The sequence below is a fragment of the Noviherbaspirillum pedocola genome, from assembly GCF_016632335.1.
Classification (GTDB): domain Bacteria; phylum Pseudomonadota; class Gammaproteobacteria; order Burkholderiales; family Burkholderiaceae_D; genus Noviherbaspirillum_A; species Noviherbaspirillum_A pedocola.
The window spans coordinates 1-115,343 of the sequence record NZ_JAEPBG010000014.1 but is presented as its reverse complement, the minus strand read 5'-3'; the positions used below and the strand labels follow the sequence as shown (position 1 = coordinate 115,343).

Annotated in this window: 92 protein-coding genes, 2 tRNA genes and 2 pseudogenes; 57 read left to right on the top strand and 39 right to left on the bottom strand. The window is 62.7% G+C overall.

What is annotated here, in order from left to right; all coding sequences use genetic code 11:
* Positions 1–489: 489 nt before the first annotated feature.
* Positions 490–1,947 (bottom strand): replication initiation protein, encoded by a 1,458-nt coding sequence (locus JJB74_RS24425; protein WP_200596350.1) that lies wholly within the window; start codon positions 1,945–1,947, stop codon positions 490–492.
* Between the two features lie 1,467 nt (positions 1,948–3,414).
* On the opposite strand from JJB74_RS24425, the gene JJB74_RS24420 reads away from it, so the two are divergent.
* The 3 genes from JJB74_RS24420 to JJB74_RS24410 all read left to right on the top strand — a co-directional run bounded on the left by JJB74_RS24420 (position 3,415) and on the right by JJB74_RS24410 (position 8,661).
* A complete protein-coding gene (locus JJB74_RS24420; RefSeq protein ID WP_200596348.1) occupies positions 3,415–5,514 on the top strand; it encodes a putative bifunctional diguanylate cyclase/phosphodiesterase in 2,100 nt (699 codons plus the stop codon).
* Between the two features lie 30 nt (positions 5,515–5,544).
* The gene (locus JJB74_RS24415; RefSeq protein WP_200596347.1) at positions 5,545–7,452 is read left to right on the top strand and encodes a bifunctional diguanylate cyclase/phosphodiesterase; all 1,908 of its coding nucleotides are present in this window, start codon (positions 5,545–5,547) and stop codon (positions 7,450–7,452) included.
* A 408-nt stretch (positions 7,453–7,860) separates the two neighbouring features.
* Positions 7,861–8,661 (top strand): HD-GYP domain-containing protein, encoded by an 801-nt coding sequence (locus tag JJB74_RS24410; RefSeq protein WP_200596345.1) that lies wholly within the window; start codon positions 7,861–7,863, stop codon positions 8,659–8,661.
* A 125-nt stretch (positions 8,662–8,786) separates the two neighbouring features.
* Here the strand turns inward: JJB74_RS24410 and JJB74_RS24405 are convergent, their stop codons facing one another.
* The gene (locus JJB74_RS24405) at positions 8,787–8,993 is read right to left on the bottom strand and encodes a heavy-metal-associated domain-containing protein (RefSeq protein ID WP_200596344.1); all 207 of its coding nucleotides are present in this window, start codon (positions 8,991–8,993) and stop codon (positions 8,787–8,789) included.
* A gap of 269 nt (positions 8,994–9,262) precedes the next feature.
* Here JJB74_RS24405 and JJB74_RS24400 point away from each other — a divergent pair, with 269 nt between their 5' ends.
* Positions 9,263–11,035, top strand: coding sequence for an OPT family oligopeptide transporter (locus tag JJB74_RS24400; protein ID WP_200596342.1), 1,773 nt, complete (start codon positions 9,263–9,265; stop codon positions 11,033–11,035).
* 46 nt (positions 11,036–11,081) lie between these two features.
* On the opposite strand, the gene JJB74_RS24395 is transcribed toward JJB74_RS24400, so the two are convergent.
* Positions 11,082–13,694, bottom strand: a complete 2,613-nt coding sequence (locus tag JJB74_RS24395) for a leucine-rich repeat domain-containing protein (RefSeq protein WP_200596340.1) — start codon at positions 13,692–13,694, stop codon at positions 11,082–11,084.
* 84 nt (positions 13,695–13,778) lie between these two features.
* Complete coding sequence (locus JJB74_RS24390) at positions 13,779–14,984, bottom strand: MFS transporter (RefSeq protein WP_200596338.1); 1,206 nt, start codon at positions 14,982–14,984, stop codon at positions 13,779–13,781.
* A 237-nt stretch (positions 14,985–15,221) separates the two neighbouring features.
* Between JJB74_RS24390 and JJB74_RS24385 the strand changes: the two genes are divergently transcribed.
* The 13 genes from JJB74_RS24385 (at position 15,222) to denD (ending at position 28,388) form a co-directional block, all read left to right on the top strand.
* On the top strand, positions 15,222–16,118 hold the full coding sequence (locus tag JJB74_RS24385) for an STAS domain-containing protein (protein ID WP_200596336.1): 897 nt from the start codon (positions 15,222–15,224) through the stop codon (positions 16,116–16,118).
* Between the two features lie 11 nt (positions 16,119–16,129).
* On the top strand, positions 16,130–16,483 hold the full coding sequence (locus tag JJB74_RS24380; protein WP_200596334.1) for an STAS domain-containing protein: 354 nt from the start codon (positions 16,130–16,132) through the stop codon (positions 16,481–16,483).
* 95 nt (positions 16,484–16,578) lie between these two features.
* Entirely contained in the window at positions 16,579–16,980 is a 402-nt protein-coding gene (locus tag JJB74_RS24375) for an anti-sigma regulatory factor (RefSeq protein ID WP_234484812.1), read from the top strand.
* Positions 16,965–18,008, top strand: a complete 1,044-nt coding sequence (locus tag JJB74_RS24370) for an ATP-binding SpoIIE family protein phosphatase (RefSeq protein ID WP_200596333.1) — start codon at positions 16,965–16,967, stop codon at positions 18,006–18,008. The genes JJB74_RS24375 and JJB74_RS24370 overlap by 16 nt, the downstream gene beginning before the upstream one ends.
* A gap of 6 nt (positions 18,009–18,014) precedes the next feature.
* Complete coding sequence (locus JJB74_RS24365) at positions 18,015–19,793, top strand: ATP-binding protein (RefSeq protein ID WP_200596331.1); 1,779 nt, start codon at positions 18,015–18,017, stop codon at positions 19,791–19,793.
* Positions 19,794–19,851: 58 nt separating this feature from the next.
* Positions 19,852–21,378, top strand: coding sequence for a response regulator (locus JJB74_RS24360; protein ID WP_200596329.1), 1,527 nt, complete (start codon positions 19,852–19,854; stop codon positions 21,376–21,378).
* Positions 21,379–21,529: 151 nt separating this feature from the next.
* Positions 21,530–21,850 carry a hypothetical protein gene (locus tag JJB74_RS24355; protein ID WP_200596327.1) on the top strand — a complete coding sequence of 107 codons (321 nt, stop codon included), beginning with the start codon at positions 21,530–21,532 and terminating at the stop codon, positions 21,848–21,850.
* Positions 21,851–22,168: 318 nt separating this feature from the next.
* A complete protein-coding gene (locus JJB74_RS24350) occupies positions 22,169–23,332 on the top strand; it encodes an ATP-binding protein (protein ID WP_200596325.1) in 1,164 nt (387 codons plus the stop codon).
* 294 nt (positions 23,333–23,626) lie between these two features.
* Complete coding sequence (gene ltnD / locus JJB74_RS24345; RefSeq protein WP_200596323.1) at positions 23,627–24,538, top strand: L-threonate dehydrogenase; 912 nt, start codon at positions 23,627–23,629, stop codon at positions 24,536–24,538.
* 1 nt (position 24,539) lies between these two features.
* On the top strand, positions 24,540–25,811 hold the full coding sequence (gene otnK / locus JJB74_RS24340) for a 3-oxo-tetronate kinase (RefSeq protein ID WP_200596321.1): 1,272 nt from the start codon (positions 24,540–24,542) through the stop codon (positions 25,809–25,811).
* Positions 25,808–26,446: a 3-oxo-tetronate 4-phosphate decarboxylase gene (gene otnC, locus JJB74_RS24335; RefSeq protein ID WP_200596319.1), complete on the top strand. Its 639-nt coding sequence runs from the start codon at positions 25,808–25,810 to the stop codon at positions 26,444–26,446. The genes otnK and otnC overlap by 4 nt, the downstream gene beginning before the upstream one ends.
* 16 nt (positions 26,447–26,462) lie before the next feature.
* Positions 26,463–27,248 carry a 2-oxo-tetronate isomerase gene (gene otnI, locus JJB74_RS24330; RefSeq protein ID WP_200596318.1) on the top strand — a complete coding sequence of 262 codons (786 nt, stop codon included), beginning with the start codon at positions 26,463–26,465 and terminating at the stop codon, positions 27,246–27,248.
* A 159-nt stretch (positions 27,249–27,407) separates the two neighbouring features.
* Positions 27,408–28,388, top strand: a complete 981-nt coding sequence (denD, locus tag JJB74_RS24325) for a D-erythronate dehydrogenase (protein ID WP_200596316.1) — start codon at positions 27,408–27,410, stop codon at positions 28,386–28,388.
* Between the two features lie 818 nt (positions 28,389–29,206).
* Here denD and JJB74_RS24320 read toward each other — a convergent pair.
* Both JJB74_RS24320 and JJB74_RS24315 read right to left on the bottom strand, forming a co-directional pair.
* On the bottom strand, positions 29,207–29,944 hold the full coding sequence (locus tag JJB74_RS24320; protein ID WP_200596314.1) for an SDR family NAD(P)-dependent oxidoreductase: 738 nt from the start codon (positions 29,942–29,944) through the stop codon (positions 29,207–29,209).
* Positions 29,945–29,963: 19 nt separating this feature from the next.
* On the bottom strand, positions 29,964–31,265 hold the full coding sequence (locus tag JJB74_RS24315; RefSeq protein WP_200596312.1) for a family 1 glycosylhydrolase: 1,302 nt from the start codon (positions 31,263–31,265) through the stop codon (positions 29,964–29,966).
* Positions 31,266–31,469: 204 nt separating this feature from the next.
* Here JJB74_RS24315 and JJB74_RS24310 point away from each other — a divergent pair, with 204 nt between their 5' ends.
* The 6 genes from JJB74_RS24310 to JJB74_RS24285 all read left to right on the top strand — a co-directional run bounded on the left by JJB74_RS24310 (position 31,470) and on the right by JJB74_RS24285 (position 39,164).
* Positions 31,470–32,714 carry a M24 family metallopeptidase gene (locus tag JJB74_RS24310; RefSeq protein ID WP_200596310.1) on the top strand — a complete coding sequence of 415 codons (1,245 nt, stop codon included), beginning with the start codon at positions 31,470–31,472 and terminating at the stop codon, positions 32,712–32,714.
* 97 nt (positions 32,715–32,811) lie between these two features.
* On the top strand, positions 32,812–34,596 hold the full coding sequence (locus tag JJB74_RS24305; RefSeq protein ID WP_200596308.1) for a thiamine pyrophosphate-requiring protein: 1,785 nt from the start codon (positions 32,812–32,814) through the stop codon (positions 34,594–34,596).
* Positions 34,596–35,615 carry a hypothetical protein gene (locus JJB74_RS24300; protein ID WP_234484811.1) on the top strand — a complete coding sequence of 340 codons (1,020 nt, stop codon included), beginning with the start codon at positions 34,596–34,598 and terminating at the stop codon, positions 35,613–35,615. The genes JJB74_RS24305 and JJB74_RS24300 overlap by 1 nt, the downstream gene beginning before the upstream one ends.
* Positions 35,612–36,208 carry a gluconate 2-dehydrogenase subunit 3 family protein gene (locus JJB74_RS24295; protein WP_200596306.1) on the top strand — a complete coding sequence of 199 codons (597 nt, stop codon included), beginning with the start codon at positions 35,612–35,614 and terminating at the stop codon, positions 36,206–36,208. Before JJB74_RS24300 ends, JJB74_RS24295 begins: the two co-directional genes overlap by 4 nt.
* The gene (locus JJB74_RS24290) at positions 36,205–37,839 is read left to right on the top strand and encodes a GMC family oxidoreductase (RefSeq protein WP_200596304.1); all 1,635 of its coding nucleotides are present in this window, start codon (positions 36,205–36,207) and stop codon (positions 37,837–37,839) included. Before JJB74_RS24295 ends, JJB74_RS24290 begins: the two co-directional genes overlap by 4 nt.
* A gap of 173 nt (positions 37,840–38,012) precedes the next feature.
* A complete protein-coding gene (locus JJB74_RS24285) occupies positions 38,013–39,164 on the top strand; it encodes an alpha-hydroxy acid oxidase (protein ID WP_200596302.1) in 1,152 nt (383 codons plus the stop codon).
* 102 nt (positions 39,165–39,266) lie between these two features.
* Here JJB74_RS24285 and JJB74_RS24280 read toward each other — a convergent pair whose 3' ends face one another.
* The 5 genes from JJB74_RS24280 to JJB74_RS24260 form a co-directional block, all read right to left on the bottom strand.
* Positions 39,267–39,581, bottom strand: coding sequence for a c-type cytochrome (locus JJB74_RS24280; RefSeq protein WP_200596300.1), 315 nt, complete (start codon positions 39,579–39,581; stop codon positions 39,267–39,269).
* Positions 39,568–40,959 (bottom strand): PQQ-dependent sugar dehydrogenase, encoded by a 1,392-nt coding sequence (locus JJB74_RS24275; RefSeq protein ID WP_234484810.1) that lies wholly within the window; start codon positions 40,957–40,959, stop codon positions 39,568–39,570. The genes JJB74_RS24280 and JJB74_RS24275 overlap by 14 nt, the downstream gene beginning before the upstream one ends.
* Positions 40,960–41,178: 219 nt before the next feature.
* Positions 41,179–41,922, bottom strand: a complete 744-nt coding sequence (locus JJB74_RS24270; protein WP_200596299.1) for an SDR family oxidoreductase — start codon at positions 41,920–41,922, stop codon at positions 41,179–41,181.
* A 128-nt stretch (positions 41,923–42,050) separates the two neighbouring features.
* Complete coding sequence (locus tag JJB74_RS24265; RefSeq protein ID WP_200596297.1) at positions 42,051–42,518, bottom strand: hypothetical protein; 468 nt, start codon at positions 42,516–42,518, stop codon at positions 42,051–42,053.
* 85 nt (positions 42,519–42,603) lie between these two features.
* Positions 42,604–44,820: a hypothetical protein gene (locus JJB74_RS24260; RefSeq protein WP_200596295.1), complete on the bottom strand. Its 2,217-nt coding sequence runs from the start codon at positions 44,818–44,820 to the stop codon at positions 42,604–42,606.
* Positions 44,821–45,406: 586 nt separating this feature from the next.
* Here JJB74_RS24260 and JJB74_RS24255 point away from each other — a divergent pair.
* The 3 genes from JJB74_RS24255 (at position 45,407) to JJB74_RS24245 (ending at position 50,021) form a co-directional block, all read left to right on the top strand.
* Positions 45,407–48,100: a bifunctional diguanylate cyclase/phosphodiesterase gene (locus tag JJB74_RS24255; protein WP_200596293.1), complete on the top strand. Its 2,694-nt coding sequence runs from the start codon at positions 45,407–45,409 to the stop codon at positions 48,098–48,100.
* Positions 48,101–48,209: 109 nt separating this feature from the next.
* Positions 48,210–48,884, top strand: a complete 675-nt coding sequence (locus JJB74_RS24250; RefSeq protein ID WP_200596291.1) for a hemerythrin domain-containing protein — start codon at positions 48,210–48,212, stop codon at positions 48,882–48,884.
* Positions 48,885–49,046: 162 nt separating this feature from the next.
* Positions 49,047–50,021 (top strand): lysylphosphatidylglycerol synthase transmembrane domain-containing protein, encoded by a 975-nt coding sequence (locus JJB74_RS24245; RefSeq protein WP_200596289.1) that lies wholly within the window; start codon positions 49,047–49,049, stop codon positions 50,019–50,021.
* A 248-nt stretch (positions 50,022–50,269) separates the two neighbouring features.
* Here JJB74_RS24245 and JJB74_RS24240 read toward each other — a convergent pair whose 3' ends face one another.
* From JJB74_RS24240 to JJB74_RS24230, 3 genes are all read right to left on the bottom strand, one after another.
* On the bottom strand, positions 50,270–51,457 hold the full coding sequence (locus JJB74_RS24240) for a putative sulfate/molybdate transporter (RefSeq protein WP_234484809.1): 1,188 nt from the start codon (positions 51,455–51,457) through the stop codon (positions 50,270–50,272).
* 1,081 nt (positions 51,458–52,538) lie between these two features.
* Positions 52,539–53,861, bottom strand: a complete 1,323-nt coding sequence (locus JJB74_RS24235; protein WP_200596287.1) for an MFS transporter — start codon at positions 53,859–53,861, stop codon at positions 52,539–52,541.
* Between the two features lie 44 nt (positions 53,862–53,905).
* Entirely contained in the window at positions 53,906–54,433 is a 528-nt protein-coding gene (locus JJB74_RS24230) for a gluconokinase (protein ID WP_234484808.1), read from the bottom strand.
* Positions 54,434–54,709: 276 nt separating this feature from the next.
* On the opposite strand from JJB74_RS24230, the gene gntR reads away from it, so the two are divergent.
* Positions 54,710–55,774: an HTH-type transcriptional regulator GntR gene (gene gntR / locus JJB74_RS24225; RefSeq protein ID WP_200596285.1), complete on the top strand. Its 1,065-nt coding sequence runs from the start codon at positions 54,710–54,712 to the stop codon at positions 55,772–55,774.
* 19 nt (positions 55,775–55,793) lie between these two features.
* On the opposite strand, the gene JJB74_RS24220 is transcribed toward gntR, so the two are convergent.
* A complete protein-coding gene (locus tag JJB74_RS24220) occupies positions 55,794–56,534 on the bottom strand; it encodes an SDR family oxidoreductase (protein ID WP_200596283.1) in 741 nt (246 codons plus the stop codon).
* A 122-nt stretch (positions 56,535–56,656) separates the two neighbouring features.
* On the opposite strand from JJB74_RS24220, the gene JJB74_RS24215 reads away from it, so the two are divergent.
* Positions 56,657–57,091, top strand: coding sequence for a MarR family winged helix-turn-helix transcriptional regulator (locus JJB74_RS24215; RefSeq protein WP_200596281.1), 435 nt, complete (start codon positions 56,657–56,659; stop codon positions 57,089–57,091).
* Positions 57,092–57,196: 105 nt separating this feature from the next.
* On the opposite strand, the gene JJB74_RS24210 is transcribed toward JJB74_RS24215, so the two are convergent.
* Together JJB74_RS24210 and JJB74_RS24205 are read right to left on the bottom strand one after the other, a co-directional pair.
* Positions 57,197–57,739, bottom strand: a complete 543-nt coding sequence (locus JJB74_RS24210; RefSeq protein WP_200596279.1) for a hypothetical protein — start codon at positions 57,737–57,739, stop codon at positions 57,197–57,199.
* Between the two features lie 35 nt (positions 57,740–57,774).
* Positions 57,775–59,448, bottom strand: a complete 1,674-nt coding sequence (locus tag JJB74_RS24205) for an MBL fold metallo-hydrolase (RefSeq protein ID WP_200596277.1) — start codon at positions 59,446–59,448, stop codon at positions 57,775–57,777.
* 127 nt (positions 59,449–59,575) lie between these two features.
* Here JJB74_RS24205 and JJB74_RS24200 point away from each other — a divergent pair, with 127 nt between their 5' ends.
* The 3 genes from JJB74_RS24200 to JJB74_RS24190 all read left to right on the top strand — a co-directional run bounded on the left by JJB74_RS24200 (position 59,576) and on the right by JJB74_RS24190 (position 61,579).
* Positions 59,576–60,655 (top strand): NAD(P)H-dependent flavin oxidoreductase, encoded by a 1,080-nt coding sequence (locus JJB74_RS24200; protein WP_200596275.1) that lies wholly within the window; start codon positions 59,576–59,578, stop codon positions 60,653–60,655.
* Between the two features lie 19 nt (positions 60,656–60,674).
* Positions 60,675–61,082 carry a cupin domain-containing protein gene (locus tag JJB74_RS24195; protein WP_200596273.1) on the top strand — a complete coding sequence of 136 codons (408 nt, stop codon included), beginning with the start codon at positions 60,675–60,677 and terminating at the stop codon, positions 61,080–61,082.
* Positions 61,083–61,207: 125 nt separating this feature from the next.
* Positions 61,208–61,579 carry a VOC family protein gene (locus JJB74_RS24190; protein ID WP_200596271.1) on the top strand — a complete coding sequence of 124 codons (372 nt, stop codon included), beginning with the start codon at positions 61,208–61,210 and terminating at the stop codon, positions 61,577–61,579.
* A 22-nt stretch (positions 61,580–61,601) separates the two neighbouring features.
* Here the strand turns inward: JJB74_RS24190 and JJB74_RS24185 are convergent, their stop codons facing one another.
* Positions 61,602–62,984: an HD-GYP domain-containing protein gene (locus JJB74_RS24185; RefSeq protein ID WP_200596269.1), complete on the bottom strand. Its 1,383-nt coding sequence runs from the start codon at positions 62,982–62,984 to the stop codon at positions 61,602–61,604.
* Positions 62,985–63,641: 657 nt separating this feature from the next.
* Between JJB74_RS24185 and JJB74_RS24180 the strand changes: the two genes are divergently transcribed.
* On the top strand, positions 63,642–65,681 hold the full coding sequence (locus tag JJB74_RS24180; RefSeq protein WP_200596267.1) for an Ig-like domain-containing protein: 2,040 nt from the start codon (positions 63,642–63,644) through the stop codon (positions 65,679–65,681).
* A gap of 471 nt (positions 65,682–66,152) precedes the next feature.
* Positions 66,153–68,024, top strand: coding sequence for an IucA/IucC family protein (locus tag JJB74_RS24175; protein ID WP_200596265.1), 1,872 nt, complete (start codon positions 66,153–66,155; stop codon positions 68,022–68,024).
* Between the two features lie 174 nt (positions 68,025–68,198).
* Here the strand turns inward: JJB74_RS24175 and JJB74_RS24170 are convergent, their stop codons facing one another.
* Positions 68,199–69,455, bottom strand: a complete 1,257-nt coding sequence (locus JJB74_RS24170; protein ID WP_200596263.1) for a cation:proton antiporter — start codon at positions 69,453–69,455, stop codon at positions 68,199–68,201.
* 237 nt (positions 69,456–69,692) lie between these two features.
* Positions 69,693–70,559, bottom strand: coding sequence for a bifunctional hydroxymethylpyrimidine kinase/phosphomethylpyrimidine kinase (gene thiD / locus JJB74_RS24165; protein ID WP_200596261.1), 867 nt, complete (start codon positions 70,557–70,559; stop codon positions 69,693–69,695).
* A gap of 264 nt (positions 70,560–70,823) precedes the next feature.
* On the opposite strand from thiD, the gene glgC reads away from it, so the two are divergent.
* The 9 genes from glgC to JJB74_RS24120 all read left to right on the top strand — a co-directional run bounded on the left by glgC (position 70,824) and on the right by JJB74_RS24120 (position 83,700).
* Complete coding sequence (glgC, locus tag JJB74_RS24160; protein WP_234484807.1) at positions 70,824–72,110, top strand: glucose-1-phosphate adenylyltransferase; 1,287 nt, start codon at positions 70,824–70,826, stop codon at positions 72,108–72,110.
* Entirely contained in the window at positions 72,110–73,573 is a 1,464-nt protein-coding gene (glgA, locus tag JJB74_RS24155) for a glycogen synthase GlgA (protein WP_200596390.1), read from the top strand. The genes glgC and glgA overlap by 1 nt, the downstream gene beginning before the upstream one ends.
* 30 nt (positions 73,574–73,603) lie before the next feature.
* Positions 73,604–76,054, top strand: a complete 2,451-nt coding sequence (locus tag JJB74_RS24150) for a glycogen/starch/alpha-glucan phosphorylase (protein WP_200596258.1) — start codon at positions 73,604–73,606, stop codon at positions 76,052–76,054.
* Between the two features lie 191 nt (positions 76,055–76,245).
* Positions 76,246–76,407 (top strand): hypothetical protein, encoded by a 162-nt coding sequence (locus JJB74_RS24145; protein ID WP_200596256.1) that lies wholly within the window; start codon positions 76,246–76,248, stop codon positions 76,405–76,407.
* Between the two features lie 183 nt (positions 76,408–76,590).
* Positions 76,591–79,260: an aminopeptidase N gene (gene pepN, locus JJB74_RS24140; RefSeq protein ID WP_200596254.1), complete on the top strand. Its 2,670-nt coding sequence runs from the start codon at positions 76,591–76,593 to the stop codon at positions 79,258–79,260.
* 28 nt (positions 79,261–79,288) lie between these two features.
* The gene (locus tag JJB74_RS24135; RefSeq protein WP_200596252.1) at positions 79,289–80,293 is read left to right on the top strand and encodes a class 1 fructose-bisphosphatase; all 1,005 of its coding nucleotides are present in this window, start codon (positions 79,289–79,291) and stop codon (positions 80,291–80,293) included.
* Positions 80,294–80,392: 99 nt separating this feature from the next.
* Positions 80,393–80,468 (top strand) — tRNA-Thr (locus JJB74_RS24130).
* Between the two features lie 407 nt (positions 80,469–80,875).
* Positions 80,876–82,219 carry a hypothetical protein gene (locus tag JJB74_RS24125; protein WP_200596250.1) on the top strand — a complete coding sequence of 448 codons (1,344 nt, stop codon included), beginning with the start codon at positions 80,876–80,878 and terminating at the stop codon, positions 82,217–82,219.
* A 173-nt stretch (positions 82,220–82,392) separates the two neighbouring features.
* Complete coding sequence (locus JJB74_RS24120; protein WP_234484806.1) at positions 82,393–83,700, top strand: hypothetical protein; 1,308 nt, start codon at positions 82,393–82,395, stop codon at positions 83,698–83,700.
* Between the two features lie 211 nt (positions 83,701–83,911).
* Here JJB74_RS24120 and JJB74_RS24115 read toward each other — a convergent pair whose 3' ends face one another.
* Positions 83,912–86,089 (bottom strand): alpha/beta hydrolase domain-containing protein, encoded by a 2,178-nt coding sequence (locus JJB74_RS24115; RefSeq protein WP_200596247.1) that lies wholly within the window; start codon positions 86,087–86,089, stop codon positions 83,912–83,914.
* 564 nt (positions 86,090–86,653) lie between these two features.
* Between JJB74_RS24115 and JJB74_RS24110 the strand changes: the two genes are divergently transcribed.
* The 3 genes from JJB74_RS24110 to JJB74_RS24100 are packed head-to-tail and all read left to right on the top strand — an operon-like array spanning position 86,654 to position 88,683.
* Positions 86,654–87,292, top strand: a complete 639-nt coding sequence (locus JJB74_RS24110) for a TonB-dependent receptor plug domain-containing protein (protein ID WP_200596245.1) — start codon at positions 86,654–86,656, stop codon at positions 87,290–87,292.
* Between the two features lie 39 nt (positions 87,293–87,331).
* A complete protein-coding gene (locus tag JJB74_RS24105) occupies positions 87,332–88,036 on the top strand; it encodes a TonB-dependent receptor plug domain-containing protein (RefSeq protein ID WP_200596243.1) in 705 nt (234 codons plus the stop codon).
* Positions 87,991–88,683, top strand: coding sequence for a putative bifunctional diguanylate cyclase/phosphodiesterase (locus tag JJB74_RS24100; protein ID WP_200596241.1), 693 nt, complete (start codon positions 87,991–87,993; stop codon positions 88,681–88,683). Before JJB74_RS24105 ends, JJB74_RS24100 begins: the two co-directional genes overlap by 46 nt.
* 490 nt (positions 88,684–89,173) lie before the next feature.
* On the opposite strand, the gene JJB74_RS24095 is transcribed toward JJB74_RS24100, so the two are convergent.
* On the bottom strand, positions 89,174–89,377 hold the full coding sequence (locus JJB74_RS24095; RefSeq protein WP_200596240.1) for a hypothetical protein: 204 nt from the start codon (positions 89,375–89,377) through the stop codon (positions 89,174–89,176).
* A 562-nt stretch (positions 89,378–89,939) separates the two neighbouring features.
* Between JJB74_RS24095 and JJB74_RS24090 the strand changes: the two genes are divergently transcribed.
* The 3 genes from JJB74_RS24090 to JJB74_RS24080 all read left to right on the top strand — a co-directional run bounded on the left by JJB74_RS24090 (position 89,940) and on the right by JJB74_RS24080 (position 92,912).
* Positions 89,940–90,016, top strand: a tRNA-Arg gene (locus tag JJB74_RS24090).
* Between the two features lie 157 nt (positions 90,017–90,173).
* Positions 90,174–91,907, top strand: a complete 1,734-nt coding sequence (locus JJB74_RS24085; RefSeq protein WP_200596237.1) for a ClcB-like voltage-gated chloride channel protein — start codon at positions 90,174–90,176, stop codon at positions 91,905–91,907.
* Between the two features lie 102 nt (positions 91,908–92,009).
* On the top strand, positions 92,010–92,912 hold the full coding sequence (locus JJB74_RS24080; protein ID WP_200596235.1) for a hypothetical protein: 903 nt from the start codon (positions 92,010–92,012) through the stop codon (positions 92,910–92,912).
* A 90-nt stretch (positions 92,913–93,002) separates the two neighbouring features.
* On the opposite strand, the gene JJB74_RS24075 is transcribed toward JJB74_RS24080, so the two are convergent.
* Entirely contained in the window at positions 93,003–93,287 is a 285-nt protein-coding gene (locus JJB74_RS24075) for an HU family DNA-binding protein (protein ID WP_200596234.1), read from the bottom strand.
* 206 nt (positions 93,288–93,493) lie between these two features.
* Here JJB74_RS24075 and JJB74_RS24070 point away from each other — a divergent pair, with 206 nt between their 5' ends.
* The 3 genes from JJB74_RS24070 to JJB74_RS24060 all read left to right on the top strand — a co-directional run bounded on the left by JJB74_RS24070 (position 93,494) and on the right by JJB74_RS24060 (position 95,863).
* A complete protein-coding gene (locus JJB74_RS24070) occupies positions 93,494–93,934 on the top strand; it encodes a CBS domain-containing protein (protein ID WP_200596232.1) in 441 nt (146 codons plus the stop codon).
* A gap of 196 nt (positions 93,935–94,130) precedes the next feature.
* Entirely contained in the window at positions 94,131–95,573 is a 1,443-nt protein-coding gene (gene mdtD, locus JJB74_RS24065; protein ID WP_200596230.1) for a multidrug transporter subunit MdtD, read from the top strand.
* Between the two features lie 77 nt (positions 95,574–95,650).
* Entirely contained in the window at positions 95,651–95,863 is a 213-nt protein-coding gene (locus JJB74_RS24060) for a hypothetical protein (protein ID WP_200596228.1), read from the top strand.
* A gap of 106 nt (positions 95,864–95,969) precedes the next feature.
* Here JJB74_RS24060 and JJB74_RS24055 read toward each other — a convergent pair whose 3' ends face one another.
* The 6 genes from JJB74_RS24055 to JJB74_RS24030 all read right to left on the bottom strand — a co-directional run bounded on the left by JJB74_RS24055 (position 95,970) and on the right by JJB74_RS24030 (position 103,070).
* Positions 95,970–97,019: a c-type cytochrome gene (locus JJB74_RS24055; protein ID WP_200596226.1), complete on the bottom strand. Its 1,050-nt coding sequence runs from the start codon at positions 97,017–97,019 to the stop codon at positions 95,970–95,972.
* Positions 97,016–98,785, bottom strand: coding sequence for a GMC family oxidoreductase (locus JJB74_RS24050; protein WP_200596389.1), 1,770 nt, complete (start codon positions 98,783–98,785; stop codon positions 97,016–97,018). The genes JJB74_RS24055 and JJB74_RS24050 overlap by 4 nt, the downstream gene beginning before the upstream one ends.
* Positions 98,785–99,585 (bottom strand): gluconate 2-dehydrogenase subunit 3 family protein, encoded by an 801-nt coding sequence (locus JJB74_RS24045; protein WP_234484805.1) that lies wholly within the window; start codon positions 99,583–99,585, stop codon positions 98,785–98,787. Before JJB74_RS24045 ends, JJB74_RS24050 begins: the two co-directional genes overlap by 1 nt.
* Before the next feature lie 202 nt (positions 99,586–99,787).
* Positions 99,788–101,134, bottom strand: coding sequence for an erythromycin esterase family protein (locus tag JJB74_RS24040; protein ID WP_200596224.1), 1,347 nt, complete (start codon positions 101,132–101,134; stop codon positions 99,788–99,790).
* A gap of 31 nt (positions 101,135–101,165) precedes the next feature.
* On the bottom strand, positions 101,166–101,513 hold the full coding sequence (locus JJB74_RS24035) for a hypothetical protein (RefSeq protein WP_200596222.1): 348 nt from the start codon (positions 101,511–101,513) through the stop codon (positions 101,166–101,168).
* A 234-nt stretch (positions 101,514–101,747) separates the two neighbouring features.
* Complete coding sequence (locus JJB74_RS24030) at positions 101,748–103,070, bottom strand: hypothetical protein (RefSeq protein ID WP_200596220.1); 1,323 nt, start codon at positions 103,068–103,070, stop codon at positions 101,748–101,750.
* 250 nt (positions 103,071–103,320) lie between these two features.
* Between JJB74_RS24030 and JJB74_RS24025 the strand changes: the two genes are divergently transcribed.
* Complete coding sequence (locus tag JJB74_RS24025) at positions 103,321–105,102, top strand: PHA/PHB synthase family protein (RefSeq protein ID WP_407672416.1); 1,782 nt, start codon at positions 103,321–103,323, stop codon at positions 105,100–105,102.
* A gap of 73 nt (positions 105,103–105,175) precedes the next feature.
* Here the strand turns inward: JJB74_RS24025 and JJB74_RS24020 are convergent, their stop codons facing one another.
* The 9 genes and pseudogenes from JJB74_RS24020 to JJB74_RS23985 form a co-directional block, all read right to left on the bottom strand.
* Complete coding sequence (locus tag JJB74_RS24020; RefSeq protein ID WP_200596216.1) at positions 105,176–105,685, bottom strand: universal stress protein; 510 nt, start codon at positions 105,683–105,685, stop codon at positions 105,176–105,178.
* A gap of 7 nt (positions 105,686–105,692) precedes the next feature.
* A complete protein-coding gene (locus tag JJB74_RS24015) occupies positions 105,693–106,088 on the bottom strand; it encodes a TraR/DksA family transcriptional regulator (RefSeq protein ID WP_200596214.1) in 396 nt (131 codons plus the stop codon).
* A gap of 83 nt (positions 106,089–106,171) precedes the next feature.
* Positions 106,172–106,366, bottom strand: coding sequence for a hypothetical protein (locus JJB74_RS24010; RefSeq protein ID WP_200596212.1), 195 nt, complete (start codon positions 106,364–106,366; stop codon positions 106,172–106,174).
* 217 nt (positions 106,367–106,583) lie between these two features.
* Positions 106,584–107,417: an aldo/keto reductase gene (locus JJB74_RS24005; RefSeq protein ID WP_200596211.1), complete on the bottom strand. Its 834-nt coding sequence runs from the start codon at positions 107,415–107,417 to the stop codon at positions 106,584–106,586.
* Between the two features lie 167 nt (positions 107,418–107,584).
* Positions 107,585–107,875, bottom strand: coding sequence for a hypothetical protein (locus tag JJB74_RS24000; RefSeq protein WP_200596209.1), 291 nt, complete (start codon positions 107,873–107,875; stop codon positions 107,585–107,587).
* Between the two features lie 129 nt (positions 107,876–108,004).
* A complete protein-coding gene (locus tag JJB74_RS23995) occupies positions 108,005–109,051 on the bottom strand; it encodes a hypothetical protein (protein ID WP_200596208.1) in 1,047 nt (348 codons plus the stop codon).
* Between the two features lie 103 nt (positions 109,052–109,154).
* Positions 109,155–109,310 (bottom strand): annotated as a pseudogene (locus JJB74_RS34225) (hypothetical protein); the annotation flags it as partial.
* A 175-nt stretch (positions 109,311–109,485) separates the two neighbouring features.
* Positions 109,486–110,232: pseudogene (locus JJB74_RS34220) on the bottom strand (ShlB/FhaC/HecB family hemolysin secretion/activation protein); the annotation flags it as partial.
* 72 nt (positions 110,233–110,304) lie between these two features.
* Positions 110,305–110,766 carry a ShlB/FhaC/HecB family protein gene (locus tag JJB74_RS23985; protein ID WP_200596204.1) on the bottom strand — a complete coding sequence of 154 codons (462 nt, stop codon included), beginning with the start codon at positions 110,764–110,766 and terminating at the stop codon, positions 110,305–110,307.
* A gap of 290 nt (positions 110,767–111,056) precedes the next feature.
* Here JJB74_RS23985 and JJB74_RS23980 point away from each other — a divergent pair, with 290 nt between their 5' ends.
* From JJB74_RS23980 to ribA, 4 genes are all read left to right on the top strand, one after another.
* A complete protein-coding gene (locus tag JJB74_RS23980; protein WP_200596202.1) occupies positions 111,057–111,350 on the top strand; it encodes an HNH endonuclease in 294 nt (97 codons plus the stop codon).
* Positions 111,351–111,543: 193 nt separating this feature from the next.
* Positions 111,544–112,104, top strand: a complete 561-nt coding sequence (locus tag JJB74_RS23975; protein ID WP_200596201.1) for a metal-dependent hydrolase — start codon at positions 111,544–111,546, stop codon at positions 112,102–112,104.
* A 125-nt stretch (positions 112,105–112,229) separates the two neighbouring features.
* Positions 112,230–112,427: a hypothetical protein gene (locus JJB74_RS23970; protein ID WP_200596199.1), complete on the top strand. Its 198-nt coding sequence runs from the start codon at positions 112,230–112,232 to the stop codon at positions 112,425–112,427.
* A 156-nt stretch (positions 112,428–112,583) separates the two neighbouring features.
* Positions 112,584–113,228, top strand: coding sequence for a GTP cyclohydrolase II (gene ribA, locus JJB74_RS23965; RefSeq protein ID WP_200596197.1), 645 nt, complete (start codon positions 112,584–112,586; stop codon positions 113,226–113,228).
* 24 nt (positions 113,229–113,252) lie between these two features.
* Here the strand turns inward: ribA and JJB74_RS23960 are convergent, their stop codons facing one another.
* The gene (locus JJB74_RS23960) at positions 113,253–113,849 is read right to left on the bottom strand and encodes a TetR/AcrR family transcriptional regulator (RefSeq protein ID WP_234484818.1); all 597 of its coding nucleotides are present in this window, start codon (positions 113,847–113,849) and stop codon (positions 113,253–113,255) included.
* A 131-nt stretch (positions 113,850–113,980) separates the two neighbouring features.
* Between JJB74_RS23960 and JJB74_RS23955 the strand changes: the two genes are divergently transcribed.
* On the top strand, positions 113,981–114,799 hold the full coding sequence (locus JJB74_RS23955) for a metal-dependent hydrolase (RefSeq protein WP_200596194.1): 819 nt from the start codon (positions 113,981–113,983) through the stop codon (positions 114,797–114,799).
* Positions 114,800–115,343 lie beyond the last annotated feature (544 nt).

The window sequence follows — 115,343 nt, the reverse complement described above, 5'->3', positions numbered from 1 at the left end:
GTGCAGATACTCGTGGGTCTCTATTTGCACGCGGATTATCAGGCGCTGCCATTTGGATTGGAAACGGTGACGATCCTTTGTAAGGCAACTCTAACTTCCTATGCGCTTGCAAGACTTTCAGTGTTACACCCCAACCACCGGCTTGGTCTTGGCACACAAGATGGGACATGTTCCAGTCGACCTAATGTTTGCTTGAAATCCATAACCGCTGCCTCCTTGCCAGGAAGGCGGAGCGATTCTTCTTTTGTCACTAAATGTCCGCAGCAAACTCGTCCTGGAAGGTAACAACTGTGTTCTGCGCCCAGCTTTCACGCGTGAAAGCTTAAGGTGTCGGCAGGAAGTATTATGCCGACCAGGGCATGCGTGAACCATACGCCAGCGGAAGAGCACATGTCAGAAGTACTATTTTGCTCACGCGACCAATGCCGCAAACATCGATCGCGGCAGGCTATCCAAACTCTACGGCGTTCGCTTCGGCTGAAACCTCGTCTAAAACACCCGGCCGCTGTCCAAGTATTCAATGATCTGAGAATCGGTCACCGGACCCCAGCTCTTTTCGGCAAACCATTCTGAGAATGCGCTCCTTACCATGCCCGATTCGAACCCTTGCTTCTTGATATGAGTCTTCAAGGACCGTTCTGCCTGGTCTGCAAACACGGCGTACACGTCTTGTTGCTCTCCCGGAGGCAGTTCGTTGAAAAGACGCATCGCCTGTTCGCTACGCGCGAGAACAAAGCGTTCGCGCACACTCAATTTCTGCGGCGTTGCGGTGGCCGCTTGCTGGGCCGTGTTCTGGTTTGGCTTCGCTGGCTTTGCGACATGTTTCGCCTTTGCATACCCGGCTTTCAGAGCAGTCTTGAAATACGCGGCAGGCGAATCAATTGGCAATAGCCGCTTGTTATTCATGCGTTCTTCGGTCAACTCGATATGGTCGAGTATGGTCCGCTCGTCATAACTCAGGTAAAGGTCGCGAGCGTCCTCTTTTGAGATGCCGAAACGGATAATCCGTTCGATAAGCACCGGGTCGATAGGCGGGGGAGCCGCAAGGTCCAAAGGCGACTGGGCGGCCAAGTCCACACGAAACTGGAGGTCCATCACCTTGCGTCCCTTCGCGTATTCGATCAGCTCAACCTTGATGTCTGTTACCGAATTGATTTCTGCGATCGCCTTTTTCAAAGTGTCACGTTTAAAATATTTATATTCCGGTAATGCCTCGCTTATAGGCGTGCCCGTAATTGCCTGATACCAACGCTCCCAAGTGTCCCGATACGTCAGGTGCGAAGGGCTCGTTGCATAGCGTCGCGCAATTTCGTAAAGGCCAAGGCTTCCATTGCCCCGCAACGCGGTTTGAAAGCGCAGACTGAACTTAGTATAGGTGTTCGGATTGAGGACCATCTGCATGACTTCCGGCGGGAACGCAAAGCCGATCCATACTTCACCCCCCTGGCTTTTCAGACCCTTGGTGTTGTAGATCTTCGCACCGGAGAGCAAACGTTCGCTGGTCCACATCTTGTCAGTCTCAGCTACGACCTTGATGTCCAGCAATTCCTGTGCTGTCTCCTTGATCAAATCATAGTTATTGCTGTCGAACTCGGTGCTCTTCACGATTTCGCGCATACGAATCCAGAAGTAATCTGCCCCACCTGGGTTACCGGGTGGCATTTCCCTGCCGGGCACGCCAAGTTCCTGCGCCTTGTTGATGAAGATGTTATAAATCTTTCTGGAAAGCAAAGAGAACTTTCCTTCCATCACACGCAGACCGATGGAATCGTTTGCTTTGCGGAATTCCTGGACTGCGGTTGGCTTATCCACTCCCTTGCGTTTTTTTCGCGTTGGCCTGATCTCTATTTCGCCCGCTGAGGCAATCGCGCTTTCGTCGGCGTCATCAACTGACTGATGCGAGGAAGGAGTGGTGGATGCTGTTGGTGCAGGCTTGGTGTTGTTCATGATTGAGTTCTATGCCGGCCTGAGCCTAGCAAGGTGAGAGGTTACGAAAAGGGCCTCACCTTGAAGATAGGTGAGGTTATCCGGAATTTGTCTCACCGTAAAGTAAACCTTCGATCTGGCCGCGAGAGGCGAAAGAGCCGCCTTAAGCCATCGTTCCCTAAACTTCTCACCATAGAGCGCCAGCGTTCCCCAATCCACTCACTTGTGTTCCCACTGGAATCACCTTCAGCAACTCTCTTTCCCTTATTTCCTCACCAGTGTTCCCCCACAGCTCACCAGTGTTCCCCTGAAGACTCACCATATGGGCGGAAGACCCGCATAAACACTGGCTCTCAGCCTTCGTTAACGTAGTTAAGGTTTACAAAGGGTTTACTTCTAAAACACTCAAAGGGAAATAAACGCGGTCCTGTAAGGGAAAACACCGCAAAACTTGGTATGCGTACTCACACGACAGGGGGAAAACCTCACTACCGGGTCGAGCGTTCCCTTAATTTCTCACCATAGCGGGTTTTCATGGCACAAGACACATCAGGACACGGGTTTATGCATCCCATGTTCCCCAAAACTCTCACCATACCCAATCAAAAGCCAAGGAAACCATCACTCAAGCTGGGCTTTGAGCCGTATTCAATAGCAGCCTCAGGGCTACAACACGAAATTGTCAGCAAAACGTTCCTCTAAATTCTCACCATAAGCGCGAGGCAGGCAGAACAGTGGTGCGCTAACCTCATCTGGATGCCAAGCGCAACTATGGTTCCCTTAAGTTCTCACCATTGACCATCTGAGCCCCGCTCTACACGTCTCCGAATTCCAGAATGTTCCCTTAAAAGCTCACCATGCTGTTCCAGATAACCGCACTAGGCATACTGACTTCAATAAAACTGGAATACCCAAGCAGCACAGGGATGCATCTATTTACGTAGGGAAGCAAAGCGTCAAGAGATCCCGCTGGAACGTAACCGCCTTCCCCTAAATACTCACCATACCCGCGACAGAGGCAATGTGTTCCCCTAAAAGCTCACCTTACCAACGAAATTCCTGATTACCGGGGTGTCGCGCAGTAAGAGTGTTCCCTAAAAATCTCACCATTCGCAAATAGATGGGATCGGCGTTCCCTCAAACACTCACCAAACTGCACGTTTCGCCGCCACGTGTTCCCTCAAACCTTCACCATGCACCCGAAAGCAAGGAGATTTCGGCTCGAAGCACTGAAATCCACATCGTGTTCCCTTAAATCCTCACCATAGGAAAGCGACGGTAGGCTGGCTGTAAGCCTCCTCCTAACCATCCCGATCCTTTAGGTTAAAAATCGACTTTAAATATTGGTGCAGGATAAAATTGACGTAGATCAATCTATTTCCACATAGTAAATATATAAACTGTCAAACCAACAATCCAGGCAAAACCGTTTCAGCGACAACTTTGCGATCCGCAACGCTCATTGCATGCTCACGCACGCGCCTTCCTATGTCAGAGTCGCTCTACCGCAAGATTTTCGAGACCACGCCAACCGCATTCCTTCTCGTCGGCGCACATGACCGCGCCATTGTTGAGGTGAATGAAGCTGCCTGCAACCTGCTTCAGACCACGGCCTCCGAACTGGTAGGCAAGGCAGTAGATGAGTTGTGCGACCAACCAGCCGGTACGCGGAAAGTGCTGGAAATCCTGTGCAGCACACCAGGCGCTTGCCAAGTCCTAGCGCTGCGGGACGCGAAAGGCTTGCAGAAAACCGTTGCGCTGCAAGCGGTTCAGCTCACTGGTGTCAAGCAACCGACAATGCTAATCACCATGAATGATGCAAACCGCTACCTTCAAAGCGAAAGGAGCGGGGAACGGCCAACCAATGAAACCCTTGAATTAGCCGCGTTGGTGTATCAACACAGCGACGAAGGGATGATGGTCACGGACGCTGACACTCACATCATCGCCATCAACCATGCCTTCACGCGTTTGACCGGATACACCGAAGCGGATGCCATCGGGCGCACGCCTGCACTACTACGTTCCGGTCGCCAGACCGATGCCTTCTATCAGGAGATGTGGACCGCACTGAAGACAATTGGCACCTGGCGCGGACAGTTGATCAACCGCCGCAAGAATGGCGAGGAATACGCCGAACGTCTGACCATCAGCGCAGTCCGCGACAAAGAAGGCCGCATTCAGCGCTATGTCGGCCTCTTTTCCGACATCAGCGAAAAGCTGCGTTATGACAATGCTGTCTGGACGCAGTCCAATGTCGACGCGTTGACCGCCTTGCCGAACCGACACCTGCTGCGCAAGCGACTGCAGCAGCGGATCGCACCAGCCAATGCCAGACAGGCCAAGCTGGCATTACTCACCATGGACCTCGACGGTTTCAAGGAGGTCAACGATACGTTTGGACACGGCATAGGCGACCAAGTGCTGATGGAAACCGCAAGGCGGTTGCGCAATTGCGTGCGCGCCTCGGACACGGTGGCGCGCATAGGCGGCGACGAATTCGCCATCGTGCTGAACGATCTTGCCGATCCTCAGACCTCGAATGCCTTGTCCCTTGTCGAGAGAACGGGGAAAAAAATCGTCGAAGCCATCGGCGAGCCATTTCTGATCGGTGACGAAAGGATCTATCTGTCGCCCAGCATTGGCATCGCGATCGCACCGGACGATGCCGACACCGTCGACGCCTTGCTTAGCACTGCTGAACAGGCCATGCATGCAGCCAAACAGTCCGGCCGCAACCGTTTCCAGTTTTTTACCCGCGCGCTGCATGAGCAGGCGGTACGCCGTATCAAGATGATCGCCGACCTGCGCGATGCGATAGACAGCGGACGATTCGAACTTGCGTTTCAACCGATTGTCGACCTCGAGAACGGCGCTTTGGTCAAGGCCGAAGCGCTGCTGCGCTGGCGCCATCCGCGCCATGGCATCATCAGTCCGGCGGAGTTCATTCCAGTAGCGGAATCCACGGGACTGATTGTCCTTATTGGCGACTGGGTATTCCGGCAAGCCGCGCAATGGCGCCTGCGCTGGGAAGCGATTGCTCCAGCAGGATTTCAGATCGGCGTCAATGTATCGCCTGCGCAGTTCCGTCTCGATGATGCATTGCCCGAGCGCTGGATCCGACATTGCGAAGCGCTGGGACTGCCGCGCAGCTCGCTGGTCATCGAAATCACCGAAGGTTTGCTGCTCGAGGCCGGGGAGCAGTCGAAGGAGCGTTTGGGCGCCTTCCACGCCGCGGGCATGCAGATCGCCCTTGACGACTTCGGCACCGGATATTCGGGACTTTCGTATCTGCGCAGTTTTGACATCGATTACATCAAGATCGACCAGGCTTTCGTGCGCGACATGCATCGCAACCGATCCGACGAAATGCTTTCCGAAGCGATCGTGGCAATGGCGCACAAGCTTGGCATCAAAGTCGTCGCCGAAGGCATCGAGGAGCCGGCCCACCGGGAGCTGCTTGCACGCGCCGGCTGCGACTATGGCCAGGGCTACCTGCTCTCGCGTCCATTGACGCCGGAAAGTTTCGAAGCGCTGCTCAGGGATGGCTATGCCGTGAGTGAACCGGTAGCCCTGTGCCTGACTTGACGCGCCGCATTTCTCACCGGGAATTCGACCATGCCATTCTCCGATTCCAGCCAATACGGATGGTTCGACCGCCTCCGACACCTGTATCAATCGCTGTCGCTACCGCGGCGGTACGCCTTCCTGCTCGGACTGCTGTGGAGCGGGGTTGGTCATGAACTGGGACACCTGAACCTGATCGCTGAACGCGAGAGCCGGCATGACGTGATCAATCTGTCGCAGGCATTGGCCGAGGAAGTCAGTGCAACGGTGGCGAGCATCGATCTGTCGCTGATTGCCCTGCGCTCGCATTGGCGGGCCGGACCGCAGACCTTCCAGGCCTTCCTGTCGGAGCTGTCCCGCAATTTGCAGGACAGGGGGGTATTCCAGATTGCAATCGTCGATGCCAAGGGCATCTTGCAATACTCCAGCAGCGATGCGCATCCCGGGCGCATCGATCTGTCAGACCGCGAGCACGTACGCGCGCAACTCAGTGCCACGCAAGACAGACTGTTCATCAGCCGACCGCTGTGGGGCAGGGTCTCGCATAAATGGTCGGTTCAATTCACCCGGGCGCTTTCCGACGAGCGAGGCAAGGTCGTCGGGGTCATCGTGGCATCGGTGGATCCCGGATACTTCTCGCGCTTTCACAGCGACGTCTACCTTGGCCCCCAGGGCGCAGTCAGTGTAAGTCGCGCCGATGGCGTCCTCCTGGCCCGATCCACCCGAAATGGCAGACAGGACAGCATGACTGAAACGCTGAAGACCTCCGATTCGTCCGGTGCCGATGCCAATGCAGGAGCGATCCATGCGGTCTCCTCGGTCGACGGCATTGCCCGCCTGTATTCCGTTCGTACGCTGGCGCAGTACGGCCTTAGCATCAGCGTCGGGGAATCCATGGCGGACGCCCGGGAACGCTATGCCAGTCAGCGCCAGCTGTATGTTCTTGCCGGCATCGGCATTTCATTACTGCTGGCGGCCATGTGCTGGATCATCACCAAGGCGACCTACCGTCGCGAGCAACTGCTGCGGCGCATGGCCGAAGCCGAGGCGCGCTGGAAATTCGCGCTTGAAGGCGCTGGAGAGGGCGTATGGGACTGGGACATCCGAGCGCAGCGTGCCTATCTGTCGCCTCGCGTGATGGAATTGCTTGGCACCGATGAAGACACGCTCGCCTGCAATGAGACTACGCTGCGCATGGCAGTGCACCCCGACGACATAGCGCTGGTCAATGCCACAATCAGCGCACACCTCGAGGGAAGGGTGCCGAGCTATACACTGGAGCACCGCATTCGCGGCAAGGACAAAAGATGGATGTGGATACTGTCGCGCGGCATGGTCGTGGCTCGCGCGCCGGACGGTCGAGCGCTGCGCATGGTTGGCACCTTCAGCGATATCAGCGATCGCAGGCGCCGGGAAGACGAAGTGCGCCATCAGGCACAGCACGATGCGCTGACCGGGTTGCCGAACCGGACGCTGCTGTCGGAAAAGCTGCGTCAGGCACTCGCGCAGGCACAACGCAAGAGCGGCAAGCTTGCAGTGCTCTACTTTGACCTGGACCATTTCAAGCTGGTCAACGACAGCCATGGGCACGAAATTGGCGATCTGCTGCTCAAAGAGATTGCGCAGCGTGCTGTTTCGCGCCTGAGGCATAGCGACACCGTAGCGCGCCTGGGCGGCGACGAATTCGTATCGCTGCTTCCGGACATTGCCGACGAAGCCGATGCGCTCGCTGTAGCGGCTGACATGCTTGCGGCAATCAGCGCGCCTTTCCACATAGGTAACCTGGCGCTCGAAACCTCAGGCAGCATCGGCGTTGCCGTCTTCCCAGGCGACGGCAGCGATGAGGCCACGCTGCTTCGTTGCGCGGACCAGGCAATGTATCAGGCCAAGCAGCAGGGCAGGGGCCGTGTCTGCCGTTATCGTGAGCCTGCATGCGCCGCCAATGAGGCTGCCGCATGACGCCGCGGGATGGCGCTGGCCGCAAGCCGCAGGCGGATGACACACAGCCGGCGGACCAGGCGCCTCATTACCTGCGTGCCGTGACGGACATGAGCCGAAGCAGAAACGTCGTTGCGCGCGAAGACATCCATGCCGCCAACGGCATCGAGCTTCTGGCCCGCGGCGCAAGGCTCAATGCCGGCATGCTTCACCGCCTTTTGCAGCACAAGCTCACGATACCGTTGGATGCCGCGCTGGAGACTAGCGATATTGTGGACGCGGTGGCGCTGACCCGCGACCTGGATGCTGCCCTGACGCAGGATGAAATGCTAGGTCGCATCATGCAGCGCAGTGGCGACGCGCAGGGCTGGAAATGGACGCTGTCGCAGATGCCGCTGCACCGCGACCCGGGGTTTCCGGCTTACGGTGATGAAGAGCGAGCGCGGAGCGCTGTACCGGCATTCGCTTTATCTTGTGCTGCTGTCGCGTGCCATCGGCGCGCGTCTGTCCTTGAGCGCTTCCGAAATGCGCAACCTGATGCTGGCGGCGCTTTCTCAGGACCTTGGCGAAATGCATACCGATCCGGAGCTGTTGAAGTCCGGCCGCATGCTGCAGGGCCCGGAACGCAATGTCATCCATGTTCATCCGGTCACGAGCCATGCAATTCTGAGCCGCATTCCTGCCGTGCCGGAGGACGCGCTGCAAGCGGTGCTGCAGCATCATGAGCGGCTGGACGGCAGCGGTTATCCAGGCGGCACATCCGGCGCGGGGATCGATCGCCTGGCACGCATTCTCGCCGTGGCCGAAACCGCGGAAGTGATGCTGCGTCGCTTTGACCCGGAGCGTTTCAGCGTGGCGTTCCGGCTGCATCGTGCCCGCCTCGATGCGGACTGCATCCGCGCGGTGTACGAATTGCTGCCGCCCGCTAACCCCCCAAACGATGACGCGCCACAATCTCGTGGCCTGTCCTGTGGCCGCGTGGCGGCGGTGTTCGCAGGATGGCCCGACCTGCTGCAACGCGTTGATTCCAGTGCGGCGCATGAGCCGCTTGCCTTCGTCACGAGCCGTATCTATCAGGTGCAGTCGCTGGCACGACAAGCCGGCTACAGCGCCGAGTTCCTTGACATGATCAATCTTGACGGCGACGACGCTTACCTGGCGGCCGAACTGCTCGCGGTGCAGGAGGAAATCATCCGGATGCTGGATGACATGGCCTTTGAGTTCGAATGACGCATCGAGCCTTCCATGGCCTGCCATGCGCTGGCGTAGACATTGATTGAACTACTGCGCCAGCCTGCCGCAGAGGCGCAAGAGGCCTCTGCATCCGGACCGGCCGGCACACCCCACAGAGCGGACTAAGCGGGTGTGGCCGACGTGACCGTATAACCCGCGTCCTCGATGGCGTTCTTCACCGCATCAAGTTGCGCGGCGCTATCGATGCGCACCCGGCCGCTGGGCAGATCCACGTCCACGCGGGCATTGCCATCCACTGATTGCACCGATTTCGTCACGCTGCGCACACAGCCGCCGCAAGTCATGCCTTCTACCTTGAGTTCATACATCGCGTTTTCTCCTCGTTGAAAGAACCACAGCCCTCAGTCTGGACCCTCCCGCCGTGGGAAGGTCAAGCGCTCCCGCGTTGGCCTCGTCCTCAACCGCAGCCTGTATGGCGCATCGCCAATCGCGATAGAAGCCTGACGTCGATATTGTCGCGGTGCGAACCTTCGCCGGCATCGTCAGTCCTCTGATAGAGGCGCAATACTTCCCCCGGGCCGGTGGGCTGGCTGCGTCGCCGTCAACCGCATTGAATCAAGCCCTGAGACCCGAACGCATGCAGATCCGTTCCGATTCCCCGTCGAGCGCAGCACAGAGCGCATCGACTGCCGTTCCCGTGATGAAGGTCGAACGCGAACTCAGCCTGCGCGCGCTGTGCACCGGCACGCTGCTCGGCGTATTGCTCACGCCGTCGAATGTCTACGCGGGCCTGAAGATAGGCTGGTCCTTCAACATGTCCATCATCGCGCTGTTGGCCGGCTTCGGTTTCTGGCAGGGGCTGGCCGCGCGCTGGGGACGCGGTCCGGGATGGACAGTGCATGAAAGCAATATCAATCAGACCGTGGCCTCGGCCGCTGCCTCCATCGTCTCGGGCGGACTCGTGGCGCCCATCCCGGCGCATACCCTGCTCACCGGCCAGTCCCTGCCGCCGTTGCCGCTGATGGCATGGGTGTTTTCGGTCAGCTTTTTCGGCATCTGGATCGCCTGGTATCTGCGCCCCTCGCTGGTCGATGACGATGCCCTGGTCTTTCCCGAAGGCGTGGCCACGCTGGAGGCACTGACCAACACTTACCGCAACGGCCGCGAAGCGGCGCAGCGGCTGGCGGCACTGTTTATCGCCGCCTTCCTCTCCGGCCTGGTGAAATGGTTCGACGACTTTCAACGCCCGATACCGCGTTGGGCGCCCACGCCGCTCTTCGAGCGGCTCGGCTTTAACTTCGATCCATCGATGCTGCTGCTCGGCTTCGGCATCATCATCGGCATGCGCGTGGGCATGTCGCTGTTGGCCGGGGCATTGCTGGCATGGGGAGGATTGGCGCCGTGGTTGCTGGCGCATGGGCTGGTGACGCTGCCGCCGGAGGCCAGCGGCCCGCAGTTCGCCGCGCTGGTGCAGTGGCTGCTCTGGCCCGGCGTGAGCTTCATGGTGTGCGCCACGCTGGCAAGCCTGGCGCTGCGCCTGCTGCGTCGCCAGTCTGGCGGCAGCGCGAGCGCCCCGGGTCTGCGCCTGCCGGCGCCGGGGCCGGCGCTGGGCCTGCTGCTGTCGGTTCTGCTGGTGGTGGCGCTGCAGATCCTGCTGTTCGGCATCGAGCCGTGGATGGCCATGCTGTCGATTCCGCTGGCGCTGTGCCTGGCCGTGGTGGCCGCGCGCGTAGTCGGCGCCACCGGCATCGCGCCGATAGGCGCCATCGGCAAGGTGTCGCAGTTGAGCTTCGGCATCCTCGCGCCGGGGCAGGTGACGGTCAACCTGATGAGCGCCAACACCGCCGGCGGCGCGGCCGGGCAGTGCACCGACCTGATGAACGACTTTCGCGTCGGCCGCGCCATTGGCGCCACGCCGATGCGCCAGCTGGCTGCGCAATGCGTGGGCATTGCCGTGGGCAGCGTCATTGGCGTACTGGCCTACCGCGCGCTGATTCCCGATCCGCAATCGATGCTGTTGAGCCAGGAATGGCCGGCGCCGGCGGTGGCAACCTGGAAGGCGGTGGCGCAGACGCTCTCGGCGGGTTTGGGATCCCTGTCCGCGGATGTGCATGCGGCGATCCTGATCGGAGCGCTGTGCGGCACGCTGCTGGGCACCGCGGAAACCTTGCTGCCGGCGCGGCACGTGCGCTGGCTGCCGAGTCCGGCGGCGCTTGGGCTGGCGTTCATCCTGCCGGCATCGGTATCGATGATGATGGGCTTGGGCGCGCTGCTTACCTGGCTGGTCGGCCTGCGCTGGCGCGCGCTTGCGCAGCGCTACGGCATCGCGGTGGCGGCCGGGTTGGTCGCCGGGGAAAGCATGGCCGGCGTGGGCGCGGCGGTGTTCCGGCTGCTGCAGCGAGCCTTGTAAGGCACAAGACCCGAGTGCATCTTGGGCGCGAGCCGCCGCAGCGGGATCAATGCGTGCTTCCCTCCTGCTTGACGGGCCGAAGGGCATTCCGCGCTGCCTGCAGCTGCAGGCGATATTCCGGACCATAATCCAGCTTCAGTTGCTTGCCTTGTGCGACTAGACGGACCTGAATCACCGCCAGCATGGTTTCGGTTCGCTCGTGGCCGTGCCGGTCGATCAGTTCGAGCCGCAGCGGAAACAGTATGGCGTTGGTTCTTCCAGAATCGACGCGCATCTCGCCATCGGTGTGCAGAACAAAGGTGGAATTCAAGAATTGCAGCGCATTGCCACCGCCGTAGGGATTCCAGCCGATCATGTCCTTGCCTCCGCCTCCATACTTGCGCACCTCCGCGCCGTAGTCCTTGGCCGCTTGTTCGCCGTATGCGGCTTCGTAGAGATCCCTGTCTTCGGGAGTGCGCATCATGCCGCCGGCGAAAATGCCCGCGATCCTACCCTTGTCAAGGCTCGGTTGCTGATCAGCGGCATAGTTTGCAAGGACGACGCCATATTGACCGGCAAGCATGTCAGCCTCGTTCTCGTCATCGCATTGTTCGCGAGTCAGCTTCACCACCGACAGGCTTCGTGCGGAAGGCGGAAACTTGCCGTGCAGTGTCGCTTCGATTTCCGCTGTCGCCGATTGCTTGATCAGAGCGATCAGCGCTTCCTGGTCGGGAATGCGATGGCCAGGGAAATTTTTTTTGAGCTCGTTCCAGAGATACGATTTGCTCATGGATGCGCCGGAGTCCTTGTAGAAGCCGATGCCTCGAAGCCTGACCTTCCCGCCGCATTTGCGGGGATCGTTTTCATTCGCATAGTCGGGATGCACGAGGCTCGGATTGCCGGGATGGCGGATCGGGAAGACGCGATCGAATTCGGGTTCGTAGCGTTGCTTGCCGCTGATGATCAGCTCGTCCCGGACCAGAGTGGTGAAGCGGGTGATTGTGCCAGTGTCGTCGGTCAGATCGAAGCCGGGGAAGTCGGATGTTGAGATATACCGTGCACGGGTGCTATCGATAGCTTCGAAGTGAGACGCGGTGATGGGGCGCAGCGCGTTTTCAGGACGTGGCCAAGGGTTGCCAGAGACTGGTGGGTCCAGCAAGGGACGCAGAGCGTCCCAGTCCTCTTGCCGCAATCTAATATCGCTGCCTGGAGCCCGTCCCGTGTCAGGGCCTGACTGGCCCCCATCGATTTGCGCTACTGTTTTGAGCAGGTGCAGTTTTGAGATGACAGTGACACGATGCTGTTCCCAGTCCAGCGTTTTCCCATCGAGCTGGATTTCCAGGTGCGGCATCTCTTGATGCAGCTGCCGCAAGCTCAGCATCTGCAAAATGTCTTGCGAAAGATTTCTACTAGAGATGCATAGCAAGCGAAGGCGGCCGTTCGCTCTGATCGCTGGTACCAGATCTCTAACGAAGTTGGAATGATTCTCTCCGAGATCATAAAGAGAGTCTCCCAGAACAAGGAATTCCAGTGACCGGTTTTGAAGCAAGGCGGAAGCCACTTCTCCCATCGCTTTCGCTTGCACGCAATTCATGGAGACATCAAGCTTGCGGATTCGCGTGTGGCTGCCTGCAACGGAAAGCAGCGCCGTAACACCTTCCGCTTGCAATCTACAATTTACACAGCGCAACTCAGTCAGCGACGAATTGCCTTTCAGCCCTTCTGCCAAAACCTTCGCATCCGCGTCGGTTAACTCGCTGAGCGTGATGCTCAGGGACTGCAATGTGCTGTTCTTTTTCAAGGCTTGGGCGAATGCAGCCATGCCTGCCGGAGTGGGCTTCCAGTCTTCCAGGGTTAGCGTTTGCAAGTACGGGCTTGCAAGCAATCGGGAAAAGACCAGGTCCCATTCAGGCCGGAAAGCAAGCGGCAAATTATTGGAAGAAATATGGAATCTCGTCAGAGTGCGGCATGCTGCAAAAGCGCTGCCCAGTTCACTGAAATGTTTATTAATAAAAGGTTGAGGGATATGCGATATCTGGAGCGACAGCGATGTCAGGCTCTCGGTTTCTTTGAGCAGAGTCGTCAGGTTGCGAATATCGGGATCGCTCATCCGACAATACAGGGTTTCAAGAGACGGGCATGTTGCCAGGGACTCGAGCACAAACGCATGAAAGTGAAGCTCTGCAAGCTTATCGACGTCGCCCGGCTCGCAGTCGATATGCATGCCGCGGATGTTGGGGTTGTGCTTGAGCCCTTCCGTTAGCTCGGCCGGATGTGAGACGAGCCCGGAGCACGAGAGCTCGAGATTGAGCTTGACAGGCAAGGTGCGTGTCCATTCCATCAAGGGCTGCAAGCGCTCTGCCTTGACAAGTTTCTGGATTTTGAATTTGAGCGTTTGCGTTCCTGTTCTCGCAAGCATCCAGCTCAGCACGTCGAAATAGCCGCGTTTCGCGCAAGATCGCACCAAAAGGTCGAATTTCGAACCGACGAGCACGGCATCGCCTTCACGCGCGAAACGTCGCAGCAGACCGTAGTTGCCGAAATCCGCGCCAGGTGGAAATGGCGGTAGCGCACTTTCCCCCAGCTTCGCGAATGTATCGGCTCTGGAAGAGGAAAAGCCTTCTGAATTTTTGTAACGAGGTCCGGACCTCGTGGCTGTGCTGTTAGATGTAGGTATCATGCGTTCCTCGCGTCGATGTTCAAGGACAGCTTTAGTTACGCATCAAGTAACAGGTTCCGCATGCGCACAAATGGCCATGCAGCCTCAGGAACGTGAAACGCCGCGAGCCTTTCCCTTTCGGGTCGCTACGGCAAAGAAACTCATCGACAGCATCGACACCACCAGCAGGCCTGCCAGCAACCGTCCTGGGCTGAGCCCGCCATCGAGCAGCGACGCGATCGCCAGCGGCGCCATCGCCTGGCACAACAAATTCGGCCCGGCCAGCGCGCCGGCGATGGCGCCATAGTGCGCATGGCCGAACAACTGCAGCGGCACGGTACCGCGCACGATGGTCATGATGCCGTTCGACAGCCCGTACAGCACGCAGAACAGCGCAACCGTCGGCAGCCAGCCGCCAGCCAACAGCAGCAGGCCCAGCGACAGCGGCAGCAACGCGAAGGTGAAGCGTCCCACCCGCTGCGGCAGCATGCGGCCGGCAAAGCGCATTTCACCGATGCGTCCCAGGACTTGCATCGGACCGATGACGGCTGTCCAGAACACCACGGGGGCCAACGGATGGCCAAGACGTCGCAGCAGCGGAATCAGATGCACCGCCAGCCCGGTGAAGACAAAGCTGTTCAAGGCGAATGCCGCTGCCAGCAGCCAGAAAGCGCGCAGACGCAGCGCATCCTTCAGGCGGAAGTCTGGCTGCGCTCCCGGTTTGACCTTGGCCGTGTTCGATACGTTGCGCCGCGGCAGGGTCAGATGCAGCGGCAGGCACAGCACCAGTTGCAGCAAGCCATAGACCAGATAGGTATCGCGCCAGCCGAGCGCGGCATCGAGCTTCACCGTCAGCGGCCAGAACACCGTGCTGGCAAATCCGCCGAACAGCGTGAGCGTGGAAATGCCGGCGCGTGCGCGCTCGCGCAGTTCCCGGTTGATCGTGGCGAAGGCTGCTTCGTACAGCGTTGCCGACATGCCGATGCCAAGCAGCGTCCAGGCGGCGTAATACGAAGCCAGCGCATAACTGCGCGATAGCAGGATCAGCCCGGCGCCGCAGAGCAGCGACCCTGCGCTCATGACGCGCGCGCCGCCGTAGCGATCGATCAGGGCGCCGGCGGGCGTGGCCGCCAGGCCCGACACCAGCAAGCCCCAGGAAAATGCGCCAAAGACCAGCTCCGGCCGCCAGCCGAGTTCGCGCAGGATCTCGGGGCCAAGCACGGAAAACGCATAGAACAGTGAGCCCCAGGCCATGATCTGCGTCGCGCCGAGGCTGGCGATGATGCGCTTGCGCGAGCGCGCAGCCTGCATTGTTGTGATGTCCTCCATTCCCGCGATGGTAACAAGACTTGCCGGGGAAACATCGCAAGCGGCTAGGCCGGTTTTTCACGCAGGCATTGATATTCGTCAATACCCGGCGCGAATTACGGATGAGCTCCCTACCCTTGCCGTAGCATCCTCCCTCTTGAGCTTGGCTCGCGCACAGGCGCCCACGCGCGTTGCGGGCATCCAAGACCTATCCATTCCATCAAAAAAACAGGAAGCTCAATGACCAGGGAAACCACGGGCTATCTCGCCACCGTCATTCAGGACAACCAGCAGGCGCTGCTCGAGGGCTGGCTGGAAGGCATGTTCTCCCGCATCGTGCGGCGCGACCGCAATGCCGAAGCCGAAATGCGCCAGCAGGCACAGCGCCTTCTTCCACTGATCGTCGACGCGGTCAAGCAGGGCGCGACCTATGACACCAAGGCTCCGTCCTGGGACGAGGTGCGCAATCTGCTGAATGAAATCTCGCAGTCGCGCCTGCGCCAGGGCTTCACCGCGCTCGATACCGCCACCTTCGTGTTTTCGCTGAAGGAACCGCTGTTCCGCCTGCTGCGCGTGCAGATGGCAGCCGACCCGGTGGCGCTGGCCGAAGAAACCGCCAACACCGGCGAGCTGTTCGATGCGCTCGGCCTGTACACCATCGACCAGCACTTGAAAGCCCGCGAGCAGGTCATCCTGCGCCAGCAGCAGGAATTGCTCGAGCTTTCCACGCCGGTGGTGCAACTGTGGAAGAACATCCTCGCGGTGCCCCTGATCGGCACGCTCGATTCGGCGCGCACGCAGATCGTGATGGAAAACCTGCTGCAGAAGATCATCGACACCGGCGCTGCGATCGCCATCGTCGACATCACCGGCGTGCCTACCGTCGACACCCTGGTGGCGCAGCATCTGCTGAAGACCGTCGCCGCCGCCCGGCTCATGGGCGCGGACTGCATCATCAGCGGCATCCGCCCCCAGATCGCGCAGACCATCGTGCACCTCGGCGTGAATCTGGAGGATGTGGTCACCAAGGCCACGCTGGCCGATGCCTTCCAGATCGCATTGAAGCGCACCGGCGCCGGCGTCGTCGATACGCGCGACATCCGCGATGTGCGTGACACCCGCGATCTGCGCGGCTGAAGGCGACGCCAATGGACCGCATTCCTATCCTCAAGATGGGGGACCTGCTCCTGGTGACGATCCAGGTCGACATGCACGACCGCCTGGCGATGACGCTGCAGGATGACCTGACCGCGCGCATCGTGAAGGACCGGGCCACCGGCGTGCTGATCGACATCTCGGCGCTCGACATCGTCGATTCCTTCATCGGCCGCATGATCAGCAATACCGCCGCGATGGCGCGCGTGCTGGATGCGAAGACCGTCGTCGTCGGCATGCAGCCGGCAGTGGCGATCACGCTGGTGGAGCTCGGCCTGAAGCTCGAAGGCGTGCGCACCGCGCTCAATGTCGAGCGCGGCGTGCAGCTGCTGCGCCAGGCTGAATGAGATCGGCGTCATGGAGAGCGCGGTATGAAACTCATGATGCCGGCGCCTATCCTGCCACCGCTTTTTGAAAGGCAATCGTTTTGGGTATGAAGGACATGGACGTTGTCGTAGTGCCCTTACGCTCGGACGAAGATGTCGTCCGTCTGCGCCAGGCGGCGCGGACCTGCCTGGTGAGCCAGGGATTCAGCCTGGTCGATCAGACCAAGCTCGTCACTGCGGCCAGTGAACTGGCGCGCAATACGGTCAAGTACGGCGGCGGCGGCGAGGCGCACCTGATCAACCTGCAGAACGGCGGCCGCAAGGGCGTATCGCTGGTATTCATCGATCATGGCCCTGGTATCGCCGATATCGAGCAGGCCATGACCGATGGCTACACCAGCGGCGGCGGCATGGGGCTGGGATTGGGCGGCGCGAAGCGGCTCTCGGATGAATTCGAGATCACCTCGGAACCGGGCAAGGGCACCACAGTCAGAATCACCAAATGGAAACCGTACTGAGCGCGCGGCAGCGCCAGCTCGCCGTCGAGGTCGCTGATTCCAGCGCCGTCGGCGCAGCGCGGCGCATGGCTGCCGACATCTGTGCTCGCATTGCGCTGGATGAAGTTGCCTGCGGCCAGGTCGCATTGGCCACCACCGAAGCCGCCACCAATATCCTCAAGCATGCCGGGCGCGGCGAGATTCTTGCCCGGCCGCTGGTCGTTGACGGCAGGCCCGGCATCGAAATCATCGCCATCGACCGCGGGCCCGGCATGGCCAATTTCGCGCGCAGCGCCGCCGACGGGCACACCACCGCCGGTAGCTATGGCATTGGCCTGGGCGCGATGCAGCGCGGCACAGACTTCTTCGACATCCATACCGCGCCAGGGCAGGGCACCGTGATCGCGATGCGCATCTACGGCCGTGGCGGCGCAGGAGCGCCGAGCGCCATCGACATAGGCGCGGTCTGTCTGCCAATCACCGGCGAAACGCTGTGCGGCGATGCCTGGGCCGTGGCCGCCGGGCCGACACTGGTCACCGCGCTGGTGGCGGATGGCCTGGGCCACGGACCGCAAGCGGCAGCGGCCTCGGAAGCGGCGGCCGAGATCGTCGAACGCCATCCCGAGCAACTGCCCGGCGCGTTGATGCAGGATGTTCATGCCGGCCTGCGCGGTACGCGCGGCGCGGCCGCGGCGCTGCTGCGCATCGATCTGATCGAGGATGAACTGCGCTTTTGCGGCGTCGGCAACATCATGGCCAGCGTGTATGAATCCGGCAGCGCTATTGTCGGCGGCACTCGGCGGCAGATGGTGTCGCACAACGGCATCGTCGGCGGCAATGCGCACAAGATCCAGGAGTTCACGCAACCCTGGCGGCCGGGCAGCCTGCTGGTGCTGTGCTCGGACGGGCTCAATACCCGCTGGGATCTGAACCGCTATCCGGGCCTGACCGAGCGTCATCCGAGCGTGATTGCAGCGGTGCTGTACCGGGACTTTGCGCGCGGCCGCGACGATGTCACGGTGCTGGTTGTGCGCGAGCACGGAGGCTGAGGCGATATGGCCATACGCATACTTTCCGTTGCGATCCGCAATGAAATGGACACGGTGACCTCGCGCCGACGCGCGCGCCAGATCGCCGAACTCTGCGGCTTCCCAACGCAGGAACAGACCCGCATCGCTACGGCGGTCTCGGAACTTGCGCGCAACGTGATCAATTACGCCGGCACCGGTCGCATCGAATTTGCCATCGAAGGCAATACCGCGCCGCAAGTGCTGATCATCACCATCGCCGATACCGGGCCGGGCATACCGCATCTCGAGCTGGTGCTGTCCGGCCGCTATCAATCGACCACCGGCATGGGTCTTGGGCTCATCGGCGCCAAGCGCCTGATGGACCATTTCGACATCGATACCGGCGCCGGGCGCGGCACGACGATCGTGCTGAAGAAGCTGCTGCCGCCGCATGCGCCGCTGCTCAGTACCGCCGGACTCGGCGACATTGGCCGCCGGCTTGCCGAACCGAATGACGAGAATGCTCCCATCGTCGAACTGCAACGACAGAACCAGGAGCTGCTGCAGACGCTGGCCGAACTCAAGGCGCGGCAGGAAGAACTGATGCAGCTCACGCGAGAGCTCGAGGACACCAACCGCGGCGTCGTGGCGCTGTATGCCGAGCTCGATGAGAAGGCCGATCATCTGCGTCGCGCGGACGAGATGAAGTCGCGCTTCCTGTCCAACATGAGCCATGAGTTCCGCACGCCTCTGAGCTCGATTCGCGCGTTGTCGAAGTTGCTGCTGGACCGGATCGATGGCGAACTCACCGTCGAGCAGGAGAAGCAGATCGGCTTCATCCTGAAACAAAGCGAGTCCCTGTCGGAACTGGTCAACGACCTGCTTGACCTGGCCAAGATCGAAGCGGGCAAGATCGAGGTACGGCCGGCGCACTTCGACATCGATGAATTGTTCAGCGCGCTGCGCGGCATGCTGCGGCCGCTCCTTGTCGGCGAGCGCGTCGAACTGGTGTTCGAAGAGCCGCGCGGCGTGCACGTGATGGAAACCGATGAGGCCAAGGTGTCGCAGATCCTGCGCAACTTCATCTCGAACGCGCTCAAGTTCACGGAAGCCGGGGAAGTGCGCATCAGCGCGCAGCTGCTTGAAGAGGAAAGGGCGGTGTGCTTTTCGGTAAGCGACACGGGCCTTGGCATCGCGCCGGAAAACCAGCAGATCGTCTTCGAGGAGTTCGGTCAGGTGGAAAACCGCCTGCAAAAGCGCGTCAGAGGCACTGGCCTTGGCCTACCGCTGTGCCGCAAACTGGCCTTGCTGCTGGGCGGGCGCATCGAACTCGAAAGCGAGGTCGGCCGCGGCTCGATCTTCTCGGTAGTGCTTCCATTGCGCTACGGTCAGCCCGCGCAGCCGGCCGCGGCCGAGCCGGCGCAGCAGGAAAGCGGCACGACGCCGCTGCTCATCGTTGAAGACAATGTGCAGACCCAGCTGCTGTATGAGAAGTATCTGTCCGGCAGCGAATTCCGGCCGATCCTGGTGCGCAGCATCTGGGAAGCGGAACGGGCGCTGGAGAGTATGATGCCGGCAGCTTTGCTGCTCGATATTCACCTTGGCAGTGAAGACGCGTGGGGATGGCTTGCGCGGCTCAAGGCCGATCCGGTGCGCTCCGGCATTCCGGTCATCGTCGTGACCGAGGTCGACGACAAGGCCAAGGGCCTGGCGCTGGGCGCGGACGCGTTCTTCATCAAACCGGTATTCCGTGACGAGCTGGTGGCCATGCTGCAAAAGCTGGCCTCGCAGCGTAATTCTTCAACCACCCTTGTCTCAGGTTAATCGCCTGAGACAGGGCATGCGCTAAGGTGAAGGCAGCGGCTTGCCTGGACAAACCAAGATGACATCCGAATCCGATAGCGACCTGATTTTGAACGTGGACGACACCGAAGCGGCAAGGTACGCGAAGACCCGTATCCTGACCCGCGCCGGCTTTCGCGTCATCGAGGCGGCCAACGGCAGCGATGCGCTCGACATGGCTGCCGCGCAGCGTCCGATGCTGGTGCTGCTGGACGTGAAGCTGCCGGACATCAACGGATTCGAAGTCTGCCGCATGCTCAAGGCCAATCCCGACACGCGCCACATCCTCGTGCTGCAAACCTCGGCTTCCTATATCGGCATGGGCGACAAGGTTCGTGCGCTCGAAGGCGGCGCCGACAACTATCTGTTCGAGCCGATCGAGCCCGAGGAACTGGTGGCCAATGTGCGGGCGCTGCTGCGCCTGGGCCGCGCCGAACGCGAGATGCGCGCGACGGATCAGCGCAAGAATGAATTCCTGGCGATGCTGGCGCATGAGCTGCGCAATCCGCTCGGGCCGATCCGCAACGCCGTCGAGCTGCTCGCCTTCATGGAGCCGAATGCGTCGCGCATTCAGGAAACCGCGCGCAACACCATCCTGCGCCAGACCGATCACATGGTGCGGCTCATCGATGATCTGCTCGATGTGGCGCGCATCTCGCAAGGCAAGATCAATTTGCGCCAGGAAGAGGTGAGCCTCAAGGAAGTGGTGCATGCGGCGGTCGAGTCCGCGCGCACCCTGATCGACCGCTATCAGCATGCGCTGCAAGTGGTCTTGCCGGAAGGCGATGTGAAGCTCGCCGGTGATTCGGTGCGGCTGGCGCAGATCATCAGCAATCTGCTGACCAATGCGGCGAAGTTCACGCCGCAAAAAGGCCAGTTGGCCCTGTCCGCATGGCGCGATGGCGCGGACGTGGTGATCCGCGTGCAGGACAATGGCATCGGTATGTCCGCGCAGGACACGAACTCGGTGTTTGAACTGTTCCGGCAGGCCAATCATCTGCCCGAGCGTGCGCGCGATGGACTGGGCATTGGTCTGGCACTGGTCAAGACGCTGGTCGAGATGCATCGCGGCAGCGTGCGGGTCGACAGCGCCGGACCCGGCGCGGGCAGCAGCTTTGAAGTTCGCCTGCCAGCAAAGCGCGAGGCGCATGCATCGCAGCCGCTCGTTGAAGCGCCGCAGGCCGAAGACAATGCCCGGCATCGCATCCTGCTGGTGGACGACAATGTCGACGCTGCCGAGATGCTGGCCTGCCTGCTCGAAGTGCAGGGCAATGAAGTGAGGAAGGCGCATGATGGCAGGAGCGGCATCGACGCGGCGCGACGTTTCCTGCCGCATATCGTGATCCTCGACATCGCCCTGCCGGACATGACCGGCTTTGATGTGGTGAAGGCCATGCGCGACATGGATGAGACCGCGCATGCGTTGATCCTCGCCCTGTCAGGCTATGGCCAGGAGGCCGACAAGCAACAGGCACTTGCTGCGGGCTTCAACGGTCACCTGACCAAGCCGGTTTCCTTCGAGGCACTCGAAGCGATCGTGCGCGAGCATTTCGAGCGTGCAAGCTGAGCCAACGTATCCACCACACCGTGCCGATACACAAGTTACGAAGCCTTACATCTTCCGCGTCAACAGCGCTTCTGCGGGCATCGTTAAGGGAGGGCAGATCAACTGCTCAACCAAGCAAACGCTTAACCGCAAACCTGAAGAGGAAGACACCATGAACAAACTGCTCGCCGCTCTGATCGCCACCGTGTTCGCAGGCGCTGCTTTCGCCCAGGCTCCTGCCACTACCACGACCACCACGACGGACGCTGCTGCTGCCAAGTCCGAAGCGCGCGCTGACGCGAAGGTAGACAAGGCGGACGCGAAGGCACAGGAAAAGATCAGCAAGGCCAAGGCCGAAGAGAAGGCCACCGATGCCAAGGCTGATGCAAAGGCGCAGAAGACCCATGCGAAAGCGCATGCCAAGGCCGAAAAGAAAGTCGCCGATGCGCAAAAGGATGTGAAGAAGACCGAAGCCGACGCAGCCAAGAAATAAGCCCGCGTCGATGTCGTAGCGTGACCGAAGCCGCCGGCGCCCATGCAGGCGCCGGGGTGCAGGTAAAGAAGGGCCGGATTCCGCTTCATGCGGGATCCGGCCCTTTCGTTTGCGCTTCGGTTGCGTAGGCCAGGAATGTCTGGCGCATGCGGGTGGCACGTGGAACAGCCCGGAGATGCGCGGTCCTTACCAAGGCTTCTCTGAATCTGGTGCGTGCGTTTTCTTGCAAGCAGCGTGGCTGCCCACGGCTCCAGAGTTTTATTGAAAATTATGGATTGCATATAATTATCCGCATTCCATAATTTCCACTAATTCTCGATGAGCACCATTTTCTCCAGGACAGAGCTTGCCGCCTCGATGGCGCAGCAGCTGATTCGTCCCGATTTCCTGAACGAAGGGCTGCGCTCGGGACTGTTCATCTCGGGACAGCGTCGCACCGGCAAGACCACCTTCCTGCGCCACGATCTGATTCCGGCGCTCGAGGCAGAGCGCGCGGTGGTGATCTATGTCGACTTGTGGTCCGACACCCAGTCCAATCCGGCTCAGCTCGTGCGCGATGCAGTTCGGCAAGCGCTCGAAGAATTGCAGACCCCGGGCTCATCGCTGCTGGCGCGACTTGCCCGGGTCAGCGGCGCCGATATCGGTGTCATGGGTTTCAAGTTCGGCTTCAAGCTCGACAAGCTGGGCCAAAGCGGTGGTGCCACGCTGGCGCAAGCGATGACGGAACTGGTCGATCAGGCCCGACGCGACGTCGTGCTCATCGTTGATGAAGTGCAGCAGGCAATCACAACCGAAGAAGGCAACAACCTGCTCCTGGCCCTGAAGGCTGCGCGCGACGCGGTCAATCCGCGTCCGCAGACGCCCGGGCATTTCCTCTTCATCGGCACCGGCTCGCACCGCGCCATGGTCAGCGAGCTGACGACGCGGCGCACGCAGGCCTTCAACGGCGCCACGTCGATCGCGTATCCGGTGCTTGATGTCGACTACATTCGCTATCTGCTGCAGCGCCTGGCCAAAGATGGCGTGAAGAATCTTCCTTCGGAGTCCGTCGCCACCGAGGCTTTCCGCACCCTGGGCAATCGTCCCGAGGAAATGATCAGGGCGCTGCGGCAATTGCAGCTCCATCTTCCCCCGGGCAGCAATCCGGACGAGGTTCTGCCCATCATTGCGGCAACCCTGCGCTCCACCGCAGCTGACACGGAACTGGCGAAGGTCGAAGGGCTTGGCAGCGTGGCCATGGCAATCTTTGGCCGCATTGCCGCTGCCGACGGCGAGGCCAAGGGATTGTTTTCCGCCGATGCGGCAGCTGAATACACCAGGGCCGTCGGGCGCGAAGTCAGAATCGAGGAGATACAGCCGATCATGAATGAATTGATGTCGGCGAACATCATCATGCGCCGCGGCCACGGCTTGTATGGCGTCACCGATCCCTTCGTGCAGCAGGCCTGGCGCGAAAGGCAGAGCATGCTTGACGGCGCATAACACGCTGCTAAGAGCGGCATGCGCGACACCCGGTTGGCATTACGGGAAAACCGGAACAATGAATTGACAGCGCCGGCCGGGCTTCCTATGCTGCATCGTTACAAGTTTCATATCGCATCGCCAGCCGCCGCGCGGGCGCAAAAGAACCGATAACACAAGGAGACATCCATGAACGCAACCATCCATCCCGCACCTTCCTGAGCAGCACGCAACCGAGCCGCACCCTGTCGATGGGAAAGCGCCGCGAGGCGCCTTCCCATCGCTTTGCCGCACCAATCTCAGCAAGGAGTCGGAATGAGCAAGGATATCAAGCGCGTTGGCGTGATCGGCCTGGGCGCAATGGGAATGGGGATCGCGCAATCACTGTTGCGCGCGAATTTCGAAGTGCATGCCTGCGACGTGAGACCCGAGGCCTTGCAGCAAATCGCCGCAGCCGGTGCGCACGTGGCCGATACGCCGGCCGCGCTGGCACAAAAGGTGGATGCGCTATTGACCGTAGTGGTCAATGCACAGCAAACCGAAGCGGTGCTGTTTGGCGAGCATGGCGCTGCTTCGCAGCTCGCGCCGGGTTCCATCGTCATCGGCTGCGCTACCGTGTCACCCGAGTTCGCGGAAAGCCTGGGCGAGCGCCTCGCTGCCATGGGCCTGCGCTTCATCGATGCGCCGATCTCGGGCGGCGCGGCCAAGGCCGCTTCGGGCGAGATGTCGGTGATGGCCGCCGGCACGGCCGAAGACTTTGATGCCTGCGCCGCCCTGTTCGATGCCATCTCGTCGAAGCTCTATCGCCTCGGCGACAAGCCGGGCCAGGGTTCGAAGGTAAAGATGATCAACCAGTTGCTGGCCGGCGTGCATATCGCCGCCGCGGCCGAAGCGATGGCGCTGGGATTGAAGGCCGGCTGCGATCCGCAGGCGCTGTATGAAGTCATCAGCAACAGCGCCGGCAGCTCATGGATGTTCCAGAACCGGGTGCCGCACATACTCAACGGGGATTACCGGCCGCTGTCCGCGGTCAACATCTTCGTCAAGGATCTGGGCATCGTGCTCGACTATGCGAAGAAGAATGTGTTCCCGCTGCCGCTGTCGGCAACGGCGCACCAGATGTTCATGAGCGCCGCGGCCGCCGGCCATGGCGGCGAGGACGACTCCGCGGTAGTGAAGGTATTCCCCGGCATCAGCCTGCCGGGCGCGCGCAACGAGGGGGAGTGAGATGCCCTTGCTCCTGGGTTGCATCGCTGATGACTTCACCGGCGCCACTGACCTCGCCGGCATGCTGGTCAAGGCCGGCATGCGCACCATCCAGATGATAGGCGTGCCGCGCGCGCCGCTGGAAGAGGATGTGGATGCGGTCGTCATCGCATTGAAGTCGCGCACCGTGCCCGCATCCGAAGCGGTGGAGGCATCGCTGCAGGCGCTGCGTTATCTGCAGGATGCGGGTTGCCGCCAGTTCTATTTCAAGTACTGCTCCACCTTTGATTCGACCGACGCCGGCAACATCGGCCCGGTAGCCGAGGCGCTGATGGAGGCGCTCGGCACCGACTTCACCATCGCCTGCCCGGCCTTTCCCGAAAACGGCCGCACGATTTTCAAGGGCCATCTTTTCGTCGGCGATGTGCTGCTGTCCGACAGCGGCATGCGCCATCATCCGTTGACGCCGATGACGGACGCCAACCTGGTGCGCGTGCTGCAGCGGCAGGCGCGCAATCGCGTCGGATTGATCGACCATGCCGTGGTGTCGCGCGGGACGGAGGTGATCCGCGAGCGCATCGCGGCCCTGAAGCGCGAAGGCACGGGGATCGCCATCGTCGATGCCATCGACAATGAAGACCTGATGCGCATCGGCCGGGCGCTCGATGACATGCCGCTGGTCACCGCCGGTTCCGGCATCGCTCTGGGCTTGCCGCAGAACTTCCGCGACAAGGGGCTGCTGCAGGCAACAGCGCATGCCGGCGCGCTCGATGCGCCGCGCGGCGCGCGCGCCATCATCTCGGGAAGCTGCTCGAGCGCGACCAATGCGCAGGTTGCGCATTTCATTGCATCGGGCCAGCCGGCCTTCGCGATCGACCCGCTGCGGCTTGCCGAAGGCGACAGGCTCGTCGACGATGCGCTCGATTGGGCGGCGCCCTTGCTGGACGAAGGGCCGGTGCTGGTCTACGCCACCGCGGCACCGGAAGACGTGAAGGCCGTGCAGCAAAGGCTGGGCGCGGCCCGTGCCGGCGCGCTGGTTGAAGAAGCGCTGGCCGCGATCGCGCGCGGCCTGGTAAAGCTGGGCGTGCGGCGCATGCTCATCGCCGGTGGCGAAACCTCCGGAGCGGTGGTGAGCGCATTGGACGTGACAGGCTTGCGCATCGGTGTGCAGATCGATCCCGGCGTGCCATGGACCACGACGCTGGGCGGCGAGCAGCCGCTGGCGCTGGCGCTGAAGTCGGGCAACTTCGGCAGCGAAGATTTCTTCAGCAAGGCATGGAGACTGTTGCCATGAACGAATCGGCACTGCGCGAGCAGATCTGCGAATGCGGCCGCGTGCTGTATCAGCGCGGCCTGGCACCGGGCAGCAGCGGCAACATCAGCGTGCGCCTGGACGATGGCTGGCTGCTCACGCCCACCAATGCCTGCCTGGGGCGGCTGGATCCGGCGCGGCTTTCCAGGCTCGATGCCAATGGCAGGCTGGTATCGGGCGACGCGCCGACCAAGGAAGCCTTCCTGCATCGCGCGATGTATGAAGAGCGCGGCGGCGCCGGCGCGATCGTCCATTTGCATTCGACGCATGCGGCAGCGGTCTCCTGCATGGCCGGCCTTGATGCCTGCGACTGTCTGCCGCCCTTGACCGCTTACTACGTGATGAAGATCGGGCGGCTGCCACTGGTTCCCTATCACCGTCCCGGCGACCCGGCGCTGGCGGAGGCGATACGCGACATCGCGAAGCGGCATCATGCGCTTTTGCTTGCCAACCATGGCCCGGTGGTGGCCGGCAAGGACCTTGACGCCGCCATGTATGCCGCTGAAGAACTCGAAGAGACCGCAAAGCTGTTCCTGTTGCTGCGCAATGTGCCGACCAGTCCGTTGAACGCCGCGCAGATCGAGGAACTCAAGGCGGCCTTCCATCTGGACATTTGAACAGGAAAACCATGCCATGCCGAAATTCGCAGCCAATCTGACGATGATGTTCAATGAAGTCCCGTTCCCGCAGCGCTTCGAAGCCGCGGCACGAGCAGGCTTCGAAGCGGTCGAGTTTTTATTCCCTTACGAGCATGCGCCGCAGGAGGTGGCGCAATGGCTGAAGGAAAACCGGCTGATCAATGCGCTGTTCAACATGCCGCCCGGCGATTGGGCCGGCGGCGAGCGCGGCCTGGCTTCGTTGCCAGGCAGGGAGGCGGAATTCCGCGACGGCGTGGCGCGCGCGCTCGAGTATGCGCAGGCGCTCGGCACCAAGCGCTTGCATGCGATGGCCGGGCTGGTGCCGAATGGCGCATCGCGCGAGCGGCATCGCGAAGTGTTCGTCGACAACCTGCGCTATGCCGCGCGCGAACTCGGCCGCCATGGCATCACGCTGCTGATCGAGCCGATCAACGGGCGCGACATGCCCGGTTACTTCCTGCATCGCCAGGCTGATGCGCATGCGATTTGCGAAGCGGTCGGCGAGCCCAACCTGAAGGTGCAGATGGACTTGTATCATGCGCAGATCGTCGAAGGCGATCTGGCCATGAGCCTGCGCAAGTACATCGCCGGCGTCGGCCATGTGCAGATCGCCAGCGTGCCCGAGCGCAACGAGCCGGACGATGGCGAGGTCAATTACCCCTACCTGTTCCGCCTGCTCGATGCGCTCGGCTATGACGGCTGGGTGGGTTGCGAATACCGTCCGCGCGGCCGCACCGAGGATGGGTTGAAGTGGATGACGGGCTTGAGCGCACGGACCTGAATGTCGGTTGTGAACGCCATAGGTGATTCGGCAGGATCGGCATAACAGGCAGGCTCTTTCGTAGGTTGGGCTGACAAGCCCAACATTGAGCGCCTGCAGGATTGCGAACACGTTGGGCTTCCTTCGTCAGCCCAACGGCAAACAACAAAAGGAGACAACATGCATGTCGTCATCACTGGTGGCGCGGGCTTTCTCGGCCAGCGCCTGGCGCGCAAGATCCTTGAGCAAGGCGTACTGACCGACAGCGCGAATCGCCTGTCCACGGTCGACAGGCTCACGCTGGTCGACGTGGTGCCCGCGAACGACTTTGGCGATGCCAGGATCAAGTCCGTCGTCGGCGACATTGCCGATGCGGCGCTGGTGCGCGAGCTCATTGGCGCCGATGTCGGCTCGGTATTTCATCTAGCGGCCATCGTCAGCGGCCAGGCCGAAGCTGACTTCGATCTCGGCATGCGCATCAACCTCGATGCGACGCGGCTGCTGCTCGAGGCGTGCCGGGCGCAGGGCAACCGTCCGAAGTTCGTGTTCACCAGCTCGGTCGCGGTCTATGGCGGCGCGCTGCCCGAGGTGGTGCAGGACGCGACAGCGCTCAATCCGCGCTCTTCCTACGGCGTGGAAAAGGCGATCGGCGAGCTGCTGGTCAATGAATACAGCCGCCGCGGCTACATCGACGGCCGGGTGCTGCGCCTGCCCACGATCTCGGTGCGGCCCGGCAAGCCGAACAAGGCTGCTTCTTCCTTTGCCAGCGGCATCATCCGCGAGCCGCTCAATGGCGAGGAAGCGGTGTGCCCGGTGGCGCCGGAAACGCGGCTGTGGCTGCTGTCGCCGCGCGGCGCAATTCGCGCGTTGCTGCGCGGGCATGAGATCGCTGGCGATGCGCTGGGGGACAGCCGCACGCTCAATCTGCCAGGCGTGTCGGTCAGCGTGGCAGAGATGGTGGAGGCGTTGCGCCGTGCCGGGGGTGAGGATGCGGTGGCGCGCATACGCTGGGAGGCGGATGCAACGGTTGCGCGCATCGTCGGCGGGTGGCCGGCGGTCTGGGATGCCAGTCGGGCGCTGGCGTTGGGATTGGAAGGGGATGCGGATTTTGATGCGGTGGTGCGGGCTTATGTTGAGGATGATTTGAGAGGGGGAAGGTAAATTACGCAGTTGCAGTTGCAGTTGCAGTTGCAGTTGCAGTTGCAGTGCCGTTGCCGTTGCTTTTAACTCCCGTTGATTGCGCCGTGACGGCGATGCCCGGAGCGGGAAAAGGTGCGGCGTCTGTCTGAGCGAAGCGCAGCGTAGCGAGTTTAGCCGCGCCCCGCTCCGGGCGTCGACGGCACGGGAACCCCGCGCAGCGGGGCGCAATCTCCGGGGGCGCCTTTTCTTGCCTACTTCTTTTGGCGGCAAAAGAAGTAGGCCGGCTGCCGGGCCGGGACCCGGCTAGGTCGAGGGGGCGCTGAACGTGTTGCATCACCGGAGTGATGTCGTTGAAGGGGCAGGCACTTGCCTTGGTCGTCGTCGCGTTGATCGTGGCTTGGATTGAAAGGCCCGCCCGGTCGAGGCTTGAGGCCCGATGACCCAAAAAGGACATCGCACTTGGCGAGCAAGCCGGGTCCCGGCCCGGCAGCCGGGTCACTTCTTTTGCATTCGCCAAAAGAAGTAACCAAGAAAAGGCGACCCGGAGATCGCGCCCCGCTGCGCGGGGTTCCCGTGTCGCCGAACCCTGAAGCGGGGCGCGGCTAAACTCGCTACGCTGCGCTTCGCTCAGACAGACGCCGCACCTTATCCGCTTCAGGGCCCGGCGCCACGGCGCGATCAACGGGATTAAAAGCAACGGCAACGACAAAAACCAAAATCAACGGCAAAGGCAACGGCAAAAGCCAAAATCAACGGCAAAGGCAACTGCAAAGGCAACTGCAAAGGCAAAGGCAACTGCATCCTCCGGATGCCTAAAGCCGCGCAGAGCACTCGACCCTTTACAACCGCGCCATCCTCCCCCCATCCACAATCAGCGTCGTCCCCTGCACAAACGCCGCATCCTCCGAAGCCAGAAACGCAATCGCCGCCGCCACATGCTCGGGCTTGCCTACCTCCTTCGGATCGATGCGCTCCGCGCCCGACTTCACGTTCGGGTTATCCCACAGCATCGGCGTATCGATCGCGCCCGGCAGCACCGCGTTCACGCGTATGCCCTTGCCCTGGCCTTCGATGGCAGCGCTGCGCGTGAGCGACAGCAGCGCCGCCTTGGCCGCGGCATAGGGCGCGTCCAGCGGGCTGGTCTGGATCGCATGGATGCTGGCGACATTGACGATCGCGCCGCCGTGCGCCATATGCAGGAAGGCTTGGCGCGTGAAGTGGAAGGCACCCAGCAAATCGACGGCCATCACCCTTCGCCAGTCATCGGTAGTGAGCTTGCCAAGAGGATCGAAGGTCATCAGGCCGGCGTTGTTGACGATCACGTCGAGGCGGCCATGGCGCCGCATGCAAGCTGTAACCGTGGCCGCGATAGCGTGCTCATCGGCCACGTCGCAGTCGCTGAACCAGGAATCGGGCGCGCCGGCACGCTGAACCGTATCCACGGCCTGCGCGCCGCGCTGCGCATCGCGGTCCGCAATCACCACCCTCTCGCCTTCGCTGCCCAGGCGCTGCGCAGTCGCCAGGCCGATGCCGCCGGCGCCTCCGGTGACGATCGCTACCTTGTCCTTGAAACGCATCGCATCCTCCGTGACCAATTCAGGCATTCGACGGCGCGGCCGTGGCTTCGTTGCCATGGCCGGCGCGGCGGGGCGTGCGCGCGTCGCACCATGCCGCGCGCTGATCCTCGGGCATGATGATCGGTATGCGCAGGCAGACGCTTTGCGTGGGCAGCACCTCGCGCCAGTCGGCGATCAGCTTGTGATAGGCGCGGCCCACGGCGCGGATATTGCGGTTCAGGTCGTACAGGCCAAGCGCATTCACCGTGCCGCGGTCTTCGCGCAGCGCCACGTCCCAATCGACCTGGTCCGTCAGCGAATACCAGGTGAAGCCGAGGATGGGCACGCCGTCGTTGCGCACCCGCAGCACATTGGCCCATTCCTTCCACAGCCAGTTCACCGCTTCGTCGCCGCGCGGGCCTTCGCACAGGTTGGTCTCGGTGTGCATCACCGGCAATTGATAGCGGCCGTAGTACATGTTGGTGATGGTCGAATAGCCGAAGATCTCTCCGGAAGGGAGGGTGTCGCCGTTGGCGCAGACGCGGTGCTCATTGGTCACGTAATAGTCGTTGCCCATGATGCAGTGATGCTTCAGATGATTGTCGAGAAAGAAGTGGTATTCCTCGCGCGTCATGCCGTTGTCCATCAGGTATTCATACATCTCGGAATCGACGCGCCGGCCGTAGTTGAGATCCAGCGACAGGAAGCGGCGCGCATTGATCTGCTCGGCCGGACCGATCGCGGCCGGGTTCTCGGCATGGAAGTATTCCGACGATTCGCTCTGGATGAAGATCGCGTCCGGACGTTGCTCCAGGATCGCGCGCATCGCCAGGATGTTGGCTTGCACCAGGTGCTTCAACGCGGTGACGAAGGCCGCATCCGACTGCAGTTGCTCGTTCCACCAGCCATACAAGGCCGAGAAGCGGGCGCAGATATAGATCTCATTGACCGGCGTGTAGAGCTGCAACCATGGATAGCGCTGCGCAAACGCCGCGGCGTAGACGGCAAAGCGTTCCGGGAAGTCCGGGTTCTGAAAGTCGCCGATCCAGTCGGGCACGCCGAAATGGCACAGGTCGACGATGGGCACGATCTCCAGCTCCTTCAGCCGGGCGAAGGCGGCGTCCGCGAATTCCCAGTCGTAACGCTTGGCGCCGAGCCAGGTGCGATGCAGCGCAGGGCCATAGCGCAGAAAGCGTATCCCCATGTCGCGCACGAGCGCGAAGTCGGTTTCCCAATAGCGGTAATGGCCGCACTTCTCCAGCTCATCCATGCGCAAGCTGCCGCCGTTTATTGTCGGGCTGCTGTTCTCAATGCCGGTGGCAAACAGGAATCCAGGAGTCATGACGTTCTCCGCGATGATTCTTTCAGCTTGGATAGGCCAGCGGCAGATGCGTTCCAGTTTGCATTGTGTGCACTGAACTCCGCCACCCTTGCGCTGTCAAAAAAACGTTCGACGAAACATATATAGGTATTCTCCGTGCCCGGCATTGCGCGCGGTCATGCCGTTTCGACGTTGACGTAATGCCGCCCGGCTTGTGAAACAACGATGGACAAGAGAGCAGGACATCGCCAGCGCGCGGCCAAGGCGCACGAAGAGCGCCGCGCACGTGTGCAGGAAGCATTGGCCACGCAAGGGTTATCGGCATTGCTGTGCGCGCATGGCGCGAATGTGCTGATGCTTTCCGGTTATGCGAGCGTCATTGGCGCGGCCGTAGCGATCGCCACAGCCGATGGCAAGCTGGTGCTGGTCGTGCCGGAAGATGAGCTCAAAATGGCGCGCGACAGCTGGGCCGACGACATCTTTTTCTTTCAGGCGGCAACGCTGAATGCCATGCACACTGGCCGCGCGGCCTTGCGCTCGGCACTGGCAAAGGCGCTGGATGCCTGTTTGCCGGAAGCGCGGCACGGCGGCGCGCGCATCGGCATGGAATTCGCTCGGGCGCATCTCCCAGCCTCGTATGCGTCGCAACTGGTGTACGGCGCCATGCTTGACCAGCTTATCGAAGAGATCGCGCCCGCATGCATGCCCGTGCCCGCGGATACGCTGCTGGCGCAATTGCGCATGCGGCCCACTGCCGCCGAGCTGGAACGCATTCGCGCCTCCTGCGCGATCGCGGCTGCAGCGTTTCACGAAGGGGCGGCACGGCTCGTGGCCGGAGCAAGCGAGCGCGAAGCGGCGCAGCATTTTTCCGAGGCATACGTCCGGGCTGTCGACCGGCATGCGGATGTCACGCGTGCCGACGCCTTCTTCTACTGCATGTCCGGCCCCAATGCCGCGCACGCCCATGCGGCCTTCCAGCAAAGCACTGCGCGCCGGCTACTGCGCGGCGAGACCATACTCATCCATTGCAATTCCCATGCTGACGGTTACTGGACCGACCTGAGTCGTACCTATGTGCTCGGCCAGCCGGATGCGCGGCTGGCGCGCATGCAAGAAGCGATCATGGCCGCGCGCCGCGCCGCATTGGCGGCGATACGCCCCGGCGTGGCCGCCGGCGCCATCGATCGCGCCGCACGCGCAGTGCTCGATGAAGCCGGCTTCGGCGCGGACTTCAAGCATCCGACCGGCCACGGCGTAGGGTTCATCGCGATCGATCATGAAGAGCCGCCGCAACTGCATCCGCATTCGCATGAACCGCTGCTGCCGGGCATGGTCTTCAATGTCGAGCCGGGCATTTACATCGGCGGCCTTGGCGGCATGCGCGACTGCAACATGGTGGCGGTGACGGAGGATGGCCATGAGCTGCTGTCACCGTTCCAGCTGGAACACCATGCATGGAGCATCGAATGACGCCGCGGGAAGATGGGCACATGCGAGAAGCAAGGAGCAATACGGCGGGCGCGCTGCGCGCCCACATTCCAACGGCTTTCGACAAAGCGAGAACGACATGAGCAAGACGGTTGGCGACTTCTTCGTGGAACGGCTGCATGCCTGGGGCGTGCGCCGCATCTTCGGCTATCCCGGCGACGGCATCAACGGCGTGCTCGGCGCGCTGAACCGCGCGGGCAACATCGAATTCATCCAGGTGCGGCATGAAGAGATGGCGGCATTCATGGCTTCGGCCTATTCGAAATTTTCCGGCGAGATCGGCGTATGCCTGTCCACTGGCGGACCCGGCGCATCGCATCTGATCACCGGGCTGTATGACGCGAAGATGGATCACATGCCGGTCTTCGCCATCGCTGGCCAGGCGCCGCGCACTTCACGCGGTGCGCATTATCAGCAGGAACTGAACCTCGACCGCATGTTCAGCGACGTTGCCGACTATGTGCAGGAAGCCGAGGTGCCGTCGCAGTTGCGGCATATCGTCGATCGCGGCATGCGCATCGCCATTGCCGAGAACGGTGTTGCGGTGGTGGTGCTGCCGAACGACCTGCAGGAAGAGAAGTGGGAAGAGCCACCGCGCAAGCATGGCTCGGTGTTCTCCGGCATCGGCTACAGCAGGCCAAAAGTGGTGCCGTATGAAGCGGACCTGATGCGCGCAGCCGAAGTGCTCAATGCCGGCACGAAGGTGGCCATCCTTGTCGGCGCGGGCGCGATCGGTGCGGCGCCGGAACTCATTGCCGTTGCCGACCGGCTCGGCGCAGGTGCGGCCAAGGCGCTGCTCGGCAAGTGCGCGCTGCCGGACGATCTGCCCTGGGTCACCGGCTCGATCGGCATCCTCGGCACCGAGCCGAGCTACGACATGATGATGCATTGCGACACCCTGCTCATGGTTGGCACCGGCTTTCCGTATGCCGAGTTTCTTCCCGAAGAAGGCAAGGCGCGCGCGGTGCAGATCGATATCGACCCGGGCATGCTATCGATACGCTACCCGGCCGAGGTCAACCTGCATGGCGACGCGGCCGAAACCCTGCGCGCGCTGCTGCCGCTGTTGCAGCAGAAGACCGATGGCGCCTGGCGCGAACGCATCGCCAGCCACATGAAAGACTGGTGGAAGACGCTGGAAGAGCGCGCGATGCAAAGCGCCAATCCGATCAATCCGCAGCGCGTGGCCTGGGAGCTGTCGCCGCGCCTGCCGGACCGAGCCATCATTACCAGTGACTCGGGCTCTTGCGCGAACTGGTATGCGCGCGATCTGAAGATACGCGAAGGCCAACTGTGCTCGCTGTCCGGCGGTCTGGCATCGATGGGCGCGGCAGTGCCGTATGCGATCGCGGCCAAGTTCGCGCATCCGGACCGGCCCGTGATTGCGCTGGTCGGCGATGGCGCGATGCAGATGAATAACATGGCCGAGCTGATCACGGTGTCGAAGTACTGGCAACGCTGGTCCGATCCACGCTGGATCGTCTGCGTGTTCAACAACGGCGACCTGAACCAGGTGACCTGGGAGCAGCGCGTGATGGAAGGCGATCCGCGTTACGACGCCACGCAGAACCTGCCGGATGTGCCGTATCACCGCTTCGGCGAGATGATCGGCCTAAAAGGCATCTTCTGCGACCGGGCGGAGAACGTCGCGGCGGCCTGGGAAGAAGCGCTGGCGGCCGACCGGCCAGTAGTGCTGGAATTCAAGACCGACCCGGAAGTGCCGCCGCTGCCGTCGCATATCACCTTGAAGGATGCGAAGAACCTGATGTCTACGCTGGTCCATGGCGATCCGGATGAAAGCGGCGTCATCGTCGGCGCAGCCAAGCAGGTGCTGGCCAAGATCCTTCCGGGGGACAAGGAGTGATGGACGCCGCCAAGCCCGCGCATGTAGCCGTCGAGATCACGCCGCGACCGGGCGCGGCCAGGCTCGCCGGCATCGCCACGCTCAGCCTGGCGGCCTTTGCTGCGGCAAGGCAGATCGCATTGATGCGCAGCGCGGCGGCTGGTCCACACAGCCGTGCATGGAAACGCGCGCAGCCATCCGATGCCTTTCAGGCCGTGGATGCACGCAGCGGGTCGCCACGCCGGCTGCATGCCGCCGCCGCACTGTTGGGTTTGTCGGTGCTTGCCGACAGCGCGCTGGAACACTGGCGCGGGTCCTTCGAGAACCCTGGCATGGTGACCCCGCTGCTGTCCTCGCTGATGACGATCGTCGTCGGCGCCCGCGGCGCGGCAGGCAGGGCAGGCGCTGAACAGGGCCGCGCGCGCAGCGGCGTGTATGCGAGCGCCGTGGCTGCTGGCGCCGCTGGCACCGGCTTCCATGCGTACAACGTGCTGCGGCGTCCCGGCGGCCTGTCGTGGATGAACCTGTTCTATGCCGCGCCGCTGGGTGCGCCGGCAGCCCTGTCGCTGTCGGGCCTATTCGGCCTGGCGGCGCAGCGCCTTGGCCGCCAGGCGGGAACGCGGACAAGGCCGAAGCTTTTGCGCCTGCCTGCCGGCCGCGCGCTTGCCGCGTTGACCTCGCTCGGCATCGCCGGCACGGTGGCCGAAGCCGGCCTGCTGCATTTCCGCGGCGCTTTCCAGAATCCGTTCATGTGGCTGCCGGTGACCGTGCCGCCGCTGGCCTCGCTGGCTATGGCACGTGCTGCTACCGCGCCGCGCCGCAGGCATTACCGGCTTGCGCGCGCATTGCTCAATGTCACCGCGGTTCTGGGCATTGCCGGCGTCGGCTTTCATGCGTATGGCGTGTCGCGCCAGATGGGCGGCTGGCGCAATGCGCGCCAGAACCTGCTGTCGGGCCCGCCGCTGCCGGCGCCGCCGGCCTTCGCAGCGCTGGCGCTGGCAGGTCGTGCCGCGCTGTCCCTTCTGGAGGCACGGCAATGAAGACACCCTATCCGCATTACGACGTGCTGGCGAAATGGGCTAGCCCGTCCTTTGATGACACGACCCGCGCGGTGCTGACACAGCGGCTGGTGGCCATACCAACACGGCGATTCTTTACCGAAGCCGAATGGACGCTGCTGGAAGCCATCGTCGCGCGCGTGCTGCCGCAGGCGGATCGCGCCGAGCCTATACCGATCACGCCATGGATCGACGATGCCCTGGCGCGCGGCCGCAGCGAAGGCTTCCGGCACGACAACATGCCAACCATGCCCGTGGCATGGCGCCGCGGCCTGGCCGCGATCGATGCCGAGGCGCGGCGGCTGCATGGCAAGGACTTCATCGCGCTCGACGATGCGGCGCGCGATGCGGTGCTTACCGCGATCGAGCACGATGAAGTTGATGCCGCACTGTGGCAGGGCTTGCCGGCGCAGCGCTTCTTCATCGACATCCTGGTCAAGACCGCGGCCGGCGTGTATTACGCGCATCCGGCCGCATGGAGCGAGATCGGCTTCGGCGGGCCGGCCAGTCCACGCGGCTATGTGCGCCTGGGCGCGGATGCGCGCGATGCCTGGGAAGCGAAGGAGGAGCGATGAACGCGGAAACGCCGCGCGCCGAAAAGGGCCGCGCGCCGGACATCTTCGAGCGCGGCGGCTGGATGACTATGCGCGAGTTCGGGCTCGACGAGGAGGTCGACTTCGCCATCGTCGGTTCCGGCGCCGGCGGCGCGACGCTGGCATGCAAGCTGGCTGAATCGGGCTTCTCGGTACTGGTGCTGGAAGCCGGTCCATTCTGGCGGCCGCTGGAGGACTTCGCTTCCGACGAGCTCGAGCAGCAGAAGCTGTACTGGACCGACGAGCGCATCATCGGCGGCGACAATCCGATCGCGCTGGGCGGCAACAATTCCGGGCGCGGCGTCGGCGGCTCGACGGTGCATTTCAGCATGGTGTCGCTGCGCTTCCGGCCCGAATGGTTTCAGTGTCGCAGCCTGCTCGGCTACGGCTTCGACTGGCCGATCACCTATGAAGAGATCGCGCCCTTTTATGACGAGGCCGAAGCGGCGCTGCGGATCTCGGGACCGGTGAACTATCCATGGGGACCGAAGCGCAAACGCTATCCGTATCGCGAGCACGAGGTCAGCGCCTCCGGCCTGGTGCTGGCGCGCGGCGCGGAACGGCTGGGGGTGGCCTGGGCAGCCACGCCGCTGGCCACGGTATCGGCGCCGGCGGGCAAGTCGCCGCCCTGCGTGTACCGCGGCTTCTGCAATTTCGGCTGCTCGACCAATGCCAAGCAGAGCGCGCTGGTGGCATGGATACCGCGCGCGATTCGTGCTGGCGCCGAGGTGCGCGACATGGCCATGGTGGGTCGCATCGAGACCGGCGCGCATGGCCGCGTCACCGGCCTGCATGTCCAACGTCGCGGCCGCTGGCATTTCCAACGCGCGAAGAACGTGGTGGTGGCCGGCTATGCGATCGAGACGCCGCGCCTCTTGCTCAATTCCGCCTGTCCGCAATTTCCGCAAGGCCTGGCCAACAGTTCGGGCCTGGTCGGCACGCATCTGACCACGCATGCCGGCCCCGGCGTGTGGGCAACATTTGATGAAGAAATACGCTGGTACAAGGGACCGCCGAACATCGCAGTCTGCGAGCACTGGAATTACACGGACGAGGGCAAGGATTGCCACGGCGCTTATGCATTCATGAGCCAGGGACCGCTGCCGCGGGCCTGGGCGCAGAACGTGGCGACCGCGCGCTACCTGTGGGGCGACGCGCTGCGGCACGAGATGATGAAGTACAACCACATGGCAGGCCTGGTGCCGGTGGCCGAGACCGAGCCGCGGCTGCAGAACCGTGTCGAGCTTGCCGACGAGACCGATCAATACGGCTTGCGCATTCCGCGCGTGATCTTCTCTTACTCGGACAATGACCAGCGGCTGCAGCGGCATGCGGTGGATTTCATGTGGCAAATGTTGGAAGCCGCGGGCGGGCGCGATCTGTGGACCAGCGACGATACCAGCCACATCCTCGGCACCTGCCGCATGGGCAGCAGTCCGGAAAGCAGCGTGGTCAATGCCGATGGCCGCAGCTGGGACATACCGAACCTGTGGATCTGCGACGGCTCGCTGTTTCCGACCTGCGGCGGCGTGAATCCGTCGCTGACGATACAGGCGCTGGCGCTGCGCATCGGGGCAAGGATCAGGGAGATGGCGGGGCGCGGGGAGTTGTGAGGCCCCATGCGTAGGTTGGGCTGATAAGCCCAACAGGTTCGCGGCCCGCAGGCGCCTGATGTTGGGCCTGACAGCCGAACCTACCGAAGGAAGCCCAACGGAAGTCCGCATGGGATCGGCCTCCATGTTGGGCTTGTCAGCCCAACCTACGCAACCTCGCAAAGGAGACGAACATGAACAGCGAAATCACCAGCATCTTCGACCTCGAGGCGATGGCGAAGCAGCGCCTGCCCGAAGTCATCTTCGACTATGTGCACGGCGGCGCGGAGCAGCAGCTCACGCTGGAGCGCAACCTGCGCGATCTGCGCGCGCTGGCGCTGCGCCAGCATGACATGCGCGATGTGTCGGATCCGAAGCTGGACCTGACCATGGTCGGCCAGCCGGCGCGCATACCGCTGGCAATCGGGCCTACTGGTCTGGCAGGACTGACCTGGCCCAATGGTGAATGCGAGGAGGCGCGGGCGGCCGTGGAATTCGGCGTGCCCTATTGCCTGTCGACGATGTCGATCTGCTCGATCGAGGACGTGGCCGATGCCACCGGCAAGCCGTTCTGGTTTCAGCTCTATCTGATGAAGAAGCGGGAAGTGAACGAAAGCCTGATTCACCGCGCCCGCGATGCGCGTTGTTCAGCGCTGGTGCTGACGTTAGACCTGCATGTGCAGGGCAAGCGCTGGGCCGATGCGAAGAACGGGTTGTCGGTGCCGCCCAAGCTCGGCTTGCGCAACATGCTCGACATCGGCAGTCATCCGGGCTGGCTGCTCAGCATGGCAAGAAGCCGCCGCCGCACCTTCGGCAACCTCGAGGGCGAGGTGCAGCAGGCGGGCAATGTGGCGGCGCTATCGGAATGGGTGGAAGCGCAGTTCGATCCTTCCTTCGATCTCGACACCGTGAAATGGGTGCGCCGCATGTGGGACGGTCCGCTGATCCTGAAAGGCATCATGCATCCGGACGATGCGAAGCTCGCGGTCGATGTCGGCGCGGACGCGATCATCGTTTCCAACCATGGCGGCCGCCAGCTCGACAGTGCGCCGTCATCGATCTCGGTGCTGCCGCAGATTGCCGAGGCGGTGGGCAGCCGCACGGAAGTGCTGTTCGACGGTGGCATCCGCACCGGCTCGGACATCGTCAAGGCGCTGGGCCGCGGCGCGCATGCCTGCCTGTCGGGTCGCGCCTGCCTGTATGGACTCGCGGCCGAGGGCGCGCAGGGCGTGCTGTGCGCGCTGCGGCTCTTTGAGCAGGAATTGAAGGATTGCATGGCGCTGGTCGGCATCCGCGACCTGCGCCATGTGGATGCGGGCGTGGTGACGGCGCAGCCGGGATTGTGATGAATCCGAAGAAAATTTTCCTGTAGGGTGGGCGCAGCCCACGCGTTCGTTGACTATCCGCGTGGGCTGCGCCCACCCTACGGAAAAATGCGCCGGCGAAGCCTACTTCTTCTTCACCTCGATCGCGATCCCGTTGTAATACGCCGCAAGCTGCCGGATATCCTCATCCGATAGCGGCTTGGCCATCAGCGTCATCACCTCGTTCTCGCGCCGGCCCGACCGGAAGTCTTCGAGCGCCTTGACCAGGTAGCTTTCATTCTGGCCCGCGAGGTTGGGCGCATCCGGCATCTTGGCGATGCCGTCCGCGCCGTGACAGGTGAAGCATTGCGCCGCCTTGGCCGGCGCAGCGCTCTGCGCGCTTGCAGCGGACGCCGCGAGCGCAAGCAGGAGCGGCAGAAGAAATTTACTGGCCCGCATACGAGATCCTGTAGATGGCGCCGGCGTAATCGTCCGACACCAGCAGCGAGCCATCCGGCAGCTGCGCCACGTCGACCGGACGGCCCATGTACTCATTCGATTTCGTCAGCCAGCCGTCGGCGAACACCTCGGCCTTGCCCGCATGGCCATTGGCTTGAACAGGCACGAACATCACGCGTGCGCCGATCGGCGTGGTGCGGTTCCAGGAGCCATGCTCGGCCACGAATATGCCGCCGTGGTACTTGGCCGGGAACATGTTGCCGCGATAGAAGTTCATGCCAAGGTCAGCCGCGTGCGCAGCGAACTCGACTTCCGGGAACACCACGTTGGCCGGCGGCGTGTCGTTCTTGTATTCGACGGTGCGCACATGTCCGCCACCGTAATACGGAAAGCCGAAGTTCTCGCCAGCCTTGGCCGCGCGGTTCAGCTCACCCGGCGGGGTGTCGTCGCCCATGCCATCGACCTGGTTATCGGTGAACCACAGGGTCTTGTCCTTCGGATTGAAGTCCATGCCCACCGAGTTGCGCACGCCTTGGGCAAACACCTCGCGGTTCTTGCCATCCTGGTTCATGCGGATGATGCCCATCATGCCGGTCTTGCCGTACAGCGCGAGCTTTTCCTTGGCCGGCACGTTGAACGGATTGCCCAGCGTGATGTAGAGCTTGTTGTCCGGACCGATGCGGCAGGTGCGGGCACCGTGGTTGAAGCTTTCCTCAGTGGTCGGGATCAGCTGGCCCTGCGGCACGACCTGCGCGGCTGCCACGTCCGGGCCTTCATAGAAGAACTCGGCGGCCGGGAAGGCGAGCACGCGGTTGTGCTCGACCACGTACAGCACGCCATCCGGCGAGAAGCACACGCCATTGGGCACGCGCATCGGAATCGAGGGCGAGAACACTTTCACTTCATCGGCCACGCGGGTCTTGGTGCGGTCGGTGACGGCCCAGACTTTGGTCTTGCGGGTGCCGACATAGACGATGCCGGTGGACGGACCGACGGCCATGTGACGCGCGTCAGGCACCACCGCATACAGATCGATCTTGAAGCCGGGCGGCAGCTTGATGTTCTTCAGGTTCGAGCGCAGCGCGTCGGCGCGCGCGCCAGTCTGCGGCACGGTCTCCATCGTCAGCGATGCGCCGGTGCTCCGGAAGCCTTCGAGTCGCTGCAGGTTGTCGCCCGGAGCGGCCTGCGCTGTCGGTGCCGCCGCAGGCGCTGGTGCGGGCGCGGCGCTTGGCGCAGGTGGGGTAGGCGTGGGACTCGAGGCTTGCGCCATCGTCTGCGCTTCTCCCTGCGGCTGCGCATTCATGCCGGTGGTGCCGCATGCCGAAAGCATGCTTGCGATCAGGGTCATGCCTGTCGCCATCAAGGTGGTCTGCTTCATGCTCGTCTCCGTCTCTTGTCGGTTGGTGTTGGTGTTGGTGTCGGTGTTATCGAAGCATTCGAAGTCTTACCGCAATTTCCTGAGATATACAGGACTTGTTCAATGGCATTTGTCGCGCATCAAACTCGGCTGTGGCGCGCAGCCACAGTTGCGCTGCGCGCTGGTCCTTGGCGGATGGAGAAGCAAAGCGTGGCAGATCAGGAAATTCAGTCGCGCCGCTCAGAATTCCTGCGCAGTTGGCCGGAACAGGATTTCGTTCACATCGACATCCTCGGGCTGGCTGATGGCGAAGGCGACCATCCTGGCAAACGCGTCGGCCGGTATCGCGATCTCGTACATGCGGCGCACGTTTTCCGCGATGTCGGGCTCGGTCACGCTGTCGGGCAGCTCGGTGGCGACGATGCCCGGCGAGATGACGGTGGTGCGGATGTTGTAGGGCTTCACTTCCTGGCGCAGGCCTTCCGAGATCACGCGCACCGCATGCTTGGTCGCGGCATACACGGTGCTGCCGGGCCGCACCTTGTGCCCGGCCACCGAGGAGACATTGATGATGTGACCGGACATCTGCTGCTGCATGTAGGGCAGCACTGCTGCGATGCCATGCAGCACGCCGCGCAGATTTACATCGATCATGCGGTTCCAGTCGTCGAGCTTTCTGCGCTCGAGCGGCGAATGCGGCATCACGCCGGCATTGTTGAGAAGCACGTCGATGCGGCCGTAGATCTTCACCGCATCGTCGACCAGGCGCTGTACCTGCTGCGCATCGGTGACATCGGTCTTCACCGCGATGATGTTGCCGCCGTAATTCTTCAGCTCCTGCTCGATCGCATCGAGCCGCTCGAAGCGGCGCGCGCCGATGGCCAGCCGCGCGCCGGCCTGCGCCAGATGGCGCGCGGTGGCTTCGCCCAGGCCGCTGGAAGCGCCGGTGATGACAACCACCTTGTCCCGTATGCCCATGTCCATGACGCTCTCCAGGAATGCGCGTGTGATTTGGATGGGGACGCGGGGAGCTTGGTTCCGCTTTCCGGCCACGGGGTGGTGGCCGGGGGCTTCACGCCGGGCAAGCGTTCAAGGCAGCAACCGCTGCACGCTCATGAAAGATAACTCGAAGATGCCTGATTCAGAAAACTGCGGCGCTCGCCATGCGGCGCCACGAACATCCTGTAACGGTAGCCGTGCCGGATAGCCCGAGCTTGCCATCCGCGCCGGTGAGGAATTCGATGCTCATCGCCGTCAGCACCTGGGCGATCTTGTCCCGGTCCGTGCCCGACATCGGTGTGGCGACCGGATCGAGCGCGGCAAGGCCGGTAGCCTTTGCCAACGGCGACAGCATTGCGGCCATCGCCGTCGGTTTGCGTGCTGGACAGCATGCTGCCATCGACGGCGATAACGGTCACGGGCACCGCAACGCATTCGGATTCCGCGTATACGACGCCGTTCACGGTCTTGATATTGGTCGATGCCGACGATGCATCGGATGAGGAGGTGCCGCAGCCTTCAAGCAATAACGCGCTGACGGTGCGCGCGGTGAGGCAAAGTGTTTTTGATTTGTTGCGCATTTGGACTTTCCTGGTTGAACCTGGATGGATGGGCGGATGGCAGGCGATTGCTCGCTGCGATCCGCCATGGCGCACGGCCAAACGCTCAAGGCAGCAATTGCTCCACGCTCAGGAAGTGCGCCGTCTCGACACGTCTGACGGGATCCACCAGCAACTCCACGCCTGTCATGAGCACGGTGCCGAGGGACGGTTCCAGGTACGTTGTGCCCGATGAGGAGCAATGCACATCGCCGTTGAAGCCGTTGGCGCAGGGAATCGTCTTTAGCTGCCTGGGAGCAATGGCTTCCGACAAGGCATCGCGAAAATAGAGGTTGCTCGTACCAGTTCCCCTGAAACCGTGCACGCTTGGGATGACGTTGGATGTACCCGTGACATACAGGTTTAGCGCCGGACTTCCGGACAAAATCGTGCGGCCGGGAACTCCGGGTTCATCGGCAATCAGCAGTCCCCGCAGCACCGCTAGCGTCGTTTCAAACTGGTTCGGCGACGTTTCCTCCAGGCTCGGCAACGTCAGCTTGCTGAACGCCGCGATCGTCAGCGGGCGGTCCGGCACGTGGTAATACTGCCGCCCGACCGGCCCGCTCAAACCGTCGACGTAGAACTCCGCCTTCCATGGTTCCGCGTCGGGGACGATGAGGGCGATCCTGGCATCGTCGAGATCGGCGGCTAGGAAGGTTTGCGCACTGTCGCGCACCGACGGATGACTCTGGCGGACGCTTGTGTCCACATATTGCGAACGCAGTCGCACGAAGGCGTTGGCTTGTGGCAGTCCAATCCCGCCTGTGACTGGATCGCCGGCGGCGAGAACCATGGCGTTTGCACCGGGGACCAGCGTGAATGTTGTTGCGCCCACAAGGCTGGCCGGCGGGGTGACTACGACCTTCGTGATCGGCGCGCCGAATGCTGTCTGCAAAGGCAAATCGATTCTGTAACCCGTGCTCAGGTAACTCGAGTCGGTTTGGTTGATGAATGTGCGTCGCTCGGCATGCGGTACAACGCTGAATTTGGCGCTGAATTGATTGCCCGACAGGCCAAGCTTTCCATCCGCGCCGACTTGGGCGTCCAGCGCTAACCTTTTTGTCTGTGCATCGGTTTTCTGTTGCACGGTGAAACCGAGGACGCCGTTTGGCCTCAGGTACTCGAATCTGGGCGCGGAGAGCGTCAACGGTACTGGCGTGAGCACGATCCCGAGTATGTCGCGAGCTTGTGGCGCAGTAGCGGTGGAGAAGAAGAATGAGACGAGGTCCGATCCATCATGAAGATATTTGCCCGGGTCATTGTCGAGGTAGATGGACAGACAGAGCCTTTGTCTATCGAAATTTTCAACACTCAAGGTATACGCCGCTGCGCAGGCATTCAGCCGTGCGACCAGGTCGTTGATCATTTCGGTGATGCCAGCAGGAACGAGATTGGCGGCATTGATGCTGACGTTGCCGATTGCGGCGATGGTTGTCTTTAACTGCTGCTCGTCAGCGAAAGTGACATTGCTTATCTGAAACACAGGCTGACTATCCTCTTCGGAAACCGCTTTGAGTTTCAGACGTATCTGCACCGTCTTTTTGCCATCGTCCTGCTCGACAAACTTGATGCTCACTGTCTGCAGCAATTGTGAAATTTTGACGTTCCCCGACATAGGCGTGGTCACCGAATCGTAGCCGGGAAGGCTGATCGCCGTTATGACCTGCAGAAGCATCGGGCCCAACAGTGCGCGCGCTGCCGTTTGCTTCTGCGCATCGACGATCAGCGTGCCGTCTTTGACTTCGGCGACGAGCTTGGTCGGATCCTTGGTATTCGTGAGAATGGCGCTGAGAAGGTTAGTCAGGTAGTTGACGTTCACCGTTTGCTTTCCGCTCGACGCCTGTTTGATCGCGGCGCCGGTGACGACGCCGGTGAGCGCGTCGGGCGGAATCGGGCTGACGAGGGTATCGGTGTCGCCGTCCGCGTTGGCGCAGGCGGCGTACACGGCAAGCGGCGGGCTTGCCGGCGAATCCGGCAGACTGGCGGTGTACGCGCCGCTGGCATCGGTGCTGCCTTCGTACAGTACGCTGCCGTTGGCGGCATACACGGTGACCGGGGCGTTGGCGCAGATCGAATCCGAAAACACCACGCCGCTCAGGATGACGGTGTTGCCCGCACCGCCTGATCCACCCGAACCGCCCGAGCCGCCTGATCCACCCGAGCCGCCCGAACCACCGGACCCCGCCCCCGCAGAGACATCGGACGAGGACCCGCCGCACCCGCCCACAAGCATGAGGCCGGCGGTGAGCGCGGCAATACAACACCTTTTCGCGAATTTGCGCATCGTTTTCTCCCTGGATGGCATGACAGTCGTGTTCTGGTAGGGAGGCCCTGCTGTTTTCCCGCAGCGCTGGCGGCGCCAGCGTGAACTTCATGCCTAGTGGGAAGACATGGCAAAAGGGGTACGCATCCGCCTCCTGTTCCAAGCCTGAGCTGAGGAACGAGACTTTGCATTTTGTTCATGTAAATAACTTTTCACTCGTTAATCGAACGTTCTTCCTTGCAGGCGGAGTGGGTATGCTGCGTCTCGGCCCTGACAGCGTTAGCGCATGGACGTCGGCGTGCACAGCCGTCGGGTTGACGGTGCTATTCAATAAACGCATGTCGCCTATCGGAATTCGGAATTGTCCTTATCCGCTGAAACTCCGTATCCTCGCGGCTGTCTCCTCCACCCTCCCAAGGATGGATTAACCCGCTCCCCGTGAGCGGGTTTTTTTTGTCGGTTTTGAACCAGTTGAGACCGATAATCGAAAAAGAACGACTCTGATCGCCCGAAATTGGGGCAAAAGCTCGGTAAAATACCGCGCCATTGATACCAAAAGCCAACCGCCTTCCGTGGTCCCCGCCATGCGTTCGGCCCTTGGGCAAGCATGCACAAACCCATATCGCCTCAAGCTGCGTTCCGTCCCTCAGGCGTTTTCGCTTTCCTGCGCCGCAACCGTGGCATCGCCGCGGCGGCGCTGGCGATCTGGTTGCTGGGTTCCGGACTGCTCGGCACCTGGGTATGGTCCACGATACGGCGCGAGACGGATGCGCTCGACCGGGAGATGCGCGCTGCCGCGGTGGCGCAAGTGCATTCTTTCGCCGATCAGCTCGAACGCTCGCTGCAGCAGATCGACTACATCATGCTCAGCCTGAAGCATTACTGGCAGGAAACCGGCCATAAGCTGGATCTGGAAGAGCAGGTGCGCTCAGGATTGGTCCCGGCGTCCAGCGGACTCCTCCTCACCATCGTCGACCGCAACGGCAAGCCGGTGACCAGCACCATGCCGCTACCCCGGCCGGCGGCGAATATCGCCGATCGCGACTATTTCCGTGAACACCAGGCGCATGCGGCCGGGGAACTGCTGATATCCGGACCCGTGCCGGGGCTGCGCACCGGGACTGCCAAGCTGATCCTGTCGCGCCGGCTCGACGCCGCCGATGGCAGCTTCGACGGCCTGGTAATCATTGCGCTCGATCCGGCGTACCTGATGGCTTCCCGGAACGAATCGCTCATGCTTGCCGACGATTTCCTTTCAGTGCGCAAGAGCGATGGCCAATTCATTGCGGCCAGGACCCGCGCGCATCACGGCGCGGACTTGCCGATGTCGGACGCCTATCCGAAGCTGCGCGCCGACCACGGCGTCGGCCTCGGACGAGCCGAGCAATTCCTGGACCGCAAGCCGAGAATCGTCGCCTGGCAAAAGGGACGCGAGTATCCGGTCATCGCCATGGCGGGTTTGTCGGTGCAGGAACGCATCGCTGCCTATGCGCCGAGGAAAGAGGAATTGCTCCTCATCGGCGCCAGCGGCAGCGCATCGCTGTTGCTGCTGTGCGCATCCGGACTCGGGTTGGCGCTATGGCGCCGGCGCAGGGCAGAGTTCGTAGCCGAAGTGCAGGATGCTTATCGCATTGCCACCGAAGGCGCGCAGGAGCGCTTCTACATGCTGCGACCCGTGTTCGGGCCCGGTGGACGCATCGAAGATCTGATCATTGAGGATGGCAACAGGCATGCGGCCGAGGCGCTCGGGCTTGAGCGCCACGCATTGATCGGTACCCGCTTTTCCAGTCACTTCCAGGGAACGCTGCCGCTGCTGCTTCCGGGCTATCAGCTCGCCGCCGAAACCGGTCATGTCGAAGATGAAGTCCGCCTGCCTGGTGAAGACGCGCGCACGCCGCAATGGCTGCAGCGGCGCATCGTGCTTTCCGGCAGCGGCTTCGCCGTCACCGTGCGCGATGTCACGGCGGCCAGGATGCACGAGGAGTCGCTGCAACGGCTTGCCAATACCGATACCTTGACCGGGCTGCCAAACCGGCACTGGCTGACGGACTATCTGCCGCTTGCCGTCGAGCGCGCGCGCGGCGCCGGCACCCGCCTGGCCGTGATCTTCGTCGACCTGGACGATTTCAAGAACCTCAACGACACCCTCGGTCATGCCGCCGGCGATGAATTGCTGCGCGCCGCGGCCGGCCGCCTGAAGGCAATGCTGCGACCCGGTGACAACATCGCGCGCCTGGGCGGCGATGAATTCACGATGCTGCTGGAGCCGGTAGCCGGTGTCGAAGAAGCCGGTGCCGTGGCCGGGCGCATCGTTGCCACGCTCCAGGAAAGCTTCATGATCGGCGACGGCCATCCTCACCAGGTGCATGCGTCGATCGGCATCAGCCTGTATCCGCGCGACGGCAGCGACGGCGAAACCCTGCTGAAGAACGCGGACATTGCCATGTATGCGGCCAAGGCGGCGGGCAAGGGCAGCTATCGTTTCTTCACGCCGGAACTCGCGGAACGCCTGGTCGATCGCATCACGCGTTCCGCGAATCTGAAACATGCCATCGAACATCGTGAGCTGGTGCTGTATTACCAGCCGCGCGTCTGCGGCAAGACTGGCGCGCTGACCAGCTTCGAGGCGCTGGTGCGCTGGATGCATCCGTCGCGCGGCCTGGTCGGGCCGGATAACTTCATTCCCATGGCCGAAGAGACCGGCCTGATCGTGGCGCTCGGCGAACAGGTCATTGATCTGGCTTGCGCGCAACTGGCGCAATGGCGCGAGCACGGCTTGCCGCTGCTGCCAGTGTCGGTCAACGCTTCGGCGCGACAGATCAATGAAGGCGGCCTGAGCGCGGCGCTGGCTGCGGCGCTGCAGCGGCATGGCGTGGATGCGGCATTGCTCGAAGTCGAGATCACCGAGTCCGCCACCGTGGCCGAGAGCCGCATCGCCACCGAGGAAATCGCCGCGCTGCAACGCCTGGGCGTGCGGCTCTATGTCGACGATTTCGGCACCGGCTACTCCTCGCTGTCGCAGCTGCGGCGCCTGGATCTCTTTGGCCTCAAGGTGGACCGCTCCTTCACCGCACGGCTGCTGCACAGCGACGAGGATCACGAGTTGTTCCGCGCCATCGTATCGATGGCGCATGCGATCGGCATGCAGGTGGTAGCCGAGGGCGTGGAAAGTCGCGAGCAGCTGCAAAGCCTGATCGCGCTCGACTGCGATCAGATGCAGGGCTATTTCCTCGGCAAGCCGGCGCCGGCCGAACAGATGCCGGCCCTGATGGAAAAGGCCGTTCCGTTCACGCCTGGCTGAATGTCCGGGCGGCGGGAACCGGCGGCGCCTGCCTCTCGTCTGACGCATAGCGCCTGCCGCGGTCTTCCGTTCCCGGCAGGTTTTCCCACGGATCATGGAGGGCAGCGCCATGCGAAAGCGCCGAGACTTCCTGCTGGCATCGCTTGCCGGCGCCGCGCTGTCCGCCGCGCAGGCCGCCGAAGCGGAAAAGCGCGTCGAAGCCAATGAAGACCTGATGCGCGAGCACGGCGTGTTGCGCAGGGCGCTGCTGGTCTATGGCGCCTGCGCGCAGCGCCTGCAGCAGGCGCCGGCCTCGGTGCCGCCTGAGGCATTGGCGAAGACGGCGAAGCTGTTCCGGGACTTCGGCGAGGATTATCACGAGCGCCGCATCGAGGAAGCCTTTGTGTTCCCGGCGGTGAGGCGCTTGGGCGGCGCGGTGGCGCGCTATCCCGACATCCTGAAGCAGCAGCATGACCGTGGCCGCGAGCTGACCGAATATGTGATCGGCGCCACCCGCGGCGAGCGCATTGCCGATCCGCAGTCACTGGCGCGCGCCCTGCAGGAATTCATCTGGATGTATGAAAACCATGCGGCGCGCGAAGACACGGTGGTGTTTCCCGCCTGGAAGGAGGCGCTGTCGGCCAAGGCGTATGAGGACATGGGCGAGCGTTTCGAAGACATCGAGAAGCAGGTCTTCGGCCATGACGGCTTCGATGATGCGGTCAAACGCGTCGCCGCGATTGAAACCGAACTCGGCCTTGGCGACATCGCCCGCTTCACGATGCCGGCGCTGCCGGCACGCTGAGAGCGCCTGACAAAACGCCCCCATGTCGCCGTTGCGCCGCCTTGCGCAAGGTCACGAGCGTAGTGCCCACGCCGTCTCCGCATAACCGGCAGGACCGTTCGACGCGTGCACCCCGTTTGCCTGTGCCGGGCAAGCAGACCCCATTGATCGATACCAGGCGACATGAACGATCCGAAGCCGAAGCCGGCCACCCGCAGATTGCATTACGCCTCGCTGCTGTTTGGCGTGCTGCTACTGTCGGCACTGGTGGTGATTGCCTCCCGCTTCGGCGAGATCGAAAGCTTCATCGAACTGGCGCGGCGCACGCGGCCCGGCTGCTTGCTTCTCGCCGCGTGCCTGCAGTTCGGCACCTATGTCTGCGAAGCCTGCGCATGGCGCGATGCGCTGCGCGCGCTCGGCGCCAGGCTGTCCCTGCGCACGCTGGTGCCGCTATCCGTCGCCAAGCTGTTCTCGGATCAGGCCATGCCCAGCGGCGGCGTGAGCGGCAGCGCATTGGTCGTGGCAGCGCTGCGGCGGCGTGGCATCGCGGCGGCCGATGCCCTGTCCTGCCTGGTGATCAACCTGGTCGCGCATTTCGCTGCTTACATGGCCATGGCCATGGTCAACGTGTTCATCCTCGTGAGCCACCATGACCTGAATCGTTGGGTGCTTGCCGCTACCCTTGCCCTGAGCGCCATCGCCATCGGTGTGCTGCTTTCTGCGGTCGGCATGCGCTGGAAGGGCGCGGCATTCGCAGCCTTCCTGTGCCGGCGGCTGCCGCGCCTGGTGGACCCGTTGCAGGCAATGGCGGATGCCCCGGCCGCGTTGCTGCGCCTGCATGTGCTGGCCCGACAATTCGCTTGGCAGCTAGCCGAAATGCTGCTCGACGCATTGAGCCTGTGGCTGGTCCTTCGGGGACTGGGACAGGAGGTTACGTATGCCGTTGCGCTGTCTTCATTCGTGACAGCCTCGATCGTCGGTACCCTCAGTCCAATCCCGATGGGGCTGGGTTCCTTTGAAGCCGCGTGCGTGGCAATGCTGCGCTCGCTTGGCGTTGGCATCGAAGCCAGCCTGATGGCCACGGTGCTGCTGCGTGGCTTTACTGTTTGGCTGCCGATGCTGCCCGGACTTTTGCTGATCCGGCGCGAGCTGCGCTGACTATGCGTTTGGCGCATCAGTGCTGTAGCGCCATATGCCGACGCGCGCATGGCTTTCAGGCAGCCGAGATGCCGGGGCCGCCCTGTGATCAGGGCATAAAGGCAATCAATTCGGCGTGATATTCACGGAGCATATAACGCAGATTGCCAATGGGAATTTCGTCTGCGCCGAGCAGGCCGCTATAGTTGCACCTGTCTCCTCCACCCTCCCAAGGATGGATTAACCCGCTCCCCAGTGAGCGGGTTTTTTTATCGCGCGCGCCGTTTCAGCAACCAGGCCAAACCGAGGCCGAACACAAAGGCCGCGGCTACATTCCACAACGCCGCTCCGGCTGTCAGCAGAACCAGCACGGCGCTGCGCTTATCAGCCAGGCGCGGCAGATTGCCCCGGGCCAGCAGCGCGCCGGCAATGAACAGGATCACGCCTACCACCGCCGCCGGCAGCGTGCGCAGCAGCAGTTCCACCGAACCGGAAAACCCCAACGCCAAACCGATGAGCAGCGTACCGAGGATGATCGATGCGCCGCCGGTACGCGCGCCAAAGGAGGTATGGGCGACAATGCCGCCGGCGCCATGGCACATCGGCACGCCGCCGACTGTCGCGCCAAACAGGTTGATCAAACCGGTCGAGACGGCGATGCCGCGGATGCTCACCGGACGCTCCGGGAACAAGCGGTTGTTTTCTTCCTTTGTGCCGATGATCGCATTACCGAGCGTCAGTGGAATCTGCGGCAGCGCCAGGTAGATCGCGCCGGTGAGCAGATCGGACCAGGAAAAGTCGCTGCCATGCCATTGCGGCCAGCGCGGCGCGAAGGCGACGTGACCTAATTCGCTCAGCAGGGACGCATCCGTTGCCAGGCTCCAGGCAGTGCCGAGCAGGAGCAGCGCGAACATGGCCGGCAGCGCCTTGCTGCGGCGCAGAAGAAACGCGAGGGCCAGGCCCGCGGCAGCAAGCCCGACATCGGAAACCATCATCCGCGCGCCATCACGCATGAAGCCCAGACTCAGACCAAGGACGATGCCACGCCCGACTTCGCGCGGCACCCAGCGTGCGATGCGCGTGGCCAGACCGGACAGACCGATAGCCAGCCAGAAGGCGCCGGTCAGCCAGGCCGCTGCAATCACTGGCGCGCCGTGCAGCATCGCCATCGACCCGGCCCCGGTGGCCGCGGCGGCGCCGACGGCCTTCATCGGCTGCACCGGAAATGGCGTGCGGTAAAACCAACCGCAGGCCACCAGCGGCAGGCCAAAGCCGAGCAGGATGCCCATCGGATCCATGTGCAATACCGCGATATAGGCGGTCACGAAAGGAATCAGCGTGCCCAGATCGCCGAAGGCGCCGGCCCATTCCATGCGGTCGAAGCGATTGCGGGGCAGGCGCGCGCGCTGCCCGGCAAGCCTTACCGGCGGTCTGGTGGAGCTAGGGATATCGTTCATATCGAATGCCGGGTCCGGCGCGCTCGTCGCCCCGGCTGCGCGTTTCGCCAAAGAAAAAACCCGCGATCGTCACCGATGCGGGTCTTCCTGTCTTCTCGCTCCCACCTTCAGGCGTGGATTTTTGTGCGCGAATAATGCCGGTAAACGCACACGATGTCTACATTTTCCCGAACTCGGTTTTCACAAAGCGTCGCGCATCGACGGCAGCCGGCCCGGCGCAGATCGATTGCTCGACGCTTTTCGGCGCTATCGATAACGCGTACTGACAGCTTCGACCAGGCTTGTGTCCGGCCTCGCATGCTCGGCTGCGCGGTATCGCATGTTCATAAGCTTGTGCATGAGCCCTGGATGACGCGCAGGGAATTCCTGTGGAATGCCCGTGGGAAAGGTCTGTGATATTCCGGAATCGCGCGATTTTGAGCAGGAGCAAATTTTCCTTGCTTATCAACGGCTTGCAAAGAAGCCCGATAGGATATCCACAGCCTTGCCCACGGATTTTGTGGGTAACTCATGCCCGGTATTTCAGCAGGAAACGTGGCCGCTTCCGCACCCTTACCGTCCCCCGCCACGCCATGCCCTCGCCGTGTCCTGAAGCTGCGTTGCCGCTGAGACATCTGCCTGGAAAAGTGGCAAAAGTTACACACAGAAAACGTGGGCAAGGCTGTGGACAAACCCTGGGAAACCTGGATAAGCCATTGATTTCATTGTGGAATGATTTTCTGCTCAGGATTTGCCTCGGCAGGCGGTACACACGGCTTTCCAGCGGCCGGTCCACAGCATGTCCCTGCGTCGCATGCACAGCTCATCCACAGGTTTGTGCGCATGTTGGCAGCGACTTATGGTGAGCGTTCCCTCATTTACTCACCTTGCGGGAAGGTCGGTACGGATCGGGAAGGAGCGCGGCGCGGCATGGCAGTGTCATTACCGGCAACGTGCGAGGGCATGGAGGCGGAATCTGCGCGCTGCGGTGACGCGCGCCAGTAAAAAGGCCGTGGCGGCCCGTTCGGAAAACGGGCCGCCACGGCCTTGCAGGAGCAGCGAAGAGGCGGACGGCGTGCTTGCGCGTGCCGCCCTGTTCGGATCAGCGCACCGGCACCGGTGTGCCTTCGGTTTCAGGCACGTCCGGAATCGGCTCGATCTTGCCGAGCACGAACACGAAGAAAATGATGCCGATCACCAGGATCACGCCAGCGACGAAGAAGGCATTGGCGAAGGAATTCGTCGCGCCGACGATGAAGCCGGTGACGATGGGAGCGGCCGCGCCCATCAGGTTGTTGACGAAGTTCATGATGCCGCCAATGGTGCCAACGCCGCCTTTGGGTGCGATCAGCGAAGGCAGCGACCAGCCCACCGGCGCGGCCGAAGCCAGGCCGCCGAGCGCGATCGAAATCCAGAAGATTGCCCATTTCGGATCGGTGGTCTGGGTCGCGCCGAACACGGCCAGGCCGAACAGCATGCCGACGATCAGCACGCCCTTGCGCACTTTCGAATCGTCATGGCCGCGACTGACCAGGTGATCGATCAGCCAGCCGCCGACGATCAGATCGGTCAGCGTTGCCACGGCCCACGGAATCGCGGCAAAGCCGGCGGACTTCAGAATGCTCATGTGCATGGTCTGCACCAGGTAGCCGGGCAACCAGGTCAGGAACAGGTAGAAGGAATAGCCGTAGGCGGCGAAGCCGATGGTCAGGCCCCAGACCTTGGACTTGCCCAGCAGATAACCAAGCATGCTCATCGCGCCAGCGCCGGACGGGCCCTCGGGCGCGGCGCCATTGTTCTTGATGTACTCGTATTCCTCGCGCGAGAGCCGGGTGTCGACGCTCGGGTCGCGATAGAAGAGCAGGAAGGCGAAGAAATAGGCGAAGCTCAATGCCGCTGTCATGCCGAAGCCCCAGCGCCAGCCGAAGCCGACCACGGTGATGGCCACCAGCGGCACACCGATCACATTGGAAAACTTGGCCGCGGCGTCGAAGATTGCCGTAGCCATCGCCCGCTCCTTGCGCGGGAACCAGTAACCGGTAGCCTTGGAGCTGACCGGGAAGGCCGGCGCCTCGGCGATGCCCAGCAGTATGCGCGCCGCGAAAATGCCGGCGAAACCGCTGGAAAACGCGGTAATGACCGAAGCGATGCCCCACAGGAACGCGCCCCAGCGGCCTACGCGCATTGGACCGAAGCGATCCAGCACCATGCCGGTCGGAATCTGCAGCAGCGAATATGACCAGGCGAAAGCGGAAAACAGCAGCCCCAGCTCCGCCGGGCCGAGATGAAAGGCTTCCTGGATCTGTGGCGCCGCGACTGACAGGCCGATGCGGTCGATGTAATTGATCAGAACGCCGATGCCGAGCAGGGCGCCGATGCCCCAGCGTCGGCGCGGAATGCGCCGGGTGGTGTCCGAATGACTCATGGTTGTCTCCTCTGAGATGGATGGGGTTGGGGATAAAACGGGGGTCAGGCGAGCGCCTGAACGATGTGGTCGACGATGTGCTGCGGGTCCTCGGCGATGTCCAGGAGCAGGCCGGCTTCGTCGCTGGCGAGCGCTTCGAGGTCGCGGAATTGGCTGTCCAGCAGCGACGGCGGCATGTAGTGGTTGGCGCGCGCGGCCATGCGTGAGGCGATCAGATCGCGGCTGCCGGCCAGGTGGAAGAACAGCAGGTCCGGCGCGCCGCCGCGCAGCACGTCCCGGTAGCGGCGCTTCAGCGCCGAACAGGACAGCACCACGCCCGTTCCCTGATCGCGCCGCGTGGCGATCTCCGACTTCAGGCGCAGCAGCCAGTCCGCGCGGTCGTCGTCAGTCAACGGGATGCCGGCCGACATTTTGGTAACGCTAGCAGATGAGTGATAAGCATCGCCCTCGATATGGGGCAGGCCGAGGCGTTCGGCCAGACGTTGTCCGATCGAGCTTTTCCCGCAGCCGCTAACGCCCATGACGACGCAGCAAAGGGGGGAAGGAACCGGATGGGGAATCGGTGCCGGCATGAGTTCTCCTACCGCAAGATGGTTTCGATATTTTGACGCTGCCTTCGACGCTGGCGACCATCGCTTTGGTATAGTGGCCGGTGTTTTAGGTAGCGCTAACTTTTCGCGAGATTGTAGTCCCGTGCGACGATTTGTAAAGCGATTTTTTCAACCCGGCTGACGTTAACCGGCGCCGACCTGGCCGACCCAGTGGCGTCGATCGGTCGCGCCGCGCTGCGTTGACCGCCGCGATCCGGTTAAGATGCCGGCTTCGCTGTCCGCCGAGAAATGAGCGCCATGTCAGACACAGACTCCCTGTTTCCCGAAACTTTGCCGCCGGCGCGGCGCCGCAGCCGGCGCCCGGCGGCGCAACGCACCACGCTGGCGGATGTGGCGCACCGGGCGGGCGTGTCGCTGATGACGGCGTCGCGCGCGCTGTCGGACCCGCGCCAGGTATCGGAAAAGCTGAGGGTCAAGGTCGAGCAGGCCGTTGCTGAACTGGCTTATGTGCCGAACCGCGCGGCGCGCGCGCTGGCGTCGGCGCGCTCGCATGCGATTGCGGTGCTGGTGCCGTCGTTCTCGAACGCAGTGTTCACCGATGTGCTGGCCGGCATACAGGACGCGCTCGGTCCTGACGGCTATCAGCTGTTGATCGGCAATACCCGCTACTCGAGCGAAGAGGAGGAAACCCTGCTGCGCCTGCATCTGCAATCGCATCCGGCCGGTATCCTGCTGACCGGCCTGACGCAGAACGATGCGGTCAACAAGATGCTCGAGGTGGCCGGCATTCCGGTGGTGTCGATGATGGATCTGTCGGACGATCCGCGCCGGGCTTCAGTGGGGCTGTCGCAGTACGATGCCGGCGCCGCCATGGTGCGGCATTTGCTGAGCCGTGGGTACCGTCGTATCGGCTACCTTGCGGCACAGCTGGATGAGCGCACCATCAAGCGCACCGAGGGTTTCCGTGCGGCCTTGCGCGAGGCCGGTCTGTACGATCCGCGCCGGGAAGTGATGGTGCCGGATCCATCGACGGTGGCGCTTGGGGCCGAACTGATCGGCCGCCTGCTGGCGAACGCGCCGGATTGCGACGCGGTGTTCTGCTGCAATGACGACCTTGCCTACGGCGCGATCTATCAATGCCAGCGGCGCGGCATCGCCATTCCGCGCGATCTGGCGATTTCCGGTTTCAACGACCTGCCGACCTCGGCCTGGATGAATCCCTCGCTGACCACCATCGCCACGCCGCGTTACCGCGTCGGTTACGAGGCGGCGCAGCTGCTGAAGCGGTTGATGGCGGGCGAGGAACCGCAGACGCGCAATATCGATCTGGGATTCAGCCTGATCGTTCGGGAAAGCACCTGAGCCACTAGACGTATACGCTCTAGACCCCGCCCGAGCAGCGCAGCATCGCTCCCGTCATGTACGAGGCCGCATCGGAGAGCAGCCAGACGATGGGTTCGGCGATTTCTTCCGGACTGGCCAACCGGCCCTGTGGGATGCGGGAGACCACGCGCGCCGGCCGACCGGGTTCGCCGGCCGCGGCATGGATGTCGGTCAGCGTCATGCCCGGAGCGACGCCGCAGACCCGAATGCCATCCGGTGCGACTTCGCGCGCCAGGCCCAGCGTGAAGACGTCGATGGCGCTCTTGCTGGCAGCGTAATGCACATATTCATTCGGGCTGCCGGTAATGGCTGCGATTGACGACACATTCACGATCGCGCCGCGCGTGCCGGATGCCGCAAAGCTACGCAGCGCCGCGCGGCAGCAATGCATCGTGCCGAGCACGTTGACCCGAAAGATGCGTTCGATAGCCTCCGGATCGGCGGCGACGAACTTACCGATGCGCCCAGTGATGCCGGCGTTGTTGATGACGCCATACAGCGGACCAAGCGCGGCTTCTGCTTCGGCGAAGAGGCGTTTCACCTCGTCTTCGCTACCGACATCACCCTGCACCAGGCAGGCGTCGCCTCCCTGCGCCCGTATCTCGTCCACGACCGCCTTGGCGGCCGCCGCATCGGACACGTAATTGACCGCCACCGCATACCCCTGCCGAGACGCCAAACGCGCGACCGCGGCGCCGATGCCGCGACCGCTTCCCGTCACCAGAACTGCCTTTTTCATTTCCTTGCTCCCCGTGAAAGCCGTAATGCAGCCGGAGTCGGCACGGCCGAATGCTGTTGCTGCTGCGTAATCGCGATGCTAGGATCCCTTCTTATTATTAGAACAATAGGCGACTGGCCATCATGCCAAGCATCGAAGAGCGCTTCTCGGCGGTACTGTACAACGCCTCGCGCGCATGGAAGCAGACCCTGGACCGGAGACTGAAAGACCTGGGTATCGGGCAAGCCGGCTGGCTTGCCATCACCGTGGCAGCCCGCGCTGACGGGCCCATGTCGCAAACCGAACTCGCGCGCCGGCTCGGCGTGGAAGACCCGACGGTGGTAGCCACCGTCGACCGCCTGGTGAAGGCCGGCTATGTCGCGCGCCAGCCTTGCGCGCATGACCGGCGCATCAAGCTGGTGGTGCTCACCGAGGCCGGTAAAGCCTTGTACGAGAAGGTGAAGACCCAGGCCGACAATGTGCGCACCGAACTGCTGTCCAGGGTCGATCGGCAGCAGCTGGAGCTGGTGACGGCGGTGCTGGAGGCGGTATTGGAGCAGGCTGAGTCGGCGGATTGACGAGGTATTGACGGCCTGCGGGCAAGCGCGAAAGGGTAGCTGGGCTGGCAGGCATGTCGATGTTGCCAGCTTGGAGATCGGCCCGTCCTCTTTACGGAGGAGCGGTCAGTTAACGACCTCCACGTCCAGCTCTTCTTGCTTGGGATCAGCTGGCTCCTGGAGAGGATCTTGCTGCACCACGCCGGCCATTTGTGGAAGTTGCGTGACAGCCACCAGGTATCTGCCGACGTGAAGTGCGGCGGCACCCGTCGCCACCGCACCAATCACTGCCTCAACTCTCCTCATGGGCTGCACCAAGTCTTGCATCAGATACACGCCAGTGAACGTGATAAAGGGAAGATCGTCGTGCCGCCAAAGTGTGCGGGCCGCATTGCACAGGAAGTTGCGGGTCGTTTCCCAAACGCTGTGCAGCGTCGGCATCATGCTCGCGTCGGATTCCTGCGCGTCCTGCTCTTGCTGTGGAACGGGGACGGGGCACGAGGTTGGCTCCAGCCCGGCTGGCGTCGCTCCATGTGGTAATGCCTGCATGAGAAATCCTTTCGATCGAGGTTGGAGAAAAAGCATCACGGCCATTGCGGCGCAAGACGCGCGGCCTTGGTAACAACAGCCGGTCCCGGTTCTCTTTCTTTCCTCGAATTTTTTCTCCATGGCGGGTTGCTCGCCGTCCGGCGCCCGGCGTCGGTTCATGCCGCGCGCCACACCCCATCATTTGCAACCGCCTTTCCCTCCGCCTCCAGCTTTACCAGATGCGCCAGCAGCGAGCGCGCCGCCGGCGCATGCCGGTTCGCTGGCACGTCGTCGTACACCGCCGGCACGAGCGCCTCGAGCCGCGCCGATCCCACCGCGCGCAGCGCGCGCAGCACCTTGTCCTCGCGCGCGCGCCGGTGCGCCAGCAGCCGCCGCACCGCGCCGTGCGGATCGCCGATCAGAAAGCCATGCCCGGGCGCTAGCCATTCCAGGTCTTCCTCGAGCAGCGCTTCGAGCGAAGCGAAGTACTCGCGCATGTTGCCGTCGGGCGGATTGATCACCACCGTCGAGCCGCCCATGACATGGTCGCCGGTGAACAGTAGCCGCTCGTCTTCGAGCAGATAGCACAGGTGGTTCGACGCATGGCCGGGCGTGTGCAGCACGCGCAAGGTCGCATCGCCGGCGACGATGCGTTCGCCGGCGACGGGCACCCGGTCCGGCGCGAAATCATGGTCCTGGCGCTCCAGTGGCGGCGCCGGCATGCCGAGCACGGTTGCGCCGGTCAGCGCCTTCAGCGCTTGCGCGGCCGGTGAATGATCGGGATGAGTATGCGTGGTCAGAATCCAGCGCAGCGTGCCGCCGCTTTGCGCGATTGCCGCCGCCAGCGCATCCACGTGCTCGGGCAGCGCCGGACCTGGGTCGATCAGCGCCAGTTCGCCAGTGCCGACCAGGTAGCTGTTGGTGCCGGGCCCGGTCATCACGCCCGGGTTCGGCGCGGTGACGCGCACGATCCGCGGCGACAGGCGCACCGGCCTGCCCGGCAGAATTTCTGACAGCGCCATGCCGACGCCTTCCGGATCAAGCTTCACCACTTCGGCATAGCCACGATCGCCCGGCAGCAGCAGGCGCTCGCGGCCGCCGGCCTGCGAGGGCCAGGCGCGTAGCGCCGGAATCGCGCGCGGCGAGCGCGCATGCGCCAGCATCGCGTCGACGCTGTCGAAGGCCGCAAGCGCCTGCAGCGTGCTGGTGGTGGCAAACACCAGATCGATTTCGCCGAGGCGCTTTTTCTCGAGCGCCTCGGCCGGACGCATCCAGGCATGGGCCACGGTTTCAGACTGGTCGGCCTGCGCCAATTGCCCCTGCGGCGCGCGCGCGATGAAGAAGCGGGTGTCGAAGCAGCGCGGCCGGCCCGGCGGCGTGATCCAGTGCGACAGATAAGCCATGTCGGCTAGCAGCGGCGACAGACGCCGTTCGCGGCACAGCGCCAGAAACGCGGCATTGCCCGGCGCGGTATCGGCCACGCGTTCGCGTAGCGCCGCCAGGTCGCTCGGATCGGGCGCTCGCCCGTCGGCATCGCGCACCAGCAGCAGGCCGGATTCCTCGAAGCATTCGCGCACCGCCGCGACCCAGTAAGCCAGGCCGCCGTGGGACAGGCCGAGGATGCGGCTGGCTTGCCCATCGTCCAGGCCATGGCTGGCCCACCAAGGATCCTCGTCGGCGGGATCGAGCGCGCCGCCGGGGAACACATGCGCGCCGGCAACGAAGCTGGCCGCATGGTGGCGCTGCATCAGGAAGATTTCCGGACCTTCGGCGCTGTCGCGTGCGAGGATCAGGGTGGCCGCCGGGCGGCCGATCGGTGCGGGGAAGGGCATGCTCGGATCGATTGTCATGACAGCCAGCGATTGTATGCCACCCGTGCGAAAGCCGTTTCGGCTATACCGAATCCTGTTTGACGCCAAACCTTGTCCGCGCAAGCTTCCTATAATCGACCTTTCATTTCTCACCCCGGAGACCTTCATGAGCAATGCGTTCGCGCGCCGGCTGCAGATCGACAATCCTATATTCCTGGCGCCGATGGCGGGCGAGGCGGCCAAGGCGCCGCTGGTGGCGGCGGTCTCGAATGCCGGCGGCCTGGGTGTGCTTGGCGCCGGCTATCTGTCGCCGGAGAAGTTGCTGGCGACCATTGCCGAAATCCGCTCGCTGACCAGCAGGCCGTTCGGCGTGAATCTGTTCGTGATGGAACCCGGCGTGCGCGATCCGCGCGGCGCCGACGAGATGGCCCGCGCCATGGCGCGCTATCACGCCGAACTCGGCATCGAGGCGCCGGCGCTGCCATCGCACCTGGAGGAGAACTACCTGCAGCAGATCGACGCAGTGCTGCAGGCGAAGGTGCCGGTGTTCAGCTTCACCTTCGGCGTGCCGTCGGCATCCGTCATCGACGCGCTCAAGGGCGCCGGCGCTTTCCTGATGGGCACCGCGACCACGGTCGATGAAGCCATCGACCTGGAAGCGCGCGGCATCGACGCGGTGGTGGCGCAGGGTGCGGAAGCCGGCGGACATCGTGGTACCTATCTGAGCGAGGATTTCAACGGCGCGATGATCGGCATCATGGCCCTGGTGCCCCAGGTGGCGGATGCGGTGCATGTGCCCGTGGTGGCCGCTGGCGGCATTGCCGACCGCCGCGGCGTGCGCGCGGCGTTTGCGCTGGGCGCCTCGGCGGTATCGGTCGGCACGGCCTTCCTGACGACGATCGAGTCCGGCGTATCGGATGCCTACAAGCTGGCGCTGACCGGCCCGGGCAGCCGCAAGACCGGCGTCACCCGGGTCTTTTCCGGCCGTCCGGCGCGGGGCGTGCGCAACCGTTTCATGGAGGAGATGCACGAGTTCGAAAGCGCCGCGCCGATGTACCCGGTCACCAATGCGCTCACGCGCGACATGCGCCGCGCCGCCGGGCAGCAGGGCAGGGCGGAATTCCTGTCGCTGTGGGCCGGGCAGGCCGCGCCGCTGTCGCGCAACTGGAGCGTGGCGCAATTGATGGAGGAATTGCGCGAAGGCCTGGATCCGTCGGTGCGCGCGTCTTCGCCCGGCGCGGCCTGAACGAAGCGAGGAAAACACCATGTCCGACACCGAAACCACTCGCGTGGTCGCCCTGCGCGCGCAGCAGCAGATCGATACCCTGCAGGGCTTGCCGTACTTCGTCGGCATTTCCGGCGACACTGCGGGCGCGCGCGGCCTGGCGATGCACATTGTCGTGATTCCGCCCGGCGCGGCCGCGAAGCCGCATGTGCATCAGGGTTATGAAACCGGCATCTATGTGCTGGCCGGCCGCGTCGAGACGCGCTACGGCGAACGCCTGGAGCAGTCGGTGGTGTCGGAAGCCGGCGACTTCCTGTTCATTCCGCCCGGCGTGCCGCACGAGGCGCGCAATCTGAGCGCGACCGAAGCGGCTCGGGCGATCGTCGCGCGCAATGATCCGGAAGAGCGGGAGAAGGTGGTGGCGTATGTGCCACCCGGGGGCGGCTGACGCATCATCGACGCGCGGGAACCATTTCCCGCGCCGCCGCACTCAGCAGGCCCTTGCCTGCGGCGGGCAACATGTCGTTCATGGCAAGCGCTCCCAACGTCCTTTTCCCTTTCCCGGAGAACGCCATGCATGCCAACCCCGTCGGCTGGTTTGAAATCTATGTGCAGGATCTGCGTCGTGCCCAAGCCTTCTATGAAGGCGTGTTCCATCTGAAGCTGGAAAAGCTCGGCGGCCCGGACGTCGAGATGCTGGCCTTTCCCGGCCAGTCCGAGCGCTACGGTGCGCCGGGCGCGCTGGTGCGCATGCCGGGCGTGAATTCGGGTGGCAACAGCGTGCTGGTGTATTTCTCCTGCGCCGACTGCCAGCAGGAAGCCGAGCGCGTGATCGCCTGCGGCGGGCGGGTGCACAGGCCGAAAGTTTCGATCGGCGAACATGGCCATATCGCGCTGGTGGTCGATACCGAAGGCAATCTCATCGGCCTGCATTCGATGCAGTAAGCGCGACTGACCGGTGTGTGCATCAAAGCCGCTGCAATGCCATTTCCAGCGCGGCAAAGCACTGTGGATCGATCGCGGTGCCTACCGTCTTGGCCATCATTTCCATGGCCGTGGGAATGGGAATCGCGCCGCGGTACGGGCGGTCGGCGGTGATGGCGTCGAAGATGTCGGCGATGGTGATGATGCGGGTTTCCACCGCGATGTCATCCGCCTTCAGTCCGCGCGGATAACCGGCGCCGTCCAGCCGTTCATGGTGCGCGCCGGCTACCACTGCCAGTTCCGAGAACGCATTGATGCGCGACAGGATTTCCTCGGTGTACTGCGCATGCCGGCGCATCTCGGCCCATTCCTCCCGATCGAGCTGGCCGGGCTTGTCCAGGATGCTGTTGGAGACGCCGAGCTTGCCAATGTCATGCAGCAGCGCGCCGCGCTTCAGCCAGCGTCGACGTGCTTCGGGCAATTCCAGCGCCTCCGCGATCATGTCGGTATAAAACGCGACGCGGCCGCTGTGGCCGCTGGTGTACGGGCTTTTCGAGTCGACGATCTGGCCGAAGGCCGCGGCGATGTCGTCCAGATAATCCTCGTCCAGCGGCAATTCATGCGCCGGCGGCGCCAGCGGCGTGACCGCCGCCTCGATATCGCTCGAGGCAAGCGTGTGCCAGAACGCGTCCTCGCGGGCGACGTGCTCGAAAGCCGCCACCAGGTTCGCATCGAACCATTTGCCGCTGCGGCGGCGCGCTTCGTCGATCGCACTGGCCCGGCCGCCGGCGGTGTGGAACACGTCAATCACCTGGGCCAGCAGCGCAATGCGTGCGTACATCGGAATGTCATTGCCGGACAAGCCGTCGGGCTTGCCGCCGCCGTCGACATGCTCGTCCAGGCTGTAGATGCCCGCCGCGACGCTCTCGGGAAAGCGCAGCATGCGCGCAATGTCCGCGCCGCGCTGGCAGCGGGTGGCAACCAGTTCCTTGGCGATCTGCGGACCGTCGCGCAGGATGGTCATCACGCTGCGGAAGCGCTCGCGCAGCGGCGCCTTCAGTCCGGTGTGGCTCAACACGAAGGCCAGCACCTGCGGCAGGCTGTCGCCGACCGTCTTGTAATCCTGCTTGAAATGCAGGTCATCGGTCATGTACAGCTCGCAGATGCGCGCCGCATTGCTGCTGCAGCCAAGATCCTTCAGCAGCAGCGTGTAATACAGCTCCCAGCGCTCGCGCTCGGCCATGCCGATCGCATCGGCAATGCGCATGCCGATCCAGCAGCAGCGCAGGCAGTGGCCGGGCGGCTGGCCTTCGGTCATGTCCAGCGCATGCGACAGTGCGGCAATCAACTCGCGCAGCCGAATTCCTGCGACCTGCAGAGACGGGGAGGCGGTGTTGTCCGCCGGAGCAAGAAGGCAGTTCGCCATAAATATTTCCGCATAGAAATTTATGTTGATTCTACGTGAATATTTCCTCGGCGCAACCAACTTTTCCACGGCGGTAGCCTCGTTCCCGGGTGGGCGCATTGTTCTAGAAGAGGCCAGTAGCATCCGCGGCGTTCTCGCAACTTGTCAGGATGTAAAGGGAAATCGGCTGAACGCCTGCGATGATCGCTACAGCAGCCATTGATTTCCGGTTAATTGGCAAATGCAGCCTTTCCCTTTTGCGCGACGACCGTCCATGATGGTTTCAAGCATTTCGCAAATCCGATCGCATCACGATTTTTGCGCCAGCTTTTCATACAGGCACTTTCGTCGTGCCGACGCTACACCGCGAGCGTGAATCTTTTATTCCCCATGTCGGAAATCAGTCTATTAATGACAGCAGCCATTAGTGCGGTGGAACCGGAAGCGGATAAATATTTACCGTTTTTCTCTGGCGTTCGCATTGGAAAGATTCCTATTGATTAAAACAAGATGGATTGCTAGATTGCAGTCTCAACCATCTTTCAATGAATTTATAAAGTTGGTTTCTCCTCGCGCTCACGCATTGTCTCTCTGCAGGGCGAAATTAAGTCGGCAAATCAAAATCAACGAGCGAAACGGTTCAAAAAGGAAACCCTTCGCGAAAATAAAGGGATTGTAATGAAGTCGATGAAATTCTTTTGTACCGCCGCGTCCATGGCGGTGTTATTAGCCGGATGTGGCGGCGGAAGCGATACGGCTTCCACGAGCTCGGGCAATTCAGCGGACACCCCGGCAGTCACTCCTGCGGCAAAACTGACAAAGCTCACCGGAACCGCAGCCACCGGCGCGCCCTTTGCCGGCGCCACGGTGAATGTGATCGATCAGAAGGGCACGGTGGTTGGCACGGGCACGACCAATGCCGACGGCAGCTACGCGATCACGCTCGCAGCAGACGCTGCACCGCCTTTCATCATTCAGGCGGTCCGCGATGACATGACCCTTTTCAGCGTTGTGCCGGACGCTGCGAATTCAACGATCAATATCACGCCAATTACCACGCTGATCGCATCGCGTTTATCCGTTTCCGGCGATCCGACCAAGCTTGCCACCGAATTGCAGGCAAATCCGTCCCTGGTCTCGACGACGACTGTCACGGCGAAGGTAAGCGAAGTCGTTCAGATATTGCAGCCACTGCTTTCCGCGGTCGGAACTACCGCCAATCCATTGACCGGGACATTCACAACCGATGGCACCGGCATGGATCGGGCACTGGATTCCCTGCTGATTTCCTTTACGCCGGCCACAGGCAGCAGCACCAATATTGAAATCGCGGTCAAGCAACAGAATACCGACGGCAGCCAGCCGCTCGCTCTGCAATTCACCAGCCAGGCAACGACGTTGCCGGCACTCGGCAGTGTCACGTCCGCCACGCTCATTCCCGCGGGCACGACGACCCTGATCGACGATCTGCTCAAGCGCCTTGCCGCATGCTATGCGCTGCCGGTAACGGAGCGTGTAGCCAACCCCGAGGCGATTACCGCATTGGCTTCGGACATCACCGCGTCTGCGTGCAAAACCGTATTCGTCAATAACGATCCAGCGAGTTACCTCAATAACGGCGACAGAATTGGCGGCGCGGATCGCGCAAAACCATTCAGCGGCATTTTCCGCAGCGGCGCGACAGGTTTGCAATTCGATCGGGGCGCCTATGAATTCACGCGCGCCAACGGCGATTTGGTGATTTCCTTCCGCACTGTCGATAGCCTGGGCGGAATACTGGATCAATCCGTAGTCGTGCGCAAAGCCGCGGCGGACGGCAAGCTTTATATCATCGGCAATCAATATGCCTATCCGGGAGCCGTGGCGGCCTATCACCAATTGCGCTCATTTATCAATCAGCCTTCTGCCGATCATTACAGTACGGGTTATGTGCTCACCGTGCCGAACGATGGGCGATTCAGCCGGGTGGTTGTCACCTCGCCGAAAGGGAAAACCATACCGCTCGTTCCCAGCGCCGGAAGTGGCAATCTCGTGATACCGGTAAATGGCACGCCGTCGGGCACGAATTTCGTGCGGGTTCGTGGCGAATTTGCGGATGCTTCCAATTCCGCTAATCCCGCTACCTATGAAACCACTCTGGCTTATGATCCGGACCGCCCAAGCAATGAGGAAATCGCGACTTTCGCCGCGAACAGCGTTTGGCGCTTTGATTATTATCTGGCCGGTAATTCGACAAGCACGCCGGACGCGACCCAGTCCTATCGAACGCAAGCCAGAGCGCTGACCATTCCCGAAATGAAATTGCGCGGTATGGCAACGCTCACCGATGACTTGCTGAATGGCATTAAGACGGAAAGCGCCAGTATTCTGAGGGTTCCGCTCGATAATTCCGACAGTGTTGTCACATTTTCCTGGACGGTGCCAGCCGGCGCGGTCCTGCCGACTTCCCTGCGCCTGTTCGGCCAGGGCCCGGCGACTACTACCAGCAGCGGCACTACGCGCGTACGCTTCGACGATGGCATTACCGTAAATAGCACCGCGCGCACCGGAAATGTGCCCTGCCAGGTACAGTCGTCGGGCGATAACCATTGCGCGCAGATCAATGGCGCTACGGTGTTTGCAAATGGATCCTTTGCAAACGGTTTCGACTTGCGTGGATCGGATGGCCCGGGCCGCACGTTCTCGCATTTCTACGCGACCTACAAGATCCTGCCTTAATTGCGATCGGCAGCACATCGCGCTTGAGCCCGTCCTTTCGTTCCTGGTAGTCGCAGGATGAAATAGACGGAGATGCAGGCGCAACACGGAAAGGCCGCTCCAGTGTTCGTGGAGCGGCCTTTCGTTCATTGGCAATGATTTTTCCTGAGCAGCGCCTTGGGACATGAGAGCAAGCGTGCGCTCGATGAACGCGCAGGGACGAAAAAAAACCCGCTCACGGGGAGCGGGTTAATCCATCCTTGGGAGGGTGGAGGAGACAGGCGTAAGAATAGCGGCTTGCCGTTCGGAATCAAAATTGCGATTTCGGATACCGCTCATGCGTTTCGTGAATGTCATTGCGCCGTCACCCGGCGCGCGGATCATGTCCCGGCCGAGATCTCGAAACGATCAAGGTCCGCGCGTCGCAACCCGGGCAGACTTCCGAGCCGCGGTGCGATGATCTTTGCAGCGCAACCGAATCCGAGCTGAACCATGTTCACCATGCCCCTGAACCTCGATGCCGCCCAGGAAATCGCCTCGGAATCCGGGCAGGACGAGGACTGGCTCGCTGCCGGCCGACGCAATCTGCGCAGCACGCTGCAAGCGCTGCTTCGCGAAGGCTTGCTGCCGGCGCAGCGTCTGTCCTGGCGCGGCGGCACATGCTGGCTGCCGCTGTCCGATGGTCTGCAGAGCGCTGCGCTACGCTTCAAGGGCCTGCACATCGGCCGCATCGGGGATTGCCGCCTCGATGGTCAAGTCTGGTATTACGCCGCCGGACGCGAGCCGCGGGAAATCCTCACCGGCGCGGCGCTGCTGGCCTGCGTGGCGCGCTCGCTTGCCGGCAATGTCAGCCCGGCGGCGCTGCGCCGGGTGCTGCGCGAGCTGGACAACAGCGTCGACAACGAGGCCGAAAGCCTGCGCCATCGCCGGCAATGGGGCCGGCAGCTGCGCCAGCGCTATTGCGCCGACGGCGCGCCTTTTCTGGCCGGGCTGCGGCGCGCAAGCGAGCCGAACCCGTCGCTGCTGCTGGAGCAATGGGGCACGGTCGGCCATCCCTGGCATCCGATGAGCAAGACCAAGCTTGGCCTGATGCCCGAAGAGGTGCGGGCGCTGTCGCCGGAATTCGGCGCACGGCTGCAGTTGCCGCTGGCGGCGCTGCGGCGCGATTGCGCGCGCATCGAAGCGCTGCCCGGCTGCGGCGACTACGCGGCCTGGTTTGCGCGCCAGTTTCCGCAGGCCTCGCAGCAATGGCGCGATGCGCTGCGCGCGGCCGGGCAGGGCGTGCACCTCGACGACTGGCTGCCGCTGCCGCTGCATCCGTACCAGGCACAGCATCTGGTGCCGCGCGAGTTCGCCGCCGAGATCGCAGCCGGCGAGGTTTTGCTCCTTGAGCAGGCGGCAATGCCGGCCATGCCTACCATGTCCTTTCGCACCGTCGTGCCCGATGGCTCGCCCCATGCGCCGCATGTGAAGCTGCCGGTGTCGCTGCGCCTGACCAGCGTGCAGCGCGCGGTATCGCCGAAGATCGCGACCATGGGCCCGCGCTTCACCGCGCTCCTGCGCCAGGTGCTGGAACGCGAAGCGGGATTCGATGGCAGGCTGGACATCATTCCCGAGGTCCTCGGCATGGTCTACGACGGCGCGGGCGCAAGCGACGAGCGTTCGCGCCATCTGTCTGTGCTCATGCGCGGCAACCCGATGGCGTTTGCGCAGAACGGCCTGTTTCCGCTGCCGGTCGGCGCGCTGTTCGCGCCTTCTCCCGTCGACGGCCGGCCGCTGGCGCTGGAGCTGGCACGGCTCGGCGAAGGCGACGGGCCGCAGGCGGCGCAAGCCTATTTCCGCCGGCATGCCGCCACCGTACTGAGCGCGGCACTCGGCGCCTATCTGCTGTACGGCATGGGTTTCGAAGCGCATCAGCAGAACAGCTTCATGCTGCTCGATCGCGACTGGCGCCCGGCGCGCCTGCTGCTGCGCGACTTCGGCGACCTGCGGGTGCACATGCCGACGCTGCGGCACGCCGGCCTGGACCTCGTGCCGTACAGCGCCGGCCATGCCTGTTTCGATACCGATGAGCCGGTGCGCGACAAGCTGCTGCACGCGATGATGCTGTGCCATCTGTGCGAACTCGGCCTGGCGCTTGCGCATGCCGCCGGCGAGGAGGAAGACGGGTTTTACCGCATCCTGCGTGAAGAAACCGAAAACGTGTTCGAGCGCCTGCGCGCGCGCGTGCCGGCGGCGCGCTGGGAAGCCGAGCGCGCCGCGCTGCTCGAAGGCGACTGGCCGGCGAAGTCCTTCCTGCGCATGCGCCTGCTCGGCACCTCGGATGATGTGCATGGGCGCATGCGCAATCCGCTGCGTGCGTGATGTGGTGGCATCGCGGAACGACCGGATCCTGCGTAGGTTGGGCTGACAAGCCCAACGGAACGTCGAACCCCCGCGGACTTCATTGTTGGGCTGCCTCCGTAGCTTGGGCTGCCAAGCCCAACACGAAGCCCGCTCCCGTGCGAACTCCCGTTGGGCTTCCTTCGTCAGCCCAACCTACGAACCATGCGCCTCGAATTTCCGTTGTCGATCCAGCCGGCGCTTGGCCAGCCAACCCAGTGTCGGCGCCTGTATCAGGATGCTGAAGATCACCGCGGCATAGGTTGCAGAGAGCAGGATGTCGCGGCCGTCAAAGGCGGGCAGCGACAACGCCAGCGCGATCGAAATGCCGCCGCGCAGTCCGCCCCAGGTCATTACCGGTAGCGTCACGCGCGCCACTTCACGCAGCCGCGGCGTGCCGAGTATCGGCGCGACGATGGATAGAAAGCGCGCCGCCAGCACGACGGCGACCGCGCCTGCTGCGATGCCAGGGTGCGACAACGGCAGCAGCAGCATTTCCAGGCCGATCAGCCCGAACAGCAGCAGGTTCAGCAATTCATCGAGCACGCTCCAGAAGCCGAACAGCCGCTCGCGCGTCTTGTCCGACATCGCTTCTTCCTTGGCGCGGTTGCCCACCAGCAGACCCATGCAGGCGACCGCGATCGGCGCCGACACCGACAGCGCTTCGGCCGCTGCATAGCCGGCGGTGGCCAGGGCCAGCGTGATCATGATTTCCACCGCATAGCTATCGACCGCGCGCAGCAGCAGAAAGCCGGCATAGCCCGCGCCGAGGCCGAAGGCCAGGCCGCCGAGCACTTCGCGCAGGAACAGCAGCAGCGTATGGCCGAGGTCGAAGGAGTCCGGCGAGGAAGCCACGCCGAGCAGCGTGATGAAGACGACCACGCCGGTGCCGTCATTGAACAGGCTTTCGCCGCTGATGCGGGTTTCCAGGCTTTCCGGCACACCGGCGCGTTTCAAAATTGCCACCACCGCGACCGGATCGGTCGGCGAGATCAGCGCGCCGAACACCAGGCACCATACCGGTGGCAAGCTCACGCCGGCTGCGCGGCACAGCAGCCAGAAACCGGCGCCAACGAGCATCGTCGATAGCACCACGCCGATGGTGGCCAAAGGAATCACCTGCCACTTCTCGGCAAGAATGGCGCCCATGCGGATATGCATGCTGCCGGCAAAGAGCAGCACGCCGAGCAGGCCATGCAGCAGCAGCTCGGGAAAGCGGATGCGCGCCATCGCATCGCCAAGGCCATCGGTCAAGCCCGGATACAGCTGCTGGGCGCCCAGGCTGATGAGTGAGGCCACCGTGGCGACCGCGGTGATGCCGATCGCATCGGGCAACCGGATGAAGCGGTAATTCACGTAGCCGAAGACAGCGACCAGGAAGATGACAAGGCTGACGAGCTGGAAGGTGTTCACTGTTGGTCGCCGCGAAAGGGGAAAAGGCAGTCTAGCGGCGCAGCGGTGCAGGGATGTTGCTCGGGTCGTTGCAGGATGCGTGTGAATGTGTACGTTAGAGGCTCGTAGGTTGGGCTGACGAAGGAAGCCCAACCTGGTCGCAGGCCGCGGACGGTTGGACGTTGGCCGGTAGGTTGGGCTGCAAGCCCAACATGCTCGCGGTCTGTTGGCGTGTGATGTTGGGCTTGTCAGCCCAACCTACGAAGACCGTTCCACCTTCCGCATCGCCACCGGCGCAAATCCATGATTCAAAGGCCCATGCCCGTGTCCGATGCGCACATCCGCGCCGGCCGCGATCGCCGCGTGCACATAGTCCTTCGCCCTTTGCGCCGCATCGTCAAGTGACGCGCCGAGCGCGAGATGGCAGGCCAGCGCCGAGGACAGCGTGCAGCCGGTGCCATGGGTATTGGCGCTTGGAATGCGCGCGGAAACCATGGCTTGCGGCTTCGCACCAGTCCGCGCCAGCAGGTCGACCATGCGCTCACCCGGCAGATGCCCGCCCTTCAACAGCACCGCCTGTGCGCCCAACGCCAGCAGCGCGGCCGCCGCTGCTTCCATGTCGGCTTCCTCTGCCACCGGCCGGCCGAGCAGCAGCGCCGCTTCATGCAGGTTAGGCGTGACCACGGCGGCCAGCGGAAACAGTTCCGAAACCAGCACCGCGACGGTCTCGCGCGCCATCAGCGCATCGCCGCTGGTGGCAACCATCACCGGGTCCAGCACCACATGCGCAAAACGATGGCGCCGCAATGCCGCGGCCACCGTGCGCACAGTCTCCGGGTCGTGCAGCATGCCAATCTTCACTGCATCCACGCCTATGTCTTCGGCCACCGCATCGATCTGCGCGGTTAGTATCGACGGCGCCAGCGGCGCGATCGCGCGCACGCCGCGAGTGTTCTGCGCAGTAATGGCCGTGATCGCGCTCATGCCGTAACAGCCGAGCGCGGCGAAGGTTTTCAGGTCGGCCTGGATGCCGGCGCCGCCGCCGCTGTCGGAGCCGGCGATGGTCAGCAGCCTGGGATAGGAAAAATGCGTTTCGGTATCGGAGCGCGCGGAAGATCGAGTCATCGAACATGCCTGGTGGAAGGGGAAGGACGCTTTACTTCATCGGAGGAAACAGCGTCAGCGCAAGCTTTGCGCGGATTCTAGCAGTCGGGTTTGATCCGGCGCGGCGCATGGGAACATTCGGGCCCGCCACTACTCGTATCGTCATGGCAAGCAACAACGGGCGAACTCCCTTTCCGGCGCCTGCTGCTGCGGGGTATGAATACCGGGCGAAGGCGGCGACGCCATCGCGGGCAAAACGGAAGACAACGGGCTATGAGACGATCCATGGACAAAATACTGCTATCCCGGCAATTGCCGAGGCGCACGATGGCGCTGGTGCTCGCTGGTGGCCGCGGCTCGCGGCTGGAAAGGTTGACGGACAAACGGGCCAAGCCCGCAGTGTATTTCGGCGGCAAGTTCCGCATCATCGACTTTGCGTTGTCGAACTGCCTGAACTCAGGCATACGGCGCATCGGCGTGGTCACGCAATACAAGTCGCATTCGCTCCTGCGCCACCTGCAGCGCGGCTGGAGCTTCTTGCGACCCGAAATGAACGAGTTTCTCGACCTGCTGCCGGCGCAGCAGCGGCTGAATGAAACGGACTGGTATCGCGGCACCGCCGACGCGGTCTACCAGAACCTCGACATCATCCGCGGCTACAACCCGGAATACATCGTGGTGCTGGCCGGCGACCATATCTACAAGATGGATTACTCGCTGATGCTGCTCGACCATGTCGAACGCGGCTCGGGCTGCACCGTGGGTTGCATCGAGGTGCCGCGCATGGAAGCGGTGGCGTTCGGCGTGATGGCAGTGGATGCCAAGCGCCGCGTCGTCGATTTCATCGAGAAGCCGCCGCAGCCGCCGGGCATGCCCGACAACCCGGACATCGCGCTGGCCTCGATGGGCATCTATGTCTTCAATGCCGATTACCTGTACCGGCTGCTGGAAGAAGACATCAACAATCCGAAGTCCAACCATGACTTTGGCAAGGACATCATTCCGCGCGTGGTGCGCGACGGCTCGGCCACGGCGCATCCGTTTTCCATGTCCAGCATTCCGCCGGCGCAATCGGCCGAGCATATTGCCTACTGGCGCGACGTCGGCACTGTGGACGCGTTCTGGTCGGCCAACCTGGATCTCACCGAGCCCAAGCCCGAGCTCGATATCTACGATCGTGAATGGCCGATCTGGACCAACCAGGAGCAATTGCCGCCGGCGAAATTCCTGCCCGATGAAAACGGCGTCAACGGCCGCGCGGTGAATGTGATGGTTTCGGGCGGCTGCATCGTGCATGGCTCCGACATCGACCGCGCCGTGCTGTTCTCCAGCGTGCAGGTGGAAACCGGCTGCACCATCCGCGAAGCGGTGATCCTGCCGCAGACCCGCATCGGCCGCGGCTGCCGGCTGACCAAGGTCGTCATCGACCGCGGCTGCGTGATTCCCGATGGCATGGTGGTGGGCGAGAATCCGCAGGAGGACAAGGACCGTTTCTTCCGCACCGAGAGCGGCGTGGTGCTGATCACCCCGGAGATGCTCAATACCCGGCCCATCGACACGCCAACGGCATGATGCGGGCGCTGCATGTCTGCGCGGAACTGTATCCGCTATTGAAGACCGGGGGCCTGGCGGATGTGACCGGCGCGCTGCCGGCGGCGCTGGCGCCGCTGGGCGTGGACTCGCGGGTGCTGTTGCCCGGCTTTCCGGCCATCCGCGCCGGCGTCGAAGATCAGCAGCCCGTTGCCGAAATCGGGCCGCGCTTCGGCACCGATGCGATCCGCCTGCTGCGCGGCCGGCTGCCGGGCAGCGGCATTCCGGCCTATGTGATCGATGCGCCGCAGCTCTACGACCGGCCGGGCAATCCGTATTCCGATGCCGGCAACCGTGCCTATGTCGACAACGATCGTCGCTTCGCGCTGCTTGGCTGGGTCGCGGCCTGGCTGGCCGACGGGCATGACGCCGACTGGCGGCCGCAGGTGGTGCATGGCCACGATTGGCATGCCGGCATGAGCATGGCCTATCTGAAGCAGCGCGAGCATCAGCGCGGCCGTCGTCTGGCTGGCACGCTGTTCACCGTGCATAACCTGGCCTACCAGGGCGTGTTCGACGGCGCGAGCTTTCCAATGCTGGGCCTGCCCGGCTATTTCTTCGATCTGTATGGCCTCGAGTATCACGGCCAGGTCTCGTTCATGAAAGCCGGGTTGTTCTATGCCGACAAGCTGTCCACGGTGAGCCCGACCTATGCGCGCGAGATCCAGCAGCCGGAGCAGGGCTGCGGCCTGGATGGTTTGCTGGCCTCGCGCGCGGGGGATCTGCACGGCATCCTGAACGGCGTCGACCCGGCGATATGGAGCCCGGCCACCGATACGTTGCTGCCCGCGAACTACGATGCCGACCACCTCGGCGGTAAGGCCGATTGCAAGCGCGCGCTGCAGCGTGAATTCGGCCTGCAGGAGCGCGAGGATGCGCTGCTGTTCACGGTGGTGAGCCGGCTCACCGAGCAGAAGGGCTTGCGGCTGGTGCTGGGCGGCTTGGAGGAAATGATCCGGCGTGGCGGCCAGCTCGCGCTGCTGGGCAGCGGCGACCCCGACATGGAAGCGGCATTTCGCGAAGCGGCCGCGCGCCAGCCCGATGCCATCGCGGTGCGCATCGGCTATGACGAAGCGCTGTCGCATCGCCTCATCGCCGGCGCCGACGTGATCCTCGTGCCCTCGCGTTTCGAGCCCTGCGGCCTGACCCAGCTCTACGGTCTGGCCTATGGCACGCTGCCGTTGGTGCATCGGGTCGGCGGCCTGGCGGATTCGGTGGTCGACAGCAGCCTGGAAAATCTGGCCGAGGATGCCGCCACCGGATTTGTCTTCGACCGTTTCGCGCAGGAAGCCTATGATGGCGCGTTGCGGCGCGCCTTCGCGCTGTTTTCGCGGCCCAATGACCGTTACCGGGTGCAGCGTTGCGCGATGCGTCAGCATTTCGACTGGAATGCCGCTGCCCGGCAATACCTGGACCTGTATCGACAGATCGCGGTGCCGGTATAGCACCCTGCCTCGACCCTACGAAAGACAACCATGGCACAACAAGACTTCGCCTATGACCGGCTCGCGCACGATGTGCACGACCTCATGCGTTCGATCTCCAACAAGCTGATCTACGCGGTCGGCAAGAACCCGGCCACCGCGCGCTCGCAGGACTGGCTGCATGCGGTCGAGCTCGCGGTGCGCGACCGCATGGTCGAAGGCTGGATGGCGACCAACCATGAAGCCGACCTCTCCGACGCCAAGCGGGTGTATTACCTGTCGATGGAATTCCTGGTCGGCCGCGCCTTCACCAATGCGCTGCTGGCGCTGGGCATCCATGACCAGGTGCGCGAAGCGCTGCGCGGCCTGGACGTGGACTTCGACTGGATCGTCGACAACGAGCCCGATGCGGCGCTGGGCAACGGCGGCCTGGGGCGCCTGGCCGCCTGCTTCCTCGATTCGATGGCCACGCTCGGTATCTGCGGCATGGGCTACGGCATCCGCTACGACTACGGCATGTTCCGCCAGCAGATCATCGACGGCGTGCAGGTGGAAAGCCCGGATTACTGGCTCACCGCCGGCAATCCATGGGAATTCCCACGGCCCGAGGTGCAGTACCGGGTGCGCTTCGGCGGGCGTATCGAGTACCAGGATGGCAGGCCGCGCTGGGTCGATGGCGAAGAAGTGCTGGCCATGGCCTACGACACCATCATCCCCGGCTATGCGACCAAGACCACCAACACGCTGAGGCTGTGGTCGGCCAAGGCCACGGCGGAGATGGACCTGTCGGCCTTCAATCGCGGCAATTACTTCGCCGCGGTGGAGGACAAGAACCATTCCGAGAATGTGTCGCGGGTGCTGTATCCCGATGATTCCACGCAGTCCGGGCGCGAGCTGCGGCTGCGCCAGGAATACTTCTTCGTCTCCGCCAGCATGCAGGACATGGTGCGGCGCCATCTGCAGAACGGCCATGGCCTGTCCTCGCTGCCCGAGCATGCGGCGGTGCATCTGAACGATACACACCCGGTGCTGGCAGTGCCCGAGCTGCTGCGCATCCTGATCGATGAGCATGGCATGCCATGGAATGAAGCCTGGCCGCTGGCGCAGCGGGTGTTTTCGTACACCAATCACACGCTGATGCACGAGGCGCTGGAAACCTGGCCGGTGGACATGCTGGGCCGGCTGCTGCCGCGCCACCTGAACCTGATCTTCGACATCAATGCCGACTTCCTCGGCGAAGTGAACAAGCGCTTCGGCGTGGACGTGGAGCTGATGCGCCGCATCTCGCTGATCGACGAGCATGGCGAGCGGCGCGTGCGCATGGCCTATGTCGCGGTGGTGGCCAGCCACAAGATCAACGGTGTGTCGCGGCTGCATTCCGAGCTGATGACGCAATCGATCTTCGCCGACTTCGCGCGCGTATTCCCGGAACGCTTCAACAACAAGACCAATGGCGTCACGCCGCGGCGCTGGGTGGCGCAGGCCAATCCAGCGCTGTCGGCATTGATCGATGCGCGCATCGGCCGCGACTGGCGCCGGCACCTGGAGATGCTGTCGCAATTGAAGCCGCTGGCCGGCGACGCCGCCTTCGCCGCCGAATTCCGCCATGCCAAGCGCAGCAACAAGCTGCGCCTGGCCGAGCGCATCCAGGCGCAGTTCGGCGTCATGCTGAACCCGGATTCGCTGTTCGACGTGCAGGTCAAGCGCATCCATGAATACAAGCGGCAGTTGCTGAACCTGCTGCAGGTGATTGCGCGCTACCACCGCATCCTCGCCGATCCGCAGGCCGACTGGGTGCCACGCACCGTGCTCTTTGCCGGCAAGGCCGCTTCGGCGTATCACAACGCCAAGCTGATCATCCGGCTGATCAATGACGTGGCCGCGAAGATCAACAACGATCCGCGCATCGGCGACCGGCTCAAGGTGGTGTTCATGCCGAACTACAGCGTGAGCCTGGCCGAGCTGATCATCCCGGCGGCGGACCTGTCCGAGCAGATTTCTACCGCCGGCACCGAGGCTTCCGGCACCGGCAACATGAAGCTGGCCCTGAACGGTGCGCTGACCATGGGCACGCTGGACGGCGCCAACATCGAGATCATGGAGCAGGTCGGCGAAGAGAACATCTTCATCTTCGGCCTGACCGCGCCGCAGGTGGCCGATTTGCGCGCGCACGGCTATGCGCCGCGGCAGCTGTATGAATCGAACCCCATGCTGCGCGAGGTGCTGGACGCGATCCGCGACGGCGCCTTCTCGCCGGGCGAGCCGGGGCGCTACCAGCAGATCTACGATCTGCTGGTGAACTTCGGCGACCACTACCTGCTGCTGGCCGACTTTGCCAGCTACGTGGAAAAGCAGGACGAGGTCGACGCGCTGTACCGGCAGCAGGATGAGTGGACGCGGCGCTCGATCCTGAACGTGGCCGGCATGGGCGTGTTCTCGTCGGATCGGACCATTGCAGAGTATGCGGAAGAGGTATGGCATGCGAAGCCCTTGAAGCTGTGATGGCGCGATGCACTCGATGCGGTTCGATGATGCGTAGGTTGGGCTGACAAGCCCAACATTGGGCGTCCACGGCCCGCGTGAATGTTGGGCTTGTCAGCCCAACCTACAAAATCTCGCCCGCTCCGGAACTTTCCCCCGCGCCTTGCGGGTCTACACATGGTCGATCCGACATCCATTGCAAGGAGGCCATCATGACTACCGAGAAGACCCGTCTGCAGAAGTCCAACACGCCGACCGAAGCTGAAAAGAAGGCGCATCAGAACAAGCAGAGCGGCCGGGAAGCCGCAAGCCATACCAAGGCTTCCACCAACAAGGGCGCAGGCGGCGGCGCCAAGCAGAAGCACAACGGCTGATGCCGCATCCGGCGCGCCGCAGGCAGGGCGCGCCGGTCTCGTCTTCGCGGCCAGCGCCAACTTACGGCCCGCTCCCCGATCCGCAGCACCCTGCACCACCGCAAACCCGCACTACAAATTCCCTGCGAGCGTGCAACGCATTGGTAAAATGTCCAGCCGCTCCAACCCTTCCGTCCTGACACCATGCGCACCGACACCACACTCGCCATCCGTCGCAGTGACTATACCGAGCCGAATTACCTGGTCGAAACCGTTGAACTCGGCTTCGATCTCGATCCCACTGATACCCGCGTCGCTGCGCGCCTGACGCTGCGCCACAATCCCGACGGCCGTGCGAACGACATCGTGCTGGTCGGCGATGACAGCCTGGAACTGGTGCAATTGCGCATGAATGGCAAGCCGCTGTCGCGCCGCGCCTACCGCCTGGCCGACAACGAGTTGCGCATCCCGAACGCGCCCGAGGAAGCGGTGCTCGAGATCGAGACCGCGCTCAAGCCGGAAGCCAATACGTCGCTGATGGGCCTGTACGTGTCCAACGGCAATTTCTTCACCCAGTGCGAAGCCGAGGGTTTCCGCAAGATCACCTTCTTCCCGGACCGCCCGGACGTGATGGCGAAGTACAAGGTGATGCTGCGCGCGAACCGCGAGCAATACCCGGTGCTGCTGTCCAACGGCAACCTGATCGAAGAAGGCGACCTCGGCGACGGCCGCCACTATGCGCTGTGGGAAGACCCGTTCCGTAAGCCTTCCTACCTGTTTGCGCTGGTGGCCGGCAAGCTGGTGTGCCAGGAAGAGCGCTGCGCTCTCGCCGACGGCCGCGAAGCGCTGCTGCAGGTCTGGGTGGAAGAAGGCAATCTCGACAAGACCCAGCATGCGATGGAATCACTGAAGAACAGCATCCGCTGGGATGAAGAACGCTTCGGCCTGGAGCTGGACCTGGATCGCTTCATGATCGTCGCCGTCGGCGACTTCAACATGGGCGCGATGGAAAACAAGGGCCTGAACATCTTCAACACCAAGTACGTGCTGGCCAATCCGCGCATCGCCACCGATTCCGATTACGCCAACATCGAAGCCGTGGTCGGCCATGAATACTTCCACAACTGGACCGGCAACCGCGTCACCTGCCGCGACTGGTTCCAGCTGTCGCTGAAGGAAGGCCTGACCGTGTTCCGCGACCAGGAATTCTCGGCCGACATGGTCGGCACCGACAGCGGCCGCGCGGTCAAGCGCATCGACGATGTGCGCGTGCTGCGCCAGGCGCAGTTCCCCGAAGATGCCGGCCCGATGGCCCACCCGGTGCGGCCGGACAGCTATCTCGAGATCAACAACTTTTACACGGTGACGATTTACGAGAAGGGCTCGGAAGTGGTGCGCATGTACCAGACGCTGCTGGGCCGCGAGGGTTTCCGCAAGGGCATGGACCTGTACTTCGAACGCCATGACGGCCAGGCCGTGACCTGCGACGACTTCCGCGCCGCGATGGCCGACGCCAATGGCCGCGACCTGACGCAGTTCGAGCGCTGGTACAGCCAGGCCGGCACGCCGCGCGTGCGCGCCGAGACCCGCTACGACGACGCTTCGCGCATCTATGAGATCACGCTGTCGCAATCCTGCCCGCCGACACCGGGGCAGAAGACCAAGCTGCCTTTCCATATCCCGGTGAAAATCGGCCTGCTTGATGCGCAGGGCCGCGATCTGCCGCTGGTGTTCGAGGGCGACCTGAGCGAAGCGCCGACCACCCGGGTGCTGGAGCTGACTGAAGCCAGCCAGACCTTCCGTTTCACCGGCATCTTCGGCGAGCCTGTGCCTTCGCTGCTGCGCGATTTTTCCGCGCCGGTGATCCTGGAATACGACTACAGCGACGACGACCTCGCCTTCCTGATGGCGCATGACAGCGACCCGTTCAACCGCTGGGAAGCCGGCCAGCGCCTGGCCACGCGCCATCTGCTGGCATTGACGCGCGCGGTGCAGGAATCGCGGCCACTCGAGGAAGCCGCGCCGGGCGTGGCCACCTTCATCGAAAGCCTGCGCGCCATCCTGAACGACACCACGCTCGATGCGGCTTTCCGCGAAGTCGCGCTCACGCTGCCTTCCGAAGGCGTGCTGGCCGAGGAGATGGATGTCATCGATCCGCAAGCCATCCACGCCGCGCGCCAGTATCTGCGGCGCATGCTGGCGCGCACGCTGCGCAACGACCTGGTCGCAGCCTGCAACCTCAACGCCACCACCGGCGCTTACAGCCCCGATGCGGCCTCGGCCGGCAAGCGTGGTTTGAAAAATGTCGCGCTGCTGTACCTGGCCGAGCTGGACGACACTGACAGCCATGCAATGACGCAGGCGCAATACGACCGCGCCGACAACATGACCGACCGCATCGCCGCCTTGATGGGCTTGGTCAACAGCAGCGCACCGGGCAAGGCCGATGCGCTGGAGCGCTTCTATACCGAGTTCGAAGGCGAAGCGCTGGTGATCGACAAGTGGTTCTCGCTGCAGGCCAGCGCTCGCACCACGCATGTGCCGGATGTGCGCAGGCTGATGAAGCACGAAGCCTTCAACCTGAAGAATCCGAACCGCGCGCGCAGCCTGATCTTCAGCTTCTGCAACGCCAACCCGGCGCGCTTCCATGCGCCCGACGGCAGCGGCTACGAGTACTGGGCCGAGCAGGTGATTGCGCTCAACGCCATCAATCCGCAGGTCGCCGCGCGCCTGGCGCGCACGATGGACCGCTGGCGCAAGTACGACCGCCTGCTGGCGCAGCTGATGAAGAAGGCGCTGCAACGCGTGGCCGAGGCGCCGAAGCTGTCCAAGGACGTGCTCGAAGTCGTGACCAAGGCGCTCGCCGATAACTGATCCGAATTTCTCAACAGGAAAGACCACAATGAAACGCATCAGCCTTACCCAGCACCTGATCGAAGAACAGCGGCTGCACAACAACATCCCCGCCGAACTGCGCCTCCTGATCGAGGTCGTCGCACGCGCCTGCAAGACCATCAGCCACGCGGTCGGCAAGGGCGCGCTGGGTGAAGTGCTCGGCAGCGCCGACAGCGAGAACGTGCAGGGCGAAGTGCAGAAGAAGCTGGACATCATCTCGAATGACATCCTGCTGCAGGCCAATGAATGGGGCGGCCACCTGGCGGCAATGGCGTCCGAGGAAATGGAAACCATCCATCCGATCCCGAACCGCTACCCGATGGGCGAATACCTGCTGCTGTTCGATCCGCTCGATGGTTCGTCCAACATCGATGTGAACGTATCGATCGGCACGATCTTCTCGGTGCTGAAGGCGCCGGCGGGCATGAGCGCGCCGAACGAGCAGGCCTTCCTGCAGCCGGGCAGCCAGCAAGTTGCCGCCGGCTACGCGGTGTACGGCCCGCAGACCGTGCTGGTGCTCACCACCGGCAATGGCGTGCAATCGTTCACGCTGGACCGCGAGATGGGTTCCTGGGTGATGACGCAGCGCGAGGCCAAGATCCCGGAGGACACGAAGGAATACGCGATCAATGCCTCGAACGCGCGCCACTGGTTCGCGCCGGTCCAGCGCTATGTCGACGAAATGAACGCCGGCAAGACCGGCCCGCGCGCCAAGGATTTCAACATGCGCTGGATCGCCTCGATGGTGGCCGACGTGCACCGCATCCTGACCCGCGGCGGTATCTTCATGTACCCGGCCGACGCGCGCGACCCGGACAAGCCGGGCAAGCTGCGCCTGATGTATGAAGCCAATCCGATGGCCTTCATCGTCGAGCAGGCCGGCGGCGCGGCTACGAACGGCAAGGAGCGGATTCTCGATATCCAGCCGACCAGCCTGCATCAGCGCGTGGCGGTGTTCCTGGGGTCGAAGAATGAAGTGGACCTGGTGACGGGGTATCACAACGAAGCCTGATCGCTTCTTGTCCCCTGACCGCCTGTCGCCGGTGCTTGTCGCCCGTCAACAGATAAGGCTGGCAGGACGCGCAGATTTCTTGTTAGAATACGCGCCTTCGCTGATGTAGCTCAGTTGGTAGAGCAACTGATTCGTAATCAGTAGGTCGGAGGTTCGATTCCTCTCATCAGCACCAGTAGATTTAAACATTTAGCCCAACCCGCAAGGTTGGGCTTTTTGTTTCTTGGTCCTCTTCATTCAAGTGTGCCCGCTGTGTATGTTTGAGGCGCTCTTCATTGCGCACCAGTCGTCGAAGCCACGCCGTCCAGCCAAAGCCTTGTTCGACGACTCAGCGGCGCTTCAGCAATACAAAACCGCGTTTGGCTTGCGTACATCTGACTACCAGCAGCTCAATTCCATGCCTGGCTTGGCAAGTCGTCGCCGGTATCGCTTTGGTCGACGAGCGCGACCTCGATAAGCTCCTCATTTATACGCTGAAGCGTAAGCAAAATTCCAATAGCGTTAGTTGCAGATGCAAAGGCCCGCTATGCGTTTCCGTAACGTTTTTGTAGAATCCAGGAAATTAATTACAAAAATGAGAACATGAATAAAGGGAGCTGGCGCTTTGGCGCCTGGATCGTTGTGCTTGCGCTGAGTGCATGCGGGGCGCCGAAATACACGATCGACGATGGCAGGAAAGTCAACGAGGAGCTTCTACGCAACATACGTACCTATGGCGCTGCTGAGACGGCGCTGCGACCGGCCATTCAGCGCAGTGCGCAGCTCAAGGATCCTGGTTGCGACAAGCAGTGGGAATTGCCGATATCTGTTGCTTCCAGCGCCGCTTATGAAGAGAACGACCGCGTGGCATGGGTGCGCGGGCTGGGAGTGGATGAGCGCCTTACCGTGATCGCGGCCGTTCCCGGCTCCGGCTTTGCCCCCGGCGACAAGCTTGAAGCTATCGATGGCTATAGCAGGCGCGATGCCGCGAAGATGAGCGCTTATCTCACCGAAAAACGGGATGACGGCAAGCCCTTTCCCGTTACGCTGGCTGGAGGCAGGACAGTCCCGCTCCAGCCCTTCCAGGTATGTCGTGGCCATGTGTTTCTTGCGGTACCCAATGCGCCGAAGCTGCAGGATTATCACTGGTTGATGAGTGTGCATCCTCTGGAAACCGTTCAGGAGCCGCCTACGGAGGACGAAGCGCTGTGGATGGTGTTGTGGACGCAGGGCCTGTCCGAAGAAGGCGGCGCGCGCATGAAGCTTTACCACTACGGCACCAAGATAGCCGGCAAGGTCTACAGCCTCGCGACGCTGGTCAGCGGCGTGAAGGGCGTAGCGATGGCGGCTGAGACCGCGGTCAAAGCGGCGCAGACAGCCGCGGCCAACGCAATCAGTGACGCGCTGCGCAAAAAGCTCATGGACGAGGCCGCTGAGATCGCGCGCAACCAGGTCCGCGACCAGCTCAGTGTCGTCGTCCGGCATGTCAGCCAGCAGCAGGCGATGACGACGATGGAGATCGCGGCTGCCAATCGCGGTGCGCTTTCCGGCGTGGCATGGATTGCCGGCACAACGTTTGACCAGGCCGATGCCTGGGCTTTCCAGCGAATGATTGCGCTGAACGCCGATCCGCTTGCGGCTTTCACGCTGCATCAGAAGCTGATTGATCTGAGCCTCCCGGCCAATGCCTTCGTGTTTGACAAGGAGCGCCTGGCGGCAGTGTCAAGGCTGGCAGAGGCGCAGGGCAAGGGTGAAGACGCGGTCGCGATACTTAACGGTGTGCGTCCCGATACGCTGCAGCTCAATGTTGCCGCCATGCCGCTGGCATCGGCCGGCGATTCCCTCGGCATCTTCGGCGCCGATGCCGAGGCTGCGCCGAGGCCGCAAATTTTTGGCTTTGTCGACGCGCTGCTCGACATGCCGCTCGAATCTGCGTCGACCAACTAAGCCATCTTCCAATCAATCATCACAAGGAAAGCAGCATGAGGATCTCCGTGACCGTTGCGCCAGCTGCGCTTGTTGCAGCGCTGCTTTGCAGCGTATCCGCTCAGACGCAAGCGGAAGACGCGCAAGTTTCCGCAGCCGCGGTGAGTGCACCAGCGTATTCTCAGAAGGCTTGCATGCAGGCTACGGACAAGGCTTCCAGCCTGGATCTGAAGGCAGCCACTGCGCAGGCTGAACACAAAGAGTTGCAGGAGGTCGCCGGGTTGTACCAGCAGGCCGCTTCAGCATGGGGCCTGGCCGTGGACAACTGCGAAGGTCGCGCACAGGAACGCGCCAAGCGCAATCTCGCCGACTCGGAAAAGGTATTGGCTTCGGTGTCGGAGCTGCAGGGTAGCGGACCGCAATGCGAGTCAACCCAGAAGGATGCCGCGGCCCTGAACGGGCTGGCGAGGCAGGCTGCGGATGACAAGCGCTATGCGGATGCATCGGTGCTGTATCGCAAGGCGGCTGACATGTGGGACATCGCGAGCGAGCGCTGTTCTGGCAGTCAGCAGAAGCTTGCAGCCAACCGGCGCGCCCAGAGCGAGACCGATGCCTACAATGCTGAATACTGCGTACCGGTATATGAGCAGGCGCGCGAACAGACACAGCGACTGAAATCGATGTCGTCCGGCTTGTCCGCGGCAGAGAAGAAGGAATTGTCGAGTAAAACGGAAATCGCCTGGCGCGAGGCGGGTGCGAAATGCAGGGGCGCAGCTGTGGACATTGCGCTCAACAATGCGCAGGCGCTCGCAAAGGAACGCGGCACGCCGCTACCGCCAGGATCGTACGTGCCGACCGCGCCGGCAAAAGCGGCTGTCACCGCTACGCCGGTGCAGCTTGCTGCCCAGCCAGCACCGATTTCGCAGCCGCCAAAGGAAGTGGACGCCAGCGCAGGCGATACCCGCTTCACCGGTAAGTTCACGCTGGACCCGGACGGCAAGACCTATTCGGGAATTGGCCGCGTTTCCTGGACTAATGGTGACGTCTATGAAGGGAGCCTGGCACGTGGGCACCGCGAAGGCCGCGGCAAGTTCACCTGGCCCAGCGGCCAAGTCTATGACGGCGAGTGGCGCGGCGATGCGCCGAACGGGCAAGGCGTGATGAAGTTTGCCAATGGCAACCGCTATGAGGGGACCATCGTGAATGGCGTTCCGAACGGCAGCGGCAAGATGGAATATGCCAACGGCGATTCCTATTCCGGCGACATGATCGATGGCGTGCCCAGCGGCCGCGGCACCTTCTTCTGGAAGAGCGGTGACCGGTACAGCGGGCAGTGGAAGGCCGGGCTGAAGGAAGGCAATGGCACCTTCAGCTGGAGCAACGGCGACCGCTGGGAAGGCGTCTACCGCAATGACCAGCAGACCGATGCTGGTAAGCTGATCCGCCGCAGCGAGCAGGCGCCAGAAGTGGCCACGCGAACCACCACCCGGTCAACGCAGTAAGCCTGCCAACGAGTATCCGCCATGATGGTTAGAGCGGTTCGGCGCAATAGAGCTAAGTGAAGGTGAATCGCCGCCAACCGATTCGTCATCAGTAAATCAGCGATTCGATTCCTTTCATCAGCACCATGGGATGTAAAAAGCCCAGCTCGCAGAGCTGGGCTTTTTGTTTGACCACCGCCGGCATTCGGCCACGCCAGCGGCATCAACTTCCTTACCAGGTATAGTTGCCGTAAGTCGGACTCCCCACCACGTTAATCGGCTTAGCCGCATTGGCGATATACGCATCCACATCCGCCTGCAGCAGCAACCGCTGCGCCTTCAGCGCATTCGCCGCCGCCGTCCGCGCCGCAACCAGACCGTTATGGTCCCCATACCGCTCGGTCAATGAAGGCCGCGTATCGCCTATCGTCGTGCGTGCCGCTGCAGTCGGTGCAAGCACGATCGACGACCCGGTCGACTCGCACCCATCCGTGCCATCCGCCTTGCCGCCAAAGTTGGCCGAACGCAGATTCCAGCCCGTATTGGTCGCCGTCGGCGCGACCATTTCCGGCGGGCGGATGCCCGCAACGTCATTGCCATCCGTATCCACCTTGGACACGAAGTTCGGGTAGTACTTGCCGGTCGGCTGCGGCGGATACACATCCAGGATGCCGTTGTTGGCCCGGGTGCCGAAGTTGAACAGGTTGCGCACCGTCACTAAACCGGAATACAGCGCGTTCGGTATCGTCGGCCAGCCCAGGTCGGCTTGCGGCACGGTGCCGATGCCGATAGGCGAGTACGGGCCTGTGGTGGCGAAGGCGGCGGTTTTCGCGGTGGCGCTGGGCACGGCGCTAGGCGGCGGCGGAGTGCCGTCTACCCATTGGTCGAGGTCGACGAACAGCGCGCGCAGCACCGGGTTCGGGTCGACGCCGCTGCCGAACTGGGTGCATGTCGTCGGCGCGGCGGTCGTGGTCGACGCATTGCCGTGCTGGCTGCCGGCGATGTAGTAGTTGCGCACATTGGTCGGCTCAGCCACGTCGGCGCCGGTGGCCGGGTCGGTGGTCAGGAGCGAGCCGGCCTTGACCCAGTATTCATTGCCGGAAATGACGTTCATCACCATCGGGCAGGTGCCGGTGGCGCTGCAGCGCACGTTGCGGCCGTCGGTCTTGCCGGTGAGCGGGTCGGTGGTGGTGGTGTACGAGAACGGGAACAGGGCCTCCGCATTCAGGTGATTCTGGCGGTTGCGTTCGGTGCGGCCGTTCTGGGCGAAGCGGACATTCATGCCAAGGCCATTGCCGCCGCCGATCCAGTTGAATACGCCGTCGAACACCTTCTTGCCGTTGGTGTCCTGGTTGAAGCCAAGCCAGACGAAGTCGTTCATGAAACGCGCCGGCTGCGATAGCGACCAGGACAGCGCGCGGTCGAGCTTGCCAGCCAGCGGGTTGGCAGTGCCAACACTGTCAGCCTGCGCATTACGCAGGAAGGACACGAAATCGCGTTGCGCGGCAAAGCCGATGCCGGCGACATACGGGTCGATCGCGGTATAAGTCAGCTCGTAGATCCAGCTCTGCTGGAACGCCGCATTGCCGGCTAAGGCGATGGTGTTCGGGCCGGTCCAGGACCAGTCGGTCGATGGCACGTCGACCGGGGTGTCGGTCAGGTAATGGCGCCTGGTCAGCTTGGCCTTCGTGGTGTCGGTGCTGGCGGTCTTGTAATAGGTGGTGAAGCTGGTGGTGGTGGCATTGTCGATGACAATGTATTCGTAGCTCGGCCCGGTAATCGAGGAGCCATCTGCATTCTTCGCGACCGGCAGCGTGATTTTCAGCGTGTCCGGATTGGTGTCGGCCGAGACTTCGCCATCCCAGCCGGCCCAGGCCATGGTGTAACCCTGGTTCATCAGGAAGCCGGTGCCGGCATCGGCGGCGGTGGTCGGGTTGTTGCCGCCGGCGGATTGGTTGAACGAGCCGAATACCTTGCTGCCGCGGTTATTGACTTCAAAGAACAGCTTGCGATTGCCCTTGCTGGCATCGACTGGCGTCAGGATATAGAAGTCCATCGAATATTCGACCAGGCCCTGGGCATTGCGCGGCGCCAGCGCGATGTCGGTAATGACCGCGTTTTTCGGATCGCTCGGATCGAGCGTGCCGGTGGCGGTGCCACGGATCTTGCGATAAGCGCCGACCGTGCCGAAAGTCTTGCCGCCGAAGGTTACGTCTTCACTGGTGGTGGAATTGATCGTGATCTTCGTAATGCCGGATTTGCTGGCTTGGGCTTGCTGCTGCGTGGCTGGGGGATTGGTGGCGGTGCTGCTGGGCGGGGTGCTGTCGTCATCGCCGCCGCAACCGGCGAGCAGGGAAAGGGGCACGAATGCGGCCACGGCAAGGCCGCGCCGCGAGGGACGCAGTTTCATGTTTTTGTCTCCTTAAATTGTCGGTTTTATTTTTATTGTCGGCTCAGTATGTGCTTCGGCAGGAAGTGCGACAAGCGAAAAGCCTTGTTAATTTGTAACGTAAATAATCGGGGAAATGGAGTGGATTTACAGAAATAACGAAGCGTACTTCTGTGGGATATAGCGATCTCTCCATCGCTGAATTAAAGACTGCGGATGCAATGGACTTAACGCGCGGCGCGGAATGATGCGTATCCAGGGAGACGGGTGAGCTTGTGCCCATTCCGTGCCCGACGACGCCGCTTCAGGGATTTGCTCGGTAATGTCGGAGCGATGGGCGCCCTGGCAGGCGTTTTTTGTGAGCGTGGCCGTGCATTTCGCTCGGGCCCGACATAAGACCGCTTCCGAGCACTTCTGAACGCGCGTTGCTCCCTAAAGTTTGGCGGTAACTATCCGTTATTCGTGAGAGATGATTTGCTGTAAGTGTGCCCGGGCTATCAATACACACCTTGGAAAACGCAATTGTTGAATCGATCTACCCAGTCACTGGCAGCCTGGGCAGTTGCATCCACATGGAAGTGGACGGTGGCAGCCGCCGCCCTGTCGCTGGCACCTGTTGCCGCGCGGGCGGATGCCCAGAGCGTAAGCAGCTTGGCAGACCTGCCAATGGAGCAGTTGCTGACGATGGAAGTCTATAGCGCCTCCAAGTTTGCTCAGAGTCTGAGCGAGGCGCCGACGGTGGCCAGCGTCATCACGGCCGAGGACATCCGCAATTTCGGCTGGCGCACGCTGGGCGAGGCGCTTGCCAGCGTGCGTGGGCTGTATGTGACTAGCGACCACAACTACGATTACCTCGGCGCCCGGGGCTTCCTGCGTCCGGGCGACTACAACACCCGCTTCCTGTTGCTTATCGACGGCTACCGCGTCAATGACGCGGTGTATGACCAGGCGCCCATCGGCAGCGATTTTCCGCTTGATCTCAAACTGGTGGAGCGCATCGAGTATGTGCCTGGCGCCGGTTCTGTCATGTATGGCTCGAATGCCTTTTTTGGCGTCATCAACGTGATTACCAAGTCCGGGCGCAGCCTGGCAGGCACGCGCGCCGGCATAGACATCGGCACTTTTGGTGAGCGCCGCGCCCGTGCCAGTTATGGTTGGGAGACCGCGTCGAAGCAGCGTTTCACGCTTGCCGTGTCCGATAGTCAAGTGCGTGGCCGGGACTAGTACTATCGCGAGTTCGACCAGCCCGGAAACAATCATGGCGTGGCCACCGGCCTCGATTACGATCGCGCGAAGAAACTGATGTTCAAGGCGGAGGCCGGCGACCTAACGCTGACGGCCCTGTATGCCAGCCGCGACAAAGGTATTCCGACCGCGTCATTCGGGCAGGTATTCAATGATTCGCGTTCACATACAGTGGATCTGCAGACGGCGTTGAAGCTGGATTATCAGACCGCGCTGGATAGCCGCACGACCGCGTCCTTCAGTGCCTACCTGGGCCGGCATGACTATGAAGGCACCTATGTCTACGATGCGCCGCTCGGCGAAAACACGGATGGCTCCCGCGCCCGCTGGTGGGGAGGCGAGGCGAAGCTAGTCAGTACGGCGATTGCCCGGCACAAGCTTGTCACCGGGCTGGAATACCAACTGGACTATCAGATCAGGCAGTACAACTACTACCCCGATCCGCTGCAGGTGACGCTGGACGACCGGCGCCATCGCTACCGGGTCGGAGTCTACCTGCAGGACGAGATCACCCTGCGCGACGACCTGTTGCTGACAGGGGGTTTGCGCTACGACGCACTGAGCACGGTTCAAGCCAACGTCAGCCCTCGCCTGGCGCTGATCTACAAGGCGACCGAAGCGACCACCGTGAAGGCCATCAGCCGCAATGCAGTCTCGCCACGGGTCGGGTCACTGGCATGGAAGCACTACTACGCTGGTCCAGCGCGGAACTGGGAACGGTAAGCCCGGCGGAATTCATCCCTGTCGCTGAGCAATGCGGACTGATCCAGGAAATCGGCCTCTGGGTGCTGCGCACTGCCTGCGCACAGATGGCGCAATGGAGCCGCAAGGGTTTCGGACAGCTCACCGTTTCAGTGAATCTCTCGACGCGCCAGATGCACAACGGCGATCTGCTGCGCGACGTGCTGCACATACTCGACAGCACAGGGCTGCCACCGGCACGGCTTGAGCTGGAAATCACGGAATCCCTGCTAATGGAAAAAGTCGAGGAAAACGTCGTTCTTCTCAAAACGCTGCGCGCCTGCGGCATACAGCTCGCCATTGACGACTTCGGCACCGGCTATTCCTCGTTTGCCTATTTGAAGCGTCTTCCCATCGACCGGATCAAGATCGATCGCAGCTTCATTCAGGACATCGGACGTGACGGGGAAAATGGCGCCATCGTCACAGCCATCATTTCCATGGCGCACGAGCTCGACATGCAAGTCGTTGCCGAAGGGGTGGAAGCCGAGGCGCAAAGGCAGTTCCTGCTGCGCGCGCAATGCGACATCATCCAGGGTTACCATTTGGCCCGCCCTATGCCTGCCGATACGGCAGAAGCCTCCCTTCAATCTTTCTTGCCTGTTTCAGCCGCTGGGCTTCAGGACTGATCCTGCATGAATAGGGGTTGGGGACGCGCTTGAACCTTAGTCCTTCTGCTGTACCGTCAAGCCGGTCTCATCCGATGCAATGAAGGCTATCAAGGCTGACTTTTTGCTGCTTGGCGCGCGTTTCTGCAATGCCTGGTTACCCATTTCCCTGGTATGCAGGAATGTCGGGGGGAGGGCGAGCGCATGAACGGCTTAGCAATAATGCGCGTGGCTTGGCAAGCTTGCGCAAATGTCGAAGCTATCGAGACGCCTGGCAAGCGGTGTTTTCCAATTTCCTCAAGCCATCAGAGACTGCACCATATAATTCAAAAAAGAAATTTGCATTTATCCAATTCATTTTAGATAATTCACCCGACTTTTTTGCCCTGGTAGGTAAATAGTCATTTCAAACCCGCGTGTCGTAAGGCATGCGGGTTTTTCTTTTCCGGTTTCATGTCGTTTTCAAAAACCACATGAAACGTATGAAATACGCTTCCTATTAATGCATGTGTTATGCAAGGGTGTTCTTATTTACATTCGCATTGCCATCGCCTATTTTGCTGAACTCAGATGCAATGTCTTTTATCCCGCGTACCGAAAGGAAGGCGGGAATTTTTTTGTCTGATGCAAACGACACCGTAGGATTTTCATAGCGAAAGACGGCACTGTCACCGCGTGCCTGCGGCATGAGAGGATTTCTGATGCTGTCATCCACACCATTCATCGGACAAATAACAGCTATCTCGAATCAGAATTTTCTTTGCAGCGGCGAAATCACTATAGTTGCACCTGTCTCCTCCACCCTCCCAAGGATGGATTAACCCGCTCCCCGTGAGCGGGTTTTTTTTCGCCCGGATTTGCCGCGTGCCGATATTGCTGTTGACGACGATCGCTATTTCAGCGAAATGCAACGACTGTCTTTTCGGATGTAACGAGTTGCAAGAATGCTTGGCCGCGTTCCGGCTCGACAGTATTCTTGCGCCTGTCTCCTCCACCCTCCCAAAGGATGGATTCACCCGCTCCCCGTGAGCGGGTTTTTTTTGCCCGCGAAAACGCACGTGGATTGGCTGACAGCGTGAGGGAATGCATGCTCCTCCCGTCCGTTCGCAGAAAAGTTCACATCGGCATTGCCGCTCCAGAAAACCGGTGTTAGAATTGCGGCCTCCAAACGCGCAAGGGAACAGCGGCGCGAAGGAAACAGTCAAACGAACAGCGCAACATGCAACAACGCGCGGTTCTCAAAGACAAGCCGTCATCAAGACGGTGTGCTTCACCAAGCGGCTGTAGCTCAGCTGGATAGAGTACTTGGCTACGAACCAAGGGGTCGTGGGTTCGATTCCTGCCAGCCGCACCAATTCAAGGGTCAGATCGAAAGGTCTGACCCTTTTTCTTTGCCCTCGCGCATTTTTTCCGCTTGGTAGGCGCAGCGCATCAAGCCGCTGTGTATGGAATTCCGCTACAGTCGCGCAACGAGCTTTCATGTTCGACGTCGCCCATAGCCGCACAACTCCATGCCACTTCTCCGATCGGCTGTTCTCGCTTCATGGCAACGCTTCCGCCGTCAGGTCGGCACACATGCGACGCTGCTTTGGGCTGCCGCGATCGGTGTGATCGGCGCCTTCGCCACGATCGCCTTTCGTGAAGGCATCGCCTCGCTGCAATGGCTGCTGACTGGCAGTCAGGCAACGCTGGTCGATACCGCGCGCGCCCTGGCCCCGCCGATGCGCCTGCTGCTGCCTGCCGCGGGCGGTGTCGTTGCTGGTCTGCTGCTGGAGTGGAGCCGCCGCATCGATACCGGCAAGCGTCCCTCGGATTACATGGAAGCGATTGTCATCGGTGATGGTCGCATCCCGCTGCGCCAGTCTTTGCTGCGCAGCCTGTCATCGATCGTCACCATCGCCACCGGCGGCTCGATCGGCCGTGAAGGCTCGATGATTCAACTTGCTGCGCTGTCGGCATCCCTGGCCGGACGCGGCTTGCGCTTCGATGCGGCACGGTTGCGCCTCCTGGTGGCCTGTGGCGCCGCGGCCGGCATTACCTCGGCCTACAACGCGCCCATTGCCGGCGCGGTGTTCATCACAGAAATCGTGCTCGGCTCCATTGCCATGGCCAGCTTCGGCCCGGTATTGGTGGCATCGGTTACCGCAAACATCGTGATGCGCGAATTCGCCGGATACCGGCCGCCGTATGAGATGCCAGCGTTCCCGGCGGTAGATGGCGCGCAGGTGCTGCTGTTCGTGCTGCTCGGCATCCTGGCCGGCATGCTGGCGCCGCGCTTTCTGCAGTTGCTGGATGCGAGCCGCCGGCAGTTTCGCCGGCTGCCCTTGTCGCTGCCGCTGCGCATGGGCATCGGCGGCCTGATCGTCGGCGCGATCTCGGTGGCCATGCCCGAGGTCTGGGGCAATGGCTATGAGGTGGTGAACGACATCCTGCACCACGACTGGCCGTGGACGCTGCTCATCGCAGCGCTGCTGCTGAAGATCGCTGCCACTGCCGCCACCGCCGGTTCGGGCGCGGTAGGCGGCGTGTTCACGCCAACCCTCTTTGTCGGCGCCATGGTTGGCAGTCTGTTCGGGCATGCCGCGGTGGCGATATGGCCGGCGGCATCGCCGGCGCCGTTCGCCTATGCGATCGTCGGCATGGGCGCCTTCCTGGCAGCCGCGGCGAATGCGCCCTTGATGGCGATCCTGATGATCTTCGAGATGACGCTGTCCTACCAGGTAATGCTGCCGCTGATTCTCGGCTGCGTGGTGGCGTATTTCGTGGCCATGGCCAGCGGCGAGCAATCGATGTATGAAATCACCTTGCGCCGCAACCGCACCGAGCAGGAACGGCTGCGGCTGAAGACGATTTCGGTGGAAGAACTGATCCGCCCGACCGCCACCGTAGCCGGCCTGAATGCCAGCGTGGCCGAGCTGACTGCGCTGTTCATGGAACATCCTGTGAAGTACATCTATATCGTCGACGATCTTCAGCGCTATCGTGGTGTGGTGGCGCTGAAGGACATCACGTCCGGCCTGCTGGATACGCCGGATGCGCAGCGCCGGCCGGCTTGGGAGTTCCTGCAGCACCATCTGCAGCCGCTCACGCCGGACATGCTCCTCGATGCAGCGCTTGAGCAATTTCTGATGCACCAGGGCGAAAGATTGCCCGCGGTGAAATCAATGGACGACCCGGTGCTGCTGGGCGCAGTGACCAAGACCTCGCTGCTGGATGCCTATGCCCGCCTCTCGGGCGCAGCGTAGGCGGCGCGGAGCAGGCCATGTGCGCCGCCGAACCGACGCATCTGGCGCAAGCGGCGAGCATGGCGCACAGAAACCGTGCAAGAACCAGACAGGAATGCCGACATGACTTCTCTATCCCATGCCAATCTGCGCCGCCTGCTCTTCGCAGCGGTCTTCGCAGCGAGCTGCCTGATGGCAGCAATGCCCTCGTGGGCACGCAGCGGCGGCTCGGCCGAAGCGCTGCGCGCCGCCTATACCGACATGCAGACGCAGTTCGCCAACAACCAGTTCGGCCAGCCGCTGGTGCTGGAATCCTCCGAGGAGCCGGGAAGGCTGCAGGGCGACGCCTATGCGCTGATGGACTATCCGATCGCCAAGGTCGAAGGCGCGCTCAACACGCAGCAGCAATGGTGCGAGATGCTGATCCTGCATCTGAACACCAAGTATTGCCGCGCCGCGCAGGTCGGCGGCGCGCCGGGGTTGACGGTGTACATCGGCAGCAAGAATCCGGAACCCCTGGAGCGCTCGTATCGGGTCGACTTCGCCTGGCAGGTCGCGGCAATGAAGCCGGAATACTTCAACATCCGCTTGGCGGCCGACAAGGGCCCGCTGGGCACCAGCGATTACCGCATCGCCGTCGAAGCCACTTCGGTGCCGGGCAACCGTACGCTGCTGCATCTCACGTATTCCTATCAGTACGGCACGATGGGCAGCCTGGCGATGAAGACCTATCTCGGCACCAAGGGCGCGGACAAGGTCGGCTTCACCGTCCTCAGCAACGACAATGGCAAGCCGGTCTATATCGATGGCGTGCGCGGCGTGGTCGAGCGCAACACGATGCGCTATTACCTTGCCATCGACAGCTATCTGAAGACCGTGGACACGCCGGAAGGCCAGCGCCAGGAAAAGCGGCTGCTGTCGTGGTTCAGTGCCACCGAGCGCCATCCGCGGCAGTTGCACGAGGTGGACAGGGACGATTATCTGCAGATGAAGCGCGAGGAGATCCGGCGTCAGAACAGCCAGTAGCGCAGGGAAGCGGGAAGAACGAGGACTACGGAAAAACGAAGCGGCAGCGGAATCTTACGGTCCCGCTGCCGCGCATTGCGTGTGATGGCTTCAGACCTTGGCCTTGGCTGCAACTTCCTTCAGCGCCGGTGCCGCCTTGAAACGGGTCACCTTGGAAGCCTTGATCTTCAGCGTTGCGCCGGTGGCGGGATTGCGGCCGGTGCGGGCGGCGCGCTTGGAAACCGTGAAGGTGCCGAGGTTGGGGATGGAGCAGCGGCCTTCCTTCTTCAGGTCGGTGTGGATGATGCCGATGACGGTGTCCAGCACGCGGCTTGCTTCCGCCTTGGTCAATTCATGGGTTGCGGCGATGTGATCGACCATTTCCGATTTTTTCATTGACTTGCCTATGAGATATAAAAAAGGGGATTGAATTTTAGCGCCAATCCCTTGCCGCATTGGACATATCTGAGAAGTTTTTCTCTCTGCATCAGCGCGGGCGTTGCAAGTTTGCTGATGCGAGCCAATATCCCGCCAAAAAACAGCGGCCCGCGCCGCGCGCGCGGCCCCTATACTGCGGCTATGTCGGTGCTACAGGAGCTCAGATGAATACCGTCGCAGGTCTGTTGCAAGCCAAGGGCAATCCCCGGGTGCAGTCGATTGCCCCGGACGACACGGTGCTGGAAGCGATACGGCGCATGGCCGAAAGCAATATCGGCGCGCTGGTGGTGATGCGCGATGGCGCTGTCACCGGCATGGTCACCGAGCGCGACTATGCGCGCAAGGTCATCCTGATGGGACGATCAAGCGAGCATGCCACGGTGCGCGACATCATGACCACCGAGGTGCTGTACGTCGGCCCGCACCAGACCAGCGAGCAATGCATGGCGCTGATGACGGAAAACCGGGTGCGCCATCTGCCGGTAATGGAAGGAAGCCGGCTCATCGGCCTGATCTCGATGGGCGACCTGGTGAAGGACATCATCTCCGACCAGCGCTTCACCATCACGCAGCTCGAGCACTACATCAGCGGCGAGCGTGCCTGAATCTTTCTCATCCTTTCGCGAGTTGTCCGAATCGGGCTCGCGCCCCGGCGCGGTTTGACAGCGCGGCCGCAGCTCCATAAGGTGGCCCGAGCGCGCCTGCCGCATGGGCAGGCCGCGCATTCCGATGGAGGCGGCATGCAGGAAAGGGCGACGTTCGCGTGATGGCATCGATGGCGCAAGCTGCGGAGCCGCGCGCATGAACGCTCCCGCCGCATCGCCGCGCGCCGATGTGCTGTTGTGGCTGGTGGCCATTGGCTTCTTCATGCAGACGCTGGACGGCACCATCGTCAACACCGCGCTGCCGGCAATGGCGCGCAGCCTGTCGGTCAGTCCCCTGAGCATGCAATCGGTTGTGGTTGCCTATGCGCTGACCATGGCGATGCTGATTCCCGCCTCCGGCTGGCTCGCCGACCGCTTCGGCACCCGTCGCGTGTTCATCGCCGCGCTGCTGCTGTTCTCGCTTGGTTCCCTGCTGTGCGCCATCTCGCCGACGCTCGGCGCGCTGGCGGCATCGCGCGTGGTGCAGGGCATGGGCGGCGCGATGCTGCTGCCGGTGGGCCGCCTGGCCGTGCTGCGCGCCTATCCGCGCGAGCGCTTTCTGCAGGCAATGAACTTCGTCACCATCCCGGGGCTGATCGGTCCGTTGATTGGCCCGACCGTCGGCGGCTGGCTGGTCGAGACCGCGTCCTGGCACTGGATCTTCCTGATCAACCTGCCGGTCGGCGCCATCGGCTGCCTGGCCACGCTGCGCGCGATGCCGGACTTCCGCTCCACGCCCGGCCGCTTCGACCTTGCCGGCTACCTGCTCCTGGCCGGCAGCATGGTAGCGATCTCGCTCGGCCTGGATGGCTTGTCCGAACTGGGCTTTCGCCATGGCACGGTGCTGCTGCTGGTGCTGCTGGGTCTCGTGGCGCTGGCCGCGTACTGGCTACGCGCGGCGCGCCATCCGGCGCCGCTGTTTCCGCTGACGCTGTTCAAACTGCCGAGCTTCGCCGTCGGCCTGATCGGCAACCTGTTTTCACGCATCGGCAGCGGCAGCATGCCTTTCCTGATTCCGCTGCTGCTGCAGGTCACCGTCGGCTACACGCCGCTGCAAGCCGGCCTGATGATGATTCCGACCGCGATCGCCGGCATGTTCGTCAAGCGCATCGCCACGCCCCTCGTCATGCGGTACGGCTACCGCCGGCTGCTGATCTTCAACACGGTAGCGGTCGGCATGGTGATCGCCAGCTTCTCGCTATCCGGGCCCGGCACGCCGGTGTGGCTGCGCGTGCTGCAGCTGGCCTGTTTCGGCGCGTTGAACTCGATGCAGTTCAGCGCGATGAACACGCTGACGCTGAAGGACCTGGAAGGGCCGCAGGCCAGCGCCGGCAATGGCCTGCTGTCGATGGTGATGATGCTGTCGATGAGCCTGGGCGTCGCCGCGGCAGGCGGCTTGCTCACTACCTTTACCCACGCGGTGGCTGGCGAGAGCGCAGATACGCCAGCAGCGGCATTCCGCTACACCTTCGCCACCATGGGTTGCATCACGGCGGCGTCGACCTGGGTGTTCTGGCAACTGTCGCAGGAAGCTTCGAGCCGTCGCGCCCAGCGTGGGGCGAAGGCGGAAACCGAAGCCGGAGTCAGCGGCTCAGGCTGATTGCATCAATTCTGTGCGACCCGCTTGTTTCGGGCCGACGAGCCCATACCTGCCTGTCATGGCTACTGGAGCGTTTCATGGACAAGGATTCCCTGACTGACAAAGACCTGGAGCAGTTGGCGCAGCTGATGGCGCTGGCGCTGAAGGACCTCGATTGCCCCGATTGCTGCGGCCCGACCCATGCCTTCATCGAGTTTGGCGCGCAACGCTACCGTGAGGAATGGGAATGGGCCTGCCTGGTGCAGGTGGTGCAGCATGTGCGGCGGGTGAAGTTCGGCGGGCGCGGGTGAGGATGGCGTAGGGTGGGTGCAACCCACGCGGTTTCGCCCCATCGACGCGATATCGCCTGAGCGGCGAGACGCGTGGGCTTTGCCCACCCTACGAGTTTGCGGCTTTCTACTTGCTGCCCTGCGACGCGTTGCCCGACTGGCTGCCCTGCGGCCCGCCACCCGAGGCCGCGCCGCCGCCGCCGATGCCCTGAGCCCCGCCCGTCGTCGGCGCGCCCTGTTCGGTACCCACGCCCTGGGGCGCGCTGCCTTGCGCCGCATTCTTCGGACCCGACGCGCCGGCCTTGGCCTCCACTGCCGGCCTGGCCTTCGTGCCTGCGGCGATGTTCAGCGTCTTGCCCGCCGGCGGCGGCGCCGGTTGCGCCGCGTAGAAGTTCGCCAGCGCTTCCACATCCGCATCGCTCAAGGCTTTCGCAATCGATGGCATCTGGCCGCTGCCGTCGGTGTTGCGCGCGCCGCTCTTCCATTCCGCCATTGCGGCTTTCAGATAGCTCGCATGCTGACCGGCGAGATAAGGGTAGGGCGGCGGTTCGCCCGCGCCGTTCGGCCCGTGGCAGTTGGCGCAGGCTTGCACACGCTTGCTCTCGTCGCCAACAGAGGCCAGGGTCTGGCCGCGGTCGCCGCTGCCCACCTTGCCGCTCATGCCGCCACCCTTGTTGGTCGCGCCGCCAGCACTCGCTGATGTGCCGCCATCGCCAGACGAAGGCGTCTCCACGCTCGCATACCAGGCGCTGACATCGCGCATCTGCTGCTCGTTCATGGCCTTGGCGATCGGCGACATGATGGGATTGTTGCGGCTGCCGCTGGCAAAGGCCGCCATCTGCTTGGACAGGTAGTACTCGGACTGCCCCGCCAGGCGCGGGAATCCGCCGGCGGCATTGCCTTCGCCGTTCGCGCCATGGCAAGACACGCAGGCCGTCACGCCGTTGGCCGCGCCCGAGGCGGCAATCTGCTGCCCCGCATTGGCGTTGCCGACGATGCCTCCGCCGGGAGCGGCGCCCATCGGCGTGGCCGCGGCCTGGCCCTGCTGCTGCTGTGCCGCCTGGCCCGAAGGCAGGTCGCGCTGGCCCCCCTGCGGCGCGTTCTGCGCCAATGCCATCGACGGGATCGAAGCAACGCCCGCCCACAGCATCGCGATACAAAGTGCTTTTCTCTTCATGCCTGCACCATCGGTCCGGGAGACTTCAGATAACGATTGACGATCGCATCCGCGGCCATGTAAGCCAGCGCGCCAATGGTATCGGTCGGGTTGTAGGACGCGTTCTGCGGAAAGTTGGAAGCGCCGATCACGAACACGTTCGGCACATCCCAGCTCTGCAGATAGCGGTTGACCACGCTGGTGCTGCGGTCCGCGCCCATCACGGTGCCGCCGGTGTTGTGGGTGGTCTGGTACTGGGTGATGGTGTACGGTCCCTTGCGCGGCCCGCCCGACACCTGCTGCCCACCCATGGCCTTCCCGATCTCCATCGCCTTGCCGGTGATGTGGGCCGACATGCGCAGATCGTTTTCCGGGAAGTCGAAGGTCATGCGCAATAGCGGCAGGCCCCAGGCGTCGCGGTAGGTCGGATCGAGATCGAGATAATTGCGCCTGTTCGCCACCGAGCTGCCATGGATGTTGAGCGACGCGGTGTGATTGTAGTGCTTCACCACCGCCGACTTCCACGCTGCGCCCCATGCGGGCGTGCCAGGCGGCGTCGGATGGAAGCTGATCGGCCGGCCATTGGTCATCACTTCGCCGACATAGGCGCCGCCGACGAAGTTGAGCGGGCCATGATCAAAGTTGTCGGAGACGAAGTCGGCGATCACGGTGCCGTTAGCGCCCGAACGCATGAACGGATTGATGTTGACCGACTCGTCGAAGAAGACCTGTACCGCGCTGGTGGTCTGGTACGCATAGTTGCGGCCGACCGTGCCTTCGCCGCTGGCCGGATCGTAAGGCTTGCCGATCTTCGACAGCAGCAGCATGCGCACATTGTTGAGCGCGAACGAGCCCACGATCACCATCTTCGCCGGCTGCTCATATTCGCGGCCCATGCCATCGACATAGGTCACGCCGGTGGCATGCTTGCCATCCTTGGAGAGATTGATGCGCAGCACATGGCACTGCGTCTTCAGCGTGAAGTTCTTGTCCTTCAGCAGCACTGGCAGAAGGATGGTCTGCGGCGAACTCTTCGCATAGTGCTCGCAGCCGAAGCGCTCGCAATAGCCGCAGAACATGCAGGTCTGCAGCGTCATGCCTTCCGGGTTGGTGTAGGGCTGGCTCATGTTCGACGAAGGCTGCGGGAAGGGGTGATAACCCAGTCCTGCCGCCGCCTTGCGAAATAGCGCCGAACCGTAGGGCTCCTTCATCGGCGGCGTCGGATAGCCGCGCGAGCGCGGGTCTTCGAAGGGATTGCCGCCGGCGATCTTCTGCCCCTTGATGTTGCCGGCTTGCCCGGCCACGCCGAGCAGGTATTCGAAGCGGTCGAAGTAGGGCTCCATGTCGGCCGCGGTCACGCCCCAGTCCTGTATCTGCAGATCCGGGTCGCTGAAGTTCTTGCCATAGCGCTCGGTAGTGCGGGTGCGCATCTGGAAGTCGGTGTCCTGGAAGCGATACGTTTGACCATTCCAGTGCACCATTGCGCCGCCCAGGCCGGTGCCGGGCAAAAAGCTTTCCCAGCGCCGTATCGGCAATGCATTCTGCTTCGCATTGTTGCGGAAGGTCAGCGTTTCCTTCGAGGTGTCCTGCGTCATGCCTTTGCGCACTGAATAGCGCAGCTCATCATGCATGCCCGGGCCCTGAAAGTCCGGCACGGTGAAGCGCGGCTCGCCGCGCTCCAGGCCGACTACCTTGAGCCCGGCCCTCGTTAGTTCGCGGCCGAGGATGGAGCCGACCATGCCCACGCCCACCAGCACGGCATCGGTTTCGGGAAGACGGGTCGCCATCATTTGCCTCCCTTCTTCACCGCAGCATCCTTCGATGGCGCGACCGGGTCCTTCACCGCATGCAGCCGGATCACGCCACGGCCGTTATCGCCGATGCTGATCGGCGGCCGGGTGAAGGCAATGCCATGCTTGTCCACCTGTTCGTAGAAAGTCGCATACGCGCCGGGAAAGCCGATCATCTTCCACGACACCATGTCCTTGTTGCCACCGTAGATCGGATCGCTGAAGAAGCCTTCGATGGTCATCGCCAGCAGCGACTCGAAGAATACATTGGCCGGCACGCCGTTCATTTCTTCCTTGCTCTTCTGCAGCTCCTGCAGGTAGGCATCCTGGTCCGCACCGGAAAGCTTGTCGAAGCTGTTGCCGTGCTTCTTCTGCACATCGGCGGCGACGCCGCGCAACGCATTGCGGAACAGCTCGGCCGGTGTATAGGGCAATTGATAGCCCTGCGTCGGCTCGCCTTCATGCCAGGGACCGGAACGATACAGGCGCTCGCCCGCGCCCCAGGCGCCGGCAAGCTGACGGTCGAGATAGCGCGGCACATCGGCTTCGATCGCGCCCGGCCCGTTGGCATCGGCCGGGATCAGGCGCTCGGTCGCGGCTTCGATGAAGCGCAGCTCATCAGTGCGGAAAAAAAGATAGCCGCCCGATTGGGCGGCTTCGTCATGGTCATGCGATGGCGCATGGTGCTGCGCTGGCGCTGCTGCGGCCTTGAGCGCCTGGGCTTGCGCGGTCAATGCCGCAGCCCCCACGCCCGCGGCCTTGAAGAAAGATCGGCGGGACAGCTTATCCATCATCATCCTTGCTTCGCGTTGAAGAACGGCCGGCTGTCGACGCTGCTGCCATCGGCAAGGGCCACGGAGCGATGATTGTGGAATTCACATTTGTCCCAAGGCTTGCGGCCAATCATGCGCAGGGCCCTGCCTGGAGCCGATCAGGCCAGCGCATGTTTTCAATCAATGCGAGCAAATGCGGTGCCAAGCCACACCGCTGCGATATTGCTCAGATACCGGTCGGGTAAGTCTCGGGCATTTCCTCGTGCAGCATCTCGGCCGGCGCATCGAGCGGCTTGACCGCGCGAGTATGGTCGATATGGACGATGGCATCGAACTGGCGGCCGAGGTCGCAATGAAAGTAATGGCTCAGCCGTTCCGATTCGGGCAGGTACACCACACCGATTGCGCGTTCCAGCCGACGCGGCGACAGCTGGGCCAACAGCGGCGCATTGCCACGCATCGGCAGGAAGAAGGCATGCGCATGGCGGCAGCGGTGCATCAGGTTCTCATAGCTGTCCTCGCGCGAGGGCCGCACCGCCTTGCGCTCGGCCGGCATGTCCCAGTCCGAAGCCGCGGTCACACTGCCGTCATGGGTGGTGAAGCCGAGCAGGAAGGTCTGGTTTTCGCCGTGCCGCTCGCGCGCAAGCTGGCCGAGATTGATCTCGCCGCCATCGCCCATCTCGGTGGCGCGCGCATCGCCGATATGCGAGTTGTGCGCCCACACCACCACCTTGGGCGCGGCTTCGCCGCTGCGGCGCGACAGATGCTGACGCAGCGCATCGAGGGTATCCATCATGTGGGTGTCGCGCACGTTCCAGGATTCATGGCGACCCTCGAACATCGCGCGGTAGTAGGTCTCGGCATTCTGGGCCACGCGTGCATTCTGCTGCGCATAAAAGGCTTCGTCGAAGCCGGCCACACCATCGACCTTCTCATAGCGTTCGATATTGGCCGAGATGCCCATGAGCTGGCGCATCACCTCGGCTTCGCAGTCCGGCTTCATGCCGAAGGTGGTGGCGTAGCCATAGCGCTGCGGATCCTCGGCCAGATGATCGAAGCAGGAGTAGCGCAGGCGCGCGCGCTCGGCCGCGGGCGGATCGACCCGCGACAGATAGCGCACCACCGAGTCCATCGAGCGGCGCAGACTGTAGAGGTCCAGGCCGAAGAAGCCGACGCGGCGCTCGAGCGCGGGGATGCCGGCATTGTGCTCATGCAGCCAGCGCACCAGGTCCAGCACATCATGGTTGCGCCACATCCAGCGCGGAAAGCGCTCGTAGCACGACATGGCGGCCTCGGGCGAGGTCGCATCGCCGCGACCCTGCACATACCGGCTCACCGACAGCGCATCGGGCCAGTCGCATTCGACCGCGATCGCGGCGAAGCCCTTGTCACGGATCAGCCGCTTGCTGATCTCCATGCGCGCGCGGTAGAACTCGTGGCTGCCATGGCTGGCTTCGCCCAGCAGCACGATGCGAGCGTCGCCGATCGCCTCCACGATGGCGTCGGTATCAGCCACACCGGACAGCGGCACCGCGGCCGCTTCGATGGCGTCGATTGCGGATTGGTCCTGCATGATGTCACCCTTAGCGTTGGTACAGAGGCGCTCAGACCAGCGGCGTGCTGGCCCGCTCGAGCACTTCTTCAGCCTGCGCGCGGCGCTGCGCATCGTCGGTCTTGACGATCAGCACAAGCGCGCCGCCCCAGTTCACGCCGGTGTAGTTGCTGCCGTAGTTGTGGTTGTCGCCGCCGCCGGCATGGTCGATCGCGCCGATGAGCCCGCCCGGCCGCTCGTCGCCATTGCCCACGGTGAAGTTGCCCTTCACGGCGCCGGCTTCGTCTATGGTCGAGATCAGTTCCACCTCGTCATTGCCGAAGCCCGCTGTGAGCAGCGCATCACGGGCGCGTTCGGCGTCAGTGAGCTTGGCGTAGGCGCGCGTTACGGGTTCGATCATGATGCTCTCCTTGATTGCGGGGGAATGGCCGTGTGACTGCGCGGTGGGGAATAAGTGCCTCGTGGCTTCGCGCATTGCGATGACAGGGCTTGTTCGATGCGGTACATCGCGTCTGCCGCCGCAAAGCGAGAAGCCGGCCATGAGGCCGGCTTCTCGTTCGCCGTGCTTGGACTGCTGCACTTGCTGCCGTACTTCATCTGCCCGGCTCGCGCCGCGCAGCTTCAAGGCCGCAGCTTATCGGCCGTCGCCATCCGCATCGCCCGGAACGGCGCGCTCGACGCGATGCCAGGCAGCACGCGCGGCATGGCGCGCTTCGGGCCAGGACAGGCGCGAGGTGCCGCGGGTGCTTTCCCAGTCGCGCGACAGATCGCTCTCGACGTCATCAAAGCTGCGGTTGTAGCGTCCGCGGCCGCTGTAGCCGAGGCGATAGGCCGGCGCATAGTCGTCGTAAGTCATCATCGGCGAATAGTAGGGCTCGCCGGTGTAGGCGCCACGCCAGTAGGCATCTTCCTGCGCCGGATTCACCGCCGCGCCCGCGGCATTGCCAGCTGCGCCGCCGGCAACCGCGCCGATGGCAGCACCTGCCGCCATGCCGAGCGGGCCGCCAGCCGCGCCGATGGTCGCGCCAGCGACAGCGCCGCCCCCCGCGCCCACGCCGGTGGACAGGTTATGGCTGGAGCGCTCGTCATCCGCCTTGCTGTTGATCGCTTCGCCCGCGCCCTTGCCAGCCATGCCGCCCGTCACCGCACCGACGGCCGCGCCTGCTGCCATGCCGATCGGGCCTGCGGCCGCGCCAACCGCTGCGCCTGCCAATGCGCCGCCGCCAGCGCCTACGCCTTTCGCCATGTTGTGATCGGACAAATCGTCGCCGCTCTTCGGATTCACCACCTCGGCCGCGCCTTTGCCGGCCAGGCCGCCAGCCACCGCGCCGATGGCAGCGCCCGCTGCCATGCCGATCGGGCCCGCAGGTGCGCCGATCGCCGCGCCTGCCAGGCCGGCGCCAGCCGCACCGAGACCGGTGCCGACCACGTGCTCGCCGCTGCTTTCGCGCCATTTCTCTTCGAACAGAAGCGCATCTTCATCCGAGCGGGGCGTAACACCCATCAGGATGCCGCCGTTGCGGATGCCTTCCTCGTAATGCTTGACGCGCTCTTCGGGAATGCCCGAGCCGATCAGCGCGCCGAGCAGACCGCCGGTAACACCACCCGCGCCAGCGCCGGCCAGCGCGGCTGCCAGCGGACCCGCCACCACCAGGCCCAGGCCCGGCAATACCAGGCTGGTGCCCACTGCCGCCACCGCTGCGGCAATCGCGCCGAGCGCGCCGCCGATGCCCGCGCCGATGCCGGCACCTTCGGCCGCCTTGGTGCCGAGCTCGGTCTCGATCGAGTCGTCGCTGGAGAAGTGGCGCCGACGGGTTTCGTCGGACATCACCAGGTTCACGTCGTCACGGCCATAGCCGCGTTCTGCCACGGTCTGATACGCGCGCTCGGCGCTGGCGCGATCGTTGAACAGCCCAGTCACCATTCTCGGATTGCGGGTTTGATATGCGTCTGCCATGTTGTCCTCCTTGCTCAATCAGATGAGCTCAAAGCTTAGAAAAAATGACAACAAAAGTATGTCGGCGCGCGGCCCGTCTTCATGTAGGACAAGGCCTTTTACAAGCGGCCATGGCAGCGATTGATCCTGTTCGCGACGGCGTCGATTCGGCACGACTTGACCTGCATCAACCGCGCGCTGGAACACGGTTGTTAGCTTGCAGCATCCACCCTCGCGTCTTTCCAACCGGAGCTTCGCCATGAACAAACCGATACCGCTGCATCATCCGCCCGAGCGCGAAGCCAGCGCCTGGCTGGGCAAGCCGCATCATGTGCCGTCCGCGCCGCAGCGCGCCGTCGACGACATCGACCGCCTGCTGCATGCGCTCTTCGGCCGTCTGTTCTACAACATTTCACCGGCATCGATGGCCATGGCCTTTTTCGACTGGTGGGTGCATCTGGCGATTTCGCCGTCGCGGCAGCAGGAGCTGGCCTATGAAGCCTTCAACCGCGAGATGCGCATGGCGCTGTATGGCCTGAATGCGCTGCTGTCGCCACAGCATGCGCCGCCGGCGCCGGTCGTGCCGCTGCCGCAGGACAAGCGCTTTTCTGACCCGTCCTGGGAGCGTTGGCCGTTCAACCTGATCTATCAGAGCTTTCTGCTGAACCAGCAATGGTGGCACCGCGCCAGCAGCGGCCTGCGCGGCGTGTCGCCACATCACGAGGACGTGGTGACCTTCACGCTGCGGCAATGGCTCGACACCGTGGCGCCATCGAACTTCGTTGCCACCAACCCGGTGGTGCTGCAGAAGACGATGCAGACCGGCGGCGCGAACCTGGTTTCCGGCGCGGCGGCGCTCTGGTCGGACCTGATGCGCAACGCCAGCGGCGCGCGGCCGCCGGCCAGCGAGCACTTCCGGGTCGGCGAGAACGTGGCGATCACGCCGGGCAAGGTGGTGCTGCGCAACCGGCTGATGGAGCTGATCCAGTACAGCCCGGCCACGCAAGAGACGCATGCAGTGCCGCTGCTGATCGTGCCGGCCTGGATCATGAAGTACTACATCCTCGACCTGTCCCCGGAAAACTCGCTTGTGCGCTATCTCGTGGATGCCGGCTACACCGTGTTCATGATTTCTTGGAAAAACCCGGATGCCGGCGACCGCGATCTCGGCATGGAGGATTACCGGCGGCTCGGCGTGATGTCGGCGATCCATGAGATACAGCGCATCACCGGCGCGGAAAAGGTCAATGCCGTCGGCTATTGCCTGGGCGGCACGCTGCTGTCCATTGCCGCCGCGGCGATGGCGCGCGAGGGAGACGACCGGCTCAACAGCATCTCGCTGTTTGCTTCCCAGGTGGACTTCAAGGAACCGGGCGAATTGTCGCTGTTCATCGATGACAGCCAGGTCGCGCTGATGGAATCGATGATGTGGCAGCAGGGCTATCTCGACACCACGCAGATGGCCGGCGCCTTTCATCTGCTGCGCTCGAACGACCTGATCTGGTCGCGCCTCTTGAACCAGTACCTGCTCGGCCAGCCCGATCCGCAGAACGATCTGATGGCCTGGAATGCCGATGCGACCCGCATGCCTTACCGCATGCATTCCGAGTATCTGCGTCATCTGTTCCTCGGCAATGATCTTGCCGAAGGCCGCTATCTCGTCGACGGCAAGCCGATCGCGCTATCGGACATCCGCGCACCGATCTTCTCGGTGGGCACGGTGACGGACCATGTCGCGCCGTGGCGCTCGGCGTTCAAGATCCACCTGGCGACCGATACCGAAGTGACCTTCCTGCTGACTTCCGGCGGCCACAATGCCGGCGTGGTTTCGCCGCCGGGCAAGGCGAACCGGCAATACCAGATCGCCACCCGTGCGCCGCAGGATGCCTATATCGATCCGGAAACCTGGCTGGAAACCGTGCCGGAACAGCCGGGTTCCTGGTGGCCGGCCTGGGAAGCCTGGCTGGGGGTGCATTCGGGGCCGATGGGTGCGCCGCCGGAGATGGGACGGGCGCTGGAGAAAGCGCCGGGAAGGTATGTGATGCAGCCGTAGGGTGGGTGCAACCCACGCGGTTCACGGTATGCGACCAAACGCGTGGGTTGCACCCACCCTACGCACGGCGCGCTCAGACCTGTTCATCCATGGGCATCGGCGACGCCATCGCTGGCTTCGTCCTTTGCATACCGCCGCGCGCGAGCATGACCGGCACCGTCGTCTCGGCCAGCACCTTCTGCGTCTGGCTGCCGAAGAAGAAGCGCCCGACCGGGCTCGCGCCATGCACGCCCATGAAAATCGCGCCGCAATGTCTTTCGTCGGCGATGCGCACGATCTCGCGATGCGGCGCAAAGGACTTCAACACCAGCATCTCGCATTCCAGCCCGGCCGCGCGGATCGCGGCGGCCGCCCGCATTGCATGGCCTTCGGCGGCACGCACTGCGGCATGCTCATAGCCTTCCGACAGCGGCTGCAGACAATCTGGATACGGCTCGGCCACCGACAGCGCCACAATCCGCGCGCCCAGCGGCTTGCCGAGCGCGATTGCCGCATTAGTCGCCGCGTCCGATGCCGGCGAGCCATCGGTAGCCAGCAGCAGGGTATCCCACGATGACGACGCCGCGTCGCGCTCGGAATTCACGGCTGCCTCACATCGTGGGCGGGCTCACCGCGCCCGGGCGATGCTCCATGCGCTCCTGGCAGGCGATGCACAGCTTGGCGGTAGGCAGCGCCTGCATCCTGGGGTAACCGATCGGCTGGCCGCATTCGGTGCAGATGCCGTAGGTGCCTTCGACGATGCGGCGCAGCGCATCCTCGATGTCGCCGACCGCGCCCGAATAGCGCTCGGCCATCGAGATATTGGTGTCGAGCTCGCGGTCGGCTTCGGACATGTCGCCGGTGTCATGCGGATATTTCGCCAGCGATTCGCCATCCACGTCCTCGGCTTGCCGCATCTGGTCTTGGGTGTCGGCGAGCGCGGTTTCGTGGTCGTGGCGCAATTGCTGTTCGAGAGAGCGGATCTGGTCCTGGGTCAGTTCTTCCATGGTGGCTCCGAGAGAGTTGATGTGAATGGTGTGGTTGCGCAGGCGGAAATTCGTTGACCTGGGTCAAGCGGGTAGTGATTGCTTCAGGCGTCACCGACGATCTTCACGATGCGCCCGCTGCCGCCGCAATTGGCGCAGGTGCCCTGGTCGGTCTTGCCGCTGCCGCCGCAGACCGGGCAGACGTCCTCGCCGGTTTGCGGCGCGCCGGGCGTGGCTTCATCGCCGGGATTGCGCTGGCCGGTCGGACTGGTATTGGCTGGCGTGGGCTCGTTGCTCATGGTGTTTCCTCCAATGAATACTCATTGGATGCGCAATGGCCGGGGATGTTCAGTGCGGAAGATTGACCGAAGCTGGAGGGCGTGGGTGTGGCGCGGTCGGAGGATGAGGTGCAGGACTGAGCCACCACCGGTGCATTGCGGAGTGATGCGACGCCGGGATGCGGTGCTTCGGCCCCTTGACGCCTACAGGCCTGCCGCGCACCCCGGCACGGATGGCTCAGATCATCTCGAGCGGCTGGCGCGAGCGCGGTGGCGGGAAGGCACGGTCGAGCGCATCGAGGTCGCTTTGCGTAAGCTGCAGATCGAGCGCGGCGCGGTTGTCCAGCACATGCTCAACGCTGGACGCCTTCGGGATCGCAATCACGCCATCGCGCCGCAGCACCCAGGCCAGCGCCACCTGCGCCGGCGACTTGCCGAGGCGCTCGGCGATGTCGCGCACCGTGCGATCGCGCAGTAGCCGACCCTGTTCCACCGGCGAATACGCCATCACCGGCATGCGGCGCGCTTCGCACAATGGCAGCAGATCGAACTCGACGCCGCGCCGGGTCAGGTTGTACAGCACCTGGTTGACCGAGCACGCATCGCCGCCCTGGATGCTGTCGAGCTCGGCCAGATCGTCCGCATCGAAGTTGCTCACGCCCCAGTGCCGGATCTTTCCTGCGCGCTGCAACTCATCGAAGCCGGCCAGCGTCTCTTCCAGCGGCACACCGCCGCGCCAGTGCAGCAGGTACAGGTCGATGTGGGCTATGCCCATGCGCTGCAGGCTGCGCTCACAGGCGGCAACGGTGCCTCGGCGGCTGGCGTTGTGCGGCAGCACCTTGCTGACGATGAAGGTCTTCTCGCGCAGGCCGCGTATGGCCTCGCCGACGAGACGCTCGGACGCGCCGTCGCCATACATTTCGGCAGTGTCGATCAGGGTCATGCCGGCATCGATGCCGGCGCGCAAGGCGGCGATTTCCTGCTGGCGCCTGGCGGGTTCGTCGCCGAGGAACCAGGTGCCCTGGCCGAGGATGGGGATGGCGGTTTTGGAGGGGAGGAGGGTGGTGCGCATGGCGTGGAGTCGTAAAGAAAACCGCAAGCCTATGCCATTTCATGGAAAGAGGTGGTGGGCGGATCGGAGCAGCTTGATCGCGGCCAGCATCGCAGGAAATTGTTGTTGGGCGCGCGGACCGGGCTCACCCGGCCCGCAATAAAAAAGTGGACACTTTCCCGGTTTTCCTAACCGCTTATTCCCTGGGGCCCGCCTCTGGCCATCCATTCTTCGTGGCCCGTTATCTTGAGCAGAGCGTTCACTGCGTGTGGGCTCAAACCTGGTGCTATTTCGTCCCAAAAGCGCTCTTTCGTCCATCCTGGGCCAGAAAATTTTCTGATTAGCTTTTTATCAGCGTTGTTCAACGCGATGAATTCGTCGAGAGGCAAATCGATTTCGTCTACCGGCGTGGACCCGCCTGCCAGATGAGTCAGTTCCTGATCGGTCAATGAATGCGAGTTGCTTTTGAAGTCGGACATTGTTCTCTCCTGGAAAATTGAAAGGGCGTAGGGCAGCGGATTAAGACTGCTGCGAGCCTGGTGTACGTGGCCGGTTCAATCGGGAAGTTCAGGTCATGTCGATAATCGAAGCGGATCCGAAGCTCCAAATCATCTCAATAACTGGCGTTTTGGGCGACCAAGCCGGCTCCCAGCCCTTGCCTTCATTGCTGCATTCATTTCTTCCGCCGAGCGTACTGCCTTCACGCTCGACGCGGTGCCGACGATGCCTAGACTGGTCGGGCCAAGTGCGTCGCCTGCAATGATGTCGCCGCTTGCGATGGCAATGCGGTTGCATGCCACCGGGTTCGACAGGCACCAGCTTAGCGCTGGCGGCAAGGTGACGCCCGCAGCCGCGTCCGCGGCGTCTATGGTTGCTTGCGCCGCCGTGCCGCATGTATTTGCATCCTTGTTCGCAGCATCCGTGAGCTTTTGCGGGTCTGGCTCGGTGATTCCATTTTTTCCATAGAACTCCAGCGCTTTCAGGTCACTGGTGACCTGCGTGGCATACATCGCGGTATTGGCCCGTTGCGTCGGCGTTGCATAGAACATGTATCCCGGACCGCATTCCAGGCAGTTCGAATCCGGTGGAAGCAAGGCATGCGCTTGCCCAAGGAAGGCACGAGCTTGGCCATCTTCATCGCCGGGTACGCCAAATTGCACCTGGCGCGAGGCCTGTTGGGCCAGTCTCCTTTCCGCTTCTTGCACGGTAATGCTCTGCTGCTGTGCAAAGCGCTTCGCGTTGTCCTTGATCCAGTTGATCTCGACCGGATGCAACTGCCGATTAAACCGCTCCGCATCCAGCCCCACCGCCGCACCCGCCTGCGCGCCCGCCGTTCCACCCACCGCGCCGCCGATGATGCCGCCTGCAGTAATCGCCGCCCACTGCTGGATCGCAGCGCGCTGGTTGTCGCTCAGCGAGGTGTTGGTGCGCAGATAGTCCTCGACCTTGGTGCCTATCCATTCGCCGCCCGCGCCGGCATAGATGCCGCTTTGCCGGCGCACTGACAGATAGTCGCCGCGAATGCTCGATGTGTTGACGCTGCCGCTGACGCTCACCGCATTGCCATAGCAGACATAGGGCAGGCAGACACTGACGTTGAGCGCGCCGTTGGTCTGGCCGATGTCGATCCGTTCGCTGTCCTGCGTGCTGATCATCGTGAGATCGCGCCCGATGCTGGCGCGGAGGGTGTCGCCGTGGCGCCGTGCCGGTGACTTCGTTGAGGATGATGCGCGTCGGCCCGTTGGCGAGATCCGGATTGGCGTCGATGTAACCGGCCAGTTGCATCGGCGTGATACGGGTCGCATTGTTCAGCACCGCGCCGCCGGGACCGATGCTGAACTGGTTGTACTGGTTGTGCGAGACGCCGGCTGCGCTGGGCGCGGCGATGCGCACCAGCGGCAGGCCGCTGGCCATGGCTTCGACCAAGGGCCGGTGTGAGGCGGCTGCGGCAGGATCGGCGACGATTTGCGCATGCATGGAAGCGGCGGCGACGCCCAGCAACGCCAGCAACACGGCACGGGCCAGGACGGCAAGCGGAGGATGCGGTCTTGCCGCGTTCGGCGTTCTGGCCGTCGGGCTCGCGTTCTGGCGCGTCGGCCTGGCTGCCGAACCAGGACACGCCCCAACGATTGGCCAGGGTGAAATTGAACTGCGCCCGGCCGAGGCAGCTCTGGTGCAGCCAGCCGAGTTCGGCGTAGCCGGTATGGCGGCGCTGTACCAGGATTTCGGTGTCGTCGATGTACGCCCGGCTCCAGCGCCGGTTCAGGCGCAATTGCAGGCTGTTCTTTTGCCATTGGTCGCGCTGGAACAGGCGCTGCACGGTGAGGTCGAGATTGCGCGAGCGGCCGCTGGACAGGAAGCTCTGGTTATAGCCAGCCACGCGCTGGTGGTAGCGCGCGCTGCCGGCAGCCAGGCTGAAGTTCCACCAGCCCCAAGGCAGCGCGTATTGCAGGCCGGCGCCGCCAGTGCCGCGCTCGGCGCCGCGCCCGTCGTTGTCGGTGCTGAGGCTGGCGCTGAAGGCGTCGTTGAGGCCCAGCGGGTCGTCCAGCGCCAAGGTCAGGCCGGTCTGCAGCCGGCCGGTTGCGGCGGCGCCGCTGTTGTCCAGGTTGCCCAGAAGACGCCAGCTTCGACTCGTGCGCATGCGGATCACGATATCGCTTTCGCCGGCGGCCTCGCCCGGCACAATGTCCATGTCGACATCCCGGCTCGCCAGCCGCTTCATTTGCTCCAGGCCCTGTTCCAGCGCGCGCAGGTTCAGCAATTCACCGGGCCGCGCGGGAAAGGCGCTGCGCCAGCTGCCCTCGACGCCATCGGCAAAGCGGATCGCGCGGATCACGCCGGGCAGCAGCGTCAGTTTCAGCTCGCCCGAGGACAAATCCTGTGGCGGCACCAGCACGCGCGTCGTGCTTTAGCCCCGGCGCAGAATCGCGCGCTGTACGCGGCGCGACAAGGCTTCGATGGCCGCCACGCCCAGACATTGCCCTTCGTAGCGTTCGGCATCGGCTTGCGCGAAATGCAGCGGATCCTGCGGCAGCGCGCTAGCGCCGGCGGCGCGGATGGAGGGCGGCAGCCGGGATGGCGTCTTTATGCGGATGCGGGCGATGGAAAAGCATGGTGAGCTGGCGGGAAGGGCGGCGTTGTCGTCTGGTTCAGGAGGCTGGTCTTGTTGCAGATCGACGTTCGGCGCCTGGCGCAGGCGCTCGCGTTCGCCAGCCTCGGCCTGGCTGCGACGTCGCTGCTCTTCGCTGTCCGGGGTAGCGAGGCTTTGGGCGCGTACGCTTCCGGCAATACAGGCGAGCGAGACGATGGCCGCGAATGCGAAAGCCGTGAATCGGCAATGGCCGGGCGGCGTGGTCTTGTGTTGCTGCATGAGGCAATGCACGTATTCCACGGGCGTGGCCGCAGCCGGCGCGGATGAGGCGCCGGAATCAGTTTGCTGAATGGGAAAGGCGGCGGGGCGTCAGGCCAAACGAGCCGGGCAGCAGCGGGGCGCTGATGCCGGCACGGCGGATGCCAACGCTATCGAGGAAGGGGAGCTTCGCGCTCGGATGGTCGCGTTCCCGTGTCACGGGAACGATGGGCTGAGTAACAATCCGCCGCGGTGATATCCGTCATGCCGGCGCCAAGCGTGTTTTAGGGGAGCTGGCTATGATGTGCGGCATGCCTGACACCCAGTTCCTCTGCCCCCTGTGCGGCCGCGCGCTGATTCCGGGGCCTTCGGTTAACGAGCATCATCTCGTGCCGCGCAGCCATCGCGGCCGCGATACGGTGACGCTGCATCGCATCTGCCACAGCAAGATTCACTCGATCTTTTCCGAACGTGAGCTGGCCGACTACTACAACACCTTCGAACGCTTGCTGGAAAACGAGGACATGCGCAAGTTTGTCGTCTGGGTCAGGAAGAAGGACCCGGAATATGTGGGACGCAACGTCAAGCCTTCGCGGCGACGGTAGTTTGTTCCGCGGTGTGTGACGCAGTGTGTGGCCTCAATGGCGCACCGAAGCGCCGCATCATTGACCGAGTGGAAGTATTCGCAACTATCTACGCGAAGTTTGCGATTTTTGCCGGCGCGCACTGTTTTTCCGCTATGGCTTCTGCGAAGATTGCAAACCCTCTCACCTCCACCCTTTCCCAGATCGCCGCACCATGGCCTCAAGCAAAGCACATCATGCAACCGGATGGGCGGCAGGCTGTATTGCGGCGGCGATCGTTGCACATGCCGGCGCCGGCGGACCCTGGCATCTCGGCACGCTGTTCGCGTTGTGCATGGGGGTATGCGGTGGCACCGCGCCGGACTGGATGGAGGTCGCCTGGTGGACGCGGAAGAAGCGGCTTTGGATTGCGCATCGCTCGCTTACGCATTGGGGACTTGGTTGGCTTGCGGCGCTGTACTGGAGCTATCACGCACTCGGCAGCAATGTGTACGCAGTGCCCGCGTTCGGCTTTGCCTGCGGCGGATTGATGCACCTGCTGGCCGATTGGCCGAACCCGCTCGGCGTGCCATGGATCGCCACACGCCATTCACTCAATCTTTGGAACAGCGGACGCTGTGATTTGATTATCGTTGCAGGCGCCTGGGTCGCCGCCTTCGTCATTGCCGACCATGCCTGGTTCGATGGTGTGCATACGCTGTATGCGATCAATTACGTGAAGTCGCTGCCGCTTCATGCCTGGCTGATGCGTGCGGGGCTACCGGTGCTGTCCTGAACGGGCCAGTGCCGGCAGCTATTGTTCAGAAAAAGAAACACAGCTTTGCGTTTCCCGACATGTATTTATACGCAATTAGCGTCTATAGTTTGTGCTATGCAGCATAGTCGGTGACGGGGGCAAAAATGATTCAGCAAATTCAGCATGAAACGGTATTTTTTCTGTTTGCCATCGTACTGGCGCTGGCTGGCGCAGTTGCGCTGGCAGTTGCTACCGATAGTGTCCATGGCGCCAGGCAGCTCGAGGATGAATATGCCGGGTTCAATGCGCTGGTTGTGCAGTTGCTCGGAAATGTCTGCCCGGTGGCATCAGTCCAAAAATAGATTGCAACGTTCGCATTCAAGCTTCGTTCAACGGATGGCGCCGGCATTCCCGGCGCCATTGCCTTTTGTGCGCGATGATGAGTTTTCGCACGATCGGTTACTATTCATGGTTTCGCCGCACCATGGCGATTTATCACTTTCCAGCAGCAATACCTTATGCAACAGCATTCCGATCCGACCGTTTCCGCCGGCGCTGCGCCGGAGTCCCTCGAATACGTCACGTCCTGTGAACTGCCCATGCCTTGGGCGACGTTTACGCTGCACGCGTTCGTCGAATCCCGATCCGGCAAGGAACATCTTGCGTTGACACTGGGCGATGTGTCGGATGGTGAGCCAGTGCTGGGACGTATCCACTCGGAATGCCTGACCGGCGATGCCTTATTCAGCCAGCGCTGCGACTGCGGCGCGCAACTCGAAAGCGCATTGCGCAGCATTGCGGCGGAAGGTCGGGGCGTGTTGTTGTACATGCGGCAGGAAGGGCGCGGCATCGGTTTGATCAACAAAGTACGCGCATACAGGCTCCAGGATGCCGGCGCGGATACGGTTGAAGCCAATCATGAACTCGGATTCCAGGCGGATCAGCGCAGCTATGTCCATTGCAAGACGATGCTGGAGAAGCTGGGCATCGTCAGCCTGCGTCTGATGACCAATAATCCACGCAAGATCGATGCGGTGCAGCAATACGGCGTTGCCGTCACCGAGCGGGTAGCGCTCATCGTTAATCGAAACCCGTTCAACCGCCGGTATCTGAAGACCAAGGCGACCAAGCTTGGTCACCTGATTCCGGACGAGGATGTCTGAGTCCTGCCAAATCTGATGGCTTCGTCATGTCACTGCGCGTACCAGTTGCAGCGACGGTGACACCAGTTCCTGCAAGCGGTCGGTGCGATTGCGTTCGATGAAGTCCAGTACCAGTTCGTTGATACCTCCTACCACCGCCATGGCAAGTTCCGGATGCAGCGGTGGCTTGCCGCGTCGCGCTCGAGTCGGTACGTTCACCACTTGCAGTATGAAGTCCGAGAGTTCCTGATTCACCCGCCGGCGTGCGGCAAGGCCGCTGACACCGAGTCCCAAGATTTCTATGAACAGGGTGCGGAGCAAGAGGGGGTTTTGCGCCAGGCAGCCGAAATAGGCGGAGATTGCATGTTCAGCCTGCATTTCCCAGTCATGGCTGGGGTCGATCGCATCGCGCAGCACCTGCAGAGCGTTCGCGCTGGCGGCTTCGTATAGGGCAATCAGGCACTGACCCTTGGTTTTGAAATGTTCGTAGAAAGTGCGTCGGGACACGCCGGCTGCGGCAACGATATCGGCGATCGTAACTTCGGCATACCCTTTCTCCGCGACGGCCTTGGCCATCCCCTCAAGCAGGCGCCGGTAATGATCCGCACCGACGGATGGCGCGCTGGCAATTTCATTAGTCATAACTCTTCCATGTAAATCAGTGCATCGGCGCAAAGAAGCATTTTGGTACTTGACAGTACCGAGGTTTGAGACCAACATGCCCGCAGAATTTCATCGCATTTTTCCTCTTACCGCAGCTTACGGGTTCAGCCATGACCGATCTTGTTGTACGCCGCTTGCTCATCGATCTCGAAGCACCTTTCGCGCGCCATTGGTGTAATGGAGACGCTTTTCGTACCGCTTTCTTCAACGCACTTTCGATGAGTTTTCCGGTGGGTGAACAGTTTTTCATCGATTCAGTTAGAAATGGCCACAAGGCGCTCCCGGATGAAGAGCAGCGGAAGTATAAGTCGGAAGTCCAGGGGTTCGTTGGTCAGGAAGCAACCCACCGGCGCATACACGCGCTGTTTAATAATCATCTCGAAAAGCAGGGGTTAGTGAATGCATGGGGTCCGCGGGCATTGGCGCGGCAGAAGATGATGCAAGGAGTAGACGTACGGCATTGGCTAGCAATTACCGCTGCAAACGAACATTTCACCGCCATTTTTGCTGAATGGATGCTGCAGAACAGCGACTTGCTCGATGGCTGCGAATCGCGGTTGAAGACGATGTGGTTATGGCATAGCGCGGAAGAGTCGGAGCACAAGAGCACGGCTTTCGATCTCTATCGCGCGCTTAATGGCGACGAAAAATGGCGCTTGCGCTGGTTTCGACGCATCACCATCATGTTCCTCGCCGATACTCTGCGTCAGACAATAGATAATCTTCGTCGCGATGGCACGCTGTGGAAGTGGAGTACCTGGAAAAGTGGCGCGGCTTACTTCTTTGGGCGTCGTGGATTGCTGCGTCAATCGTATCGGCCGTGGAAAGAATATTTGCGTAAGGACTTCCATCCGCAACAGCAGCATAGTGATCTATCCGATCGGTGGCTGGCCGACAACGCCGATGCATATAATGTGGTTGGCTCTTGAACCAATACCCTGCATCCCTCGCAGATCGATCTTTGTGTTGAAAGAAAATCTTTTGAGCCCCTTGCCATCATTTCGCAACCTTTGATATAGTGCGCGTCCTCTTGCAGCGGATGCTGAAGGCGCCAACTGCAAGAGGAGAGAAGGTGCGGCGAGGTGTTACAGCGAATATTCGGAAGTGTGAAATTCGCTGTTGACACAAAGAAGGAAACGCCGCATAATCTCGCTTCTCTGCTGCTGACGAACACGACGCTTCGCAGCGCTGACCGAAAGGTCGGGGCAGACAGGATTCAGTTCTTTAACAAGCAACAGCCGATAAGTGTGGGCACGATATCAGATGCGCCGGATCTTCGGGTCCGGAATGCTCAAATGATAGAAGTGCTCGCACAAAAGAAATACAGGAAGGTTCGCAAGAACTGCCCTGGTCAGTATTTTGAGTGAGCGACGGTTCTTCGGAACCTGCCAGAGATGGCACAAAACAGGAATTGAACTGAAGAGTTTGATCCTGGCTCAGATTGAACGCTGGCGGCATGCCTTACACATGCAA

Bases quoted from the DNA above. Each gene is read 5' to 3' on its own strand.
- JJB74_RS24135 (WP_200596252.1), top strand. From the start codon at position 79,289: ATGAAACGCATCAGCCTTACCCAGCACCTGATCGAAGAACAGCGGCTG.
- glgC (WP_234484807.1), top strand. From the start codon at position 70,824: ATGGACAAAATACTGCTATCCCGGCAATTGCCGAGGCGCACGATGGCG.
- JJB74_RS24270 (WP_200596299.1), bottom strand. From the start codon at position 41,922: ATGGACATGGGCATACGGGACAAGGTGGTTGTCATCACCGGCGCTTCC.
- JJB74_RS24305 (WP_200596308.1), top strand. From the start codon at position 32,812: ATGAGCAAGACGGTTGGCGACTTCTTCGTGGAACGGCTGCATGCCTGG.
- JJB74_RS24385 (WP_200596336.1), top strand. From the start codon at position 15,222: ATGACCAGGGAAACCACGGGCTATCTCGCCACCGTCATTCAGGACAAC.
- JJB74_RS23995 (WP_200596208.1), bottom strand. From the start codon at position 109,051: ATGATCAGCACGCAGGACAGCGAACGGATCGACATCGGCCAGACCAAC.
- JJB74_RS24010 (WP_200596212.1), bottom strand. From the start codon at position 106,366: ATGAGCAACGAGCCCACGCCAGCCAATACCAGTCCGACCGGCCAGCGC.
- JJB74_RS24220 (WP_200596283.1), bottom strand. From the start codon at position 56,534: ATGAAAAAGGCAGTTCTGGTGACGGGAAGCGGTCGCGGCATCGGCGCC.
- JJB74_RS24190 (WP_200596271.1), top strand. From the start codon at position 61,208: ATGCATGCCAACCCCGTCGGCTGGTTTGAAATCTATGTGCAGGATCTG.
- mdtD (WP_200596230.1), top strand. From the start codon at position 94,131: ATGAACGCTCCCGCCGCATCGCCGCGCGCCGATGTGCTGTTGTGGCTG.
- JJB74_RS23960 (WP_234484818.1), bottom strand. From the start codon at position 113,849: ATGACTAATGAAATTGCCAGCGCGCCATCCGTCGGTGCGGATCATTAC.
- JJB74_RS24200 (WP_200596275.1), top strand. From the start codon at position 59,576: ATGAGCAATGCGTTCGCGCGCCGGCTGCAGATCGACAATCCTATATTC.
- ltnD (WP_200596323.1), top strand. From the start codon at position 23,627: ATGAGCAAGGATATCAAGCGCGTTGGCGTGATCGGCCTGGGCGCAATG.
- pepN (WP_200596254.1), top strand. From the start codon at position 76,591: ATGCGCACCGACACCACACTCGCCATCCGTCGCAGTGACTATACCGAG.
- JJB74_RS24250 (WP_200596291.1), top strand. From the start codon at position 48,210: ATGCGAAAGCGCCGAGACTTCCTGCTGGCATCGCTTGCCGGCGCCGCG.
- JJB74_RS24150 (WP_200596258.1), top strand. From the start codon at position 73,604: ATGGCACAACAAGACTTCGCCTATGACCGGCTCGCGCACGATGTGCAC.
- JJB74_RS24400 (WP_200596342.1), top strand. From the start codon at position 9,263: ATGCAGATCCGTTCCGATTCCCCGTCGAGCGCAGCACAGAGCGCATCG.
- JJB74_RS24115 (WP_200596247.1), bottom strand. From the start codon at position 86,089: ATGAAACTGCGTCCCTCGCGGCGCGGCCTTGCCGTGGCCGCATTCGTG.
- JJB74_RS24040 (WP_200596224.1), bottom strand. From the start codon at position 101,134: ATGCAGGACCAATCCGCAATCGACGCCATCGAAGCGGCCGCGGTGCCG.
- JJB74_RS24295 (WP_200596306.1), top strand. From the start codon at position 35,612: ATGAAGACACCCTATCCGCATTACGACGTGCTGGCGAAATGGGCTAGC.
- denD (WP_200596316.1), top strand. From the start codon at position 27,408: ATGCATGTCGTCATCACTGGTGGCGCGGGCTTTCTCGGCCAGCGCCTG.
- JJB74_RS24205 (WP_200596277.1), bottom strand. From the start codon at position 59,448: ATGACAATCGATCCGAGCATGCCCTTCCCCGCACCGATCGGCCGCCCG.
- JJB74_RS23975 (WP_200596201.1), top strand. From the start codon at position 111,544: ATGGCCTCAAGCAAAGCACATCATGCAACCGGATGGGCGGCAGGCTGT.
- JJB74_RS24265 (WP_200596297.1), bottom strand. From the start codon at position 42,518: ATGCGCAACAAATCAAAAACACTTTGCCTCACCGCGCGCACCGTCAGC.
- JJB74_RS24235 (WP_200596287.1), bottom strand. From the start codon at position 53,861: ATGAGTCATTCGGACACCACCCGGCGCATTCCGCGCCGACGCTGGGGC.
- JJB74_RS24005 (WP_200596211.1), bottom strand. From the start codon at position 107,417: ATGCGCACCACCCTCCTCCCCTCCAAAACCGCCATCCCCATCCTCGGC.
- JJB74_RS24145 (WP_200596256.1), top strand. From the start codon at position 76,246: ATGACTACCGAGAAGACCCGTCTGCAGAAGTCCAACACGCCGACCGAA.
- JJB74_RS23970 (WP_200596199.1), top strand. From the start codon at position 112,230: ATGATTCAGCAAATTCAGCATGAAACGGTATTTTTTCTGTTTGCCATC.
- JJB74_RS24355 (WP_200596327.1), top strand. From the start codon at position 21,530: ATGAACAAACTGCTCGCCGCTCTGATCGCCACCGTGTTCGCAGGCGCT.
- JJB74_RS24310 (WP_200596310.1), top strand. From the start codon at position 31,470: ATGGACAAGAGAGCAGGACATCGCCAGCGCGCGGCCAAGGCGCACGAA.
- JJB74_RS24420 (WP_200596348.1), top strand. From the start codon at position 3,415: ATGTCAGAGTCGCTCTACCGCAAGATTTTCGAGACCACGCCAACCGCA.
- JJB74_RS24015 (WP_200596214.1), bottom strand. From the start codon at position 106,088: ATGGAAGAACTGACCCAGGACCAGATCCGCTCTCTCGAACAGCAATTG.
- JJB74_RS24125 (WP_200596250.1), top strand. From the start codon at position 80,876: ATGAATAAAGGGAGCTGGCGCTTTGGCGCCTGGATCGTTGTGCTTGCG.
- JJB74_RS24375 (WP_234484812.1), top strand. From the start codon at position 16,579: ATGGACGTTGTCGTAGTGCCCTTACGCTCGGACGAAGATGTCGTCCGT.
- glgA (WP_200596390.1), top strand. From the start codon at position 72,110: ATGCGGGCGCTGCATGTCTGCGCGGAACTGTATCCGCTATTGAAGACC.
- JJB74_RS23985 (WP_200596204.1), bottom strand. From the start codon at position 110,766: ATGCAGCAACACAAGACCACGCCGCCCGGCCATTGCCGATTCACGGCT.
- JJB74_RS24185 (WP_200596269.1), bottom strand. From the start codon at position 62,984: ATGGCGAACTGCCTTCTTGCTCCGGCGGACAACACCGCCTCCCCGTCT.
- JJB74_RS24120 (WP_234484806.1), top strand. From the start codon at position 82,393: ATGCAGGCTACGGACAAGGCTTCCAGCCTGGATCTGAAGGCAGCCACT.
- JJB74_RS24230 (WP_234484808.1), bottom strand. From the start codon at position 54,433: ATGCCGGCACCGATTCCCCATCCGGTTCCTTCCCCCCTTTGCTGCGTC.
- JJB74_RS24195 (WP_200596273.1), top strand. From the start codon at position 60,675: ATGTCCGACACCGAAACCACTCGCGTGGTCGCCCTGCGCGCGCAGCAG.
- JJB74_RS24100 (WP_200596241.1), top strand. From the start codon at position 87,991: ATGGAAGCACTACTACGCTGGTCCAGCGCGGAACTGGGAACGGTAAGC.
- JJB74_RS24045 (WP_234484805.1), bottom strand. From the start codon at position 99,585: ATGATGATGGATAAGCTGTCCCGCCGATCTTTCTTCAAGGCCGCGGGC.
- JJB74_RS24410 (WP_200596345.1), top strand. From the start codon at position 7,861: ATGAAGAGCGAGCGCGGAGCGCTGTACCGGCATTCGCTTTATCTTGTG.
- JJB74_RS24080 (WP_200596235.1), top strand. From the start codon at position 92,010: ATGACTTCTCTATCCCATGCCAATCTGCGCCGCCTGCTCTTCGCAGCG.
- JJB74_RS24055 (WP_200596226.1), bottom strand. From the start codon at position 97,019: ATGAAGAGAAAAGCACTTTGTATCGCGATGCTGTGGGCGGGCGTTGCT.
- JJB74_RS24415 (WP_200596347.1), top strand. From the start codon at position 5,545: ATGCCATTCTCCGATTCCAGCCAATACGGATGGTTCGACCGCCTCCGA.
- JJB74_RS23980 (WP_200596202.1), top strand. From the start codon at position 111,057: ATGCCTGACACCCAGTTCCTCTGCCCCCTGTGCGGCCGCGCGCTGATT.
- JJB74_RS24390 (WP_200596338.1), bottom strand. From the start codon at position 14,984: ATGCAGGCTGCGCGCTCGCGCAAGCGCATCATCGCCAGCCTCGGCGCG.
- JJB74_RS24050 (WP_200596389.1), bottom strand. From the start codon at position 98,785: ATGGCGACCCGTCTTCCCGAAACCGATGCCGTGCTGGTGGGCGTGGGC.
- otnC (WP_200596319.1), top strand. From the start codon at position 25,808: ATGAACGAATCGGCACTGCGCGAGCAGATCTGCGAATGCGGCCGCGTG.
- JJB74_RS24245 (WP_200596289.1), top strand. From the start codon at position 49,047: ATGAACGATCCGAAGCCGAAGCCGGCCACCCGCAGATTGCATTACGCC.
- JJB74_RS24365 (WP_200596331.1), top strand. From the start codon at position 18,015: ATGGCCATACGCATACTTTCCGTTGCGATCCGCAATGAAATGGACACG.
- JJB74_RS24000 (WP_200596209.1), bottom strand. From the start codon at position 107,875: ATGTCCGACTTCAAAAGCAACTCGCATTCATTGACCGATCAGGAACTG.
- JJB74_RS24320 (WP_200596314.1), bottom strand. From the start codon at position 29,944: ATGCGTTTCAAGGACAAGGTAGCGATCGTCACCGGAGGCGCCGGCGGC.
- JJB74_RS24280 (WP_200596300.1), bottom strand. From the start codon at position 39,581: ATGCGGGCCAGTAAATTTCTTCTGCCGCTCCTGCTTGCGCTCGCGGCG.
- JJB74_RS24030 (WP_200596220.1), bottom strand. From the start codon at position 103,070: ATGGCAGACGCATATCAAACCCGCAATCCGAGAATGGTGACTGGGCTG.
- JJB74_RS24210 (WP_200596279.1), bottom strand. From the start codon at position 57,739: ATGGAGAAAAAATTCGAGGAAAGAAAGAGAACCGGGACCGGCTGTTGT.
- JJB74_RS24360 (WP_200596329.1), top strand. From the start codon at position 19,852: ATGACATCCGAATCCGATAGCGACCTGATTTTGAACGTGGACGACACC.
- JJB74_RS24085 (WP_200596237.1), top strand. From the start codon at position 90,174: ATGCCACTTCTCCGATCGGCTGTTCTCGCTTCATGGCAACGCTTCCGC.
- JJB74_RS24255 (WP_200596293.1), top strand. From the start codon at position 45,407: ATGCACAAACCCATATCGCCTCAAGCTGCGTTCCGTCCCTCAGGCGTT.
- JJB74_RS24350 (WP_200596325.1), top strand. From the start codon at position 22,169: ATGAGCACCATTTTCTCCAGGACAGAGCTTGCCGCCTCGATGGCGCAG.
- JJB74_RS24370 (WP_200596333.1), top strand. From the start codon at position 16,965: ATGGAAACCGTACTGAGCGCGCGGCAGCGCCAGCTCGCCGTCGAGGTC.
- gntR (WP_200596285.1), top strand. From the start codon at position 54,710: ATGTCAGACACAGACTCCCTGTTTCCCGAAACTTTGCCGCCGGCGCGG.
- JJB74_RS24260 (WP_200596295.1), bottom strand. From the start codon at position 44,820: ATGCGCAAATTCGCGAAAAGGTGTTGTATTGCCGCGCTCACCGCCGGC.
- JJB74_RS24285 (WP_200596302.1), top strand. From the start codon at position 38,013: ATGAACAGCGAAATCACCAGCATCTTCGACCTCGAGGCGATGGCGAAG.
- JJB74_RS24240 (WP_234484809.1), bottom strand. From the start codon at position 51,457: ATGAACGATATCCCTAGCTCCACCAGACCGCCGGTAAGGCTTGCCGGG.
- JJB74_RS24060 (WP_200596228.1), top strand. From the start codon at position 95,651: ATGGACAAGGATTCCCTGACTGACAAAGACCTGGAGCAGTTGGCGCAG.
- JJB74_RS24075 (WP_200596234.1), bottom strand. From the start codon at position 93,287: ATGAAAAAATCGGAAATGGTCGATCACATCGCCGCAACCCATGAATTG.
- JJB74_RS24215 (WP_200596281.1), top strand. From the start codon at position 56,657: ATGCCAAGCATCGAAGAGCGCTTCTCGGCGGTACTGTACAACGCCTCG.
- JJB74_RS24180 (WP_200596267.1), top strand. From the start codon at position 63,642: ATGAAGTCGATGAAATTCTTTTGTACCGCCGCGTCCATGGCGGTGTTA.
- JJB74_RS24395 (WP_200596340.1), bottom strand. From the start codon at position 13,694: ATGATACCTACATCTAACAGCACAGCCACGAGGTCCGGACCTCGTTAC.
- JJB74_RS23955 (WP_200596194.1), top strand. From the start codon at position 113,981: ATGACCGATCTTGTTGTACGCCGCTTGCTCATCGATCTCGAAGCACCT.
- JJB74_RS24300 (WP_234484811.1), top strand. From the start codon at position 34,596: ATGGACGCCGCCAAGCCCGCGCATGTAGCCGTCGAGATCACGCCGCGA.
- otnK (WP_200596321.1), top strand. From the start codon at position 24,540: ATGCCCTTGCTCCTGGGTTGCATCGCTGATGACTTCACCGGCGCCACT.
- JJB74_RS24175 (WP_200596265.1), top strand. From the start codon at position 66,153: ATGTTCACCATGCCCCTGAACCTCGATGCCGCCCAGGAAATCGCCTCG.
- thiD (WP_200596261.1), bottom strand. From the start codon at position 70,559: ATGACTCGATCTTCCGCGCGCTCCGATACCGAAACGCATTTTTCCTAT.
- JJB74_RS24425 (WP_200596350.1), bottom strand. From the start codon at position 1,947: ATGAACAACACCAAGCCTGCACCAACAGCATCCACCACTCCTTCCTCG.
- JJB74_RS24405 (WP_200596344.1), bottom strand. From the start codon at position 8,993: ATGTATGAACTCAAGGTAGAAGGCATGACTTGCGGCGGCTGTGTGCGC.
- JJB74_RS24070 (WP_200596232.1), top strand. From the start codon at position 93,494: ATGAATACCGTCGCAGGTCTGTTGCAAGCCAAGGGCAATCCCCGGGTG.
- JJB74_RS24035 (WP_200596222.1), bottom strand. From the start codon at position 101,513: ATGATCGAACCCGTAACGCGCGCCTACGCCAAGCTCACTGACGCCGAA.
- JJB74_RS24315 (WP_200596312.1), bottom strand. From the start codon at position 31,265: ATGACTCCTGGATTCCTGTTTGCCACCGGCATTGAGAACAGCAGCCCG.
- otnI (WP_200596318.1), top strand. From the start codon at position 26,463: ATGCCGAAATTCGCAGCCAATCTGACGATGATGTTCAATGAAGTCCCG.
- JJB74_RS24380 (WP_200596334.1), top strand. From the start codon at position 16,130: ATGGACCGCATTCCTATCCTCAAGATGGGGGACCTGCTCCTGGTGACG.
- ribA (WP_200596197.1), top strand. From the start codon at position 112,584: ATGCAACAGCATTCCGATCCGACCGTTTCCGCCGGCGCTGCGCCGGAG.
- JJB74_RS24275 (WP_234484810.1), bottom strand. From the start codon at position 40,959: ATGAAGCAGACCACCTTGATGGCGACAGGCATGACCCTGATCGCAAGC.
- JJB74_RS24290 (WP_200596304.1), top strand. From the start codon at position 36,205: ATGAACGCGGAAACGCCGCGCGCCGAAAAGGGCCGCGCGCCGGACATC.